Below are 102,082 nucleotides of genomic sequence, written 5' to 3'. Positions count from 1 at the left end.
TGCCTGCTGAGCTCTGCGCGCCGCCGACGCCGCTGCGCCCGGACGCTTACTACCGGTTAACCTAGCGTCGGCGGCGCGCAGAGCTCAGCAGGCAGCAAAGAAAAAGGCCGCCTGCGCGGCCCTGCGCGCCCGGCTGACACAGACCGGGCGCAGCCTGAGGGTAAAGCCGATCAGAACTGGTAGATCAGGCCAACGGCGGTGATATCGTCGGTCTTCAGACCGAGCGGGTTGTTGTCGTCGAGCAGGTTGATCTTGTACTCCACGTAGGTGGACATGTTCTTGTTGAAGTAGTAGGTGGTGCCCACCGCAACATATTTGACGATGTCGGCGTCGCCAATGTTCTCGATCTCTTTGCCCTTCGAGGAGACATAGCCAATCGACGGACGCAGGCCGTTCAGGAACTGATACTGCGCCACCGCTTCGAAGTTCTGCGCTTTGTTGGCAAAGCCGCCGCTGATCGGCGTGGCGTTCAGGGTTTCGCCATACATCGCCGCCAGATAGATCTGGTTGGCGTCATATTTCACCGCCGTCGCCCAGTTTTGCGCCTTGTCACCGTCGCCGCGCGCCGCCGCGTTTTGCGTCTCGGTGCGGTCGAGGCTGGCGAATGCGCCGGTGAAGCTCAGGCCGAAATCGAAGGCGTAGCTGGCGGAAAGAGCGTAGCCGTCGCCGTTGGAGCGGCGCACGCCGTCGGTGTTGCCGGCGCGATCGTTTTTGCCTTCATACTGCGCCGCCAGGTTCAGCCCCTTGACCAGGCCGAAGAAATCTTTATTGCGCCAGGTGAGCAGGCCGGTAGAGCGTCCCGCCAGGAAAGCGTCGGTATAGCCTGAATCACCGCCGAAGAAGGGCAGCATATCGGTATAGGCGAGCGCGTCGTAAACCAGCCCGTAGTTGCGGCCGTAGTCCAGCGAACCGGCGTTGCCAAACTTCAGACCGGCATAGCCGAGACGGGTGCGGTTGCCGTTCTGCGCATCGCTGCCTTCCGAATTGCGCAGGCTGTACTGATACTGCCAGAAGCCATAGCCGGTAAGCTGGTCGGTGATTTTGGTTTCGCCCTTAAAGCCCAGGCGGGTGTAGGAAGAGGTATCGCCGTCGTTACTGCTGTCGCTGGAAAAGAGGTGCGAGACGTTAATTTTTCCCACTAAGTCGAGTTTATTGCCATCTTTATTATAAATTTCCGCTGCCTGACCGGCAGATATTCCGAGCAGAGACGACACCACTGCCGCCGCTAAAGCGCGCTTCATCATTTATATTTACCCTGTCTTTGTAAGTTATTATTCCCCCGTTATCTGGGGTGAAAGGAAAATGACACAAAAGGATAAAATGACCTAGTGTAATAAGTGTAACTAAATTTTTCTGATGCGGTTTTGATATTTTGACTGTCTGTTTTTTGTTCTTTTCAGGCTGGCAGTAATTAATTTCTGGTCGAATTACAAAAGGGGGGTTGTTTTGTTATTTATATGATTTTAAACTGTTTTTTTTCATTTTTCGACGACCTGCTTACGTACACCTACGGCGCGCTGATTAGCCAGCTAATCCCAAATAAAAATTAAGCTTCGCCGGAAAAGTGCAAATAAAGGGTTGAAGGTAAGTCTCTAATAATTAGCTTGCTTACATATTTCCCTGCTATCACTTATTCTTATTTCTGCATTAATAATAACGTCAGCAATAATTATTGTATCTCTCATGATTTAATTATCAGCAGCAGCCTAATAAATAACCGTTGTTATTTGCGCTCACTACTATTTCCTTAGTCTCCCCAGGCTTATTCTCCATAGCGGCCCCTTGCGGCGGCCTGTTTTCCTCTGCCGATCTGCCCTGAAACGGGGCGCGAAGCACCGATAAGGTGCGCGTTTTGCCTGAATTTGAACATAAAAGTCAGGAGGGATCACAAAAGCAACATTTACTCCGGTAACTGCATAAATCCGCTACCGATTATGCGGCGCAGGCGCGGCGCGCTCAAAATTATTCACTATATATGCAATTTAAGTGAATAGCAGCATTGCTTAAGTTATTGATATTTCGTTGTCATGCTGATTTTATGCATTTATTCCTCTGGCTGGCACGCAAGCTGCACTTTACAGTAGGGCTGTGTTTACCCGAATTTCACAAATTTAAAACATTCGCTTTACTGACCGGCGCGCCGGGCAGGGGAAGCAGGAGAAACAGTTATGTCACTGCAGGTTTCGCGTCACGATTTCGATCAATGGATGGTGCCGGTTTATGCGCCAGCGAACTTTGTACCGGTACGCGCATCGGGTTCGACCCTCTGGGATCAAAACGGCAAAGAGTATATCGACTTTGCCGGCGGCATTGCGGTCAACGCGCTGGGACATGCGCATCCGGCGCTGCAGCAGGCGCTGACTGAGCAGGCGTCACGCCTGTGGCATACCGGCAACGGCTATACTAACGAGCCGATTTTGCGCCTGGCGAAGCAGCTGATCGACGCCACCTTCGCTGACCGCGTCTTCTTCTGCAACTCCGGCGCTGAAGCCAACGAGGCGGCGCTGAAGCTGGCGCGTAAAGTGGCGCACGATCGCTTCGGCAGCCATAAAAGCGGCATTGTCGCCTTTAATAACGCCTTTCACGGCCGCACGCTGTTTACCGTTTCTGCAGGCGGTCAGCCCGCCTATTCAAAAGATTTCGCGCCGCTGCCGCCTGATATCCGCCATACGCCGTTTAACGATCTGGAAGCGGCAGCGCAGCTGATCGATGACAACACCTGCGCGGTAATCGTCGAGCCCATTCAGGGCGAAGGCGGCGTGCTGCCCGCCGATCCCGCCTTTTTGCGCGGCCTGCGCGCGCTGTGCGACCAGCATCAGGCGCTGCTGATTTTTGACGAAGTGCAGAGCGGCGTGGGCCGCACCGGTTCGCTCTACGCCTATATGCACTACGGCGTGACGCCGGACGTGCTCACCACCGCCAAGGCGCTGGGCGGCGGTTTCCCTATCGGCGCGATGCTGACGCGCGAAGATCTGGCGCAGGTGATGAATGTTGGCACCCACGGCACCACCTACGGCGGCAATCCGCTGGCGGGCGCGGTGGCGGGCAAGGTGCTGGAGCTGATCAACCAGCCTGAAACCATGGCGGGCGTCGCGGCGCGTCATCAATGGATTGTCGAAGCGCTGGAGGCGATTAACCAGCGGCTGCATCTGTTTAAAGAGGTGCGCGGCCTGGGCCTGCTCATCGGCGCGGTGCTGAACGAAGACTATGCCGGAAAAGCGAAGCAGTTTAACCTGGCGGCCGCCGAGCAGGGCGTTATGGTGCTGATCGCTGGCGCTAACGTGGTGCGCTTCGCGCCGGCGCTCAATATCAGCGAAGAGGAAGTGAAAACCGGCATGGCACGCTTCGCCGTCGCTTGCGGACATCTGGCGCGAGGATCGACATCATGATGGTGATTCGCCCTGTTGAACATGACGATCTGCCGCAGCTGTTGGCGCTGGCGGGCAAAACCGGCGGCGGGCTGACCTCGCTGCCGGTTGACAGCCCCACCTTGCAGGCGCGCATCGAGCGCTCGCTGCAAACCTGGCAGGGCGCGCTGCCGCGCGCCGAACAGGGCTACGTATTTGTGCTGGCGGACAGCGACGATAATCGCGCCGTGGGCATCTGCGCCATTGAGGTGGCGGTGGGGCTGCAGGAGCCCTGGTATAACTTTCGCGTCGGCACCCAGGTGCACGCCTCGAAAGAGCTGAATGTCTATGCGGCGCTGCCGACGCTCTCGCTGAGCAATGACCACACCGGCAGCAGCGAACTCTGCACGCTGTTTCTCGACCCTGACTACCGCGACGGTAAAAACGGCTATCTGCTCTCGAAGTCGCGCTTTCTGTTTATGGCCAACTTTCGCCATCAGTTTATGGATCGCGTGGTGGCGGAGATGCGCGGCGTCAGCGATGACGCGGGCCATTCCCCCTTCTGGGAGAGCGTCGGCAGCCGCTTTTTCTTTATGGAGTTTCGCAAGGCTGACTTCCTCAGCGGCACCGGCCAGAAGGCGTTTATCGCCGAGCTGATGCCGAAGCATCCGCTCTATATCGACTACCTGTCGCCAGAGGCGCGGGCGGTGATCGGCCAGGTGCATGAGAAGACCGCCCCCGCGCGCGCGGTGCTGGAGGCGGAAGGGTTCCGCTACCGTAACTATATCGACATCTTTGACGGCGGCCCGACGCTGGAGTGCGAAATCGACGACATTCGCGCCATCCGCAAAAGCCATGTGCGCAGCGCCGCGCTCGGCGAGCCGGACGAGCATGCGCCGCTCTGCCTGGTGGCAAATCTGGACTATCACCGTTTCCGCGTCGCGCTGCTGCCTGCGCGCATCGAGCAGCACGACGTGGTACTTAACGAAAATCAGCTCAGGGCGTTGCACGTTGAGCCAGGCGACAGCCTGCGCGTGGTAACGCTGGGCGGTGAGGAGAAAAAAGCATGACGCAGATGATTAACGGCGAGTGGCAGCCGGGCCGCGGCGACGCCTTGCGTAAAGTCGACCCGGTGTTCGGCGAGACGCTGTGGCAGGGCGAGGCCGCCACGGCGGAGCAGATCGCCCAGGCCGCCGCCGCCGCCCGCGCGGCGTTTCCCGGCTGGGCGCGTCGGCCATTTGCCGAGCGTCAGGCGCTGGCCGAACGTTTCGCCGCGCTGCTGGAGAGCCATAAAATCGAGCTGGCGGAAACCATCGCCGCCGAAACCGGCAAGCCGCGCTGGGAGGCGCTGACCGAAGTGCAGGCGATGATCAATAAAATCGCTATCTCGGTAAAAGCCTTTCACGCACGCACCGGCGAACAGCATGAGGGCGAAAGCTCGCTGCGCCATCGGCCGCTCGGCGTGCTGGCGGTGTTTGGCCCCTATAACTTTCCCGGCCATCTGCCTAACGGCCATATCGTGCCGGCGCTGCTGGCGGGTAACTGCGTGCTGTTCAAGCCGAGCGAGCTGACGCCGCTGACGGCGGAAAAAACCGTGCGCCTCTGGCTGGAGGCGGGGCTGCCGTGCGGCGTGCTGGCGCTGCTGCAGGGGGCGCGCGCCACCGGGCAGGCGCTGGCGGCGGAGGCGCAGATCGACGGCGTACTCTTTACCGGCAGCGCGGGAACCGGCTACCAGCTGCACCGCCAGTTCGCCGGCCAGCCGGAGAAAATGCTGGCGCTGGAGATGGGCGGCAACAATGCGCTGATCGTTGAGGATCCAGCCGATATCGACGCGGCGGTGCATATCGCTATTCAGTCCGCCTTTATTACCGCCGGACAGCGCTGCACCTGCGCGCGCCGTCTGCTGGTGAAGCGCGGCGCGGCGGGCGACGCCTTCCTGCAGCGGCTGCTGGCGGTGAGTGCGCGGCTGCAGCCGGGCGCGTGGAACGCCGAGCCGCAGCCCTTTATGGGCAGCGTTATCTCCATCGACGCGGCGGAAAAGATCTATCAGGCGTGGCAGCAGCGCGTCGCGCTCGGCGGCACGCCGCTGCTGGAGATGCGCTGGCCGCAGCGCAGCAGGGCGCTGCTGACGCCAGGCATTATCGACGTCACGCAGGTGAGCGGGCTGCCGGACGAAGAGGTGTTCGGCCCGCTGCTTAACGTTATTCGCTATGAGAGCTTCGATGAGGCGATCCGCCTCGCCAACGACACGCGCTACGGCCTGTCGTGCGGCTTGATCTCGCCGTCGCGCGCGCAGTTTGACCAGCTGCTGCTGGAGGCACGCGCCGGGATCGTCAACTGGAACAAGCCGCTGACCGGGGCGGCGAGCAGCGCGCCGTTTGGCGGTATCGGTGCGTCGGGTAACCACCGCGCCAGCGCCTGGTATGCGGCGGACTACTGCGCCTGGCCGATGGCGTCGCTGGAGACGCCCGACCTGACGCTGCCCGCCGCGCTCTCGCCGGGACTCGATTTCTCCGCCCAGGAGGAGCAGGCATGAAAGCAACAGAAGCGAACTTTGACGGGCTGGTCGGCCTGACGCACCACTATGCCGGACTCTCCTTCGGCAACGAAGCCTCGACGCGCCACCAGCATCAGCCGTCGAATCCGCGCCTGGCGGCGAAGCAGGGGCTGCTGAAGATGAAGGCGCTGGCGGACAGGGGCTTTGTGCAGGGCGTGATCCCGCCGCACGAGCGGCCGAACCTGCCGCTGCTGCGACAGCTCGGCTTTCGCGGCAGCGACGAACAGGTGCTGGCGCAGGCGGCGAAGGCCTCGCCGGGGCTGCTGTCGGCGGTCAGCTCCGCCTCGGCGATGTGGGTCGCCAACGCGGCGACGGTGTCGCCCTCGGCCGACAGCGCCGACGGGCGCGTACACTTCACCGTCGCCAACCTGAACAATAAATTCCATCGCGCCATGGAGGCGCCGCAGACCACCCGGCTGCTGCGCGCCATTTTCCGCGATCCGCAGCACTTCGAGGTGCACGACGCGCTGCCGCAGGTGGCGCTGTTCGGTGACGAAGGGGCCGCGAACCATAACCGCCTCGGCGCGCAGTATGGCGAACGCAGCCTGCAGCTCTTCGTTTACGGACGCGACGACAACGGCGGTATCGCGCCGGGACGCTATCCCGCACGCCAGACGCTACAGGCGAGCCAGGCGGTGGCCAGACTGCATCAGCTCGACGAGCACCACAGGATCTTTGCCCAGCAGAACCCGCAGGTGATCGATCAGGGGGTGTTTCATAACGACGTCATCGCGGTAAGCAACCGTGAAGTGCTGTTCTGCCATCAGCGGGCGTTTGTCGATCAGCCGGCGCTGCTGGTGACGCTGCAGCGCCGCGTGCCTGGCTTCACCGCCATCGAGGTGCCCGACAGCCGCGTTTCGGTGGCGGACGCGGTCAGCACCTATCTGTTCAACAGCCAGCTGCTGAGCCGCGAAGATGGCACGATGCTGCTGGTGCTGCCGGAAGAGTCGCGCCAGCATCCCGGGGTCTGGGGCTACCTGAGCGAGCTGGTGGAGCAGGGCGGCCCGGTGCGTGAGCTGGTGAGCTTCGACCTGCGTGAAAGCATGCAAAACGGCGGCGGCCCCGCCTGCCTGCGGCTGCGCGTCGTGCTGACGCCGCAGGAGCGGCAGGCGTTGAATCCGGCGGTGATAATGAACGATCGGCTGTTCGCCACCCTTAACGCCTGGGTGGATCGCCACTATCGCGATCGCCTGACGCAGGCGGATCTGACAGATCCGCAGCTGTTAAGAGAGGGACGCGACGCGCTGGACGAGCTGACCCGGCTGCTGGACTTAGGCAACGTCTACGCGTTTCAGCAGTAGCGGGAAGGGCTTTTCTGTTTCAGAAAGGAGTAAGCATGCACGATTTTCTTCAGCAGACGCTGTCAGGCGAGGCGCCGCAGAGGCTGTGCGGCGAAACGCCCTGGCTGCGCTGGCGCTGGATCGATCAGGGTATTTTACAGCTCGACCCGCTCGGCGAACCGCAGCAGGCGCTGGTGATCTCCGCCGGTATTCATGGTAATGAAACCGCGCCGGTAGAGATGATGAATACGCTTATCAGCGCGCTGCTGCGCGGCGAGATGCCGCTGCGGCATCGCGTGCTGGCAATTCTTGGCAACCCGGCGGCCCTGCGCGCCGGAAAGCGCTATCTGCGCCATGACCTCAATCGCCTGTTCGGCGGCCGCTGGCAGCAGATCGACGACTGCGACGAGGCGCGGCGCGCGCTGCGGCTGGAGCAGGCAACAGAGGCTTTCTGGCTACAGGCGTGTAAAGCGGATCGGCCGCGCTGGCATCTTGATCTACATACGGCGATCCGCGGCTCCTGGCATACCCGCTTTGGCGTGCTGCCGCTCAACCCACAGCCCTGGCCAGCGCCGTTCCTCGACTGGCTGGCGGCGGCGGGCCTGGAGGCGCTGGTGTTCCATACCGCGCCGGGGGGCACCTTTACCCACTTCAGCTGCGCGAACTTTCACGCCGCCAGCTGCACGCTGGAGCTGGGCAAGGCTCTGCCGTTCGGCGCCAACGACCTGACGCAGTTCGCCGCCGCGCAACAGGCGCTGGCGGCGCTGCTGAGCGGTGAGCCGCTGCCGGTGGCGCGCGACACGCCGCGTCGCTTCCGGGTCACCCAGCAGATAACCCGCCTTAGCGAGCAGTTCCGGCTGCATATGGACGACGGAACCCTTAACTTCACCCCCTTTCCGCAGGGGGCGCTGCTGGCCGAGGATGGCGCAACGCGCTACGTGGTGCAGCAGGCGCGCGAATATGTGCTGTTCCCTAATCCCGCCGTGGCGCTGGGGCTGCGCGCCGGTCTGATGCTGGTAGAGGAGGAGGCGCCCGCCTGACAGCCTGTCCGGCGGCTGAGCGGATAATTTTCCTTCCGCTTTGCTGCCGGAACCCTTACACTCCTCCATGATTCCTGCTAAATCCGCTTTGAATTCATATTCTTTTGCAATTTCTCACCTGCTTCTTCTTATTCTCTTCATGATCGCTTGATTTTTGTCTTTTATGCTTGCAGGGCTTTACTCACGCTCTGAGAGCTTGACATTCAGCAGCGTAATCTTGTTCTCGAAGACGCGACAGGTTGCTGTCGTTATTAACTGAATGATAAGGACAACCATTATGCGTAAACTGACTTCTCTGTTTCTGGCTTCTACCCTGGCATTTGGTGCAGCAAGCGTGGTCCATGCAGCGGCTGACAACCTGACGCCGCCGCCGGCCGGTGGTGAAAAAGCGATGCCTAAGCCGCCAATGCCCCACGGCATGCACATGATGTTCAGAGGCCTGGATCTGACCGAGGCGCAGAAAACTCAGATTCGCGACATCATGAAAGAGAGCCATAAAGACTTTAAACGTCCGTCGCTGGAAGAGCGTCGCGCCGGCCACGCCATTATCGCCTCTGACACCTTCGACCGTGCAAAAGCAGAAGCGCAGGCGGAGAAAATGGCCGCCGATGCGAAAGCGCGTGCGCTGACGATGCTGGAAACGGAGAACAAACTTTATAACGTACTGACTCCAGAGCAGAAAAAGCAGTACAACGCTAACTTTGAAAAACGTCTGACCGAGAAAGGTCCGCGCGAAGAGAGAATGGCGCCGCCAGCGCCGCCGGCACCAGCCGCAGCCCCGGCCCCGGAAGCAGCGCCCGCTCCGGCACCCGCCCCAGACGCTGAATAATCGGCTGAGATAAGGCAGTAAGACCGCCGACGTTGTCCAGATAAGCAGAAAGTCTGGGCAGCGTCGGCGGTTTTTTTATAGCGGTTCGATGGGGTAGTGGCCAGAGAGTAGCGGCCGACACAAAATTTTATAGCCGTCATGGTCGAAGCCGCTCGGCGCGCGCTTCAGCCGACGCGCCTCGTCCATATCGTTGACCGATCCCAGATAGAACCAGTGGTCAATCACGTGGATCTGCGTCATCAGCTTCCCTTCCTCGATCAGCGCCACCGGGCCCTGCCACGGCCAGCAGATCACCCGCACGCTCTCCAGCGCTTCCAGCAGCCGCGCCTGATGGTCATCCAGCGTCTCGCGGCCGCAGCAGGCACCGGCGCAGCGGCGCAGGGCGGCGCGGAAACAGGCGCGGTTAGCGCTCAGCTTCTCCAGCCCCAGCAGCCCGTGACAGAGCTGATGCTCGTCGGCGAGATACTTCAGCGTCTCCAGCGCCTTATGGCGGCTGCGATAGAGGCCGAACAGGTTGGGCGAGTGCGAAAAGTCAACGTCGCGCGCGTAGACCACCTCAGGCTTGCCTTCGGCGATCCGAATCGAGCAGAGCTGACGATTTTTGCGCAGGCGCTTGTTAAACAGCGGCTGCTGGGTCTTAATCATCTGCGCCTCGAGCAGCAGCGCGCCGAGATCGCCCGCGGTGGGGATCCAGCTGACGCGGCGCGCCTGGCGCAGCATGCGCGCCTCTTCCGGCGTGCGGAAATGGGACATTACGCGCGAGCGCAGATTGATGCTTTTCCCGATATAGAGCGGCAGCGTCTCGCTCTCACCGTGAAAGGTATAGACGCCCGGCTGATTGGGCAATCCTTCCAGCCATTCGCGCAGGTGTTCGGGATATTCGTAGATGGCAGCCGCGTCGAACTCGAGGCGGTGCGTGGCGGCACGTCGAACCAAGACAGACTCCTGTAACTGTGTATTCATACAGCATATCAGTCTGTACAGGCTTTCGCCAGCGGGTTAATCGGTGAACATCGGGGCGGGAAAAATTTCCCCTGCCGGGCAGCAGGGGAAAAGGGCGTTATTTCCAGAAGTCGTCAAACACCGTAATCGGCGGACGACGCTTGTGCTCGGTCTTCAGATACCAGTTTTCGATAATCTTCGCCGTTTCCGGGGCGACGCTTTTGCCTTCCAGATAGTCGTCGATCATCTCGTAGGTAACGCCAAGCGCCACTTCATCCTCCAGGCCGGGACGATCGTCTTCCAGATCCGCCGTCGGGCGTTTCAGGTAGAGGTGCTCTGGACAGCCCAGGGTTTTCAGCAGCAGTTTGCCCTGACGCTTGTTCAGGCGGAACAGCGGGTTGATGTCGGTGCCGCCGTCGCCATATTTAGTGAAGAAGCCGGTAACCGCCTCCGCCGCGTGGTCGGTGCCCACCACCAGGCCTTTTGTCATGCCGGCGATGCTGTACTGCGCCTTCATGCGTTCGCGCGCCTTCTCGTTGCCGCGCACGAAGTCAGAAAGCTCGACGCCCGCCTCTCTCAGAGCGCGTTCGCTGGCCAGCACCGACTCTTTGATATTGACCACCAGCGAGCGATCGGGCTGGATAAACGCCAGCGCGTCCTGACAATCCTGCTCGTCCGCCTGCACGCCGTAGGGCAGGCGCACGGCGATAAAGGCATAGGTGCTGTCGCCGCTCTCTTCGCGCAGTTCGCTGATGGCCAGCTGCGACAGTTTGCCCGCCAGCGTCGAGTCCTGACCGCCGCTGATGCCCAGCACCAGCGTCTTCAGAAACGGATTGCGCTTCAGGTAGCTTTTGAGGAAATCGACGCTGCGGCGGATTTCCTGCTGTGGGTCGATAACCGGGCTAACGCCAAGTGCTGTGATGATTTCCTGCTGCAGTGACATGAATCTCTCCTCAAGACAGTGGCCTGTCGGCCCATGCGAACCATCTATTAAAGCTAACGCGCATCGGCGAAAACAACAAGCCAAAGCGCCAGTTGTTTCCGGTTAACTGTTGCGATATCAGGCAGTTTACCCTCGCGGCGCCGGTTTCTGCGCCAGGAAGATAAACATCAGAATCGCCAGCATAAAGCAGCCGAAGATGGTGCCGGTCATGCTAAGCAGCGAGGTGCCGCCCAGCCCGGTGATCGGCACCGACACCGCGCCGAAGGAGAACATGCAGACGCCGATCACCGCCGAAGCGCTGCCGGCGCGATGGCCCTGGCTCTGCATCGCCAGCGACGAGGCGGTGGTGGCGATCACCCCGTTGCTCGCAATGGTGAAAAAGAGCGCGACCAGCACCAACGGCAGCGGCGCGGCGGTGAGACCCGCCAGCAGCAGCAGGCTGGAGGCGACAAACGCCAGCGTCAGGCCGCCCTTCAGCACCCGGTATTCGCCCCAGAGCGGACAGAGACGCGCGCTGGTCTGGGAGGCGATCACCAGCCCGATGCCGTTAGCGGCGAAGCAGAAGCTGAACGCCTGCGGCGACAGGCCGTAAATCTGCTGCAGCACGAAAGGCGACGCGCCGATATAGGCGAACATGCCGGACATCATAAACGCCTGCGTCAGGCAGAAGCCCATAAAGGGACGATGAGTGACCACCTGGCCCAGCGCCGCCCAGGCGGAGAAGACCGAGCCCTGGCTGCGGCGCTCGGGCGGCAGGGTTTCGTGCAGCTTCCAGCGCGCCAGCAGGATCAGCAGCAGCGCCGTCGCGCCCAGCACCAGGAAGATGCCGCGCCAGTTAAGCAGCGTCATTAGCGCGCCCCCCAGCACCGGCGCGCCAATCGGCGCCAGGCCGTTTACCAGCATCAGCAGCGCAAAGAAGCGCGTCAGCTCATGCCCGCTGTACATATCGCGCGCCACCGCACGCGACAGCACCGCGCCGCCCGCGCCCGCCAGCCCTTCGAACAGGCGGGCCAGCAGCAGCTGATGGATATCCTGCGCCAGCGCGCAGCCGACAGAGGCGATAAACAGCAGCACCAGCGACAGGGTAAGTGGGCGCAGGCGGCCGAACTTATCGCTCATCGGCCCAAACAGCAGCTGTCCGGCACCCAGGCCGAGCAGGCCGGCGGTGAGGCTGAGCTGCGCCGTCGCGGTTGAAGTTTGCAGATCGCGCGCCAGTTCAGGCAGCGCAGGCAGGTAGAGATCGATACAGAGCGGGCCGAGCGCCGCCAGCAGGCCCAGCGTGATGGCGTAGACCAGTCGGTTATTGCGTGCAGGTGTCATTTGTCCTCTGAGGGGTTGACTAAGTTATGGATCATTTGCGTATAGAGGGTATAGAGCAGTTCCGCCGACGCTTTCTGCGTCGTCAGGCGGCGAAAAGCGGTGCCTTCTATCAGCACCGCCAGCACCTCGACGCAGGCGGCGCGCTGCGGCTCGGTAAGGTGAGGGTAGTTCGCGCGCATTTTTTCACAGGCGTTGTGAAACAGGCGCGCCTCGGCGTTTTGCAGGATATCGCTGACGCGCGCATTGCGGCTCGCCTCGGCGGCGACCTCCAGCATCAGCATCTCATCCTCGTCGTTCAGGCTGTCGCGGCGGGCGATCATATCGGCGATATGGCTGGCGTCGCTCTGCGCGCTCATCGCCGCCACGCGGCCATCGACGATGCGCTTCACCATCTCTTCAATCAGCGCATCTTTGCTGGGAAAGTAGCGATAGATTTGCCCGACGCTCAGGCTGGCGGCGCTGGCGATCTGCGCCATGCTGGCGCCGTGGAAGCCTGACGAGCGAAAACAGCGGCGCGCCGCCGCGATGATCTCATCCTGGCGCGTGCGATGTCGCGCGTCGCGCGCTTCTCGCTGTTTGTTCATCCTGCCTCCGCAAAGTAGTTTTGAGAGTGCTTATTCTCGCGGCGGATTATACGGGGGGATCGCCTTAAGAACAGTTTTTTTACGCTAACCTGACGATTCAGACTCAACTTAAAAACGCGCCATAAAGTTGATTAATCTGCATTTCTGTTCCAGGCTTAAGCTTACATGGACAATACAACGAGGAACAACAAGATGAATAAAGCAATGGGATGTATCGCTGCGGCGCTGACGCTGGCCGCACTGTCTGGTTGTACGGCTTACGATCGTGCTGAGAGCTACGTAAGCAAGCCCGTAGTTAAGGATGTGAAAAAAGGGATGACGCGCGATCAGGTACGCCAGATTGCGGGTCCGGCCTCTACTGAGATCACCATGGTCCACGCGCGCGGCACCTGTCAGACCTATGTGCTGGGCGAGCGTAACGGCAAGCCGCAGACCTACTTTGTGAGCTACAGCGATACCGGCCGCGTGATGAACTACGGCTTCCAGAGCTGTGAAGAGTACGATACCGATCCGCAGGCTGCTAAATAAGCCGCGCACAACAGATTAGCAAAGCAAACGGCCCGTCAGTGACGGGCCGTTTTTCGTTTGGTCGGATTAAAGTCCCGCAGGGCGCGGCACCTCAATATAGTCGCCGTTGATCTCGCGCTGGTAGTAGTGACCCGCCTGCACGTAAAAACGACGGCCGTTAAAGTCGAGCACGCGCATCCCACCGTCTGGTTCGGCTGGCGGCTGCACCACCACGTAATTTTCGCCCTGACGCTGATAGTATGCGCCGTTGAGCATGTAGTAGGTCAGGCCGCCGATCAGCACGGCGGTTGCCGCTTCAGGCAGAAAGCGCAGCGGGCCTGGACCGCCCCAGCCGCGACCGTGGCCGTCCCAGTGCGGGCCGGGGCCCCAGCCGCCGGGGTGAGCAGAGACGAGCGCTGGCGATAACAGCGTTAACGCCAGCAGTGAGGCGATAACTTTTTTCATGGATTTTCTCCTGCGATAACTGCCTGAAGCATTCTCCTTTTCCGCTGCGAAAACAAGCGCCGGGGCGTGACTTTTGCCTCTCTTTACTACGCTTAACGCTTTCTTAACGACGTCGCCATAAAGGCGGCGGATTGTGAAGCGCAGGCATAAAAAAACCGGGCGCGATGGCCCGGTTTTATGCCGCAGAATCTGCGCTTAGCGGTGCGCCAGCTCTGCCTGTTCGTCGCTCTCCAGCACCGCTTTATCGGTCATACCGAGCCAGCGGCTGGTAAGGGAGCCCGCAGTCATTGAGCCGTTAACGTTTAGCGCGGTGCGGCCCATATCGATCAGCGGTTCGATCGAAATCAGCAGGGCGACCAGCGTGACCGGCAGGCCCATCGCCGGCAGCACGATCAGCGCGGCGAAAGTGGCGCCGCCGCCTACGCCCGCCACGCCAGCCGAGCTCAGCGTGACGATACCGACCAGCGTGGCGATCCAGACCGGATCGAACGGGTTGATACCCACGGTCGGCGCAACCATTACCGCCAGCATGGTCGGATAGAGGCCTGCGCAGCCATTCTGGCCGATAGTCGCGCCGAAAGAGGCGGAGAAGCTGGCGATCGACTCCGGCACGCCCAGGCGACGAGTCTGGGTTTCCACGTTAAGCGGAATACTCGCGGCGCTGGAGCGGCTGGTAAAGGCGAAGGTGATGACCGGCCAGACCTTGCGGAAGAAGCGCATTGGGTTGATGCCGTTGATCGACAGCAGCAGCGCGTGCACGCCGAACATAATCGCCAGGCCCAGGTAGGAGGCGACGACGAAGCCGCCCAGCTTAAGAATATCCTGCAGGTTGGAGCCGGCGACCACTTTGGTCATCAGCGCCAGCACGCCGTAGGGCGTCAGCTTCATGATCAGACGAACCAGCTTCATCACCCAGGACTGCAGGGTATCGATCGCCACCAGCACGCGCTGGCCTTTGGCCTGGTCATCTTTCAGCAGCTGCAGTGCCGCTACGCCGAGGAAGGCGGCGAAGATAACGACGCTGATGATTGAGGTCGGGCTGGCGCCGGTCAGATCGGCGAACGGATTTTTCGGCACAAAAGAGAGCAGCAGCTGCGGCACGGTGAGGTCCGCTACTTTGCCCGCGTAGTTGCTCTGAATCGCGGCAAGACGCGCGCTCTCCTGCGCGCCCTGAACCAGACCCTCGGCGCTGAGGTGGAACAGGCCGGTGACCAGCACGCCGACCAGCGCGGAGATCGCGGTGGTAAACAGCAGCACGCCGATGGTCAGCAGGCTGATTTTGCCCAGCGAAGAAGCGTTGTGCAGGCGCGCGACGGCGCTGAGGATCGAGGCGAACACCAGCGGCATCACAATCATTTGCAGCAGCTGCACGTAGCCGTTGCCCACGATATTGAACCAGCTGATTGAGGTTTTCAGCACCTCGCTCTGCGCGCCGTAAATGGTCTGCAGCGCCAGGCCGAACAGCACGCCGATCACCAGACCGACCAGTACCTTTTTCGACAGGCTCCAGCTATCACGGCCGAGGCGCGACAGCAGCAGCAGCAGCGCGACGAAGGCTGCAAGATTAAGAATCAGAGGTAGATCCATGTTGGCTCCCGAAAGACACATCCGGCGACAGCATGACGCCGGCGCGCCAGATAATGTGACGCACGAATTAAGTGGCGGTATGTTACCAGCTCACCTGAGCGTCGACTTATATCCAAATGGAATGGCTTATAACCAGACAGCGTTTTCTGCTGCTTTAATGCGCTTTTTGCGTAGAAATCAGGCGAGAGACGCCATTTTGTAGCGTATCAAACAGCTGAGTCGGCCAGCCGTTCGCACCAAAAGAGGGCGAGCCGGGGGGGAACCAGAGCGCGTAGCCTACCAGCACCAGGCAAAGGGTGCGCTCCAGCTGATTGCCTTTCTGGCTTCTGAGGATCGGCAGACGAAAGCGCCAGCGGCACGGCCACAGCAGCGGCACGCCGGCGGGGGTCAGCATATCCGCGACGATATGGCTGAGATAGCCCAGCGTCATGCCCTGCAGCACGTCGGCGGGCAGCAGCCAGTCGTCAGGTACGTTTATCTGAAACAGCCAGAGGCTGGCGGCCACCGCCAGCAGGCTATGGGTGAAGCCGCGGTGGCCAAAGGCGCGGGCGATCGGGTAGGAGAGCCACTTCAGCCGCTGGCCGAGCAGGGATTTTGGGTGATCGATATCGGGCAGCAGACAGGTGAGCAGCGAGGCGGAAATAAGGTGCCACCAGTCGGCCTGCGCCAGCACGGGCGTCAGCTCCGCGCGCTTGGCAAAAATAGCGGTGGCAATAGCAAAAATTACGTGGCCTTCGCCCGTCATGATAAAACCTGGCTGCAAACTGTCGATGCATCCAGTATAGGGATTTATCCAGTGAATGAGAAGTTGTGACGCTGTAACGAAGCGTGAATTTTTTAGCGAGACGGCGACTTCGCGCCGCCGTTTCGTCGGTTTTCTCCCCGACAGGGGGAGATCGCTCCTGGTTAACCTCTTCTGCGCCAGCCGGAACTAGCGCGCCAGCCAGCCGCCGTCGACCGCCAGCGTATAGCCGTTAACATAGTCAGAAGCTGAAGAGGCGAGGAAAACCACCGGGCCCATCATATCGTCCGGCACGCCCCAGCGCGCGGCGGGGATACGCCCGAGGATCTCGGCGCTGCGGCCTTCGTCGCTGCGCAGCTGCTCGGTATTGTTGGTCGCCATATAGCCCGGCGCAATAGCGTTAACGTTGATGCCGTGTTTCGCCCACTCGTTCGCCAGCAGCCGCGTCAGCCCCATCACCGCGCTTTTCGACGCCGTGTAGGAGGGAACGCGAATGCCGCCCTGGAACGAGAGCATTGAGGCGATATTAATAATCTTGCCGCCCTGGCCCTGCGCGATAAACTGGCGCGCCACCTGCTGCGACAGGAAAAAGACGCTTTTGCTGTTGATGTTCATAACGTCGTCCCAGTCCTGCTCGCTAAAGTTCAGCGCATCTTCGCGCCGGATAATGCCGGCGTTATTGACCAGAATGTCGATTCTACCCGCGGCGGCGACCGCTTTTTCCACTACGCCTGCCACCTGCTCGCTGCGGATAAGATCCGCCTGCAGCGACCAGAAGCGGCGGCCAAGCGCTTCAACGCGCTGCTGGGTGTCCATCGGGTCTTCGCGGTTGACGCCAATGATGTCGCAGCCGGCCTGCGCCAGCCCCAGCGCCATGCCCTGGCCGAGCCCGGTGTTGCAGCCGGTAACCAGCGCGATTTTACCTTCCAGATTAAATGCGTTGAGTATCATATGAGCGCCTCCTTTATTAGCGCAGATCGCGGATGTTGACATGATCCATGTCGTCGAATACCTGGTTCTCGCCGACCATGCCCCAGATAAAGGTGTAGCGTTCGGTGCCGACGCCGGCGTGAATCGACCAGCTGGGAGAGATAACCGCCTGTTCGTTATGCACCAGCAGATGACGCGTCTCCTGCGGCTGGCCCATCATATGAAACACCGCGCTGTCCGGGTTCATATCGAAGTAGAAATAGACCTCCATCCGGCGTTCGTGGGTGTGGCACGGCATGGTGTTCCACAGGTTGCCTTCGTCCAGGCGGGTCAGCCCCATGGTGAGCTGGCAGGTCGGCAGCACATCCGGCACCAGATATTTATTGATGGTGCGGCGGTTTGAGGTGGCCGCATCGCCCAGCGTGGTGCGAACCGCCTCCTCTTTGCCGACTTTTTTATCGGGAAAGCGGCTGTGGGCGGGCGCGCTGTTGAAATAAAATTTGGCCGGTCGGGAGGCGTCGCTGCTGCAAAAGCGCAGCGTCTGGGCGCCTTTGCCGACGTAAAGCGCCTCTTCCGGGCCAATCTCCCAGAGTTTGCCGTCTACCTCGATGGTGCCCGGCCCGCCGATATTGATGACGCCCAGCTCGCGGCGCTCCAGAAAATAGCTGACGCCGAGCTGCTTGCCCATCTCGTTGCCGAAGGTAACGCCGTCGGCGACCGGCATCACGCCGCCGATAATAATGCGGTCGATATGGCTGTAGGTGAGCGTATAGCGGTCGGCTTCGAAAATTTTCTCAATTAAAAATTCGCGGCGCAGCGCGGCGGTGTCGAGCTGGCGGGCATGCTCGCTATGAATACTTTGACGAACGTCCATTCTGGTCCCCTCTGGCGAAACAGGTCGATGTGCCCCGCAGGGCGTCTCAGGGCATCTTATGAGGAGTGGGCAAGCAATTCAATAAAAATGAAACGCTGTTTTATTTATTGCGATGGGGATCATGCCGTCAGAAAAAACCCGCCGAAGGCGGGTCAGAGTAGAGAGAGGGGGCATCGGCCTGTCGGCGCGCGTCCGCTAGTGGGCAACGTCGCCCAGCAGGTGCGCGGCGGTTAACTGGGTCAGGTCGTCCAGCTTGACGTCTGCCAGCGACCAGCGTGCATCCTCACGCAGCGCAGCGGGCGGCACCACTACGGAGCGCATCCGCGCCGCTTTGGTGGCGATCATGCCGTTAACCGAATCCTCCAGCGTGACGCAGTTAAGGGGATCGATGCCCAGCTGTGCGGCAGCGTCGAGATAGACCTGCGGATGGGGCTTGCTGTAGGGCAGTGCTTCAGCGGAGACCAGCACGTCAAAATAGTCGCGCAGGTCAAACAGCGCCAGCACGCGCTCCAGCATCATCAGCGGCGAGGCGGAGACCAGACCGGTTTTCAGGCCGCGCTCCCGACAGAGCTGCAGCGCCTGCTTCACCCCGGGCAGCAGCGGCCGCTGCTCCTCAATCAGCGCCAGCGCGCGGGCGATAATGCGCGCCGTGACCGTCTGCCGATCCGGGCCTGACCAGGGCAGAATTTCATACCACATGCGCACCACCTGATCGATGCGCAGGCCCAGCGTGTCAGGCAGCTCGCTGCGGCGCGACAGGTCGACGTTCAGCGTGGCGAAAATATCCAGTTCTGCTCGATCCCACAGCGGTTCGGAGTCGATTATCAGGCCATCCATATCGAACAGGGCGGCATAAACGGGGCGGGTATAACTCATCGGCTGGCTCCTTAGCGAATTTGCGCTACCTTATCATGGGGCGGCGCCCGCCGCGAAAGTGGTGCAGGCGGCGCTTTTTACGGGAAATAAAAACCACAGGCAGGTAGACTGGCTGCAAACTGGATTCAGGTACAGGAGATACCATGACTTATCAACAGGCTGGCCGCATCGCCATCCTTAAGCGAGTGGCTGGCTGGGCGATTTTTTTGCTCGCGCTGTTGTCGACCGTGATTTCAGTGCTGGGCTTTATGTTCAGGCACAGTGAAAAACAGCCGGGCATCGACGCCGTTATGCTCGACTTTGTCCATGTGATTGTCGATATGATCCGCTTTAATACGCCGTTCCTCGGCTTCTTCTGGCGTAACTCGCCGGTGCCGGAGTTTAACGGCCAGATGAATATCGGCTTCTGGATTATCTATATTCTGATATTCGTTGGTCTGGCGCTGGAAGCGTCCGGTTCGCGCATGGCGCGTCAGGTGCGTCACATTAAAGAGGGAATCGAAGATCAGCTGATTCTGGAGCAGGCGCGCGGCGACGCCGCCCGTACGCGCCAGCAGCTGGAAGAGAAAATCCGCGTGCCGCACCACACGATTTTCCTGCAGATTTTTCCGCTCTATATCCTGCCGGTGGTGATCGCCGTCGCCGGCTATTTCGCGCTGTCGCTGCTCGGCTTTCTGTAACGGGTCAGGCCGGTCTGGCCTGACGCTGCGCCAGCGCGTCCTCTTCCAGCAGGCGCGCAACCGCAAACCGCGCCTCGCTGAGCCAGCTGCCGCCAAAAACGTTGGCGCGGTTAAGCAGGTAGTAGAGCTGATAGACCGGCTGGCGCTGCGAGAAGCCGTCGGGCAGCGGCCAGACCGACTGATAGCCTTCATAAATTTGACGCGGCAGATCGGGAAACCAGCCGAGCATCGCCAGATCGCATTCGCGGTCGCCCCAGTAACAGGCGGGATCAAACAGCCACGGGCCGCTGGCGCTGCCGGCGCAGTTGGCCGGCCAGAGATCGCCATGCAGCAGGGAAGGCTGCGGCTGGTGCGTGGCCAGCGCGCGCTGCACGCAGTTAACAATCTCTTCCGTATTGCCGTAGGCGATGCCTTTCTCTTCTGCCAGCTGAAGCTGCCAGCCGATGCGCTGTTCCGCAAAGAAAAACGACCAGCGGCGCAGCCAGCTGTTGGGCTGCGGCGTGGTGGTAATATTGTTATCGAAGTCGAGGCCGAACTGCGCCTGTTCGCTCCACTGGTGCAGCCGCGCCAGCTGCTGGCCCAGCTGGAAGGCGTTCTCCGCATCCAGCGGCTGCGGCGCAATATATTCCAGTAGCAGAAAGCTCTGATCGCGATGGTGCCCGACGCCGTAAACCGCCGGCACGCGGACGCTTTGGGTGCGCGCCAGCAGCGCCAGCTGATCGGCTTCCCAGGTGAAAAGGGTGAGCATGTCACGGCTGTTGCACTTCATAAAGACGTCATGCTCGCCATAGCGAAGACGCCAGGCGGGATGCACATCTCCGCCGGGGAGTTCATGGCGTTCGGTAATTTCGGCATGGCCAAACTGTTCGCTTAACAAACGACTAATAGCGTTCCACATTGGGCGATCCTCTTTTAACCTGTCAGGCTGCGATGTCAGTCAGAGTGGTCTGCGACATAAAAACGATTGTACCGTCTCTTTATCGCTGAAAACCCGCGCTTGCGCACAGCTTACCGGAACGGATGGCGAGTGCGGTCAGGGCGTTGCGTCGCGTAAAAACGCCTCCAGCGTCGTGACAGCGACCTCGGGCTGCTGGTGCAGCACGCTTTCGCCTGCGGCGACGGCCTGACGCTGCAGATCCTCTGGCGACAGGGCGCTGACCAGGCCAAAGCTGTTGGTGCCCAGCTCGTGCGGGTGGCCCTGGTCATCGTTAAGCGTGGTGCTGAAGCCCGCGGCGATCATGGCGCTGTTAAGCGCCTGAATATCGCCCAGGCCCGATTCCTGATAGTGAAATGTGACAATGTAACGCTTGAGATCGTCGCTCATGTTTCACCTCTGTGCGGCATGACTGTGCACAGCGTAGACCATAGTGAAAAATTGCGCGAATAATGAACAGGATAAAGCCGTTATTCAGGACAGACATAAAAGTAAACCTGGGTAAAGCCGCTGACGCGCCGTTCAGAAAAATCTTGTAGTATCTCCGCTGCGTTTTGTTCGATCCCGATCTGTAATGCGCCTCGTTAATCGGAAAAGTCCCAATAATCAGGCGGGATCGCGCGGAAAATGCATGTTTCGGGCTGGTTAATACTTTTTTACAATACTTACCGTAAATTGCATTGATTGGCCGGCAAAACGCTTCACACTCACTCTTTTTTAAACTGTCGTACGGGTCACATATAAATGAAAGTGCTTCATAAGCTCTCAGCTGTTCTTTTGCTTTCAGCCGGCGCGTTTTGCCATCAGGCATTGGCTGACAACACCGTTTTTACCGCGATGGACGATCCTTCAACGGCGAAAAAACCGTTCGACGGCAGCGCCTCCGCAGGCTATCTGGCGCAGACTGGTAACACCACCAGCTCCTCGCTGACGGCGCAAACCAATATGACGTGGTATCAGAGCGCCATGGCTTACAGCCTGTGGGGCAACGCGGCGAACACCTCCTCTAACGATGAGCGCTCATCTGAAACCTACAGCATCGGCGGCCGTTCGCGCTACAACCTCAACAGCTTCGACTACCTGTTTGGTCAGGCGAGCTGGCTGAGCGACCGCTTTAACGGCTACGATTCGCGCGATGTGCTTACCGCCGGTTACGGTCGTCAGATCCTGAGCGGGCCGATCCATTCGCTGCGTGCGGAATTTGGTCCGGGCGTGCGCTATGACGATTTCCACGACGGCGGCAGCGAAACCAAAGCGCTGGGCTACGGCGCGCTGAGCTACCAGTGGCAGCTCACCGACAACACCAAATTTATTCAGGGCGTGTCGGTGCTGAGCAGCTTCGGCGAAGACACCACCGTCAACTCGGAAACCGGCCTGCAGGTTGGCATCAACGATCACTTCGCGCTGAAGCTGGCGTACAACGTGACCTGGAATAACAACCCGCCAGAGTCCGCGCCCGATCGCACCGATACCAAAACCAGCATTATGCTGACCTACGCGATGTAATTCGTGGCGTCATCGCTTCCTGACCGCAGCCTGGCTGCGGTTTTTTTTCGTCTGTTCCTCAACTTAGCCGCAGGGGGACGGGTTTTGCTCACCGCGCAAAGCTGTTATCATCTGCGGCGCACTACAATTCCCGGCGTCATTCCGACAATGTGGGTCTGACATCGCGCCGGGCAATCACTTCTACTCAATGTTGTATGTAAGCTTTCGTGTGGCTTACCACTGCAATTAAGGATATTAAATGCCTGTAATTACTCTTCCTGATGGCAGCCAGCGCAGCTATGACCGCGCGGTAAGCGTGATGGATATTGCGCTGGACATCGGTCCTGGCCTGGCGAAAGCCTGCATTGCCGGACGCGTCAACGGGCAGCTGGTGGATGCGGTCGATCCCATCACCGAAGATGCCTCCGTCGCCATCATTACCGCTAAAGATGAAGCGGGTCTGGAAATTATTCGCCACTCCTGCGCGCATCTGCTGGGGCACGCTATCAAACAGCTGTGGCCCAATACGAAAATGGCGATCGGTCCGGTTATCGACAACGGCTTCTATTATGACGTTGATCTCGATCATACCCTGACGCAGGAAGATATCGACGCGCTGGAAAAACGCATGCACCAGCTGGCTGAAACCAACTACGACGTGGTGAAAAAGGTCGTTAGCTGGCAGCAGGCGCGCGACGTGTTCGCCGAGCGCGGCGAGAGCTATAAGATGGCTATTCTGGATGAGAACATCAGCCACGACGACCAGCCGGGCCTCTATCATCACGAAGAATATATCGACATGTGCCGCGGGCCGCACGTGCCGAATATGCGTTTTTGCCACCACTTCAAGCTGCAGAAAATCGCGGGTGCCTACTGGCGCGGCGACAGCAACAATAAAATGCTGCAGCGCATCTACGGCACCGCCTGGGCAGACAAGAAGCAGCTCAACGCCTACCTGCAGCGTCTGGAAGAGGCGGCGAAGCGCGACCACCGTAAGATCGGCAAGCAGCTCGACCTCTACCATATGCAGGAAGAGGCGCCGGGTATGGTTTTCTGGCATAATGACGGCTGGACCATCTTCCGCGAGCTGGAAGTGTTCGTGCGCAGCAAGCTGAAAGAGTACCAGTACCAGGAAGTGAAAGGTCCCTTTATGATGGACCGCGTGCTGTGGGAAAAAACCGGGCACTGGGAAAACTACAAAGAGGCGATGTTCACGACCTCTTCAGAAAACCGTGAATACTGCATCAAACCGATGAACTGTCCGGGGCACGTGCAGATCTTTAATCAGGGTCTGAAGTCCTACCGCGATCTGCCGCTGCGCATGGCGGAGTTCGGCAGCTGTCACCGCAACGAGCCGTCTGGCGCGCTGCATGGCCTGATGCGCGTTCGCGGCTTCACTCAGGATGACGCCCACGTCTTCTGTACTGAAGATCAGGTGCGCGACGAAGTGAACAGCTGTATTCGCATGGTCTATGACATGTACAGCACCTTCGGCTTTGAAAAGATCGTGGTGAAGCTCTCCACGCGTCCTGAGAAGCGTATCGGCACTGATGAAATGTGGGACCGCGCGGAAGAAGATTTAGCCGCTGCGCTGAATGAAAACGACATTCCGTTTGAATTCCAGCCCGGAGAAGGGGCATTCTACGGTCCGAAAATCGAATTTACGTTGTATGACTGTCTCGATCGCGCCTGGCAGTGCGGCACAGTTCAGCTAGACTTTTCCCTGCCAAAACGTCTGGACGCCACCTATGTGGGCGAAAACAACGACCGTCAGACGCCGGTAATGATTCATCGCGCCATTCTTGGCTCGATGGAGCGCTTTATCGGTATTCTGACCGAAGAGTTCGCTGGGTTCTTCCCGACCTGGCTGGCGCCAATGCAGGCGGTGGTAATGAATATCACCGATGCGCAGGCAGAATATGTCGACATGTTGACACGCAAATTGCAGAATGCTGGCATTCGTGTGAAAGCAGACTTGAGAAACGAGAAGATAGGCTTTAAAATCCGCGAGCACACATTACGTCGCGTCCCTTATATGCTGGTTTGCGGTGACAAAGAGGTGGAAGCAGGCAAAGTAGCCGTTCGCACCCGCCGCGGTAAAGACCTCGGGACGATGGATGTCGATGTGTTTGTTGAGAAGCTGCAACAAGAGATTCGCAGCCGCAATCTTCACCAATTAGAGGAATAAGGTTATTAAAGGCGGAAAACGAGTACAACCGACGCGTCCGAATCGAATCAACGGTGAAATCCGTGCCACTGAAGTACGCTTGACTGGCGTGGATGGCGAACAGATTGGTATTGTCAGCCTTCGCGAAGCTATTGAAAAAGCTGAAGAAGCGGGCGTTGATTTAGTAGAAATCAGCCCCAACGCCGAACCGCCGGTGTGCCGTATTATGGATTACGGCAAGTTCCTTTATGAAAAAAGCAAATCTTCTAAGGAACAGAAGAAGAAGCAGAAAGTTATCCAGGTTAAGGAAATCAAATTCCGTCCTGGCACAGATGAAGGCGACTATCAGGTAAAACTCCGCAGCCTGATTCGTTTTCTGGAAGAAGGCGATAAAGCCAAAATCACGCTGCGTTTCCGCGGTCGTGAGATGGCGCACCAACAGATCGGTATTGAAGTGCTTAACCGCGTGAAAGAAGATCTGACAGAACTGGCAGTAGTCGAATCCTTCCCATCGAAGATCGAAGGCCGCCAGATGATTATGGTGCTCGCTCCCAAGAAGAAACAGTAGGCTTTCAAGTAACATTGACCGCGCAGCGTTCGCGCTGTGCGGCTCTTTGTTCGCCTGTCTGATTCGTTTTATTAACAATGCGAAGTGGATATTTTTAAAATGCCAAAGATTAAAACTGTACGTGGCGCGGCTAAGCGCTTCAAGAAGACCGCTTCTGGCGGTTTCAAGCGTAAGCACGCAAACCTGCGTCATATTCTGACTAAAAAATCAACTAAGCGTAAACGTCACCTGCGCCCGAAAGGCATGGTGTCTAAAGGCGATCTGGGTCTGGTTGTTGCCTGCCTGCCGTACGCATAAGTTAACTTTTTTATAAATCTGCCTCGACGTTTCTGCATTACGGCCCCATGCCGGCAGGGAATACAGGCATCACAGAATATTGATACAGGAGAGCTCACATGGCTCGCGTAAAACGTGGTGTAATTGCTCGCGCACGTCACAAAAAAATCTTAAAACAAGCTAAAGGCTACTATGGTGCACGTTCACGTGTTTACCGCGTTGCCTTCCAGGCTGTTATCAAAGCTGGTCAGTATGCTTACCGCGACCGTCGTCAACGTAAGCGTCAGTTCCGTCAACTGTGGATTGCGCGTATCAACGCTGCAGCGCGTCAGAACGGCATCTCTTACAGCCGTTTCATCAATGGCCTGAAAAAAGCGTCCATTGAAATTGACCGTAAAATCCTGGCTGACATCGCTGTATTCGACAAAGTGGCGTTCACCGCACTGGTCGAAAAAGCAAAATCAGCTCTGGCGTAAGTCAGATGAAAAAGGGAGCTTGCTCCCTTTTTTATTGCCTGTAACTCAAGCAAAAGATTGACATTTTCACCGCAGGGCTTTTCAATAGTGCCCTCAGAGTCACAGCAAGGTAACGCAAGCATGAACGCTGCTATTTTCCGTTTCTTTTTTTACTTTAGCACCTGAAACTCAGGGGCTTTTGCGCATAGAAAAGAAACGAAAAATCGCGCCGAAAGCCTCCCTCGTGGAGGCTTTCGTGTTTCTGGCGAAGCATGACGGCAACGTCCCAACGAGAACAGACCAGCCCGCCTGGAAGAAGAGGAAACCATGTCCCAACTCGCAGAACTGGTGGCTCGCGCCACAGCCGCTATCGACGAGGCGACAGATATCGCCACCCTTGACGCGGTGCGCGTCGAATATACCGGTAAAAAAGGCCACCTGACGCAGCTGATGACGACGCTGCGCGAGCTGCCGCCGGAAGAGCGTCCGGCTGCGGGCGCGGTGATCAATGAGGCCAAGCAGCAGGTGCAGGAGCGCCTTAACGCGCGCAAAGAGTCGCTGGAGTCCGCCGCGCTCAACGCCCGCCTGGCCGCTGAGACTATCGACGTTTCGCTACCGGGACGCCGCATGGAAAACGGTGGGCTGCATCCGGTCACGCGCACCATCGATCGCATCGAAACCTTCTTCGGCGAACTGGGCTTTGCGGTGGTGACCGGCCCGGAGATCGAGGATGACTATCACAACTTCGACGCGCTGAATATTCCGGGCCACCACCCGGCGCGCGCCGATCACGACACCTTCTGGTTCGACGCCACGCGCCTGCTGCGCACTCAGACCTCTGGCGTGCAGATCCGCACCATGAAAAACCAGCAGCCGCCGATTCGCATCATTGCGCCGGGCCGCGTCTATCGCAACGACTACGACCAGACGCATACCCCGATGTTCCATCAGATGGAAGGGCTGATCGTCGACAAGAACATCAGCTTCACCAACCTGAAGGGCACGCTGCACGACTTCCTGCGCAACTTCTTTGAGGAAGATTTGCAGATCCGTTTCCGTCCTTCCTACTTCCCGTTCACCGAACCTTCGGCGGAAGTGGACGTGATGGGCAAAAACGGCAAATGGCTGGAAGTGCTGGGCTGCGGCATGGTGCATCCGAACGTATTACGCAACGTCGGCATCGATCCGGAAATCTACTCTGGCTTCGCCTTCGGCATGGGCATGGAGCGTCTCACCATGCTGCGCTACGGCGTCACCGACTTGCGCGCCTTCTTCGAAAATGACTTACGTTTCCTCAAACAATTTAAATAAGGGCAGGTTATCCAATGAAATTCAGTGAACTCTGGTTACGCGAATGGGTAAACCCGGCTCTGGACAGCGCTGCCCTTTCTGAACAGATCACCATGGCCGGTCTGGAAGTGGACGGCGTTGAGCCGGTTGCCGGCGCGTTTCACGGCGTAGTGGTCGGCGAAGTTGTGGAGTGCGGTCAGCACCCTAACGCCGACAAGCTGCGCGTCACCAAGGTCAACGTCGGCGGCGATCGCCTGCTGGATATCGTCTGCGGCGCGCCGAACTGCCGTCAGGGTCTCAAGGTGGCGGTCGCCACCGTGGGCGCAGTGCTGCCGGGCGACTTTAAGATCAAAGCGGCTAAGCTGCGCGGCGAGCCGTCGGAGGGCATGCTCTGCTCTTTCTCCGAGCTGGGCATTTCCGACGATCACAACGGCATTATCGAGCTGCCGGGCGATGCGCCGGTAGGCAGCGATATCCGCGACTACCTGAAGCTGAACGACAACACCATTGAGATCAGCGTCACGCCGAACCGCGCCGACTGCCTGGGCATTATCGGCATCGCGCGTGATGTGGCGGTGCTGAACAGCCTGCCGCTCACCGCGCCGGCGATCGAGCCGGTAGCCGCCACCATTGGCGACACCTTCCCGATCCGCGTTGACGCGACCAACGCCTGCCCGCGCTACCTGGGCCGCGTGGTGAAAGGCATCAACGTCAAAGCCGCTACGCCGCTCTGGATGCGTGAAAAGCTGCGCCGCTGCGGCATTCGCTCTATCGATCCGGTGGTGGATATCACCAACTACGTGCTGCTTGAGCTGGGCCAGCCGATGCACGCCTTCGACCTCGACCGCATCGACGGCGGCATCGTGGTGCGCATGGCGGAAGAGGGTGAAACCCTGACGCTGCTCGACGGTAGCGAAGCAAAACTCAGCAGCGACACGCTGGTGATCGCCGATCACCATAAAGCGCTGGCGATGGGCGGTATCTTCGGCGGCGAGCATTCCGGCGTGAACGAAGAGACGCAGAACATTCTGTTTGAGTGCGCCTGGTTCGATCCGCTGGCGATTGTCGGCCGCGCGCGCCGTCACGGCCTGCACACCGACGCCTCACACCGCTACGAGCGCGGCGTTGATCCGACGATGCAGTATCAGGCTATCGAGCGCGCGACCCAGCTGCTGCTGGAAATTTGTGGCGGTGAGGCTGGCCCGGTTATCGACCAGACGCACGAGGCCGCGCTGCCGCAGCGTGCCACCATCACGCTGCGCCGCGAGAAGCTGGATCGCCTGATTGGCCATGCCGTTGCCGATGAGCAGGTCACCGACATCCTGACGCGTCTTGGCTGTGACGTGACGGCAGGTCAGGGGGAGTGGAAAGCGGTGGCACCAGGCTGGCGCTTCGACATGGCGATCGAAGAGGATCTGATTGAAGAGGTCGCGCGCGTCTACGGCTATAACAATATCCCGGACGTGCCGGTGCAGGCAGCTCTGGTGATGACGCAGCACCGCGAGGCGGATCTGTCGCTGAAGCGTGCCAAAACCCTGCTGGTGGATAAAGGCTACCAGGAAGCGATCACCTACAGCTTTGTCGACCCGAAAATCCAGCAGCTGCTGCATCCGGGCGAAGAGGCGCTGATCCTGCCAAGCCCGATCTCCAGCGATATGTCGGCGATGCGCCTGTCGCTGTGGACCGGCCTGCTGAGCGCGGTGGTCTACAACCAGAACCGCCAGCAGGGCCGCGTACGCCTGTTTGAGAGCGGTTTACGCTTTGTACCTGATACCCAGGCGAATTTAGGTATCCGTCAGGATCTTATGCTGGCGGGCGTGCTGAGCGGTAACCGCAATGAAGAGCACTGGGATCTGGCGCGTCAGGCGGTTGACTTCTATGATTTGAAAGGCGATTTAGAATCGCTGCTCGATTTAACCGGCAAGCTGGACGAGATTCGCTTCCGTGCCGAAGCGAATCCGGCGCTGCATCCGGGGCAGAGCGCGGCGATTTATTTGCATGATGAACGAATCGGATTTATCGGAGTAGTTCATCCCGAGCTGGAACGTAAGCTGGATCTCAACGGCCGCACCTTAGTCTTTGAACTGCTTTGGAATAAGGTCGCAGACCGCGTCCTGCCTGAAGCGCGCGAGATTTCACGCTTCCCGGCGAACCGTCGCGATATCGCTGTGGTCGTGGCTGAAAACGTCCCTGCAGCAGATATCATCGCCGAGTGTAAGAAAGTTGGCGTAAATCAGGTAGTTGGCGTAAACTTGTTTGACGTGTACCGCGGTAAGGGCGTTGAAGAGGGTTTCAAGAGCCTCGCCATCAGCCTGATTTTGCAGGATACCAGCCGGACACTCGAAGAAGAGGAGATTGCCGCGACCGTTGGCAAATGTGTTGCGGCATTAAAAGAGCGATTCCAGGCAACCTTGAGGGATTGAACCTATGGCGCTTACAAAAGCTGAAATGTCAGAGTACCTGTTTGAGAAGCTTGGGCTGAGCAAACGCGACGCAAAAGAGCTAGTGGAGCTGTTTTTTGAAGAGGTTCGCCGCGCTCTGGAGAATGGTGAACAGGTAAAACTGTCTGGGTTTGGTAATTTCGACCTGCGCGATAAAAATCAGCGTCCAGGCAGGAATCCAAAAACGGGGGAAGATATTCCAATTACCGCGCGCCGCGTGGTAACGTTCCGCCCGGGTCAGAAGCTGAAAAGCCGCGTCGAAAACGCTTCTCCGAAAGATAACGACTGACCGATTTCAGTGTTCTAAAAAGGCCGCTTATGCGGCCTTTTTCATTGCCTTTCACCGCAGCGTCGCGCGCCTTTTCCTCTTTCTGCCGAATCCCTTCATTGTGTCAGCATTCTGTAAGCTTACGGGAAATAAGCTGAAAATCCGCCTGCGCCGATAGTGACGGCCAGGACGCTTTTGCTATAACTGCGGCGACAGACAACAAGAGAGTCCCGTAATGAAAAAAACCGCACTGCTTTTAAGCCTCCTGCTGGGGATGCCGCTGCTGGCGAGCGCGAATGCGCCACACCCTGATACTGCGCCGGGCGTCAGCGCCCATATTGGCGATCGCGACCATCGCGGCAACTACTGGGACGGCTACAGCTGGCGCACCGCGAAATGGTGGCAGGCGCACCACGGCCGCAGCGTCGGACTAAAAGGGCCGCACGGCTACTGGAACGGTAACGGCTGGCAGGCGCAGCGCCCCGGGCACGGCAGGGCGACGGCAAAGGGCGATAATGCGTCGCACAACAGCCGTCAGCCGCACGGCGAGCCGCTGCCGCCGCGTCCGGACCACAGCTAACCCTCTCTGCGGCGCCCGTGGGCGCCGCCTACGTCAGCCTTTCTTTTTCCGCCAATCTCTCTACAATCAAATCTCTGTTTTCTCAGCGAATCCCCAAATTATGTCCCTGCTGGATCAGCTTGCTTATCAGGCGGATCGCCGCAGTCGTCGCGTGCTTACGGCGCTCGGTCTGGTTCTGCTGGCGTTAATGGTGCTTAGCCTCTGTGCGGGCGACAGCTGGATCGCGCCAGCCCAGTGGTCAGGCGACAGCGGCCGGCTGTTCGTCTGGCAGCTGCGCCTGCCGCGCACCCTGGCGGTGGTGCTGGTCGGCGCGGCGCTGGCGGTCTGCGGCGTAGTGATGCAGGCGCTGTTTACCAATCCGCTGGCGGAACCGGGCCTGCTCGGCGTCTCTAACGGCGCCGGCATCGGGCTGGTGCTGGGCGTGCTGTTCGGCAGCGGCTCACTCTGGAGCCTGAGCCTGGCGGCGATGGCGGGCGCGCTGCTTATTACCCTGATCCTGCTGCATTTCGCGCACCGACAGCTCTCCGTCACCCGGCTGCTGCTTACCGGCGTGGCGCTCGGCATTATCTGCAGCGCCATTATGACCTGGGCGGTCTACTTCAGCACCAGCCTGGATCTGCGTCAGCTGATGTACTGGATGATGGGCGGCTTTAGCGGCATCGACTGGCGCTACGGCTGGATGATGCTGGCGCTGCTGCCGGTTACCGCTGGGCTGCTCGCCACGGCGCGCGTGCTTAATTTGCTGGCGCTTGGCGAAACCTCGGCGCAGCAGCTGGGCCTGTCGCTCTTTTTCTGGCGCAATGCGCTGGTGCTGGCGATGGGGTGGCTGGTGGGCGTCAGCGTCGCGATGGCGGGCGCTATCGGCTTTGTCGGCCTGGTGATCCCACACCTGCTGCGCCTTAGCGGCATCAGCGACCATCGCTATCTGCTGCCTGCGTCAGCGCTGGCGGGCGCGGCGGTGCTGCTCGCCGCCGACATTATTGCGCGCCTGGCGCTTACCGCGGCGGAGCTGCCGATAGGGGTCGTGACCGCCACGCTCGGCGCGCCGCTGTTTATTGCGCTGTTAGTCAAATCTTCGCGCTAGCTTCGGCTGGCTTTCTGCTTCCTCTACAGGAGACTTTTATGAGCCTTTATCAAACTGAACTGATGACCATCGACGGTGAGAAAACCACGCTGGAAAAGTGGCAGGGCAAGGTGCTGCTGGTGGTTAACGTGGCGTCGAAGTGCGGCCTTACGCCGCAGTATGAGCAGCTGGAAGCGCTGCAGCAGCAGTATCAGGCGCAGGGCTTCAGCGTGCTCGGCTTTCCCTGCAACCAGTTTCTTGAGCAGGAGCCGGGCAGCAACGAAGAGATCAAAACGTTTTGCAGCACCACCTACGGCGTCACCTTTCCCATGCTGGCCAAAGGGGAGGTCAACGGTCCGGCGCGCCATCCGCTCTATACGCAGCTGATCGCGGCGCAGCCGGAGGCGGTGCGCCCGGAAGGCAGCGGCTTCTACGAGCGCATGGCGAGCAAAGGCCGCGCGCCCAAAGCGCCTGGCGATATTTTGTGGAACTTCGAAAAATTCCTGATTAACCGTCAGGGCGAGGTAGTGAAGCGTTTCGCGCCGGATATGACGCCGGACGACGCCGTTATCCAGCAGAGCATTCAGCAGGCGCTGGCGCAGTAAATGGTTCTGAGCCTGAAAGGTGCCGCCGTGCCTGGCCGGCTGGCGCCTTTTTCCGCCGAGGTGGAAAAAGGCACGCTGCTGCACCTGGTCGGGCCTAACGGCGCGGGCAAAAGCAGCCTGCTGGCGCTGATGGCGGGCATGCTGTCGGGCGAAGGGGAGATCCAGCTTCTGCAGCGCCCGCTGCGCGAATGGCGCGCGCCGGCGCTGGCGCGGGTGCGCGCCTGGCTGCCGCAGCAGGCAGCGCCGGGCCTGATGCCGGTCTATCACTATTTGCGCCTGCACCTCAGCGACGCGCGGTCGCCAGCGGCCCTGAGCGGCCTGCTGGAGACGCTGCGGCTGCAGGATAAGCTGGCGCGGCCGCTGACGCAGCTGTCGGGCGGCGAGTGGCAGCGCGTCAGGCTGGCGGCCGCCTTCGCTCAGATCGATCCCGCGCTTAATCCACAGGGGCGCCTGCTGCTGCTGGACGAGCCGATGACCGGGCTGGATATCGCCCAGCAAAACGCCGTACATAACCTGATTATCGGGCTGCTGCGCGCCGGGGTCTGCGTTATCGCCAGCAGCCACGATCTTAACCATACGCTGCGCCATGCCGACCGCGTCTGGCTGATGGCGCAGGGCAGCGTGGTGGCGCAGGGTGCGGCTGCGGCAATCCTCACTCCTGAGCGCCTCAGCGAGCTCTATGCGATTCCGTTTCGCCAGCTGGAGCTGGACGGGCTGCCCCTGCTGACCGTTCAGCCCTGAGCGCCGCATCTTGCCACGCTGCGCGCCTGACGCTAGAGTGAGGCCGTTGCGATTAAAGGAGATGCGCGCGAATGCGGATGGGGGTGATTTTACTGGTGCTGATTCTGGCGGGATGCAGCAGCCATCGCGCGCCGCCGGTGAACGGCCGGCTGGCGGATTCAATTATGGTAGTGGCGCAGCTCAATGAGCAGCTGGGAGAGTGGCGCGGCACGCCCTATCGCTACGGCGGCATGAGCCGCGGCGGCGTCGACTGCTCGGGCTTCGTCTATCTCACCATGCGCGACCGGTTCGATCTGCAGCTGCCGCGCAGCACGCGGGCGCAGAGCGATATCGGCACGCGCATCAGCAAGGATGAGCTGCAGCCGGGCGACCTGGTATTTTTCAAAACCGGCCGCGGTGAAAACGGCCTGCACGTCGGCATCTATGACAGCGACAACGCCTTTATTCACGCCTCTACCAGCCAGGGGGTGATCCGCTCCTCGCTCGACAACGTCTACTGGCGCAAAGCCTTCTGGCAGGCGCGCCGCATTTAAGGCAAATTAATAATCGCCCCAATCGGCGCGCGCGCGAATTGCAGAAAAAATAGCGCCGGGGAAACGGTCATTTTATAACTCTTATTTTAAATGGCACTTTACGCTGCCGGGAAATAATTATATCAATAAGGCAGAGAGTCAATTTTCTGGTAAAGGGTATTAAACGCTACCGTTATTTGGCTTAGGGATCTGGCGCAGCGGGCAAAGCGAAATTTAACGGCAAAGATGTCCATCTCTTCCCACGTTTGGTACTATTGCCTGCCCGATTTCGATGATATACGATGCGCCAGTCGCCACTTTATCTGGCTGTAAAAATGAAAGTTCATTTATCTGCCGACTATCAGTCGGAAATTTGGTTTTATCCTGCCTGCACAATTAGCGGGCAGCTGGCGGCCGTCGAGCTGGTAAGTCAGTTCGTCCACAGCAGTGCGCCTGTTACTCTGCCGCAGGATCTGCTGTTGCCGCAGCTCGATGAGATGCAGAGGCTGCGCCTGCTGCAGCGGCAGGTAGCCGTGCTGGAACAGTACCGCGACTTCTTCGTTAAAAATCATGTACTGGCATTAATGCGTATTGATGAAAACATGGCGCGCACGCTGCTGGCGAGTGAATTGCTGATCCGTAAAATTAAACAGCTTCCGTTTTTATTACTCGACATCAGCGAAACGTTTCAGCAGCTTTTAAACGGAATTAATGACCCTCTTATTTTTGCGCTAAAACAACAGTTCCGTTTATCATTATCCCATTTCGGTGCGGGTAAATCTTCGACCCGCGCGGTCTATGATAATCTGTTCGACTGCATCAAACTGGATAAACAATTTATTCAGTCGCTGGCGAAACGCGCCTCATTCCTGCCGTTTATTCAGAGCATTATCGATAACTTCCGCAGCCACGCGCAGATGATGATTATTTGCGGCATCGATGACAGAACGCTGCTCGACAAAACCGCCACGCTGCAGGACGCCGTGCTGCAGGGCGCGCTGTTCCCGCCGGTCAAAGCGGAGGCGCTGCCGCGGCTTATTACCAGTCAGTACTGCGCGCCTGATTAAGCCCGCCTGTTGTATTTGATTTCTCGCCACTATACTTGCGGTGTCTCGCGCGGCCGCGTCCACGGCGAGACGGCCCGATATCCGGTTATTCACAGCGACGGCGGCTCTGGCTCTGCCGGGCTGCCGCTCGGGAGAGTCTATGTTGTTTGATAACAGCTGGCAGCGCGAGCTGCCGGGTTTCTATACCGCTCAGGCGCCGACGCCGCTCAGGGGCGGACGCCTGTTTTATCACAATGCGCCGCTGGCGCAGGAGCTGGGCGTGGATGCCGCGCTTTTCGCCGGCGAAGGCCATGGCGTCTGGCACGGCGCCGCGCTGCTGCCGGGCATGCAGCCGCTGGCGCAGGTCTACAGCGGACATCAGTTCGGCGTCTGGGCTGGACAGCTTGGCGACGGGCGCGGCATTCTGCTGGGCGAGCAGCGCCTCGACGCGGGCGGCAAGGTTGACTGGCACCTGAAAGGGGCCGGGCTTACTCCTTATTCGCGTATGGGCGACGGACGCGCGGTGGTCCGCTCCACGGTGCGTGAATTTCTCGCCTCGGAAGCGCTGCACCATCTGGGCATTCCCACCACGCGCGCGCTCGCTATCGCCATCAGCGACGAGCCGGTCTATCGCGAATCCCCCGAGCGCGGCGCGACCCTGATGCGCATTGCGGAAAGCCATCTGCGCTTCGGCCACTTTGAGCACTTCTTCTACAGCCAGCAGCAGGACAAGGTCGAGCAGCTGGCGGACTATGCGCTGCGCCACCACTGGCCGCAGCTGGTCGACGAAGCGGATAAATACCTGCTGTGGTTTACCGACGTCGTCGAGCGCACCGCGCGCCTGATCGCCCAGTGGCAAAGCGTAGGTTTTGCGCACGGCGTGATGAACACCGATAACATGTCGCTGCTGGGGCTGACCATCGACTATGGCCCTTACGGTTTCCTTGATGACTATCAGCCCGGCTTTATCTGCAACCACAGCGATTACCAGGGGCGCTACAGCTTTGAAAATCAGCCGACGATCGGCCTGTGGAATCTTAACCGGCTGGCGCATGCGCTTTCCGGGCTACTGAGCGTCGAGCAGCTTAAGCAAGCGCTGAGCCGCTACGAGCCGGAGCTGATGCGCGTCTGGGGCGAACGGATGCGGGCGAAACTGGGCTTTACCCAGGCTGACGACGGCGATAACGCGCTGCTGGTGGAGCTGCTGTCGCTAATGGCGCAGGAGCGCAGCGATTACACCCTGACGTTCCGCCTGCTGAGCGAAACGCAGCAGCAGGAGGCACGCTCGCCGCTGCGCGACGAATTTATGGATCGCGACGCTTTTGACCGCTGGTATCAGCGCTATCGCGCACGTCTGCTGCAGGAAGGGGTAGACGATGCGACGCGCCAACAGCAGATGAAGGCCGCGAATCCGGCGCTGGTTTTACGCAACTACCTGGCGCAGCAGGCGATCGACGGAGCAGAGAAGGGCGAGAGCGAGGCGCTGGCGCGGCTGCATCAGGCGCTGCAGCAGCCCTTTAGTGACGCAACGGCCGCTGAATATCGTCAGCGGCCGCCGGACTGGGGTAAATCGCTGGAGGTAAGCTGCTCCAGCTAACGGCTCAGAAGCGGCTGTTCACCGCCTCGGCCAGCAGCGACAGCACCGCTTCGCTGTCCTGCCAGCCGAGGCAGGGATCGGTAATCGACTGGCCGTAAACCAGCGGTTCGCCCGTGACTTTCTGATTTCCCTCTTCGATAAAGCTTTCAATCATTACGCCGGCAACCGCGCGCGAGCCGGCGCGAATCTGCTGCGCCACCTCGGCCGCCACCTCTTTCTGACGGCGATGCTGCTTCAGGCAGTTGCCGTGGCTGAAATCGATCACCAGCTGCTCCGGCAGGCTGAACTCGCGCAGGCTGGCGGCCGCGGCGGCCACGTCGTCGGCGTGATAGTTCGGCACTTTACCGCCGCGCAAAATTACGTGGCCGTGCGGATTGCCGCTGGTCTGGTAAATCGTCATCTGCCCATCTTTATCGGGCGACAGAAACATATGGCTGGCGCGCGAGGCGCGGATGGCGTCTACCGCGATGCGCACGTTGCCGTCGGTGCCGTTCTTGAAGCCTACCGGACAGGAGAGCGCGGAGGCCATTTCGCGGTGGATTTGACTCTCGGTGGTGCGCGCGCCAATGGCGCCCCAGCTAATCAGGTCGGCGATAAACTGGCCGGTGACCATATCGAGAAATTCCGTCGCGGTAGGCAGCCCCAGGCGATTAATGTCGAGCAGGATCTGACGCGCCAGGCCGATGCCGCGGTTGACGTTGAAGCTGCCGTCGAGATCGGGATCGGAGATCAACCCTTTCCAGCCCACCACGGTGCGCGGTTTTTCAAAGTAGGTGCGCATCACGATTTCCAGGCGGTCGGCATAGCGATCACGCAGCGCATTCAGCCGCTGGGCGTAGTCGAGCGCCGCACGCGGGTCGTGCAGCGAGCAGGGCCCGATAATCACCAGCAGGCGGGGATCCTCGCCGGTCAGAATGCGGGCGATGCGCTGGCGCGCGCGCGTGACGCTATCCGCCACGTCGGCGGAAAGAGGGTGTTGAGCGGCTAACGCGGCAGGCGTGATCAGGCTGCCGATGCGTGCCGTACGCAGTTCATCAGTTTTATTCATGAGTATCTCGAAAGCTTTTTCTTCGCAGCGGTGACATACCGGGAAGTGATGATGATCACAATAAATTATTAGTTTGCGAATGCAAGCCTATAAACTGAAATGATTTTTTACAGGACGGCAGCGGCGCTTTACAAGGCGTCGCCGCTGGCGTCTCAGTACATGCGGCGCGTCAGACCCATAATGTCGAGGATTTTGGTCGCGATCTCTTCTACCGAATAGTTGGTGCTGTTGAGGTAGCGGATCTGGTGGGTGCGAAACAGCGCCTCCACCTCGCCGACTTCAAGCCGGCACTGGCGCATTGAGGCGTAGCGGGTATTTTCTGCCCGCTCCTGGCGAATGGCGGCGAGCCGCTCGGGATCGATAGTCAGACCAAACAGCTTGTTCTGAAACGGACGCAGGGCGGCCGGCAGCTTAAGGTTGTCCATATCGTCGGCGATAAAGGGGTAGTTGGCGGCACGGATGCCGAACTGCATCGCCAGATAGAGGCTGGTGGGCGTTTTGCCGCAGCGCGACACGCCCAGCAGGATCACCTGCGCATCTTCCAGGCCGCGCAGCGAGATGCCGTCGTCGTGCGCCAGGGTGTAGTCGATCGCGGCGATGCGCGCGTCGTACTTGCCGAGGTTGCTGGCGTCAAGGCCGTGGGTGCGATGTGCCACCGGCGCGGGAGCCATGCCCAGCTCTTCCTGCAGCGGCGCCACCAGCGCCTGCACGATATCCTGACAGAAGCCTTCGCTCTGCGTGATGATGTCGCGCACTTCCGGCGTGACGATAGAGAAAAACACCAGCGGGCGCACGCCGCTTTTCTGATAGAGCGCGTTGATCTGCGCCTTCACCGCCTGGGCGCGCTGCACGTTTTCAACAAAGGGCAGCGTCAGGCTGTTAAAGCCCACCGGAAACTGCGACAGCACCGCGTGGCCCAGCACCTCTGCGGTAATCGCGGTGCCGTCGGAAATATAGAAAACGCTTCTTTCGCTGCTCATGGCCTTTACCTTATGCGTAGAGAGATAGGGTCAGGTTAGCAGCTTTAAATAGCGGTCAGAACAAAATAAAAAATCCATGTTTAAAATTTGTGAACTTTTCGTTTTTTCTCGCATGAGAGCGTCGAAGCGGACGGGGCTAAATATTGAAATGATGTTTTAACTTGCCCGATCTCGCCATAAAAGCGGGCTACCGGGAAATAAAGCGGGACGCGGTTGCGCAACGGAAAGCGGCGCTAAGCCGATGAAAAATAGCGAAAACCATTAACATCATAGCCTTAGCGAAAAATAACCGGTTTGCGCAACGTGACGCAATTATCGGAATAATTCCTAAATTACTTAATCTTGCGCGCTTTAACGATTCAACACTTAGTCATTAATTGCGCATTGTGCCAGGCTAATTTTGCGAATAGCTAAATTTTCCATGTGCCCATTCATTCTTAAAAGGATAATCTCGATGTCCATTACAGGCGAACAGCCGTTAGTGCTCTGGTATAACCAGCTTGGCATGCATGATGTCGATCGCGTGGGAGGCAAAAACGCCTCTCTGGGTGAAATGATTACGAACCTGTCGTCGCTGGGCGTCTCCGTGCCCAACGGATATGCGACCACATCTTACGCGTTTAATCAGTTTCTCGATCAGAGTGGCCTCAACCAGCGCATTTACGATTTACTGGACAAGACCGATATCGACGATATCGACGAGCTGGCGAAAGCCGGTAAGCAGATCCGTCAGTGGGTCGTGGATACCCCGTTTCAGCCTGAACTGGAAACGGCTATTCGCGAGGCATACGAGCAGCTCTCAGCAGACGATGCCGAGGCGTCGTTCGCCGTGCGCTCTTCCGCTACTGCGGAAGATATGCCGGACGCCTCCTTCGCCGGCCAGCAGGAGACCTTCCTTAACGTGCAGGGCTATGACGCGGTAATCATCGCCGTGAAGCACGTTTACGCCTCGCTGTTTAACGATCGCGCCATCTCCTATCGCGTGCATCAGGGCTACGACCATCGCGGCGTGGCGCTGTCGGCGGGCGTGCAGCGTATGGTGCGCTCCGATCTCGCCTCATCGGGCGTGATGTTTACCATCGATACCGAATCGGGCTTCGATCAGGTGGTGTTTATTACCTCCGCTTTCGGCCTGGGCGAGATGGTGGTGCAGGGCGCGGTCAATCCAGATGAGTTCTATGTGCACAAGCCGACGCTGGCCGCCAACCGTCCCGCCATCGTGCGCCGCAATATGGGCTCGAAAAAGGTGCGTATGGTCTATGCCGATTCGCAGTCGCACGGCGAGCAGGTGCGCATCGAAGACGTGCCGGAAAGCGAGCGCGACCGCTTCTCCCTTACCGATGAAGAGGTGCAGGCGCTGGCGCGTCAGGCGGTGCAGATCGAGCAGCACTACAAGCGTCCGATGGATATCGAGTGGGCGAAAGATGGCCATACCGGCAAGCTCTTTATCGTGCAGGCGCGCCCGGAAACCGTGCGCTCCAACGGTCAGGTGATGGAGCGCTATAACCTGCAGGGCACCGGCAGCGTGGTGGTGGAAGGCCGTGCCATCGGCCATCGCATCGGCGCTGGCGAAGTTAAAGTGATCCACGACATCAGCGAGATGAACCGCATAGAAAAAGGCGATGTGCTGGTCACCGATATGACCGACCCGGACTGGGAGCCGATCATGAAGAAAGCCTCAGCGATCGTCACCAACCGCGGCGGGCGCACCTGTCACGCGGCGATTATCGCGCGCGAGCTGGGCATCCCGGCGGTAGTGGGCTGCGGCGACGCCACCGACCGCCTGCAGGACGGCAACAAAGTCACCGTCTCCTGCGCTGAAGGTGACACCGGCTATGTCTATAGCGATCTGATCGATTTCGAAGTTACCAGTTCGCAGGTAGACGAGATGCCGGCGCTGCCGCTGAAGATCATGATGAACGTCGGTAACCCCGATCGCGCCTTTGACTTTGCCTGCCTGCCGAATGAAGGGGTAGGTCTTGCGCGTCTGGAATTCATTATCAACCGCATGATTGGCGTGCACCCGAAAGCGCTGCTGGAGTTTGACCAGCAGACGCCGGAACTCCAGCAGCAGATCCGCGGCATGATGAAAGGTTTTGACAGCCCGGTTGAGTTCTATATTGCTCGCCTGACCGAAGGGATCGCCACGCTGGGAGCCGCGTTTGCGCCGAAGCGGGTGATTGTGCGCCTGTCGGACTTTAAATCGAATGAGTACGCCAACCTGGTGGGCGGCGAGCGCTACGAGCCGGAAGAGGAGAACCCGATGCTGGGCTTCCGCGGCGCCGGACGCTACGTGGCGGACAGCTTCCGCGACTGTTTCGCGCTGGAGTGCGAGGCGGTGAAGCGCGTGCGTAATGAGATGGGCCTGACCAACGTCGAAATCATGGTGCCCTTTGTGCGCACCGTCGCGCAGGCGCAGGCGGTGGTGGAGGAGCTGGGCCGTCAGGGCCTGAAGCGCGGCGAGAACGGCCTGAAAATCATTATGATGTGCGAAATCCCCTCCAACGCCCTGCTGGCCGAGCAGTTCCTTGAGCACTTCGACGGCTTCTCTATCGGCTCGAACGATATGACGCAGCTGGCGCTGGGGCTGGATCGCGATTCGGGCGTGGTGTCGGCGCTGTTTGACGAGCGCAATGAGGCGGTGAAAGCGCTGCTGTCGATGGCGATTCAGGCGGCGAAAAAGCAGGGCAAATATGTCGGCATCTGCGGGCAGGGGCCGTCCGACCATCAGGACTTTGCGGCCTGGCTAATGGAAGAGGGTATCGACAGCCTGTCGCTCAATCCAGACACCGTGGTGGAAACCTGGCTGTCGCTGGCTGAGTTAGGCAAAAGTACATGATTAGATAGGCTAATTTGCCGTAAAAAGGCCAGCTTTGCTGGCCTTTTTGCTTTTTTTGGGCCAAAAAAAAGCCCATCACAGGGGATGGGCAAAGACTACACACAGCAATTCTTCACTTTACTCAGGGGAAAAAGGTTGTTTAAAAATCAGTAGGTTGATTTCAAACTTAGGAATCATGTTATTCATCGCGCGCTTCTGAGTCTTTAAGAATCCTCTTATTAGTTTAAAGCCAATAAACTTTTGTCACCTGTTTAGGGGCGAAATTGGGGTGAACCAGTGCGAAAAATAAACTATTCAACGCTGATATGCGGCCTCATGGCCGAAAACTGCGTTTTTTCTTAAAAACCGCTAATGGAAAAAAATGTTAACGTGACGCAAATGAGTCAGGGCGGTTAACCGCCCTGAGCCCGGTCTCAGGAGGGCAGATGCTCTTCTTCATGATCGGACAGGATCTCGACCACGCTGGCGAGGTCGCCCTCTGGCGGCGGCGGTGCCTCATGCATCCATACGGACACCAGCCGGTAGGAGACCGCCAGCACCACCGGACCGATAAACAGACCAATCAGGCCGAAGGCCACCAGCCCGCCGATAACGCCGGAGAGGATAAGGATCATCGGTAAATCGGCGCCCATACGGATCAGCACCGGGCGCAGCACGTTATCCAGCGTGCCGACTACGCAGCTCCAGATCAGCAGCACCGTGCCCCAGGTGGTGTCGCCGCTCCAGTAAAGCCAGATAATGGCGGGCACCAGCACCAGCAGCGGGCCGATCTGCACCAGACAGCAGAGGATCATCAGCACGGTCAGCAGCGTGGCGTAGGGGATGCCGGAGAGCGCGAGGCCGATGCCGCCCAGCACGCCCTGCACCAGCGCGGTCACCACCACGCCGAGCGCCACGGCGCGGATCGCCTGACCCGCCAGCAGCACCGTGGCGTCGCCGCGACGGCCTGCCATACGAAACGCGAAGTGACGAATGCCCTGCGCCGCCTGTTCGCCGCGCCAGAACAGCAGGGCGCTGAACAGCAGCATCACGCCGAGATGGATCATCAGCCGGCCAAAATGACCCGCCTGAGCGACAAAGAAGCCGGTGGTGCGACCGACGTAGGGCTGCAGTTTCGCCATAATGGCCGAGCCGCCGCCCGCCACCAGCTTGTGGTAGCTGGAAAAGAGTTTTTCGCCGATGGCCGGGATATCGTTCAGCCACAGCAGCGACGGCATCTCCATATGACCCTGCGTCGCCCAGGCGATAACGGGCGCGCTGTTGTCGATCAGGCTGTTGACCAGCAGCGCAATGGGAATAATAAACAGCAGCAGCAAGAGCAGCGTCATCACGATGACCGCCAGCGAACGCCGGTTCCACAGCAACCGCTGCACGCGCAGCATCAGCGGCCAGGTGGCGATCACCACCATGCTTGCCCAGGCGAAACCCAGTATAAAAGGCTGAACTATCCAGATACAGGCGACGATCATCAGCAGGATAAAGAGCAGCGTAAAGAGCCTCTGCGGCATATCCGTGGTGCGGTGCAGGTTTTTCATAAGAGACAACGACCTCAAATAATCCTTCATTAGGGGGCAATCAGGCCCGGCTTAATGATGAGCTATTTTGGCGGCTTTAAACAGAGGCGAAAGCGCGGCTTTTACCCGCGCCGGAAAAAAAGGCGAGCGCGAAAAAAATGTGTTAAAACGGAGCGTTCAGACAAAACAAGCAACACACACGATTACAACATCTGGTCTCTCAATAATGATCCCACAGATTTCTCAGGCGCCCGGCCTCGTTCAACGGGTGCTGACATTCCTCGACGCGCTGAAGGCGCAGGGCTTCACCGGCGATACCGCCACCAGCTACGCCGATCGTCTGTTAATGTCCACCGACAACAGCATCTACCAGCTGCTGCCGGACGCGGTGCTTTTTCCGCGCTCTACCGCCGACGTGGCGCTGATTGCGCGCGTGGCGGGCGAGGCGCGCTTTAACGATCTCACCTTTACGCCGCGCGGTGGCGGCACCGGCACCAACGGGCAGTCGCTGAATCAGGGCATCGTGGTCGACATGTCGCGCCATATGAACCGCATTCTGGAGATCAATCCTGAGCAGGGCTGGGTGCGCGTCGAAGCGGGCGTGGTCAAGGATCAGCTTAACGCCTGGCTTAAGCCCTACGGCTTTTTCTTCTCGCCGGAGCTCTCTACCAGCAACCGCGCGACGCTGGGCGGCATGATCAATACTGACGCCTCAGGCCAGGGATCGCTGGTCTACGGTAAAACCTCCGATCATGTGCTGGGGCTGCGCGCGGTGCTGCTCGGCGGCGATATTCTTGATACCCGGCCGATGGCCGCCGCGCTGGCGGAGACGCTGGCGCAGACCGCGACGCCAGAAGGGCGCATCTATCAGCAGGTGCTGACGCGATGCCGCGAACAGCGCGCGCTGATTCTGGAAAAGTTTCCGAAGCTGAACCGCTTCCTCACCGGCTACGATCTGCGCCACGTCTTTAGCGACGATATGCAGACCTTCGACCTGACGCGCATTCTGTGCGGCGCCGAGGGCACGCTGGCCTTTATCACCGAGGCGCGGCTCGATATCACGCCGATTCCCAAAGTGCGTCGGCTGGTGAATATCAAATATGACTCTTTCGACTCCGCGCTGCGCAACGCCCCCTTTATGGTTGAGGCGAAGGCGCTGTCGGTGGAGACCGTGGACTCCAAAGTGCTTAACCTGGCGCGAGAAGATATCGTCTGGCATTCGGTGCGCGAGCTGATTACCGACGTGCCGGACAAAGAGATGCTTGGCCTCAATATCGTCGAGTTCGCCGGCGACGACGGCGCGCTGATCGATCAGCAGGTCTCTTCACTCTGCGCCCGGCTGGATCGCCTGATGGCGCAGCGCGAGGGCGGCGTTATCGGCTATCAGCTCTGCGAGGATCTTGAGGGTATCGAGCGTATCTATAACATGCGCAAAAAAGCGGTGGGGCTGCTGGGCAATGCCAAAGGGCGCGCCAAGCCTATCCCCTTTGTGGAAGATACCGCCGTGCCGCCGGAGCACCTCGCCGACTATATCGTTGAGTTCCGCGCGCTGCTCGACAGCCACGGCCTGAGCTACGGCATGTTCGGCCACGTCGACGCAGGCGTGCTGCACGTGCGTCCGGCGCTGGACATGTGCGACCCGCAGCAGGAGATGCTGATGAAAACCCTGTCGGACGAGGTGGTGGCGCTGACCGCGCGCTACGGCGGACTGCTGTGGGGCGAGCACGGCAAAGGGTTCCGCGCGCAGTACAGCCCGGCGTTTTTCGGCGAAACGCTGTTTAACGAGCTGCGCCGCATCAAGGCGGCGTTCGATCCCGATAACCGCATGAACCCCGGCAAGATCTGTACCCCCATCGACAGCAACGAGCCGATGATGCAGGTCGACGCGACCAAGCGCGGCAGCTATGACCGCCAGATCCCGCTGACGGTGCGCAGCGACTGGCGCGGCGCGATGGAGTGCAACGGCAACGGCCTCTGCTTTAACTTTGATGCGCGCAGCCCGATGTGCCCCTCGATGAAGATCACCCGCAACCGCATCCACTCGCCGAAAGGGCGCGCCACCCTGACGCGCGAATGGCTGCGCCTGCTGGCGGAGCAGGGGGTCGATCCGCAGCAGCTCGAGAAGCAGCTGCCGGAAAGCAGCCTGTCGCTTCGCGCCCTGATTGGCCGCGTGCGCAACAGCTGGCACGCCAGCAAGGGCGAGTATGACTTCTCCCATGAGGTTCATGAGGCGATGTCGGGCTGCCTCGCCTGTAAAGCCTGCTCGACCCAGTGTCCGATCAAAATCGACGTGCCCGATTTCCGCGCCCGCTTTTTGCAGCTCTACCATACGCGCTACCTGCGTCCGGTAAGCGACCATCTGGTGTCGGCGGTCGAGAGCTATGCGCCGCTAATGGCGAAAGCGCCGAAGGCGTTTAACTTCTTTCTGCGTCAGCCCTGGATGCGCGAGCTGAGCAAAAACCATATCGGCATGGTGGATCTGCCGCTGCTCTCGTCCCCTTCGCTGAAGCAGGAGCTGAGCGGCCATCCGGCGATGAGCATGACGCTGGAGAAGCTGGAGGCGCTAAGCCCCGAGCAGCGTGCCGAGACGGTGCTGGTGGTGCAGGACCCCTTTACCAGCTTCTACGAGGCGCAGCTGATTGCCGACTTTATTCGCCTGATCGAGAAGCTGGGTCTGCGGCCGGTGCTGCTGCCCTTTATGCCGAACGGCAAGGCGCAGCACGTTAAGGGCTTTCTGCAGCGCTTTGCGCGCACTGCCAGCAAAACCGCTGACTTCCTGAATCGGGTGGCGATGCTCGGCATGCCGATGGTTGGCGTCGATCCGGCGACGGTGCTCTGCTATCGCGATGAATATAAGCAGACGCTGGGCGAAAAGCGCGGCGACTTTCATGTCCAGCTGGTGCATGAGTGGCTGAGTGAGGTGGTCAGCACGCGCGAAGCGGTGCCGGGCAGCGGCGAAAGCTGGTACCTGTTTGCGCACTGCACCGAAGTCACGGCGCTGCCCAATACGCCGAATCAGTGGCGGGAGATCTTCTCGCGCTTCGGCGCGCGGCTGGAGAATATCAACGTCGGCTGCTGCGGCATGGCGGGCACCTACGGTCACGAAACCAAAAACCTCGACAACTCGCTGGGGATCTATGGCCTTTCGTGGCATCCGCAGCTGCAGAAGCTGCCGCGCCAGCGCTGCCTGGCGACCGGCTTCTCCTGCCGCAGCCAGGTGAAAAGGCTGGAAGGCAACGGCATGCGCCATCCGCTGCAGGCACTTCTGGCATTGATGTAACGAAATTGTGCGCGACGTCACGACGCGGCTGGATTAGAATATCCAGCCCGCGTGACGCACGAAGTCGCTCTGCAGCGCAGTGGCTTTCTCCCATTCACCGACCAGCGCCAGCTGATGGCACAGCCGGGTAAGGGAGAAGCGCGCCAGCTGCCAGGCCTGGATGCGGAACAGCCTGTCGCGCTCGCTGTTGCCCATTTCCTGCACCAGCCGATGGTGCAGTTTGCCCAGAGCGTGCAGATAGCTTTGATCGTCTCCGTTGATTTGGCAGATTTCAGCCATATCGAGACAGGTATCGTTGAACTGGCGAAGCTGATGAATGGTACAGTCGGCCCGGTTAAGCTTTGCCTGTGCCAGGTAGAAGTCAACGGTAATATCGCGCATGGCGAACTGATAATCGTCGATTTTGCCCTGCAGCCAGGCAGAGACGGAAGGCGTCATGGCACTACCTCAAAGGTTGAATGATAATAATTATCATATTCAACTCGGGGCAGATTGCAATTGCGCAGCGCGAAAATTTTCACGATTTACTTAGCCTGTTAATAAAATCGGCAAGAACAATTTTTGTGTAGGCAATAAAGGCGTAACCTATCAATAAGAAATTATTAATAACTAGCTGAAAAAAAATTTACGTAATTTTAACAGGTTAGGCCGCTGATTTAGGCGCGTGGGCTCTCGCCGCAAAGACCTGCGAAGCAGCTATGCTTAATAAAGCAGCGATTAAAAAGAGCACAAGATGATTATCCCTGCAAAACAAGAGGTTGAAGTGATCGTCCAGATCCTTACCATAGGGGGATAGCCTGAAAAGGTCCGGACTTACGAGGTAACAACATGGCATCTGTAAATGCAGCAACGTTCTCTCCTGATGATTTCGTCTGGAAAGGGGTCACGCTGACTGATTCCGCGGCAAAGCAAATTCTTAGCCTGGTGGCACAAGATCCTGAGGTTAAAGGTCTCCATCTGGGGGTGAAACAATCCGGCTGCGCCGGTTTCGGCTACGTCATGGATCTGGTGAAAGAGCCTGCCGATGACGATCTGCAGTTTACCCATAACGGCGCAACGCTCTACGTGCCGCTTCAGGCGATGCCGTTTATCGACGGCACGGAAGTGGATTATGTCCGCGAAGGCCTGAACCAGATTTTTAAATTCAATAACCCTAAAGCTCAACACGCCTGCGGGTGCGGTGAAAGCTTTGGCGTCGAGTAAGTGAAATATGTCACGACACAGCGAAACATCTGACGATGTACAAATGTGGGAAGGCAAGCTCAACTACAAAGAGGGCTTCTTTACCCAGTTGCAAACCGACGAAATGGCGCACGGCATCAACGAAGATGTGGTGCGCGCGATCTCGGCTAAACGTAACGAGCCAGAGTGGATGCTGGAGTTTCGTCTTAAAGCCTTTCGCGCCTGGCTTGAAATGGAAGAGCCGCACTGGCTGAAAGCGCATTACGATAAACTGGATTATCAGGATTACAGCTACTACTCGGCACCCTCATGCGGCAACTGTGACGACAGCTGCGCTTCTGAGCCGGGCGCGCTGCAGTCTTCGGGGATCGAAGAGACCAACAACTACCTGACGCAGGAAGTTGAGAAGGCGTTCGATCAGCTTGGCGTGCCGGTGCGTGAAGGCCGCGAAGTGGCGGTCGATGCGATTTTCGACTCGGTCTCCGTCGCCACAACCTACCGCGGCAAGCTGGCGGAGCAGGGCATTATCTTCTGCTCGTTCGGCGAAGCGATTCAGGAACACCCTGAGCTGGTGCAGAAGTATCTCGGCACCGTGGTGCCGGCCAACGATAACTTCTTTGCGGCGCTGAACTCGGCGGTCGCCTCTGACGGCACCTTCGTGTACATCCCGAAAGGGGTGCGCTGCCCGATGGAGCTGTCGACCTATTTCCGTATTAACGCGGCGAAAACCGGTCAGTTTGAACGCACCATCCTGATTGCGGACGAAGACAGCTACGTCAGCTACATCGAAGGCTGTTCCGCGCCGGTGCGCGACACCTATCAGCTGCACGCCGCGGTTGTGGAAGTTATCATCCACAAAAACGCGGAAGTGAAGTACTCCACCGTACAGAACTGGTTCCCGGGCGGTGAAGGCGAAGGCGGCATTCTGAACTTCGTTACCAAGCGTGCACTGTGCGAAGGCGAGAACAGCAAAATGTCCTGGACCCAGTCCGAGACCGGCTCCGCTATTACCTGGAAATACCCGAGCTGCATTCTGCGCGGCGACAACTCCATCGGTGAGTTCTACTCGGTGGCGCTGACCAGCGGTCGTCAGCAGGCAGATACCGGCACCAAGATGATCCACATTGGTAAAAACACCAAATCGACCATCATCTCTAAAGGTATCTCCGCCGGTAAGAGCCAGAATACCTATCGCGGCCTGGTGAAAATCATGCCAACCGCGACTAACGCGCGTAACTTTACCCAGTGCGACTCGATGCTGATCGGCCCCGATTGCGGCGCGCATACCTTCCCGTATGTGGAAACCCGCAACAATACCGCTCAGCTGGAGCATGAGGCGACCACCTCGCGCATCGGCGAAGACCAGCTGTTCTACTGCCTGCAGCGCGGTATCAGCGAAGAAGATGCGATCTCAATGATCGTCAACGGCTTCTGTAAAGACGTGTTCTCTGAGCTGCCACTGGAATTCGCCGTGGAAGCGCAAAAACTGTTAGCCATCAGCCTTGAGCACAGTGTGGGCTGATGCCGTCACACGCGTTGCCGGAAGCAATGTGAAGGAATAAGTATGTTAAGCATTAAAGATTTACAGGTTAGCGTTGAAGACAAAGAGATTCTGCGCGGTCTTAACCTCGAAGTGAAACCGGGCGAAGTACACGCCATTATGGGCCCGAACGGCTCAGGCAAAAGTACGCTCTCTGCAACGCTGGCTGGCCGTGAAGATTACGAAATCACCGGCGGTTCCGTGAGCTTCAAAGGCAAAGATCTGCTGGAGCTTGACCCGGAAGATCGCGCGGGCGAAGGCATCTTTATGGCGTTTCAGTATCCGGTTGAGATCCCGGGCGTCAGCAACCAGTTCTTCCTGCAGACTGCGGTTAACGCGGTGCGCAAGTATCGCGGCAAAGAAGAGCTGGACCGTTTTGACTTCCAGGACTTTATCGAAGACAAAATCCATCTGCTGAAGATGCCAGAAGATCTGCTGACCCGTTCGGTCAACGTCGGCTTCTCCGGCGGCGAAAAGAAACGCAACGACATCCTGCAGATGGCGGCGCTGGAGCCTGAGCTGTGCATCCTTGATGAAACCGATTCCGGCCTCGATATCGATGCGCTGAAAATCGTTGCGGAAGGCGTCAACAGCCTGCGTGACGAGAAGCGCGCCTTTATCATCGTCACCCACTATCAGCGTATTCTGGACTACATCAAGCCAGACTTCGTGCACGTGCTGTACAAAGGTAAGATCGTCAAATCGGGCGACTTTACGCTGGTGAAACAGCTGGAGGAGCAAGGCTATGGCTGGCTTACCGACGAAGAGTGATAACGCCCTGCAGCAGTGGCATCATCTGTTCGAATCGCGCGGCGAGTCACGCTCGCTGCAGGCTCAGCAGCACTGGCAACAGCTGATGCGCGTCGGTCTGCCGACGCGTAAGCATGAAAACTGGAAATATACCGCGCTGGACGGGCTGTTTGCCCACCAGTTTGCGCTGCCGCAGGCGAAGAGCCTGGATCAGGCGCAGGTCGACGCGCTGGCGCTGCCGCTGGATGCGATTCGACTGGTATTCGTTGATGGTCAGTTTCAGCCAGCGCTGAGCGCGGCCGATACCGAACTCTATACCGTTCAGCACAGCCGCGCCGCCGAGCGCCGCCCGCTGCCGGCACCGGTTCAGCCAGAAGTGTTTCTGCACCTGACCGAAAGCCTGGCGGAAGAGGTGACCTCGATTCGCCTGGCGCGCGGCAAGGCGGCGGCGCGTCCGCTCTACCTGCTGCATATCACCAGCGGCCAGGCGGATGCGCTCAACACCGTGCATCATCGCCACCATCTTGAGCTGGAAGAGAGCGCGCAGGCGCAGGTTATCGAGCACTACGTCACGCTGGACGGGGCGCAGCACTTTACCGGCGCGCGCTTTACCTTTGCAGTCGGCGACAATGCCCAGCTGAACCATATCAAGCTGGCGTTTGAAGAGAGCAGCAGCTACCACTTCGCCCATAACGACATCGTTATCGGTCGCGATGCGCAGGTGAGCAGCACCAGTTTCCTGCTGGGCGCAGGCCTCTCTCGTCACAACACCAGCGTGCAGCTCAACGGCGAAAACACCCAGCTGTCGCTGAACAGCCTGGTGCTGCCGATGAATTCAGAAGTCGCGGATACCCGTAGCTATCTGGAGCATAACAAAGGCTACTGCCTGAGCCGTCAGCTGCATAAGACTATCTCGCGTGACAAAGGGCGCGCGGTGTTTAACGGCCACATCAAAGTGGCGCAGCACGCGCTGAAAACCGACGGGCAGATGACCAACAACAACCTGTTGCTCGGTCGTCTGGCGGAAGTGGACACCAAGCCGCAGCTGGAAATCTACGCTGACGACGTGAAGTGCAGCCACGGCGCCACCATCGGTCGCATTGATGATGAGCAGATGTTCTACCTGCGCTCGCGCGGCATCGCAGAAGAGGCGGCGCAGCAGATGATTATTCACGCCTTCGCGGCCGAACTGACCGAAGCGCTGGATGATGAGACGCTGCGTCAGGCGGTTCTGCAACGCATCGCGGCGCGTTTCCCTGGAGATGCCTCATGATGAACTTCGATCTCGAACGTATCAGGGCCGACTTCCCGATCCTGAAGCGTGAGGTCAACGGTCATCCGCTGGCCTACCTTGACAGCGCGGCCAGCGCCCAGCGTCCGCTGGCGGTGATTAACGCCGAAAGCCATTTCTATCAGCACGGCTACGCGGCCGTGCATCGCGGCATTCACAGCCTGAGCGCGCAGGCCACCACCGATATGGAAAGCGTCCGCCTGCAGGCGGCGCGTTTTCTTAATGCCTCCTCGCCGGAAGAGATCGTATTTGTTAAAGGCACCACCGAGGGGATTAACCTGGTGGCGAACAGCTGGGGCGCAAGCCAGCTGCAGGCCGGCGATAACCTGATCGTGACCGAGATGGAGCACCACGCCAATATCGTGCCCTGGCAGATGGTGGCGCAGCGCACCGGCGCGGAGATCCGCGTACTGCCGCTTAACCGCAGCGGTGAGCTGGCGATCGACGCGCTGGCGGGGCTGATTGACAGCCGTACGCGGCTGCTGGCGGTTACGCACGTCTCCAACGTGCTCGGCACCGTTAACCCGGTCAAAGCGCTGGTGGCGCAGGCGAAAGCCGCCGGGCTGGTGACGCTGGTGGATGGCGCCCAGGCGGTGATGCATGGCAAGGTCGACGTGCAGGATATCGACTGCGATTTCTACGTCTTCTCCAGCCATAAAATCTACGGCCCTAACGGCGTCGGCATTCTCTACGGGCGCAAAGCGCTGCTCGACGAGATGCCGCCCTGGGAAGGCGGTGGCTCAATGATCGATCAGGTAGTGCTGCCCGTCGGCACCACCTGGAACAAAGCGCCCTGGCGTTTCGAAGCGGGCACGCCCAACACCGGCGGTATTATCGGCTTCGGCGCGGCGCTGCGCTATGTTGAAGAGATCGGTCTTGACGCTATCCAGCAGCGCGAGCAGGCGCTGATGCGCTACGCCCTCGACAAGCTCGCCTCGGTGCCCGATCTGGTCATTTATGGCCCGCAGGCGCGCGCAGGGGTAATCGCCTTTAACCTCGGCAAGCATCACGCCTACGACGTCGGCAGCTTCCTCGATCAATACGGTATCGCTATTCGCACCGGCCATCACTGCGCTATGCCGCTGATGCGCCATTACGCCGTACCGGCCATGTGCCGCGCCTCCTTCGCCTTCTATAACAGCGAAGAAGAGGCGGATCGTCTGGCGGCTGGTTTGACCCGTATTCATCGTCTGCTGGGCGGTTGAGCAGAGTTCAGGAGTAAGTGATGGCTACGTTGCCAGATAAAGAGAAACTGGTGCGCAACTTTAACCGTTGCGCCAACTGGGAAGAGAAGTACCTCTACATCATTGAGCTGGGCGGGAAACTTCCAGAATCATCTGAAAGCCTGCATCAGCCGGAAAACGTCATCTCTGGCTGTCAGAGCCAGGTGTGGATCAAGATGACGCCGCAGCCCGACGGCACCCTGGCGTTTGAAGGGGACAGCGACGCGGCTATCGTTAAGGGATTGATTGCAGTGGTGTTTAGCCTCTATCAAAACCTGACGGCGGCCGATATCGTTGCGCTGGACGTGCGCCACTGGTTCGCCGAGCTGGCGCTGACCCAGCATCTGACGCCTTCGCGGTCGCAGGGCCTTGAGGCGATGATTCGGGCAATTCGCCATAACGCTCAAAATCTCCTCTGAGTTAAACTAGCAGACGCCAACAGGCGTCTGTTTTTTTATCTGAAAGAGAAGATTGCATGAAATCAGCCTTACGTTTTGCCGGTGCGCTGCTGCTAAGCGTTGGACTCGCTGCCTCGGCTTTCTCCACGGAATATCCGCTTCCTTCCGCCGACAGCCGCCTTATCGGCGAAAACCAGTTAACCACCGTTCCCGACGATAAGCGTCCCCTTGAAGCGATTGCGGCGAAGTACCAGATTGGGCTGCTGAGCATGCTGGAGGCCAATCCCGGCACCGATCCCTGGCTGCCAAAGGCTGGCACGCAGCTGGTGGTGCCACAGCAGATGCTGCTGCCAGATACGCCACGCGAGGGGATTGTGGTAAATCTCGCCGAGCTGCGCCTCTATTACTACCCCAAAGGCGAGGATAAGGTCATTGTCTACCCCATCGGCATCGGCCAGCTGGGCGCGGCGACGCCGGTAATGGTGACCAGTATCAGCCAGAAGATCCCTAATCCCACCTGGACACCCACCCCTAATATTCGCAAACGCTACGCCAAAGAGGGCGTGACGCTGCCGGCAGTGGTGCCAGCCGGCCCGGAAAACCCCATGGGGCTGTTTGCGCTGCGTCTGGCGCGCGGTAGCGGCAACTATCTGATCCACGGCACCAACGCCGATTTCGGCATCGGAATGCGCGTCAGCTCCGGCTGCATACGTCTGCGCCCGCAGGATATCGAGGCGCTGTTTAACAGCGTGCCGAAGGGAACGCGCGTGCAGGTAATCAACCAGCCGGTGAAGTATGCCGTCGAGCCGGACGGAAAGCGCTACATCGAGGTACACCAGCCGCTGTCGCACAGCGATAAAGACGACCCGCAGACGATGCCGATAGCGCTTAGCCCTGCGCTGAAGAAGTTTATAAAGAGTCCGCAGAGCGACAGCGCGCTGATTAAAGCGGCCCTGGAGCGTCGTTCTGGTATGCCGGTGCTGGTATCGAGCGGTGAGGCGGTAACGCAGCCGTCTGAGGCAGCGTCAGAGCAGACGCAGAGCGCGCAGGCGAATCCCTGAATCAGACAGCCGCCGCCACGCTGTGGCGGCAAAATCAAAGCAAAAAAAATGGCGCCACATGGGCGCCATTTTTAATACCAGAACTCTTACTTACGGTAAGAGTGAGCCTGGTTGTCCAGACGCTGGTTAGCGCGAGCTGCGTCATCTTTAGCAGCCTGCACGTCAGAACGGATTGCGTTCACGTCGTTGCTCAGCTGGTCAACTTTAGCGTTCAGAGTCTGAACGTCTGAAGACAGCTGGTCGATTTTAGCGTTGCTTGAGCAGCCAGCCAGCAGAGTTGAACCCAGGATTACCGCGCCCAGTACCAGTTTAGTACGATTCATTCTTTATACCCTCTAGATTGAGTTAATCTCCATGTAGCGTTACAAGTATTACACAAAGCTTTTTAAGTTGAGAATAAATTTTTGATGAGAACATGCTTAAACTTGATCGTTCGCTCAAAGAAGCAGCGCCTGACCGCACATGATAAAAATATTTAGCGAAAACAGAGAGATTTAATCGGATTAACCTTAATTTCGGAGGATATTGAATAGTTATTATCGATTGGAAATTTCCCGGTTTTGTATTAGTGACGGAATAAAAAAAGCGCCCCTAAAGGCGCTTTAAAATAAATGCTCACGAACATTAAATGACGTGTACAGATGCCGTATTTGTGGTACCGCTTGGTACTAATGCGCCGGAAACCATTACCACGACGTCGCCTTTCTGCGCGTAGCCGCTTTCCAGAGCGGCTTCTTTGCCGATGCGGTAGAAATCATCGGTAGAAGCGATCTCGGTCACCAGACGCGTTTCAACGCCTTTGCTCAGGATCAGCTGGCGCGCGGTGGTCTCGTTGGTGGTCAGCGCAAGGATAGTGGCGTCCGGGAAGTATTTACGCACTGACTTGGCCGATTTGCCGCCTTCGGTCGCCACAACAATCAGCGGCGCTTCCAGTTTCTCAGCGGTTTCTACCGCACCGCGACACACCGCTTCCGTGATGCGCAGCTTGCGTGAGTCTTCCAGCGAGTCGATGCGCGATTTCATCACGCGGTCGGTACGTTCGCAGATGGTGGCCATGATGGTCACTGACTCCAGCGGGTATTTCCCTTTGGCGCTCTCGCCGGAGAGCATAACCGCATCGGTGCCGTCGAGGATGGCGTTCGCCACGTCGCCCGCTTCCGCACGGGTAGGGCGCGGGTTTTTGATCATAGAGTCGAGCATCTGGGTTGCAGTGATAACGACCTTGCGCGCCTTGTTGCACTTTTTGATCATCATCTTCTGCGCAAAGATAACTTCTTCTACCGGGATCTCTACGCCCAGGTCGCCACGCGCCACCATGATGCCGTCAGAGGCGTCCAGGATTTCGTCGAAGTTGTTCAGGCCTTCCTGGTTTTCGATCTTGGAGATGATCTGAATGTGTTCGCCGCCGTGGGCTTTCAGATGCTCGCGGATCTCCAGCACGTCGGAACGCTTACGGATAAAGGAGGCAGCAACGAAGTCAACGCCTTGCTCACAGCCGAAAATCAGGTCGCGCTTGTCTTTTTCCGCCAGCGCAGGCAGCTGGATAGAGACGCCCGGCAGGTTAACGCCTTTGTTCTCGCCCAGGTCGCCGTTGTTCAGCACGGTGCACACCACGGTGTTTTCCGTCACTTCTTTTACTTCCATGCCGATCAAACCATCGTCTACCAGCACGGTGTTGCCGATTTTCAGATCTTCAGTGAAACCAGCGTAGGTGACGGCGACGCGCTCGCTGTTACCGATCACGCTCTGGTCGGTGGTAAAGGTAAAGGTCTGTCCCGCTTTCAGCGAGACGTCGTTACCGCCTTCCAGTTTCATGGTGCGGATTTCCGGCCCTTTGGTGTCGAGCAGGATAGCGGCCTTGCGGCCGGTTTTCTGCATAACCGCGCGCATGTTGGCGATGCGCTGACCGTGCTCGGCGTAATCGCCGTGGGAGAAGTTGAGGCGCATAACGTTCATGCCGGCTTCAAGCAGCTGGGTCAGCATCTCTTCTGATTCGGTTTTCGGGCCGATAGTACAAACGATCTTGGTCTTTTTCATGACAGGTTATCTGTAAGTTGTGATGGATAATGAAGGTTGGGATTCGATGACGACGCATCGAAATGAGAATTCTGGTTGATAACGAAACGGACAGTACAACGTAAGAATAGGTGACGAAGGCTGAGCGTGCAGGGAAGTTGTGCGGTTACGTCAGGAAACCGACAAGAGCGTGTTGCGCAAAGAGTAAGAGTTATCGCCATAGGCACGCCGCGCTGAAACCTTTCAAGTGGAACAACGCGGGATAGTATAGTCGCTAAGTATACGAAAACCAATTAAAAAGCAGAGAAGGAAACGATGGAGATCAAGAAAAAGTGAAGTTGCGCAAGGGAGGAAAAAAGCAAGAGTGGTGCGTTCTAATGGACTCGAACCATCGACCCCCACCATGTCAAGGTGGTGCTCTAACCAACTGAGCTAAGAACGCATTTAAGAAAAACTGGTGCGTCCGAGTGGACTCGAACCACCGACCCCCACCATGTCAAGGTGGTGCTCTAACCAACTGAGCTACGGACGCACTTGGTGCGCTCTAATGGACTCGAACCATCGACCCCCACCATGTCAAGGTGGTGCTCTAACCAACTGAGCTAAGAGCGCAACACGCTGTCAGGGCGACAGCGGGGACGAATATTAACGACACGCCGCAACGCTGGCAAGGGGAAAAACGCTTTTTTCGTGCTGACTGACCAGCAACTGCGCTATGCGTCGTTTTTTTAGGCGCGGCGGGACGTTACAGGCGCTTTCCAGGGCCAGGTACCCCCGCAGAAGAGCGACGGGCCGCAGCCCGCTCGTCTCTCCTGGCGACACGCCTCAGCGCGCCGCGCGCGCAAGGATGACCTGCGCAGGCAGCTGTTGCAGACGGCGAATGCGCCACAGCATCATGACCGCCGCCGAGGTCAGGCCGATAATAAACCCGCACCAGAAGCCTGCCGGGCCCATGCGCGGCACCACCCAGTCGGTCATCGCCAGCGTATAGCCGCTGGGCAGCCCCAGCAGCCAGTAGGCGATAAAGGTAATAAAGAAGATAGAACGCGTATCTTTATAGCCGCGCAGAATGCCGCTGCCGATCACCTGAATCGAATCGGAGAACTGATAGATCGCCGCCAGCAGCATCAGCTGCGCCGCCAGTGCGACCACTTCCGGATTGTCGTTATAGAGCAGGGCGATCTGATGGCGGAAGATCACGGTGAACAGCGCGGTTATCGCCACCATGCAAACGCCGACGCCCTGCGCGGTCCAGGCCGCGACGCGCGCCTGCTCCGCCGAGCCCTGGCCCAGCCGGTAGCCGACGCGGATCGTGGTGGCGACACCCAGCGACAGCGGCAGCACGAACATCAGCGAGCTAAAGTTCAGCGCGATCTGGTGGCCCGCCACGTCCACAATGCCCAGCGGCGACACCATCAGCGCCACCACCGCGAACAGCGTGACCTCAAAAAAGAGCGCCAACGCCACCGGCAGGCCGAGCGAAAAGAGGCGCTGCAGCACGGCGCGCGACGGCGGCGACCAGCGAGAGGCCATGCGAATATCGCGCATGGCGCCCATGCGGCGCACCCACAGGCGCATCACCAGGAACATCACCCAGTAAACCGACCCGGTCGCCACGCCGCAGCCGACGCCGCCCAGCGCCGGCATACCGAAGTGGCCGTAGATAAAGATCCAGTTCAGCGGGATATTGACCAGCAGGCCGATAAAGCCCATCACCATGCCGGGTTTGGTTTTCGACAGGCCTTCGCACTGGTTGCGCATCACCTGGAAGAAGAGATAGCCGGGCGCGCCCCACAGCAGGGCGTGGAGATAGCCTTCCGCCTTTAGCGCCAGCTGTTCGTCAAAATCCTGCATGGCGCGAATCAGGTAACCGGCGTTCCACAGCAACACCATAATCAGAATGGCGACGAAAAAGGCCAGCCAGTAGGCCTGACGCACCTGTTCAGCAATACGTTCGCGGCGGCCGGAGCCGTTGAGTTGCGCAACGGTTGGCGTCAATGCAAGCAGAAGACCATGGCCGAATAAAATGGCGGGAAGCCAGATAGAGGTGCCGACTGCAACGGCGGCCATATCCGTGGCGCTAACCGCGCCGGCCATGATGGTATCTACAAATCCCATTGCGGTCTGCGCCACCTGAGCAAGGATGACCGGAATCGCAAGGGCAAGCAATTGACGCGCTTCTGTTAAATACTTCTGCACGTTAACACCTGTTTAATAAGAAAAGGGGAGTGATCCCAGAGAAATGCGCGGTTAGTGTAGCGGCATTAACAAGATTCACCAAGTTTTGTCACGCTGTGCGTTATATTGCGGCTGTAAAGCGGACGCGACGCGGAAATAATATCCGCGCGCTAAGCTGTGATAAGCTAGGGCAAACTTCGCAGAGGCCAAAACTATGTTTACCGGAATTGTGCAGGGCACCGCAAAGATTGTGTCCATTGAAGAAAAAGATCTGTTTCGCACCCATATCGCAGAGCTGCCGGAAGAGCTGCTGCCGGGGCTGGCGCTGGGCGCATCGGTGGCGCACAACGGCTGCTGCCTGACCGTTACCGCGATTGAGGGTAACCGCGTCAGTTTCGATCTGATTAAAGAAACGCTGCGCGTTACCAATTTAGGCGATCTGCAGGAAGGCGACGTGGTCAATATTGAGCGCGCGGCGAAATTCAGCGATGAGATCGGCGGCCACCTGATGTCTGGCCATATTATGACCACTGCGGAAATCTGCAAAATTATCCAGTCAGAAAATAACCGCGAAGTCTGGTTTAAAATTCAGGACCCGGCGCAGATGAAATATATTCTGCATAAAGGTTTTGTCGGTATTGACGGCATTAGCCTGACCGTGGGCGAAGTGACCAAAAGCAAATTTTGCGTCTATTTAATCCCGGAAACCCTCGAGCGCACCACGCTTGGCGCGAAGAAGCTGGGACACCGCGTCAATATTGAGATCGATCCGCACACCCAGGCGATCGTCGATACCGTCGAGCGCGTACTGGCGCAGCGCGAAGCCGCCGCCCTGCGGCCCGACGTCGAATAAGCATAAAAAAGGCGCTTCATGCGCCTTATTCATTTTTGCGGTTTAGCGCGCGACGCGCAGGCCGCCCTCTACGCCACGGCTAAAGACCACCTGCCACAGCTGAATATCGCGGGCGCGAAAGGCGCCGGCGCAGGCGTTAAGGTAGTAGCTAAACATGCGCTTAAAGCGTTCGCCGTACTTCTCGGCCAGCTGCGGCCAGGCCTCAAGAAAACGCGCATACCAGGCCATCAGCGTGGTGTCGTAATCTGCGCCGAAATTATGCCAGTCTTCGAGGATAAAGTGAGACTCGCTGGCGTCGGCGATATGGCGCACCGACGGCAGGCAGCCGTTGGGGAAAATATACTTATCAATCCAGGGATCGACATTCATATCGGTGCGGATTGCGCCGATGGTATGCAGCAGGAACAGGCCGTCCGGCTTGAGGTTGCGGTCCACCACGTCGAAGTAGGTGGCGTAGTTTTTCGGGCCAACGTGTTCAAACATACCCACCGAAACGATGCGGTCAAACTGCTGGTTAAGATCGCGATAATCCTGCAGCAGGATAGTGACGTCGAGTCCTTCGCAGCGCTGCTGCGCCAGCTTCTGCTGCTCTGCCGAGATGGTCACGCCGTGCACCACCGCGCCGTAGTGGCGGGCAGCATACTCGGCCAGCCCGCCCCAGCCGCAGCCGATATCCAGCAGCGTCATACCGGGTTCCAGCTGCAGTTTGCGGCAGATCATATCCAGCTTCGCTTCCTGCGCCTGCTCCAGGGTCGCGGCCTCTTTCCAGTAGGCGCAGGAGTATTGCATATAGGGATCGAGCATCAGCGAGAAGAGGTCGTTCCCCAGATCGTAGTGCTCTTTACCGACGATCCATGCGCGTTTTTTTGACTGCAGGTTGGTGAGGCGCGCGGCGGCGACGCGCAGCGTATCTTTGAAGTGGTGCGGCAACTGCTGGTCCAGCTTGTGCTTTAGCACGCGGTGAAAAAACATATCCAGCCGTTCGCACTCCCACCAGCCATCCATATAAGCTTCGCCAAGACCAAGTGAGCCTTCCTGAATCACCCGCTTAAAAAAGTCAGGATGCTTAACCTGAATATCCCAGGAGCGACTGCCGTTGATTTCGATGTCCGCCTTTTCCAGCATTTCATGGACAATGCGATACCAGTGGTTTTCTTCAAGGCTCACTTCTTCTATTAACGATGAACTCATAGCTACTCCATCACCTGTCCGCGTTGAACCTGAGAAAAAGAATAGTCAATTTCTCAAGGCCTGTGAGAAATGTCACGGATTGCTCCGTGCGCCTGATATCCGACGTTTTACAGAGGATTGGATCTGAAAACCGTTGTCTGACGCAGCAGAAAGCGCGCGCAGACACCATCCGGGCGATAAGCTTCGCCTAATAATAGAACAATTATGTTATTGATTTGTTGCAGATTTATTGACCTGATCGAGTATATGCTCAACCAGGTCAGTATTCAACGACTTATTGTTAGGGCGCTAACTATAAAAGTTGCCTTAGTGATTATCCTGGCAGGGAGTCGTCGCGTGGACAATATCCGTTTGTGCGCTGGCGCGTCGCTGCCAGACGTAGCCCGCTAGCGCCAGAGCAATAGTGGTCACCATAATGAGCGTAGTCATCAGCAGCGGCTGTTGTAAACCTGCAGAGACCGCCAGGCTGGCGAGGAAGCAGAGGCCGAGCTGCAGCGTATTTTGCAGCGCGGCGGCTTTACCGGTGGCGTGGGGGAAAGGCAGCAGCGCGTTTGACACCACCACCGGGTAGATCGCGCCGTTCGCCAGCGCCATGCCGCAGAAGGGCAGCAGCAGGGCGATCAGGTTATGGCTGCCGGTGAGCGCCACGCCGAACAGTGACGCCACGCTCAGGCTGTAGAGGGCCAGCAGCCAGGGGAGCAGTTGCGCACCGGCATAGCGGTTAAGCAGCGCGCGGCAGCCGAATCCGCCCAGCAGGAAGGCGATGGTTTGCGGAATATAGCTCAGGCCGATATCCGCCGGCGTCAGGCCCGCATCGGCGAGAATAAAGGGCGATCCGGTCAGCCAGGCGAAAAAGCTGGCGGAGCAGGCGGCGTAGATCAATACGTTGCCGCTATAGACGCCGGAGCGCAGCAGCGAGAAAAAGCCCGGCTGATCCCCCGTCGCTTTCGCCGTCGGGCGGGTGGTGGGCAGACGCAGCGTCACCAGCATCAGCGCGACGCCGGTCAGCGTCAGCACCAGAAAAATTGAACGCCAGTGAAAATGGCTAACCAGCCAGGCGCCCAGCAGCGGTGCCAGCGCCGGGGAAAGCGCCACCAGCGGCATAATGGTGGCGAACACCTTATTGGCGCGCGCGCGCGGATAGCGATCCACCACCAGCGCCTGCCAGCTCACCGCCGCGGCGCAGACGCCGATCGCCTGAATAAAGCGCAGCGCCAGCATCAGCGCCGCGTTTTCCACCCACAGCATGCCGGCGCAGCCGAGCGCGAACAGCCCCAGCCCCATCAGCAGCACCGGTTTTCGACCGATGCGGTCAGAGAGCGGGCCCCAGAAGAGCTGGCCGATGGCAAAGCCTGCCAGGAACAGGCTCATACTGGCGCTGATGATGCCGGGCGAGGTATTGAAGCTCATCTGCATCGCGCCAAAGGCGGGCAGGTACATATCGGTCGCCAGAAAGCCCAGCATACTGAGCAGGGCGAGGTAGGGCATAAATCCTTTTGAGGACAGCATGGTGTTTATCTCATCTTTCGTCAGGCAGGTTGAACGCGGCAAAGTGTAAAAGGGTGCGCCCGCCGCTGTGAAACGTTAATATTTGCAGAGTGCTGTGAAAATTTTTGAAAGGAAAAAGCATGTGGTCTGAATATGCGCTTGAAGTTGTTGATGCCGTCGCGCGCACCGGCAGCTTCAGCGCCGCCGCGCAGGAGCTGCACCGCGTGCCCTCTGCCGTCAGCTATACGGTGCGCCAGCTGGAAAGCTGGCTGGCGGTGCCGCTGTTCGAACGGCAGCATCGCGACGTGGCCCTCACCCCTGCAGGCGAGCATTTCGTGCGTGAAGGACGCGAGGTTATCAAAAAAATGCTCGCCACCCGCAGGCAGTGTCAGCAGCTGGCGAACGGCTGGCGCGGCAAGCTCAGCATCGCGGTTGATTGTATCGTGAAGCTGCCGCGCAGCCGCCAGCTGGTTACTGACTTCTATCGCCACTTTCCCGATATGGAGCTGCATATCAGCTATGAGGTATTTAACGGCGTCTGGGACGCGCTGGCGGACGGGCGCGTCGATGTGGCGATCGGTGCCACCCAGGCGATCCCGGTGGGCGGGCGCTTTTCCTTTCGCGATATGGGCGCGCTGAACTGGCGCTGCGTGGTGGCGCGCCAGCATCCGCTGACGCAGCAGCCGCAGCTCGACGATGACGCACTGCGCGCCTGGCCCTCGCTGGTGCTGGAGGATACCTCGCGCGCGCTGCCGCGCCGCATGACCTGGACGCTGGATAACCAGCGGCGTCTGGTGGTGCCGGACTGGCAGGCGGGGCTGGCCTGCGTGCTGGATGGGTTATGCGTGGCGATGATGCCGGGCCATGTGGCGCGCCCGCTGCTGGATAAGGGGGAGCTGGTTGAGCTGACGCTGCCAACCGCCTTTCCGGAAAGTCCCTGCTGCGTGAGCTGGTCGGAAGCGGGCGCATCGCCGGCGCTCAGCTGGCTGCTCAGCTATCTCGGCGATGCGCAAACGCTCAATCAGGAGTGGTTAAGCGAAGATTAACGGCGGTAGTCGCGGAACGGACCGTCGCCAACTGAACGACGCTCAATTAGCGTAGGATGCACTTCAATGGTCTGCGACACTTCGCGTTTGCTGGTGATGCGATCCAGCAGCATCTCCAGCGCTTTTTCGCCGAGCTGGGCTTTCGGCTGATGCACGGTGGTGAGCGCCGGGGTAAAGTAGCGCGCGTTGCGCACGTTGTCATAGCCGATCACCGAAATATCCTGCGGCACGCGCAGCCCCATCTCGTCGGCAGCGCAGATCGCGCCCATCGCCATAATATCGCCGCCGCAGAAGATCGCCGTCGGGCGCTGCTTCTGCTGCAGGATTTGCTGCATCGCCTGATAGCCCGATTCCGGCTCGAAATCGCCCTGCACGATCCACTCGGGACGCACCGAGATGCCCGCTTCCTCCAGCGCTTTCAAAAATCCCGCATGGCGGCCGCCGCCGGTGTTACGCTCCAGCTGGCCGGGGATCGCGCCGATATCACGATGGCCGCGTTCGATCAGATAGCGGCCCGCCAGATAGCCGCCCTGGAAGGCGTTATCGAGCACGGTATCGGTAAAGTCGCCGCGCGATTCGCCCCAGTCCATCACCACCATCGGAATATTGCGGTTCTCTTCCAGCATCTTCAGCAGATCGTCCGGATACTCGGAGCACATCACCAGCAGACCGTCGACGCGCTTCTGCGCCATCATTGACAGGTAGGCGCGCTGCTTCTGCAGATCGTTATGGGCGTTACCGAGTATCAGGGTGTAGCCGCGTTCGAAGCAGTGATGCTCGACCGCTTCGATGATTTCCGCAAAATAGGGCGCTTCGCTGGAGGTGGCGAGCAGCCCCAGCGTTTTAGTGTGATTGACCTTCAGGCTGCGCGCCACGGCGCTGGGCGAATAGTGTAATTCCTGAATCGCCTGCCAGACGGCGTTGCGCGTCTCTTCCGCAACGAAGCGCGTTTTGTTGATCACGTGGGAAACGGTGGTGGTGGAGACACCCGCGCGCTTCGCGACATCTTTAATTGTTGCCATTAAAAAGAGACTCCAGGCTTACCAATAACTCACTGATAAGCATAATGTTAAACGTTTGCGTCCGCTAAGCGAGATTTCTGTTAATTCGCTACAGTTTTTGTCGGTGAAATACTCACTGGGCAGGACAAAACAGGGGCTGTTGCGTGCGAACGGCATCAGCGTTGCGTCAGTTGCGCAACAAAGCCGGGGATTCTAACAAGGCTTGCGGGATAAAACGAGATTTTTACCGGTAACTATGGGAAAATCCCTGAAGGCCCTGAAAACTGTGTGGATAAGGAGAGGTAATGAGCACTGATTTGAAACTGGCATTGATGACCACCGGCGCGGCGCTGCTGATGATTGTGGCCTTTAGCTTTACCGCCGTCATGCACTAACGACAGCGATAAAAAAACCGGGATTTTCCCGGTTTTTTTATGGCGTTTAGCGAATGGTTTTCGGCGTCATCATGCGGCGCGCGCCGATATAGTGACGCTGCCAGTAATCGTCTGAAAGCCCGCTGATCTGGATATCTTTTCCGGTGCGCGGCGACTGAATAAATTTACCGTTGCCGAGGTAGACCCCCACGTGATCGGCGGTGCCGCGACCGTTGATACGGAAAAAGACCAGATCGCCTTTCTCCAGCGACTCGCGCTTCACCGGCGCGGCGTCACGCAGGTGATACATTTCGTTGGCAGTGCGCGGAATTCTGAACTTCACCAGATCTTTATAGGCGTACCAGACAAGGCCGCTGCAGTCGAAACCGGTGTGCGGCGACGTGCCGCCCCATTGATAAGGCTTGCCCAGCTGACCCATCAGCTTGGTCATCGCCGTTTCGCGCGCTTTCTGGTAGCGCAGGCGGTGGGACTTGCTCATTTTAATGGTGCCGCCGTCATCGGCGTCCAGCAGCGAAGAAGTTGCAACTTTGGCGCTGCTCAGCGTGCGCTGGTGGCCATAGCGCTGCTTACGGGAAGACTTCAGGGATTTTTTCGTTTCGCCGGCGGAATGAGAAAGGGCGGCCGTTTCGATTTTCTTCTGCTTTTTCAGTTTGAGTTTTTGCGCAGTAGAAGGGCGCGTTTTTTTTGCGCTGGTTTTAACCGGCCGCCGTTTGCGTCGCTCATCTTCGCGCGCGCTTTTTTTCTCTGCCTTATGCAGGCTGGCTTTAACCGGCGCTTGCGGCGAGGCCGAAGCGATGTTCATGAAAAGCTGCGCGAAAGCTAATATCAAGAGCGTAATCAGTAATCGCATAGTCCGGTTACAGGGTTAGCGGTTACGACAACAGGCCGTAACGAGGTTAGAAAAATCTGATCGGAGATCAGCGCCGGGGCCATTCTAAGCCAGGTTTTTTTCAAAAGTTAAGCCATTTTTCTATTAAACTGTTACAGGGTTGCATCTGACTCATTAATGAGCGATTTCAGCAGATTATAGCAGCAAAGTTATTACCAGTTATGAATGGCTTAAGTTTTGATTATCGTCAGAAAAAGTCAGAACTTTACGCAAGAACTTAACAAACATGGCGGTTTCGTCCGGCAAGCGAGAAAATGTCGTTTTCAGGGATGGGGCGAAGTCGCTACAATAAACAAACACGAAGTAAGGAATTAAGGAAGGCAATTATGAGTACTGTAGAAAAAATTCAGCGCCAGATCGCAGAAAACCCAGTCCTGCTGTATATGAAAGGCTCGCCGAAACTGCCAAGCTGCGGTTTCTCTGCGCAGGCGGTGCAGGCGCTTTCTGCCTGCGGTGAGCGCTTTGCTTACGTGGATATTCTGCAGAACCCAGATATTCGCGCCGAGCTGCCGAAATACGCCAACTGGCCGACCTTCCCGCAGCTGTGGGTTGACGGCGAGCTGGTCGGCGGCTGCGATATTATCGTGGAGATGTTCCAGCGCGGCGAACTGCAGTCCCTGATCAAAGAGACGGCAGAGAAGCACAAAGAAGCGGAATAACAGCAGCAGAACAGAAAAGGCCGACGCAAGTCGGCCTTTTTTTATGCCTGTTCCGGCGTTGCGTCAGCGTCGTCGCTCGCCGCCATCGGCAGCGGCCAGCCCCCCAACCGTTTCCAGCGGTTTACCAGCTCGCAAAACAGCGTGGCCGTCTGTTCGGTATCGTAGAGGGCGGAGTGCGCCTGCGTGCTGTCAAAATCCATGCCCGCCGCTTTACAGGCTTTCGCCAGCACCGTCTGCCCCAGCACCAGCCCGCTCAGCGCGGCGGTGTCGAAGGTGGCGAACGGATGGAACGGGTTGCGCTTCAGCCCGGCGCGTCCCGCGGCGGCCATCATAAAATTGAGATCGAAGGTTGCGTTGTGCGCCACCATAATGGCGCGATTGCAGTGGTGATCCTTGATGCCTTTGCGCACCATCTTGAAGATGGCGTGCAGCGCCTCATATTCGCTAATTGCGCCGCGCAGCGGGTTGCTGGGGTCGATGCCGGTAAAGGCCAGCGCCTCTGGATGCAGCAGCGCACCTTCAAAAGGCTCGACGTGGAAATGCAGCGTCTGGTCGCGGTGCAGCCAGCCATCTTCGTCCATTTTCAGCGTGGTGGCGGCGATCTCCAGCAGCGCATCGGTCTGCGCGTTAAAGCCTGCGGTTTCGACATCGATCACCACAGGATAGAAACCTCGGAAACGTTGATTTAGCGCGTTCAGGGAGTTCGTTTCAGACATCAGCATCTCATAGCAGAAAATAGGCAGCGCGCATTATGGCAAAAAAAAGAGGAGGGTGCAGCAGAAGGGAAAGCTTCAGCCCGCCGCACTGCGCAGGCTGAAGCGGCAAACTTAGTTGCCCAGGCCGTTACCGGCGTGTTTATTTTCGATCAGCTCAATTTTGTAGCCGTCTGGATCTTCGACGAAAGCGATAATGGTGGAGCCGCCTTTTACCGGGCCCGCTTCGCGCGTCACCTTGCCGCCCGCGTTGCGGATGCGGTCGCAGGTCGCTGCCACATCATCCACGCCCAGCGCGACATGGCCGTAGGCGTTGCCGAGATCGTAGCTCTCTACGCCCCAGTTGTAGGTCAGTTCGATAACCGCGCCTTCGCTCTCTTCGGTATAGCCAACGAATGCCAGCGTATATTTATATTCCGTGTTCTCACTCTGACGCAGCACGCGCATGCCGAGAACGCGGGTGTAGAAGTCGATAGAACGTTGCAGATCGCCAACGCGCAGCATGGTGTGAAGTAAACGCATAACATCCTCTTTTATTAAATCGTCATCTTCTGATGACTCAAACGCTAAGTATAGCGGTGAAAATAGCAAAAAACGGCCGATGGCATAACCGCCGTCACGCCAGCGGCGCGCTTATAGCGTCGGGTAGTCGGTATAGCCTTCCGCGCCGCCGCCGTAGAAGCTCTCCGGACGCTGCGGGTTGAGCGGAGCGTCCTGCTGCAGACGTGCCACCAGATCGGGGTTAGCGATAAAGTCGCGGCCAAAGGCCACGGCATCGATCAGGCCGCGGGCAATCAGATCGTCCGCTTTCTCCACGGTATAGGCGCCCGCGCCGATGATGACGCCGGGGAAGCGCGCGCGCACTTTTTCGCGGAAGGCGTCGCTGTAGGGCTTGCCGCCTGCCCAGTCCGGCTCGGAAAGGTGCAGGTAGGCGATATTGCGCTTCGCCAGCTCACCGATATACCACAGCGCCGCTTTCTCTTCTTCAGGGCCATTGTCCAGATTCTGGAAGCTGCCGATCGGCGAAATGCGAATGCCGATGCGGTCGGCGGACCAGTTAGCGATGGCGGCGTCGACCACTTCCAGCGCGAAGCGGCCGCGTTTTTCAATGCTGCCGCCATATTCGTCGGTGCGACGGTTGGAGTCGGGCGCAAGGAACTGATGCATCAGGTAGCCGTGCGCCGAGTGCAGCTCCAGCAGATCGAAATCCGCCTCGCGCGCGTTGGCGGCCGCCTGGCCGAAATCCGCCACAATCTGCCTGATTTCGGCAACGGTGAGCTCGCGCGGCGTCGAGGTCTCTTCGCGATAGACGCTGCCATCTTCTGCGCGCAGCGAGGTGCGCGTGCCGGCGGCGATAGCGGAGGGCGCCACAGGCGCTTTGCCATCAGGCTGCACGCTGTTGTGAGAAATACGGCCGGTGTGCCACAGCTGAACGGCGCTGTGGCCGCCCGCCTGGTGAATGCCTGCGTTAATCGCTTTCCAGGCGGCAATCTGCGGCTGGGTGTGCAGCCCCGGCGCGCCGGCGTAGCCTTTCGCCTGGAAAGAGACCTGCGTCGCCTCGGTGATGATCAGGCCGGCGCTGGCGCGCTGACGATAATATTCGCCCATCAGCGGCGTAGGAATATCGCCGGGTTCAATACTGCGCAGGCGCGTCAGCGGGGCCATAAATACGCGGTTCGGTACGGTAATCGCACCCACTTTAAGCGGGCTAAACAGCTGGGTACTTGCCATAACAACTCCTGTAGTAGACCGGTCTGCTATAAAACGGCGTTTTTAAAATCAGTGGGTTTGCAGCCACTGTTCAAGGGTGCTTAACGCCAGGCGCAGCGGCTGCGGCTCGCGTGAAAGCTTGCTTTGCAGGCTGGCGCCTAGCCAGAGAATATAGATCACTTCCGCCATCTCTTGCGGCGCGTGCGGCAGCTTCATCGTCTCCTGCTGCAGCGCCGCTTCCAGCGTTTGCGCATAAGCCGCAATAATGCGGCTGGCGCCGTGCTGCAGGGCGTTGCGCATAGGCTCAGAGAGATCGCAGACTTCAGCAGAGAGCTTTACCGCCAGGCAGCCGACGATATGCCCCTGTTGGCTGAAGAGCTGCTCAGCCTGACGGAAATGTGCCAGCAGCCGCTCGCGCGGCGTACCTTCGCCGTGCTGCAGCTGCGCCTCCACCTGCTGATGCAGCTGGATAAAGTAGCGCTCCAGCAGCGCCACGCCAAACGCCTCTTTCGAGCGGAAATAGTAGTAGAAAGAGCCTTTCGGCACCTCCGCCAGCGTCAGCAGCTCGCTGAGTCCCATTCCGGTGAAACCGCGCTGCAGACAGAGCTGCTCGCCGGTAGCGAGCAGATGTTCACGGGTTTCATTGCGTTGCAGCGTCTTGTTCATGGCGCTTAAGGTAGTAGACCAGTCGGTCAGATGCAACGCTTACGCCGCGTTTCGGCACGTTCTGATCATGTCGAGCTGCGGCTGATATTCGCGGGTCTGCACGTCGAACATCCCCAGCAGCGTATGAAACAGGTTGTCCTGCGACACCGCCGCCGTCGGCGCCTGCTGGCGCAAACAGGCCTGATTAATGCGGTAGGTTTTGGCGTAATCGTCCGACATCCACAGCAGCAGAGGAATATGCGTCTGCTGAGAGGGCGCAAACAGATAGGGCGCGCCGTGCAGATACATGCCGTGCTCGCCGAGCGATTCGCCGTGATCGGAGAGATAGACCAGCGCCACGTTAAAGCGGTCGCTCAGCCCCTTCAGCATATCGATGGTGCGGCTGAGCATATCGTCGCTGTAGAGCAGGGAGTTATCGTAGGTATTTATCAGCGCCTGAGGGTCGCAGTCCTGAATCTGTTTGCTGTCGCAGGTCGGGGTAAACTGGCGGAACTGCGGCGGATAGCGACGATAGTAGGCGGGGCCGTGGCTGCCCATCTGATGCAGCACGATGATACCGTCGTTATTCAGGCCGTGGGCGTAGTTATCCAGCCGGTGCAGCAGCACCTCGTCCAGGCAGGCGTTGTCCTGACACCAGGCGTTCAGCTTCCACAGCGTCATATCGCTGTGCGGCACGCGATCGCAGGCGCCTTTGCAGCCGCCGTCATTTTCGCGCCACAGCACGCTGACGCCCGCGTGACCCAGGATATCCAGCACGCCATCCTGGTGGTGCGCCAGATTCGCGTCGTAGTGGGCGCGCGGCATATTAGAGAACATGCAGGGCACGGAGATAGCCGTTTCCGTGCCGCAGGAGGTCGCCTGCGGATAGTAAATGACCTTCTGCTTTTTCAGCTGCGGGTTGGTTTCGCGCGCGTAGCCGCCGAGCGAAAAGTTTTCGGCGCGGGCGGTTTCGCCCACCACCAGCACCACCAGCGTTTTTTTCTGCCCGGCCGAGATGGTCGGCCCTTTATGCGCGTCCTGCCCGATATGCACCCAGGCCTGACTCCCTTTCATCCAGCGATTGTTAACGTAGTGACCGGTGCCGCTGACGATATTGGCTGGCGTCACCATTTTGATCAGCCCTTTGTTGTTGCGGATCAGCGAGGCGTAATCTTTATAAAAAAGCAGCGCCATCAGCAGGATGATCCCGAGCGACATCGCCATAAACAGCGCGCGCCAGGCGAGATTCATCCACCAGCAGTCGCGGCGCTTGAAACGCGTCATAAGCATGACGATGGTCGGCACGACGCCCATCAGCAGCACCCAGATAACGGCGTTGCGGCTGAGCAGCGCGGTGGACTCCTGCAGATCGGTTTCGAAAACGTTCTGTACCATATTGGTATCGATAACGGTGCCGAAGCTAAACATAAAATAGTTAGCCGCCGCGCTCGTCAGGATCAGCAGGGCGAGCAGCGGCTTGCGCATATAGGGCCAGGCGATCAGGTTAAAGATCAGGCCGAACGCTGCCGTCAGCACCACAGGCAGGCTGGCGGCAAAAAAGTAATCGTGAAGAGATGTATAAGGAATACGTTCCCAGGCGCGGAACAGAAATAAGCCGTTCAGGACCAGTGCAAAGAAAAGGGAAATAGCCAGATTAAAGGTGCTTTCGTGACAGCGTAACTTTTCAACCGTATGAGCTTCCAGTAAAAAACAAATGATCGCTAACACAGGTTAAAGGTAATAACCTGGGGAAACCTTAACAAAGGCTCAACACTATGCGCGGTATTTCAATATTAACCAAACTAATTAGTTACATTTAGTGACCTGCCGCGCTGACGACAGTGAGAAACGCCGGCGTCTTGAGCTATCTTTAACAGAGAGATTGAGCGATGCGGAGATCCTGTGGCGGAGCAACTTGAGTTTTTCCCGGTACCCAGTCCCTGTCGCGGCATCTGCCAGGTGGATGCGCGCGGCTACTGCATCGGCTGCCTGCGCAGCCGCGATGAACGTTTTAACTGGATGAAATTTAGCGACGCCCAGAAGCGCGACGTGCTGCGCCTCTGCTATCAGCGTCGCCTGCGTCTGCTGCGCCAGCAGAAGCCGGAGGATGATGCCGAACCGCAGCAGCCATCCCTGTTCTGACCGCTTTTCGTTATACTCCCTGACACTGACTGAAAGGGTAAACACAGGGATTCACTATGCTACAAGCGCAACAGATTTCGCCGCAGGGGCCCGCTTTCTCTCCGCTGATAATGGGCTACTGGCGCCTGATGGAGTGGGGAATGAGCCCGCAGCAGCGCGTCAGCTTTATCGAACATCATCTCTCGCTAGGCATTACCACGGTGGATCACGCCGATATCTATGGCGATTACCGCTGCGAAGCCGCCTTTGGCGAGGCGCTGCGGCTATCGCCCGGCTTGCGCGATCGCCTGCAGATCGTCACTAAATGCGGCATCGCCACGCGCGCGAAGCCAGAGCATCAGATCGGACACTACATCACCGACAAAGCCCATATCGTGCAGAGCGCGGAGAACTCGCTGCGCCATTTTGCCTCCGACCGGCTCGATCTGCTGCTGATCCATCGCCCCGATCCGCTGATGAACGCCGACGCGGTGGCCGAGGCGTTTCTGGCGCTGCACCAGAGCGGCAAGGTGCTGCACTTTGGCGTCTCAAACTTTACGCCATCGCAGTTCGCATTGCTGCAGTCGCGGCTGCCCTTTACGCTGGTCACCAATCAGGTGGAGATTTCGCCGATTCAGCAAAACGTTCTGCTGGACGGTACGCTCGATCAGTGTCAGCAGCTGCGCCTGCGGCCGATGGCGTGGTCCTGTCTGGGCGGCGGCGAGCTGTTTCAGGATCCGCACTATCAGCCGCTGCGCGACGAACTGGAACAGGTGCGCCGCGAAACCGGTGCCGCCAGCCTGGCGCAGGTGGTTTACGCCTGGGTGCTGGCGCTGCCGAGCCAGCCGCTGCCGATTATCGGCTCCGGCAACCCTGAACGCGTCAGCGAAGCGGTGGCGGCGCTCGGCGTCACGCTGGATCGCCAGCAGTGGTTCCGCATCCGCAAAGCGGCGCTGGGTTACGATGTGCCCTGAAGCGTAAAGCTGTGTCAAACAGAAGCGGGAATGGAGAATTGCGGCCAGGCTTATCACACCCTGTGGGAGATAAGAGGCAAGCGATAATGAAAAAATCGGTCTTAGCGTGGCTGTTAGCGATAAGCGGCGGCCTGGCCGGCAGTGCGCTGGCGCAAGAGGTCACCCTGCATAAAGTGAGCGCCGAGGGCATCGGCGAGGCGATCGGCACGGTCGATATTGAGCAGACGAAATATGGCCTGCTGTTTACGCCGAAGCTGAGCGGCCTGGCACCCGGCGTGCACGGCTTTCACGTACACGCCAACGGTAGCTGCGAGCCGGGCGAATCTGAAGGCAAAAAGGTCGCGGCGGGCGCGGCGGGCGGCCATCTCGATCCGCAAAAAACCGGCAAGCATCTCGGTCCCTACGGCGAGGGCCATCTCGGCGATCTGCCGGCGATCTACGTCGATGAGAAAGGCAGCGCCGCCTGGCCAGTGCTGGCGCCGCGGCTGAAATCTCTGGATGACATCAAGGGCAAGGCGTTAATGGTGCATGTCGGCGGCGACAACCACAGCGACCATCCACAGCCGCTTGGCGGCGGCGGCGGGCGCTACGCCTGCGGCGTGATCTGATCGCCCGTTCACCCACGGCTCCTGACGGGAGCCGTTTTATTATCATTTAGTTTAGTTCCCGGCTATGTTCTCCTGATGATTTACCGCCTATGATACTGATTCTGGACACTTTCATCTGGCGCGATCAAAGGAGAAAAGGAATGAAGAAAACGGGCGCACTGCTGCTCTGTCTGCTGCTGGGGGGCTGCGATCAACCCAATGAAACCCAGCTCAGGACTGAAGCAGGACGTCAGCTTCAGCGCACCATCGACGCCAGTCCGGCGCGCGCCGAGTGCGAAGATATCGCGAAAGGACGCGAGTGGCTGAGCCGTAGTACGCGGAAACGGCTTGAAGAGAAGGGCTGTGAGTATATCTTGCGCAGCGCCACCGAAACCAACTTCGAGCAAACGGCGGTCTACCGCACCAGCATGACCATGGTGTGCGGCAGCATTATCGGCAAAAGCTTTACCGGCAGCGAAATCCGGCGGCGTTTCATCTACTCGCCGGAAGAGCGCGAGCTGGTCATTGAGCCGATGTCTGCCAACGATAAAACCCGCTTTGAGCAGCGTAAGACTCTGGCGCAGCTGCAGGCTGATTTCGAACGCCAGCAGCTGCAGTACTGCAAATAGCTATTCCGGCACCGCCTGTTGCAGCTGCGCCAGCGAACAGCGCAGGCGCCATAATATCCCCGCCAGCGTACTGGCCTCCACGTCGCCCTCCGCCACCAGCTGGCGGATCATCTCCTCCAGCGTCGTCAGCGTTTGATCGAGCGAGCTGTGCCGCACGCCGCGCGCGCTCATAATGCGCTGCAAATCCTGCAGGCTCGCCTCACGCATCTGCGCCAGCGTGGCCGAGGCGGGCTGCCAGTCACGCAGCTGCCAGACGATATGCGAACAGTTCAGCAGCACCACGCCCCAGCGCAGCAGCCAGACGCGCGCCTGCTCGTCGCGGCTGCTGCTCAGCTGGCTGATGCGGTGATAGATTTGCGATTCAAAACGGCTTTCGCTCAGGCGGGGACGGCGGCGCAGCTGATCGAGAAAGGCCATGCGCAGCGCCCGGATATGGCGGCGGCTGCGGCGCGCGTCGGAGCTGGGACGCAGGAGCTGAAACGCCAGCCAGGCGAGCATCACGCCGCATACCCTGGCGATATTGTCGTTAAGGAAGTCGGCGTAGTCCCAGACCGGCAGATTGGTCACCGCGATAAATGAGCCCATAAAAACGATAAACTGGCCCCAGAGCGCGGCGCGCTGCTTTTGCTGCAGCTTAAACAGCTGCAGCGTCAGCAGCAGCGGGAACAGAAACAGCAGAAACTGCCACAGCTGGGAGATCTGCACCATCAGCCCGAACTTCATCACAAAGCTGAACAGCGACAGCCAGAGCAGCGTCTTCAGCAGCAGCGTGACGCTACCGCTGGGCGACGGCGCAGAGGAGTAGAGCACGCAGGCGATGGCGGTCAGCGTCAGCGCCGCCGCGCCGGCTGACCACTGGGTAGCGATCCAGAAAGCGCAGCCCGTCACGATGGCGCAAAAGGTGCGCAGCGCGCTCCAGCCCGCTTCGGCGCTGTCGCTCTCCCGCGCCAGCGAGGGCACGCGCGGCGGCTGAAAGCGGGTATCGGCGTCGGCGCGAGCGAGCAGGCGGATCCAGCGGCTGACGTCGAGATAGATCCAGCAGAAGCCGCGCAGGCGCTGGCAAAAGGCACGCTGGCGGTAATCGCCGTCGGCAGCGGGCGTGATACTGCGCAGAATCTGCGCCAGCCGGTACTTATCGCACTGTGCGCTGGCCAGCTCCTGCATCAGCGCCTCGATGGCGTCGTAAAGCGGCTGCGGCGCGTCAGGCCAGTTAAGCAGCATGCGCCGCAGGCTGGAGAGCACGCTGGTCAGGCGTAGCTGCTGGTGCAGCACGTAGTTCAACACATTGTTCTGGCGACGAAAGCGATAGTGGCTCCAGAACGCCTGAATGCGCAGCAGGTTCATGGTGAGAATCTGGCTGATAACCGCTTCATGGGCGGCGCGCACGTTGTCCATTTCGGCAGGCTGCAGCAGCAGGCCGGCGTGCTCCAGCAGGCGCGTATGCATTTTTTGCAGCGAGTCGATCAGCGCCTCGCCGTCTGAGGTGCTCGGCAGCACCATCATCATAAAGCCAGCGCACAGAATGCCTGAAATCACCTCGCAGACGCGCGCCTGCGTCAGGTTCCAGAGATCCGTCGCATCGGTAAGGTCGACGCTGCTGAAGACAATAATCGCCGCGGTGTAGCCCGCCAGCGAAAAGGCGTAGGCCACGTTGTTCTGATAGTGGTTGGCGATGCCGGTGCAGAACGCCAGCCAGCCGGCGATAAAAAAGGTGAACAGCCAGGGGTCGTTAAGGGTATGGCCGGCGATCAGCAGCGCGGCGCCGGCGCCCATCAGGCTGCCGACGATGCGACCCAGGCTCTTGCTTATCGCGCCGCCGACGGTGGGGAAGCCGACCACCGCCGCCGAGGTCATCGCCCAGTAAGGCTCATCCAGATCGAGCGCGTAGGCGATGCTGAGCGCCAGGCACATCGCGATGGCGTTACGCAGCGCGTAGCGCCACTGGTTGGCGTTCGCCCTGAGCCAGGGCAGCTGGTCCCACGCCAGCCAGTGCAGATTCATGACGCGCTCACGGCTGAATGGAGACCGAGCAGGTGGTGCCCGCCACCAGCGGCAGGTTATCCGGTATCTGCGCCAGGCGGATGCGCACCGGCACGCGCTGCGCCAGCCGCACCCAGGGCACATTTGGTTTGATATCGGGCACCAGCCCGCTGTCGCTGTCGATACTCTGGTCGTAAATAGCGCGGCCGATGCTTTCTACCTCGCCCTGCAGCCGCGCGCCGTTGCTGTAGAGCACGATCTGCGCCGGCGCGCCGGGACGAATATGGCGCAGCTTGGTCTCTTCGAAATAGCCCATCACGTAGTAGGAGTGGCTGTCCACCAGCGCGAAGAGCGGCGTTCCTGCGGTGGCGTAGTCGCCGACGCGCAGCGTCAGGTTGCTGACCCAGCCGTCGGTCGGCGCCGTTACGGTGGTCTGCTGCAGGTTCCAGCGCGCCTGATCCAGCGCCGCCTGCGCCGCTTTGGCGCTGGCCGCCATCGCGGTGGCGTTCAGCTGCGCGGCGTCGAGATCTTCGGCCGAAATAATATTGCGCGGCAGGCTGGCGCGGCGGCGGGCCTCGTGCTGCGCCTTCGCCAGATCGGCCTGGGCTTTCGCCAGCTGCGCCTCGGCGTTGTCCAGCGCGATCTGCCAGGGCACGGTATCCAGCGTCAGTAGCGTCTGCCCCTGATGCACAAACTGATTATCTTTTACCGCCAGCGAGACGATGCGCGCCGATATCTGCGGGGTGACCTGCGCCAGCTCGGCGCGAACTTTGCCGTCTCGCGTCCAGGGCGACTGCATGTAGTAGTTCCACATCCACCAGCCCGCCAGCAGGGCGGCCGCGAAGACGAATAGCGTGGAGAAGTATTTCAATGCATTGAATTTCATAGGATTATCCCTGTCCCAGCAGAAAAAGCGCGGCGGCGACGCACAGCACGAAAAGCGAGAGATCCAGCAGCGTCGGGTGCCAGATTTCGCCCGAGTAAATCCAGCCGCGCAGCAGCGGATGAAGAATCAGCCAGAAGAAGAAGCCGAGCAGGACCGCTTTAAACAGCGGCGGAAAAAACAGCGAGGCGCCGAACACCAGATCGGTCAGGGGGCCAGCTGCATGAAAGAGAGAAATAGCCACGCATCGTCCTTCTGATATCACCCAGATACCGGTCTCAAAAAACGGCGATGAAGCGCTGCCGCTTCGCCTGGGGTTTGTAATTTGTCCTTTAAACTCGCAGAATAGTGTAAAATCAGGCTTGATAGCTAGCAAGCTAATTATAAGGAGATGAAATGGATACGACCCTTGGAACGGATTTGTCTCGCCTGGTGCGCATCTGGCGCGCGTTGATCGATCAGCGCCTGAAGCCGCTTGAACTGACGCAGACGCACTGGGTCACGCTACATAACATTCATCAGCTGCCCCCGGAACAGTCGCAGATTCAGCTGGCGAAGGCGATCGGCATTGAGCAGCCGTCGCTGGTGCGTACGCTGGATCAGCTGGAAGAGAAAGGATTGATTACCCGTTCGACCTGCGCAAACGACCGTCGCGCGAAGCGCATCAAGCTGACGCGTCAGGCGGAGCCGATTATCGAACAGGTAGAGAGCGTTATCGACGCGACGCGCGATGATATTCTTGCCGGCATCAGCCGCGAAGAGATTAACCAGGTGGTGACGCTTATCGCCCGCTTGGAGAAAAACATTCTCGAGCTGCAGCATCGGGAAAAATAAAAAAACCGACGCCGCGGCGTCGGTTTTTTTTGGCTGCAGCGATCAGCGCGGCGAAACGGTGATCTGGCTGCCGTTGGACGCCAGCGCCACGCGCTGACCAACAGAGTAGCGGCTGGCCGCCTGCTTCTGCACCACCATGATGGTATTGCCATCGTCCTTACGAATTTCCAGCTCGACGCCGTCGGTTTTATTCACTGCACCCTGAACGCCCTGGCCCGCCAGGCCGCCGGCGATAGCGCCGCCTGCGGTGGCCAGGCTGCGTCCGGTGCCGCCGCCGATGGTATTGCCAAGAAAGCCGCCCAGCACCGCGCCGCCGATAGCGCCGATCACGTTGTTGTCATCGCCGCCCTGAATCTTGACCGGACGGACCGACACCAGCGTGCCGTAAGACACGCTCTGAACCTGTTTGGCCTCACTGGCACTGTAGGTATCGCCTGACAGAGAACTGGTATTTGTGCAGCCAGCCAGCGTAATGCCAGCCAGTGCGACCGCAACGAAACGCTTGATCATTTGTAACTCCTTTCTTAAGCAATGCGCCATGTGTATCGCGAAATCCTGCAAACAGTATAAGACACAAAGCAAATTAATCTTAGTCTGAGTAAAACCTGGTGAAGCCAAGCATAGACTATTGGCGATCAACAAAAATTCAACCTGACGGCAAAAAAAGTTGCGCAATGTTATTTGTTGCCTAAAGTCGGTGGAAATAGCAGGTAGTCGTCGAATCAGACGCGAGAATTTGCCAGACTGAAGGGCGTAGAATCGCACTTCCGCCACTCAGTAAGGACCAGGAATGAAATCAGGACGTTATATCGGCGTTATGTCAGGTACCAGCCTTGACGGCGTAGACGTGGTGCTGGCCGCCATCGACGAGCACATGGTGGCGCAGCAGGCGAGCTACTGCCATCCGATGCCGGGCGAGCTGCGTCAGCAGATCCTGGCGATCTGCCAGGGGCAGTCGCTGACGCTGTCGCAGCTCGGCCAGCTCGATACGCGCCTTGGCCGGCTGTTCGCCGACGCGGTCAATACCCTGATGCGGCGCGAAGCGCTGGAGCCGAGCGATATCGTCGCCATCGGCTGTCACGGGCAGACCGTCTGGCATGAACCGCAAAGCGAGGCGCCGAACACGCTGCAAATCGGCGATAATAATCAGATAGTCGCAGCGACCGGCATTACCGTGGTCGGCGATTTCCGCCGCCGCGATATGGCGCTGGGCGGGCAGGGCGCGCCGCTGGTACCCGCGTTTCATCAGGCGCTGCTGATGGATGCGGTCGAGCGTCGCATGGTGCTCAATATCGGCGGCATCGCTAATCTGTCGCTGCTGATCCCCGGACAGCCGGTGCGCGGCTTCGATACCGGTCCCGGCAACATGCTGATCGACGCCTGGATCTGGCGCCATCAGGGCAAGCCGTTCGACCAGGATGCGTGCTGGGCGCGCAGTGGCAAAGTGGTGCCCGCGCTGCTGGAGCAGATGCTGCGCGATCCCTGGTTTGCGCTGCCGCCGCCGAAAAGCACCGGCCGTGAATATTTCAATCTCGGCTGGGTTGAGCGTCAGCTACAAAGGTTCCCCGGCCTGGCACCGCAGGATGTGCAGGCGACCCTGACCGAGCTGAGCGCCGTGACCATCGCCCATCAGGTGCAGCTCAACGACGGCTGCGACCGGCTGCTGGTGTGCGGCGGCGGCGGCCGCAATCCGCTGCTGATGGCGCGCCTTGCCGCGCTGCTGGCGGGAACCGAAGTGACCACCACCGACGCCGCGGGCATTCGCGGCGACGATATGGAGGCGCTGGCATTCGCCTGGCTTGCCAGCCGCACGCTCTCCGGCCTGCCCGGTAATCTGCCCGCCGTAACCGGCGCGGCTGAAAAAAGCGTGCTCGGCGCTATCTATCCGGCTAATCCGTTTTACTGACAGTAAGGAGAATTACGATGAAACAGGGGTTAACGCTGGCCGCCGCGCTGCTGCTGAGCGGCTGCGGCCTGCTGCACAAACAGGCAGAAGCGCCGCAAACGCTGCACTACCGCTGCGGCACCCTGCCGCTGACCGTCACGCTCGACAACGCCAGCGAGCAGGTCAGCTTTATCATGGACGGGCAGCCTTTAACGCTGAAGCAGGCAAGCTCCGCCTCGGGCGCGCGCTATAGCGACGGAAAATATGTATTCTGGAGCAAAGGCGACACCGCCTTTATCGAACGCGACGATAAAATCGTCGTTAACGACTGTGAATTGCAGCCTGCCAGCCAGCCTGTACATGTTGAGTAACCGCTATGAGCACTCCTTTTACTCTGCAAGATATCGCCAGCCTGCGCCGTGAATATACGCGCGGTGGGCTGCGTCGCAAAGATCTGCCAGACCAGCCGCTGGCGCTGTTTGAAACCTGGCTGCGCCAGGCGTGTGAGGCGCAGCTGCCCGATCCCACCGCCATGACCGTGGCGACGGTGGACGAGCGGGGGCAGCCTTACCAGCGCATTGTGCTGCTCAAGCACTACGACAGCAGCGGCCTGGTGTTCTATACCAATCTCGGCAGCCGCAAGGCGCAGCAGCTGGCCAACAACCCGCGCATTTCGCTGCACTTCCCGTGGCACTTCCTTGAGCGTCAGGTGATGGTGCTGGGCGAAGTTGAAAAGCTGTCGTCGCTGGAGGTACTGAAATATTTTCACAGCCGTCCGCGCGACAGCCAGATTGGCGCCTGGGTTTCGCGCCAGTCGAGCCGGATTTCGGCGCGCGGCGTGCTGGAGGGGAAATTCCTCGAGCTGAAGCAGAAGTTCCAGCAGGGCGAGGTGCCGCTGCCGAGCTTCTGGGGCGGCTACCGGGTAAAATTTGACACCATGGAGTTCTGGCAGGGCGGCGAGCATCGCCTGCACGACCGTTTCCTCTACCAGCGCGACGACAACGGCTGGAAAATCGACCGCTTAGCCCCGTAAAACAGCGTTTTTCTCCTCTCTCAGCGCTGGCACAGAAGTCGCCAGCGCTTTATGCTATAGCCCTCTTTTTTTTCTTCCGCACTCAGCGGAAAGCTGTGTACCAGCATAGGTGCAGTCTGATCAATTTGGAGTCAGTGATGACCAGCAGTAACCTGATACAACAATTGCAGGAACGGGGCTTAATCGCCCAGGTAACGGATGAGGAAGCGTTAGCAGAGCGACTGGCGCAAGGGCCTGTCTCCCTCTATTGCGGCTTCGATCCGACCGCGGACAGCTTGCATTTGGGCCATCTGGTGCCGCTGCTCTGCCTGAAACGTTTTCAGGATGCCGGACACAAGCCGGTCGCGCTGGTGGGTGGTGCCACCGGTCTGATCGGCGATCCCAGCTTTAAAGCAGCAGAACGTAAACTCAACACCAGCGAAACCGTGGGCGAGTGGGTGGAGAAGATCCGCAGGCAGGTCGCGCCCTTCCTCGATTTTGACTGCGGTGACAACAGCGCTATCGCCGCAAACAACTACGACTGGTTCGGCGGCATGAACGTGCTGACCTTCCTGCGCGATATCGGCAAGCACTTCTCTGTCAATCAAATGATTAACAAAGAAGCGGTCAAACAGCGCCTGAACCGCGACGACCAGGGGATCTCCTTTACCGAGTTCTCCTACAACCTGCTGCAGGGCTACGACTTCGCCGAGCTGAACAAGCGTTACGGCGTGTCGCTGCAGATTGGCGGGTCCGATCAGTGGGGCAATATCACCTCCGGTATCGACCTGACGCGTCGTCTCTATCAGAACCAGGTCTTCGGCCTGACGGTGCCGCTGATCACCAAATCGGACGGCACCAAGTTTGGTAAAACCGAAGGCGGCGCGGTGTGGCTCGATGCTAAGAAAACCAGCCCTTACAAGTTCTACCAGTTCTGGATCAATACGGCGGACGCCGACGTCTACCGCTTCCTGAAGTTCTTCACCTTCCTCAGCCTTGACGAGATCAACGCGCTGGAAGAAGAAGACAAAAACAGCGGTAAAGCGCCGCGTGCGCAGTATGTGCTTGCGGAAAACGTCACCCGTATGGTGCATGGCGAAGCGGGTCTGGCGGCAGCGAAGCGCATTACCGAAAGCCTCTTCTCGGGCGCGCTGAGCGATATGACCGAAGCGGACTTTGAGCAGCTGGCGCAGGACGGCATGCCGACCGTGCAGCTGAGCGCAGAAGATGACCTGCAGCAGGCGCTGGTGAATGCCGAGCTGGTGCCGTCACGCGGTCAGGCACGCACCATGATTGGCTCCAACGCCGTGACCATTAACGGCGAGAAGCAGTCAAATGCGGAATACCGCTTCAGCGACAGCGACAAGCTGTTTGGCCGCTATACGCTGCTGCGTCGCGGGAAAAAACACTACTGCCTGATCGTCTGGCAGTAAGCGCTTCAGGGCCGGTCTCCGGCCCTTTTTTATGGCAGGCAAGGGCAAGGCAGTTCAGAACATAATGAAAAACATTCTCGCAATTCAGTCGCATGTGGTATTCGGCCACGCCGGCAACGCCGCCGCCGAATTTCCGATGCGGCGCATGGGGGCCAACGTCTGGCCGCTCAACACCGTACAGTTCTCTAACCACACCCAGTATGGTCACTGGACGGGCACGGTAATGCCCGCAACGCACCTGACGGAGATCGTCAAAGGCATCAGCGATATTGACCGGCTAAAAACCTGCGACGCGGTGCTGAGCGGCTATCTGGGCTCGGCTGAGCAGGGCGAACAGATCCTGGAGATCGTCCGCATGGTGAAAGCGGCCAACCCGGACGCCTGGTTCTTTTGCGATCCGGTGATGGGACATCCTGAGAAAGGGTGCATCGTCGCGCCCGGCGTGGCGGAGTATCACTGTAAATACGCCATGCCCGCCAGCGACATTATCGCGCCGAATCTGCTGGAGCTGGAGATGCTCAGCGAGCGCAGCGTGACCAGCGTAGAAGAGGCGATTGCGGCGGCGCGCGCGCTGATTGCGCAGGGCCCGCGCGTGGTGCTGGTGAAACATCTGGCGCGCGCCGGACGCCGCAGCGACCGCTTTGAAATGCTGCTGGTCACCGCGGAAGAGGCCTGGCATATCAGCCGTCCGCTGGTGGACTTCGGCGTACGTCAGCCGGTCGGCGTCGGCGACCTGACCAGCGGCCTGCTGCTGGTCAATCTGCTGCACGGCAAGGATCTGAAGCAGGCGCTGGAGCACGTGACCGCCGCGGTGTATGAGGTGATGCTGACCACGCACGCGATGGGCGAATATGAGCTGCAGCTGGTGGCGGCGCAGGACGCTATCGCCCAGCCGACCCACCATTTCGCCGCCGAGGCGCTCTAAACGCGCGGGGCCGATATCGTATCGGCCCCGACAGTTACGCCAGGCCTTCCGCCTTCAGTGCCGCCTGCACCGCAGGCCGCTGAGACGCCCGCTCAAACCAGGCTTCCAGCGCCGACAGCCCATCCAGCTTCAGCGCGCGCGCCCAGCGCACCATCACATACAGATAAGCGTCCGCCACGCTGAAGCGCAGCCCCATCAGCCACTGCTTGTCCTGCAGCGCCTTGTTGACGAAGCGAAACTGCTGCTCCAGCCGGGCGCGCAGCAGGGGCTTGTAGCCGTCGGGCGTATCGGGCTTAAACAGCGGCGTAAAGGTTTTATGCAGCTCGCTGCTGATAAAGCTGAGCCACTCCAGCGTGTGATAGCGCGTCAGGCTGCCGACCGGGGCCAGCAGCTGGCGATCGGGCTTCAGGTCCGCCAGGTATTGCACAATCGCCACGCCTTCGGTCAGCAGGGTGCCGTCATCCAGCTCCAGCGCCGGTACCTGGCCTTTGGGATTGATTTGCCAGTAATCTTCGCTGCATTCGGTGACTTTTTTTACCAGATCGACATTAACCTGCGTGAAGTCGAGCCCGCACTCGCGCAGCACGATATGCGGCGAGAGCGAGCAGGCGCCAGCCTTACAGAACAGTTTCATCACGGACCTCCGGATTGCGACAGGATCATTGCAGCTTAATGCCTCGTCACCGAATTGCCAGTGACCGCGATCATGCGTTGCGCCCGGCCCGAACAGGGATAAAAAAAAGCCGGGCGCATGGCCCGGCTGCAAATCACCTGAACGATCAGGCCTGCGCTTTTTTCAGCTCCGCCTGCGGCGTCTGCACCATACGGTTCAGCAGCGGTGCGGTCAGCAGCATCAGCACGGCGATGACGCCGGTGACGATGCCGATCTGCTGGAAGACGCTGCTGTAGATATCCAGCGAGGCGAGCGGATTGGTGACGTCTTTCGGCACCGCCATCATGCCCGCCACTTTACCGGCGATCATCGCCGCGCCGGCGGTAGTAAGGAACCAGGAGCCCATGATAAAGCCCATCAGACGCTGCGGCACCAGCTGCGCCACCATCGCCAGGCCGAGACCCGAGATCATCAGCTCGCCGATGCTCTGCAGCGCATAGCTGAGGATCAGCCAGTTAACCGAGACGATACCGGCGTCCGAGGCGAATTTCGCGCCCAGCGGCAGCACCAGGAAGGCGGCCGAGCAGAGCACCATACCGATAGCGAACTTAAACGGCATTGGCAGTCGGTCGCCCAGTTTGTTGTAGACCGCCGCCAGCAGCGGACTCGCCAGCATAATCCAGAACGGGTTAAGCGCCTGGAACTGCTCTGGTTCGAAGGTGATGCCCAGAATGGTGTGCTCAACGTTACGGATCGCAAAGAAGTTAAGCGAGGTCGGCATCTGCATATAGAGCACAAAGAAGACGATCGCCTCGACCATCAGCAGAAACGCCACGATCATTTTGCGACGCGCCGCACCCTGCAGCGAGAAGGCTTCTTTGGCGAAGATCAGGATAATGCCCAGTGCGACCACGCCCAGGGTGATGCGCGCGATTGTCTGGTGGTGCAGCAGCCAGGTAGCGATGGCGACCAGCACCACGACGCCCACCAGCGTCATCAGCAGCTTGCTGACGTTAAGGGGCGCGAAGTCCGGCTTTGAGCCGTAGTTTTTAACCAGGCCTTTGCAGAACAGGAAGTTAAGGAGGGTGATCACCAGGCCGATAACCGACAGGGAAAACGCCACGCTCCAGCCATATTTCGCCGCCAGCCAGGGGGTCAGCATCATGGAGAAAAGCGAGCCGACGTTGATTGACATGTAAAACATGGTGAAGGCGCCGTCGAGGCGCGGGTCATCTTTCTCATAGCAGGTAGAGAGCAGCGAAGACGGGTTCGCTTTAAACAGCCCGCTGCCCACCGCGATGGTAGCCATGCCGACATAGACCATGCCGACGTGATGGCCGGAGAAGGCGACCAGCGCGTAGCCCAGCGCCAGCACAATAACCCCCAGCACGATAACGCGCTTGGTGCCCAGCACCTTGTCCCCCAGCCAGCCGCCGATAGCCACCAGGCCATAAACCAGCGCGCTAAACGAGGCGAAGAGGGTAATGGAATCCGCTTCCGTCATGCCCAGCTGTTTAACCAGATAAACAGCCATGATGGCCTGCAGGCCGTAGAAACCGAAGCGCTCCCATAACTCAATCGAGAAGATCAGGTAGAAGGCCTTCGGCTGTTTGAACGCATTGAGGCTAACGGCCTCATCGGTGTGTTTGTTTGCAGTTGACACGTGTACCTCAGTTTTTCGCGTACCCTGTTTTACGACAGGAAATAAGTCCGCGTCATGTCAGGATTCCATGCGCGACATTGTTATTAGTAGGGAAAAGCGGCGCCTAATGTGGCTGATAACGCGCATCAGGGCAAGAATTTTTTGAATGCTGAAAAGCCCGGGCTATGTGAGCTTTAAAAACCGATTGACCGTGGTTAGTTGGGTTTTAATTTCAGCTGCGTTAATTCTACCAGAATAAACGTTTGTTATTCACCGGCAGGGGACCACAATAACCGTATAAGCTGCTTGCGGATGATTTCACAGGCTAAGGTGCCGCAGTTCGATAATCAACCAGCCTATTATGTTGGATACGGTCTATTTATCAGCTAACTGGAGCAACAAACCACCACCAGGGCTTACATTAATGAAAGTGGACGGGCAAAAGTTGATCCTCCGCACAGAATCGCCAATTAATTCATAAGGTAAAAGAAGAAAGGGTTTTTGCCGGCGGCAACGGCGAAGATTAAAATGCGAATTTTACCGTCTCGACATCAATTTAACGATCCGCTAACCTCGAAATTTCCATCTACAGGACGTAAATATGGCAGCTTCTTTACAGCTGGCGCTGGTGGGTGACTATCGCGCCAGCGCCGTAGCGCATCAGGCCATTCCTCTGGCTATTGAACGCGCCGCCGCCCGTCTGGGCACTGAGGTCAGCTTTCGCTGGCTTGCTACCGATCGGCTCGGCGATCTGAGCGCCGTGCGCCGCTGCGACGCCGTCTGGGTCGTACCGGGAAGCCCCTATCAAAACGATGAGAAGGTCTTTGAAACCATTCGCTGGGCGCGGGAGCAGCGTCAGCCGTTTCTCGGATCCTGCGGGGGATTTCAGTATGCGGTGATCGAGTATGCCCGCAACGTGCTGGGCTGGCAGGATGCGAACCACGCCGAGACCGACGAGGGCGGCCGCATGGTGATCGCGCCGCTTAGCTGTTCGCTGGTAGAGCAGCGGGGCGAAGTCAGGTTTGCGCCGGGATCGCGCATCGCCGAAGCCTATGGCGCGCAGTCAAGCGATGAGGGCTACCACTGTAATTTCGGCGTCAATCCGGCATTTAGCGAGGCGCTGGAAGGGCAGAATTTGCGTATTACCTCATGGGATGCTGCAGGGGATGTGCGCGGCATAGAGTTGATCGATCATCCTTTCTTTGTCGCAACCCTGTTTCAGTCGGAGCGGGCCGCGCTGCAGAAAAAAGATTCGCCGCTGGCGATCGCCTGGCTACAGGCGGCGCTGGCAGGGCGCTAAGGCATTACGGGCGCGTTCGCGCCCGTTACATCGTCGGCAGAGCGTTCGCCTTCTGGCAGATTTATCACGGGCGCGCCCGTTAAATCACCGGCAAAGCGTTCGTCTTCTGGCTGATTTATCATGGGGCGCGCCCGCGCCCGTTAAATTTCTGTCTTCTCAGGAAACTCGCACAGATCTTCAATCAGGCAGGCACCGCAGCGCGGCTTGCGCGCAACGCAGGTGTAGCGGCCATGCAGGATCAGCCAGTGGTGGCAATCCACCTTAAATTCGGCGGGCACCACCTTCAGCAGCTTCGCCTCGACCTCTTCCACGTTTTTCCCTGGCGCGAAGCGGGTGCGGTTGCTGACGCGGAAAATATGGGTGTCCACGGCGATGGTCGGCCAGCCGAAGGCGGTGTTCAGCACCACGTTGGCGGTCTTACGCCCGACACCGGGCAGCGCCTCCAGCGCGGCGCGATCTTCTGGCACCTCGCCGCCGTGCTGCTCCAGCAGAATGCGGCAGGTCTTAATCACATTCTCAGCTTTACTGTTATAGAGGCCGATGGTTTTGATATGTTCCTTCACCCCCTCTACGCCCAGCGCCAGCATCGCGGCGGGCGTACTGGCGACCGGATAGAGCTTCGCGGTCGCCTTGTTGACGCTGACGTCAGTCGCCTGCGCCGACAGCAGCACGGCGATCAGCAGCTCAAACGGCGAGGTGAAATTGAGCTCGGTGGTGGGGTGCGGGTTATTGTCCCGCAGCCGGCTGAGGATCTCTCTGCGCTTCGCCTGATTCACACTGCTTTCCCGGCTGGCGCGTGCGGCTCGGCGGCCGCGGCTTCAGCGGCGCGGCGCGCGGCGCGCTGTTTCATTTTCTGATCGATCAGGTATTTTGCGGCCAGCAGCATACCGAGTCCGATAAAGGCGCCCGGCGGCAGCATCGCCAGCAGCATCGGCGAGTCGAAGTGTACCACCTCAATGCGCAGCGCCCTGGCCCAGGGGCCGAGCAGCTGATCCGCGCCGTTAAACAGCGTGCCGCTGCCGATCAGCTCGCGAATCGAGCCGAGCGTGACCATGGCGCAGGTGGCACCCATGCCAATCGCGAAGCCATCCAGCGCGGCAAGGGGAATGCTGCTCTTCGAGGCGACCGCCTCGGCGCGGCCGACCACGATACAGTTGGTGACGATCAGCGGAATAAAGATGCCGAGCGACTCATAAAGGCCATAGGCGTAGGCGTTGATCAGCATCTGCACGCAGCTCACCACCGAGGCGATAATCATGACGTAGATTGGGATGCGGATTTCTGACGGCACCCAGCGGCGCGAGGCGGAAATGGCGCTGTTGGTAATGGTCAGCACCAGCGTGGTCGCCAGACCGAGGCCCAGCGCGTTGGTCGCCGTCGAGGTGACGGCCAGCAGTGGACAGAGCCCCAGCAGCTGCACCAGCGCCGAGTTGTTTTTCCACAGGCCGCCTACCAGCAGGTTTTTGGCTTCACTCATTTGCGTCTCCACATTCGGGCAGCGACGAGACCTTGCCGCTCAGCGTTTCAATCAGTAGCGCGGTGCGCTTAGTGGCGTTGACCACCGCGCGTGGCGTAATGGTGGCGCCGGTAAACTGGTCGAACTCGCCGCCATCCTTCTTCACCGCAAAGGCTTTGTCATCGGCGCCGTGCACCACTTTGCCGTTAAAGCTGTTGATCCAGTCTGAAATCCGCAGCTCGATCTTGTCGCCCAGGCCGGGGGTTTCGTGATGTTCAATAACGCGCACGCCCAGCACCTTGCCGTGAAAATCGGCGCCGACCAGCATCTGTATCGCGCCAGAATAGCCGTCCGGCGCGGTGGTCTCAAGCGCAGCCGCTACCGGCGTATCGCCTTTGCGCGCCAGATAGAGATGGTGCGGGGCGGTGCTGCCCAGTGCGGGGTCGGTGACAAGGTAACATTCGCGCTGGATCTGATTATCGTACAGATCTACCGGCACCACCTGATCCAGCAGGTTTTTCTGGTTCAGCGCCGTCTGATGGCTAATGGTCGGTTTGGTCACGTAGTTCACCACGGCGGTCAGGCCGGTGGTAAACACCGCGAAGAGTGCCAGGGTGACGGCGTTTTTACGGATAGTCTCAAGCATCGATCACTCCTTGCGATGGCCGTAAACGCGCGGCTGCGTGTAGTAATCGATCAGCGGCACGCAGATATTCGCCAGCAGCACGGCAAAGGCGACGCCGTCGGGATAGCCGCCAAAGCTGCGGATCAGCCACACCAGCAGACCAATCAGCGCGCCGTAGAGCAGGCGCCCGCGGTTGGTGGTGGAGGCGGTAACCGGGTCGGTGGCGATAAAAAACGCCCCGAGCATGGTCGCGCCGGAAAAGAGGTGAATCAGCGGCGTGTTCAGGCTCTCAGGTGAGATGAGCCAGCCCAGGGTGGCGCAGAACGCCAGCGACAGCAGCATCGCCGCCGGAATATGCCAGCGAATGGCGTTCTTCCACAGCAGAAACAGGCCGCCAGCCAGATAGCCGAGGTTAATCCACTGCCAGCCGAGACCCGCCAGCACGCCGCTATAGATCGGCTGCGCCAGCAGCTGCTCTGCGCTGTGCCCGGCGCGCAGGCCAGTTTTAAAGTTATCCAGCGGCGTCGCCTGGCTGACGCCGTCGACGCCGAGCTGCAGCTGCTGCATGGTATCGCCCGCCAGCGTATGGCCGGTAAAGATCATGCTCAGGGAATCGAACAGGCCGGGTTTCACCACCTGAAGCGCGTCGGGCGGCAGCCAGCTGGTCATCTGCACCGGGAAGGAGATCAGCAGCACCACATAGCCGACCATCGCCGGATTAAAGGGGTTCTGTCCTAAACCGCCGTAAAGCTGCTTGGCGATCACAATAGCGAACAGGGTGCCGATTACCACCAGCCACCAGGGGGCGAGCGGCGGCAGGCTGATGCCGATCAGCACGGCGGTAAGCAGCGCAGAGTTATCCGCGAGGCTGGGACCGACTGGCGCCTTGCGCAGGCGCAGAATGGCCGCTTCCGCCAGCCATGCGGTCAGCACCGCCAGCAGCACCTGCAGTACGCTGCCGTAGCCGAAGAAATACCACTGCGCGGCGAAGCCGGGTACGGCCGCCAGCACCACCAGCAACATAATATTGCCGGTGCTGCGGTGGTTATGGGTATAAGGAGAACTTGCGATACGAAAAGCCATTTATTCCTCAAACGTCGACGGCGGCTGCGCTTTACGCGCTTTTGCCCGGGCGATAGCGGCAGCGACGGCTGCCTTGCGCGCGTCTTCCGACGGACGCGCATCACTGTTTGCAACGTCGAGGGTCACGACGTCCTTTTCTGATGCCTGTGCCGCAGCGGCTTTCTTCGCTTTGGCGCGGGCGATGGCAGCTTCTACCGCCGCCTTGCGCGGATCAGCCGGCGGTGCATCGTCGACCGGCTGAACCTCTTCGGTGGGCGTGCCGGCTGCCGCCTGTGCTGCCTCAGCTTTCTTCGCTTTAGCGCGGGCGATGGCGGCCTCTACCGCCGCCTTGCGCGGATCAGCCGGCGGTGCATCGTCGACCGGCTGAACCTCTTCGGTGGGCGTGCCGGCTGCCGCCTGTGCTGCCTCAGCTTTCTTCGCTTTAGCGCGGGCGATAGCGGCTTCGACCGCCGCCTTGCGCGGGTCGACTGAGGGTGCATCGTCGACCGACTTAGTTTCCTCAGTCGGCGTGCCCGCTGATGCCTGCGCCGCGGCAGCTTTCTTCGCTCTGGCGCGGGCGATAGCGGCTTCGACCGCCGCCTTGCGCGGGTCGACTGAGGGTGCATCGTCGACCGACTTAGTTTCCTCGGTTGGCGTGCCGGCTGATGCCTGCGCCTCGGCAGCTTTCTTCGCTCTGGCGCGGGCGATAGCGGCCTCTACCGCCGCCTTGCGCGGGTCAGCCGAGGGTGCATCCTCGACCGACTTAGTTTCCTCGGTTGGCGTGCCCGCTGATACCTGCGCCTCGGCAGCTTTCTTCGCTTTGGCGCGGGCGATAGCGGCTTCCACCGCCGCCTTGCGCGGGTCGTCGGTCTGACGCGTCACCGGCTGGGTTTCCGCCTGCGCTTCTGCCTGGCGCAGACGCGCCTGTGCATGACGCGCCTGACGCTGCGCTTCTTCTACCGCCGGATCGACTTCGCCTGCCGCCTGCCGCTTCGCCATAACGCGTTCGCGGGCAGCGGCCAGTTCGCCTTCGTCGCTGCGCGCAACGCGCTGCTTCGCCTGTTCATGCTTCGCTTCGCGCGCCAGCTTCTCACGTTCCAGTCGCGCCTGGCGCGCCTCGAAGCGCGCTTTCGCCTCGGCGGTGCGCTTCGCCTCAAGATCGATGGCGCGCAGTTCCGCCTTCTCCTGGCGGTAGTACTGCACCAGCGGAATATTGCTCGGGCAGACCCAGGCGCAGGCGCCGCACTCAATGCAGTCGTCAATATGGTGGGCGCGCGCTTTATCGTGATCGCCGCCCTGGCTGTACCAGTAGAGCTGCTGCGGCAGCAGATTGGCCGGGCAGGCGTCGGCGCACGCGGAGCAGCGAATACAGGACTGCTCCTCGTCGTTGTTGCCCATTTCGCTGGCGGATGGGGCGAGAATGCAGTTGGTGATCTTCACCACCGGCACGTCAAGGGATGGCAGGGTAAAGCCCATCAGCGGACCACCCATAATCACCATCTGACGCGGCGCGGGGGTAAAGCCGACCTGGTGCAGCAGATGGCTGATCGGGGTGCCGATGCGGCTCCAGACGTTGCGCGGCTGCGCAATCGCCTCGCCGGTCAGGGTTACAACGCGCTCGGTCAGCGGCTCGCCGTCAATCACCGCGCGCTTCACCGCCCAGGCGGTGCCGACGTTCTGCATCAGCACGCCGATATCGGTAGAGCGTCCGCCGTGCGGCACTTCCATCCCGGTAAGAATTTTGGTCAGCTGCTTCGCACCACCGGAGGGATATTTGGTGGGGATCACGCGGATGTGCAGATCGCGCTCGCCGCCCAGCGCCTGTTTGAGTGCGGCGATCGCTTCCGGCTTGTTATCTTCAATGCCGATCAGCACGCGCTCGGCCTGCAACACCCAGGCGAGGATACGGCAGCCTTCCAGCACCTCGGCGGCGTAGTCCTGCATCAGGCGATCGTCGGCGGTGATATAGGGCTCGCACTCGGCGGCGTTGATAATCAGGGTCTTTACGCCGCGCAGCCCGCCGCGCAGTTTAGTGCCGGTGGGGAAGCCCGCGCCGCCAAGACCGGCGACGCCCGCGTCATGAATGCGCTGCACAATAGCGGCGCGTTCGCGCTGGCGGTAGTCCGCCATCGGCTCCAGACGTGCCCAGCGATCCTCGCCGTCCGGCGACATAAAAATGCACAGCTCCGACAGCCCAGAGGGATGCGCGGTCATATGCTGGCCAATGGCGTCGATGGTGCCGGAGGTGGGCGCATGCACCGGCAGCATGCGGCCGGTGCCGAAGGTCAGCGGCTGGCCACGCAGCACGCGATCGCCCGGCGCAACGCAAATCTCGCCTTCATGACCGATATGCTGCTTCAGCGGAATAATAAAATGGTTCGGCAGCGGCAGCTGGCTCAGCGGCGTGCCGTTCGACTGGGTTTTCATCTCCGGCGGATGAATGCCGCCCTCGAAATCCCAGAGCTTCTCTTTACGAAAGATATTCAACAGATTAAGCATGACTTTCTACCGGGATCACCCGTACAGGAATGGTTTCAAGATCCCACTTCCAGTTGGCGGTGGTCGTGGCCACTGGACGCATCTCGATGCAGTCGGTAGGACAGGGCGCGACGCAGAGATCGCAGCCGGTGCAGACGTCGCTCAGCACGGTGTGCATGGCGCGCGTCGCGCCGACAATGGCGTCGACCGGACAGGCCTGGATACATTTGGTGCAGCCGATGCAGTTCGCTTCATCGATCCAGGCGACGGTGCGCACCGGCTCTTTCGCCGTTTCATCGCCGTCGATCGGCTGAGGCTCGACGTTCAGCAGCGCCGCCAGCTTGAGCATCGTCTGCTCGCCGCCTGGCGCGCACTTGTTGATCGCCTCGCCGTTGTTGCCCACCGCGTCCGCATAGGGACGGCAGCCGGGATAGCCGCACTGGCCGCACTGGCTTTGCGGCAGCAGCTCGTCAATCTGCTCGACGATGGGATCTTCTTCAACCTCAAAGCGGCGTGAGGCGTAGCCCAGCAGGGCGCCAAACACCAGGCTCAGCGCGCTCAGAACGATAATGGCAATCCAGATCGCAGTCATCAGAATTTCACCAGACCGGTAAAGCCCATAAACGCCAGCGCCATCAGGCCAGCGGTCACCAGCGCAATAGAGGAGCCTTTAAAAGGCGCGGGCACGTTAGCCAGCACCAGACGCTCGCGCATGCCGGCGAACAGCACCATCACCAGCGAGAAGCCGAGCGAGGCGCTAAAGCCGTAAAGCGCCGCCTGCAGAAAGGTATGGTTCAGGTTGACGCTGAGCAGCGGCACGCCGAGCACCGCGCAGTTAGTGGTGATCAGCGGCAGGAAGATGCCGAGCAGCCGATAGAGCGACGGGCTGGTTTTGCGCACCACCATTTCGGTGAACTGCACCACAACGGCGATCACCAGGATATAGGCCATGGTACGCAGATAAACGAGATCGAGCGGCACCAGAATCAGGTGGTTCACCAGCCAGGCGCAAATCGACGCCAGGGTGATGACGAAGGTGGTCGCCAGGCCCATGCCAATCGCCGTTTCCAGTTTTTTGGAAACGCCCATAAAGGGGCAGAGGCCAAGAAATTTCACCAGAACGAAGTTGTTCACCAGCACAGTGCCTACAAACAGCAGCAGATAATCGGTCATTTTTTCGCCATTGATTCGGAAAGCGGCCCATTATCTGTGATCTGTGCCGCTATCTCAACCACTGCACGAATGGCAGCGCGCTGTTTCGCACTCAGAATTAAATTGTTGACGAAACTCACGGCGTTACGGCTGGATAAAGGTCGATTTTACCCGCTGCGAGCGCTTGAAATAGGGCACGAAAACCGCCGCGGCGAGCAGGGCGAGCAGCAGCGTCTGAGCAGCCTTGCCGTCGGAGACTGGCGTAAAGGCGAAGGTCTTCAGCGCCAGCAGCAGCGTCACCAGCAGCCAGATAATGTAGTGGCGCGGCAGGCGGCGCGAGCGTTTGCAGAAGATCCAGCAGACCCACAGGCTGTAAAGCCAGACGGCGAGCGCGGTGAGCAGCGAGACCGCCCAGTTAGTCACCAGCATGCCGCCGTGCGAAAAGAGCGTCGCGCGCCAGACTGGATTAAACAGTGGACTAAGGTACATCGCCAGCACCATGGCGCTGGTAAGCATCATCATAATCAGCCAGGCGAGCGGCACAAGCAGCCAGCCGCCGAGACGCGGCGCGGTTACCAGTTGATTCATTGAGGTGATCCTGTTGCGGCAAGGAAAACAGGAGAGGATAACACGTCTAAACAGGGCCTGCCCGCGCAGAAGCGATGCGGCGTCGGCAGGCCTGACTCCCTTTATCAGACTACGTAGCGCCACACCGTTTTCGGCACGCGGCCCAGGTCAAACAGCCGACCGCCCGATGCCAGCTCCGCGCGCCGGTGATCCGCCGCCCGGTACATGCTGATAATCTCGCTGTCATCGGTGAGCGAGTAGTTAAGGTGATCGTAGAGTTTTTCCAGACTTTCCAGATTATTTACTTTGCGGAATTTGAGCAGGTAATCTTGCGCAGTCATGATTGCCATAGATGAAGAGAACAGAGAAGAGGCCAGTATAGGGAGCAGGCGCAGGCTGTCCAGCGCCTTATGCTGAAAAAGAGACAAATTATTTACTTTAGTTAATCAATGCGCCAAAAACAGCACTTTCTGTCAGCCGCGCGTCAGGAAAGCGAAACGGCTAAAGCATAGCCGGTCAGCCTTACAGGTCCACCATCGCCTAGACCGCGACGCATTCGATCGCGCGCTTTATTTCCGCTTTTGCAGGGAAGATCCGCTTCGCTTACAGCAAGAAAGCATAATGAATTACGCGCCCGGAGTGTCGATGAAACAGAGGCGGGTAATAGCCTCTTTATTCCTGAGCAGGACGCGCTTTCTGCGCTGACGCTAGCGAGGCGGTGTCAGGCCAAATTCCCTCCGCGACTGTGCGGGAAATCACAAAATCGTTATCTCGCCCGCGCCCCGGTCGGCGACCAAAGTGTACGTATTATTGTAATCGCTTTCAGAGGCAGATTTCATAAGCGATTCTGTTTATTACATTTATTTAACCAGCCTTTTTAAATAACTCAGTTATTTTGTCCATGCACCCGCCTGCGCCAGACTGCCATACCTGCACGTAACCCCTTTAATTTGAACTGATTTGTGAAGCGCGTCGCCCTTATTCAGGCTGATTTACGCCAGGCTAAACGGGCTCTTTACCCTTACTCGCAAAAGCCCTTCAGAGGAATGCAAACTATGTGGAAACGTTTACTTTTGACCAGCCTGGTCAGCGCCGCGTTAGCCGCGCCGGTAATGGCGGCCGACCTGACCGTCGGCTTCTCGCAGGTCGGCTCCGAATCGGGGTGGCGCTCAGCAGAAACCAACGTGGCGAAAAGTGAAGCGGCGAAGCGCGGCATCACGCTGAAAATCGCCGACGGCCAGCAGAAACAAGAGAACCAGATCAAGGCGGTGCGCTCATTTATCGCTCAGGGCGTGGATGCGATTTTCATCGCGCCGGTTGTGCAGACCGGCTGGGAGCCGGTGCTGGAAGAAGCCAAAGACGCCAAAATCCCGGTATTCCTGCTGGACCGCGCCATCGTCGTGAAAGATAAGTCGCTCTATATGACGGTGGTGACCGCCGACAACGTGCTGGAAGGCAAGCTGATTGGCGACTGGCTGGTGAAGACCGTCGGCGACAAGCCGTGCAACGTGGTTGAGCTGCAGGGCACCGTCGGCGCCAGCGTCGCCATTGACCGTAAAAAAGGCTTTGCCGAGGCGATCGCCGGACACCCTAATATCAAGCTGACGCGTTCGCAGTCGGGCGACTTTACCCGCAGCAAGGGTAAAGAGGTGATGGAGAGCTTTATTAAGGCGGAGAACAACGGCAAAAACATCTGCATGGTTTACGCCCACAATGATGATATGGCGATCGGTGCGATTCAGGCGATCAAAGAGGCGGGGCTGAAGCCCGGCAAAGATATCCTCACCGGCTCTATCGACGGCGTGCCCGATATCTATAAGGCGATGCTGGCAGGCGAGGCTAACGCCAACGTCGAGCTGACGCCGAATATGGCTGGCCCGGCGTTCGACGCGCTGGAGAAGTTTAAAAAAGATGGCACGCTGCCGCCGAAGATCACCAAAACCGAATCCCGGCTCTATCTGCCTGCCGACGCGCAGGCGCAGCTGGATCGGAAAAAAGGCATGGGTTACTGAGCCGCGAGCCGCTCTACGGAGCGGCTTTTTATCTGTTGAGGCGGAGCTGACAAGATGATTAGGCACAATGACGATACGCTGCTCACCATCAGCGGCGTCAGCAAAGGGTTTCCCGGCGTGAAGGCGCTGGATAACGTGTCGTTTAGCGTGCGCAAAGGCGAGATTATGGCGCTGCTGGGCGAGAACGGCGCGGGCAAGTCGACGCTCATTAAGGTGCTGACCGGGGTTTACAGCCGCGACGCGGGCACGCTGACGCTGAACGGGCAGACCATTGCGCCGCGCAGCACCGCCGATGCGCAAAAGATGGGTATCGGCACCGTTTATCAGGAGGTTAACCTGCTGCCGAATATGACGGTGGCCGACAATCTGTTTATCGGGCGCGAGCCGCGCCGCTTTGGCATGGTTGACCGCCGCAAAATGGTGCGCGACGCCGACGCGCTGATGCGCAACTACGGTTTTATTCTCGACGTGACGCGCCCGCTGGGACACTACTCGGTGGCGATGCAGCAGATTATCGCTATCTGCCGCGCGGTGGATCTTTCGGCGCAGGTGCTGATCCTCGACGAACCGACCGCCAGCCTTGACGCCAGCGAAGTCGAGATGCTCTTTACCCTGATGGCGCAGCTGAAAGCCAAAGGGATGAGCCTGATCTTCGTGACTCACTTTCTCGATCAGGTCTACCGCATTACCGACCGCATCACGGTGCTGCGCAACGGCCAGTTTATCGCCACGCGCGACACCGCGACGCTGCCGCAGATTGAGCTGATCAAGCTGATGCTGGGGCGCGAGCTGCTGGAGACCGCGCTGCAGCGCCAGGGCAGCACGCTGCGCAGCGATCAGCCGGTGGCGTCGTTTCGCGACTACGGCAAGAAGGGCACCATTGAACCTTTCGATCTGGAGGTGCGCCCGGGCGAAGTGGTGGGGCTGGCCGGGCTGCTCGGCTCTGGCCGCACCGAGACCGCCGAGGTGCTGTTTGGCATTCGCCGGCCCGATCGCGGCACGGCAACCATTAAAGGCAAGCCTCAGACTATCCGCTCCCCGGCGCAGGCGTCGCGCCTCGGCATCGGCTTTTGCCCGGAGGATCGCAAAACCGACGGCATTATCGGCGCCGCCTCGGTGCGCGAAAATATTATCCTCGCGCTGCAGGCGCAGCGCGGCTGGCTGCGACCAATTAAGCGGCGCGAGCAGCAGGCGATTGCGGATCGCTTTATCAAGCGTCTCGGCATTCGCACGCCGCACGCCGAGCAGCCGGTAGAGCTGCTTTCCGGCGGCAATCAGCAGAAGGTGCTGCTGTCGCGCTGGCTGGTGACCAAACCGCAGTTCCTGATCCTGGACGAACCCACGCGCGGCATCGACGTCGGCGCCCACGCCGAAATCATTCGCCTGATCGAGTCCCTGTGCGCTGATGGGCTGGCGCTGCTGGTGATCTCTTCCGAGCTGGAGGAGCTGGTGGGCTACGCCGATCGCGTAGTGATTATGCGCGACCTGAAGCAGGTGGCGGAGATCCCGCTTGAGCAGCTGTCGGTGGCGTCGATTGTGAACGCCATCGCGGATGGAGGGGCACAACATGCTTGAATCCCATATGACGAAGCCAGAACGCCGTAAGTTTCGCCTGCCGCCGGGTCTGCCGCAGATCGCCGCGCTGATTCTGGTGCTGCTGGTGGATAGCCTGGTGGCGAATAATTTTTTCGCCGTCCATCTGCAGGATGGCCGTCTGTTCGGCAGCCCGATCGATATTCTTAACCGCGCCGCGCCGGTGGCGCTGCTGGCGATCGGCATGACGCTGGTGATCGCCACCGGCGGCATCGATCTCTCGGTGGGCGCGGTGATGGCGATAGCGGGCGCCACCGCCGCCACCCTGACGGTGGCGGGCCACAGCCTGACGACGGTCATTTTTTCCGCGCTGGGTGCCGGCCTGCTGTGCGGGTTATGGAACGGCGTGCTGGTGGCGCTGCTGCGCATTCAGCCGTTTGTCGCCACGCTGATTTTGATGGTGGCGGGGCGCGGCATCGCGCAGCTGATTACCCAGGGGCAGATCGTTACCTTTGACAGCGCGACGCTGGGCTGGCTGGGCAGCGGTTCGCTCTGGCTGCTGCCGGTGCCGGTGTGGATTACCCTGGCGGCGGCGCTGCTGGTCTGGCTGCTGACGCGCAAGACCGCGCTCGGGCTGTTTATCGAGGCGGTGGGCATTAACCTGCGCGCGGCGCGCAACGCGGGCGTGACCGGCTGGCTGGTGGTGATGTCCACCTATGCGATCAGCGGGCTGTGCGCGGCGGTGGCGGGTCTGATTGTGACCGCCGATATTCGCGGCGCGGACGCCAATAACGCCGGCCTGTGGCTGGAGTTGGATGCGATCCTCGCGGTGGTGATCGGCGGCGCCTCGCTGATGGGCGGCCGTTTTAATCTGGTGCTGTCGCTGATCGGCGCGCTGATTATTCAGGCGATGAATACCGGCATTTTGCTTTCCGGTTTCCCGCCGGAGCTGAATCAGGTGGTGAAGGCGGTGGTGGTGATGTGCGTACTGCTGCTGCAGTCGCCGCGCTTTCTGGCGATGTTGAAACGGAGACGGCCCCAATGATTAAACGTCATCTTCCCCTGATGATTACGCTGCTGGTGTTTGTTGCTGGCTATCTGTTCTGTCTGAGCCAGTTTCCCGGCTTCGCCTCGACGCGCGTAATTTGCAATATCCTGACCGATAACGCTTTTCTGGGCATTATTGCCGTGGGCATGACGTTTGTCATTCTCTCCGGCGGTATCGATCTGTCGGTGGGCGCGGTGATCGCTTTTACCGGCGTGTTTCTGGCGCGCGCCATCGGCGATCTGCATATTCATCCGCTGCTGGCGTTTGCCATTATTCTGGTGGCGGGCGCGCTGTTCGGCGCCATGATGGGCTGGCTGATCGACGCGCTGAAGATCCCGGCGTTTATTATTACCCTGGCGGGGATGTTTTTTCTGCGCGGCTGCAGCTATCTGGTGTCGGAGAATTCAATTCCCATCGATCATCCGCTGTATGCCACGCTTTCCAGCATGGCGTGGAAGGTGCCGGGCGGCGGGCGGCTGAGTTTGCTGGCGCTGGTGATGCTGCTGGTGGTGGCGGGCGGCATTTTGCTGGCGCACCGCACGCGCTTTGGCAATCAGGTTTACGCTATCGGCGGCAACGTTACCTCGGCGCAGCTGATGGGGATTTCCACGCGCGCGACAACTATCCGCATCTATATGTTGTCGACCACGCTGGCGACGCTGGCGGGCATTGTGTTTTCTGTTTATACCTCAGCGGGCTATGCGCTGGCGGGGCTGGGGGTCGAGCTGGATGCCATCGCCTCGGTGGTGATCGGCGGTACGCTGCTGTCCGGCGGCGTCGGGACGGTGCTGGGCACGCTGTTCGGGGTGTTGATTCAGGGGCTGATTCAGACCTGGATTAATTTTGACGGTACGCTGAGCTCCTGGTGGACCAAGATCGCGATTGGTATTTTGCTGTTTGCCTTTATCGCGCTGCAGCGTCTGCTGACGGTGATATGGGATCGGCAGAAGAATGCGCCGGTGAAGCGGATTGCGACCTGAGTTAAAAGAGGGGATTTGAGCCGCCTGCGGGCGGCTTTTTTGTTGTGTGCAAAGGGGGTTAACGTCATGGCTGTGATGTTATGCCGTGTGAAAGGGGGTATTGCCCGATCGCAAAGAATGCCCGCATCCATGCGGATCGGCCTCGCCATCCTGGCTCGGACGCTTTGCTCTTCGGGCAATACCCCCTTTCCCTTGCTGGCTACGGTATCGCTGTGTGAATAATACTCAGTGCTTAATAACGCATCGGTCTTGCCATCCGGGCAATACACCCTTTCTCTTGCTGGCTACGGTATCGCTGTGTGAATAACACTCAGCGCTTAATAACGCATCGGTTTTGCCATTCGGGCAATACCGCCTTTCCTTGCTGGCTACGGTATCGCTGTGTGAATAACACTCAGCGCTTAATAACGCATCGGTTTTGCCATCCGGGCAATACCCCTTTCTCTTGCGGGCCAGGGTATCGCTGTGTGAATAGCGCTGGAACAAATCGCACAGAGATTCATAAAGGAGGGAGGATGGGCAGTGGAGTGAAGCGTCCGAGCCATGGACAAAAACGGCGTGAGCGTTTTTGAACGATGCATAGCATTGGCCCGCTTGCGGGCGATTCCAGGATAGGACGAGTAAGGCGAGGCCGAGGCTCCACGAATGTTTTTAAACCGACTTCACAGAACTGCCCATCTTCCCGACCGGGCAGCTCGGCCTGAATAAAGAAAACGCCGACTGTAAAAGTCGGCGCGTATCTCTCTCAAACCACAGCCTAGCGTTTCGAGCGGTAATACACCTCGTTCCAGCGCAGCGCGTCCTTGAACGCCGGCAGCCGCGTATGCTCATCAATCACCAGCACTTCAATATCGTTCATCTCGCCGTAGAGATACATATCCTCCAGCGTCAGCGCCTGGCTGAACACCGTATGGTGCGCGCCGCCGCCCAGAATCCATGCCTCCGACGCGGTGGCCAGCGACGGCTGGGCGCGCCACAGCGCGCGCGCGACCGGCAGCTTCGGCAGCGGCTTCGGCTGCTCAATCGCATCCACCACGTTCACCAGCAGGCGGAAACGGTCGCCCATATCAATCACGCTGGCGTTGATCGCGCGACCGGCTGGCGTAGAGAAAATCAGGCGCGCCGGATCGGCTTTGCCGCCGATGCCGAGGAACTGCACATCGATCAGCGGCTTCTCCTCTTTGGCGATAGAGGGGCAGACTTCCAGCATATGCGAGCCTAATACCAGATCGTTGCCGGGCGAGAAGTGGTAGGTGTAATCCTCCATAAAGGAGGTGCCGCCGGGGCGATCCCCTGCCAGCACTTTGAAAATGCGCAGCAGCGCAGCGGTTTTCCAGTCGCCTTCGCCGGCGAAACCGTAGCCCTGGCCCATCAGGCGCTGCACCGCCAGACCGGGAAGCTGCGTCATGCCGTGCAGCGTCTGGAAGTTGGTGGTAAAGGCTTTACAGCATTCGTCGTCAAGGAAGCGCTTGATGCCGATCTCGATACGCGCCGCGTCGAGCACGTTCTGGCGCTTCTCGCCGCCGCTGGCCGCCACGTCGCTAAAGCGGTAGAGGCTCTCATACTCATCGATCAGCGCGTTAACCTCGCCGTCGCTTACCTGATTAATCACCTCGACCAGATCGCCGACGCCCCAGCCGTTGACCGCGTAGCCGAACTGGATCTGCGCCGCGACTTTATCCCCTTCGGTCACTGCCACTTCGCGCATATTGTCGCCGAAGCGCGCCACCTTCAGCTGCTGGCTGCTCTGCTTCGCGAAGGCGGCGCGCATCCAGTTGCCGATGCGCTGCTGGCTCGCCGCATCCTGCCAGTGGCCGGTGATCACGCTGTGCTGCAGCCCCATGCGCGCGCCGATAAAGCCGAACTCGCGGCCGCCGTGCGCGGTCTGGTTGAGGTTCATAAAGTCCATATCGATGCCGTCCCACGGGATCTCCGCGTTGAACTGGGTATGGAACTGCAGCAGCGGCTTGTTGAGCACGCTGAGCCCGCCGATCCACATTTTGGCGGGCGAGAAGGTGTGCAGCCAGGTGATGATGCCGACGCAGCTGTTGTCGTGGCTGGCGTCGCGGCAGAGCGCCAGCGCTTCATCCGGCGATTTCACCAGCGGTTTGGCGATAAGCTTTAGCGGCAAGGTGGAAGAGGCGTTCAGCCCTTCAACCACCTGGCGCGCGTGCTCTTCCACCTGACGCAGGGTCTCCGCGCCGTAAAGGTGCTGGGTGCCGATCACAAACCATACGCTGTGCGCGTTGTACTGATCCATAAAACCACTCCTCAATTAGCGTTGGCGGGGCGCGACGCATACTGCGGCTCAGCCGCCGCGCACCAGAATTGATAACGTTCGTAAAGCTGCTGATAGCGCGCGACACGCGTGGCGTCGGGCTGTAACGTGACGGCAATAGGGCTGGCCATGGCTTTTTGCGCCTCAGGCACCGAGGGGTAAACGCCCGCGGCAACGGCAGCGAAGATCGCCGCGCCTAACGCGCAGCACTCATCCGAGGCGACGATGTCCAGCGGGCGGTTCATCACGTCGCAGCACGCCTGCATAATGGCGGGCGATTTGCGCGCGATGCCGCCCAGCGTCAGGATGTTCTCCACCGGGATCTGCTGCTGTTCGAAGCACTCCATAATGGCGCGCGCGCCGAAGGCGGTGGCGGCGATCAGGCCGCCGAACAGCGCGGGGGCGTCGGTGCCGAGATTGAGATCGGTGATCACGCCTTTCAGGCGCTGGTTAGCGTTGGGGGTGCGGCGTCCGTTGAACCAGTCGAGCACCACCGGCAGGTGATCCAGCTGCGGATCGGCGGCCCAGGCTTCGGTGAGCTGGCGGATCAGGCTGCGCTGCAGTTCAGCCAGCTGCGGCTGTAGCTCAGGGTGCTGCGCTGCCGCCTGCTGCAGCGGCCAGCCGAGCAGGCGGCTGAACCAGGCGTAAATATCACCGAATGCAGACTGGCCCGCCTCACAGCCGATAGCGCCCGGCATAACGCTGCCGTCGACCTGGCCGCAGATGCCTTTGATGGCGCGATCGCCCACCTGGTCTGCATCGGCGATCAGAATGTCGCAGGTTGAGGTGCCGATCACCTTGACCAGCGTATAGGGCTGTGCGCCTGCGCCGACGGCACCCATATGGCAGTCGAACGCGCCGCCGGCGATAGTGACGGGTTGGTGCAGGCCAAGTCGCTGCGCCCATTCGGCGCTCAGCGTGCCGACCGGAATATCGGCGGTCCAGGTGTCGCTAAACAGCGGTGAGTCGAGCTGCTGGGTCAGCAGCGGATCGAGCGCGTTAAGGAAGTCGGGGTCGGGCAAACCCTGCCAGTCGGGATGCCACAGTGCCTTATGCCCGGCGGCGCAGCGGCTGCGCCGCAGGCTGGCGGGCGCGGTGGTGCCGCTCAGCAGCGCCGGCACCCAGTCGCACAGCTCGACCCATGATACGGCTGCGTCGCGCACCGCGGCGTCAGCGCGAGAGACGTGCAGAATTTTTGCCCAGAACCATTCAGAGGAGTAGATCCCGCCAATATAGCGGCTGTAGTCGGTAAAGCGCCCGCTGCGGCAGAGCTGGTTAATGGCTTCCGCCTCTTCAATAGCGGTGTGATCTTTCCACAGCACAAACATGGCGTTGGGGTTGTCGGCGAAGTCGGGACGCAGCGCCAGCACGTTGCCGTCGCGGTCAATGGGGGCGGGCGTCGAGCCGGTGGTATCAACGCCGATACCCGTGACGCTGTCACGTTGATCCGGCGTCAGCGCGTCGAGCACCCCCAGCAATGCCTGCTCCATCGCCTCGATATAGTCCAGCGGATGGTGACGAAAGCGGTTGGTATGGGGATCGCTGTACATACCCTGTTGCCAGCGCGAATAGTTCACTACGGCGCTCTTCAGCTCGCTGCCGCTGTCGCAGTCAACCGCCAGCGCACGTACCGAATCACTGCCAAAGTCGAGGCCCAGAGTGATGGCTCCAGCACGCATCGGTTTTCTCCTGTTATGAATAATCGTCCCTTATCCTGTGGCGGCGGCGCAGGAAACGTTATTCCCCGATGGCTGAGAATATGCACTTTTCTGTCATGGGCAGCGATTTTGTGATCGCCGACAAAAGTTGCCGGTCGGTTAAAATTGCTGAATATATGGAACATTTTGCCGTGATTTCAGGGTGTGATACCGCTCTACATTTTTCATCGTCTTTCCCGCTACAACTAGCCCAGCGTTTGCACAGGCTTTACTCATTCGCCGGTCTAACGCGCTGATTTTCATCTGTACCCAAAAAAGAAAACTGACTGGTAGCGTTTACACCGATTCGTTAACAGCAGGGAAAAACACCCTGGCTCCGGAGAGCATCATGCATAAATTCACTAAAGCGTTCGCGGCCATCGGCCTGGCAGCGGTTATGTCACATTCCGCTATCGCCGAAACCATGAAGCTGGGTTTTCTTGTCAAGCAGCCTGAGGAACCCTGGTTCCAGACCGAATGGAAATTCGCGGACAAAGCCGGCAAGGATTTAGGCTTTGAAGTGATCAAAATCGCCATTCCCGACGGCGAAAAGACCCTTAACGCCATCGACAGCCTGGCCGCCAGCGGCGCGAAGGGCTTCGTGATCTGTACCCCTGACCCCAAACTCGGCTCCGCTATCGTCGCCAAGGCGCGCGGCTACGATCTGAAGGTGATCGCCGTCGACGACCAGTTCGTTAACGCCAAAGGCAAGCCGATGGATAGCGTACCGCTGGTAATGATGGCCGCCACCAAAATCGGCGAGCGTCAGGGGCAGGAGCTCTATAAAGAGATGCAGAAGCGCGGCTGGAACGTCAAAGAGACCGGCGTGATGGCGATTACCGCTAACGAGCTGGATACCGCGCGTCGCCGCACCGGCGGCTCGATGGATGCGCTGAAAGCGGCCGGCTTCCCGGCGGCGCAGATCTATCAGGTGCCGACCAAATCCAACGATATC

Annotated in this window: 99 protein-coding genes, 3 tRNA genes and 1 other RNA gene (1 of these 103 running past the window's edge); 53 read left to right on the top strand and 50 right to left on the bottom strand. The window is 59.4% G+C overall.

Annotation, left to right across the window (positions count from 1 at the left end; translation table 11 throughout):
* Nucleotides 1-170: 170 nt before the first annotated feature.
* On the bottom strand, nucleotides 171-1,244 hold the full coding sequence (locus MHZ97_RS12145; protein WP_293648481.1) for a porin: 1,074 nt from the start codon (nucleotides 1,242-1,244) through the stop codon (nucleotides 171-173).
* 924 nt (nucleotides 1,245-2,168) lie between these two features.
* Here MHZ97_RS12145 and MHZ97_RS12140 point away from each other — a divergent pair.
* The 6 genes from MHZ97_RS12140 (at nucleotide 2,169) to spy (ending at nucleotide 9,053) form a co-directional block, all read left to right on the top strand.
* Complete coding sequence (locus tag MHZ97_RS12140) at nucleotides 2,169-3,389, top strand: aspartate aminotransferase family protein (RefSeq protein ID WP_239314594.1); 1,221 nt, start codon at nucleotides 2,169-2,171, stop codon at nucleotides 3,387-3,389.
* The gene (gene astA / locus MHZ97_RS12135; RefSeq protein WP_239314595.1) at nucleotides 3,386-4,417 is read left to right on the top strand and encodes an arginine N-succinyltransferase; all 1,032 of its coding nucleotides are present in this window, start codon (nucleotides 3,386-3,388) and stop codon (nucleotides 4,415-4,417) included. The genes MHZ97_RS12140 and astA overlap by 4 nt, the downstream gene beginning before the upstream one ends.
* Nucleotides 4,414-5,883 (top strand): succinylglutamate-semialdehyde dehydrogenase, encoded by a 1,470-nt coding sequence (astD, locus tag MHZ97_RS12130; protein ID WP_239314596.1) that lies wholly within the window; start codon nucleotides 4,414-4,416, stop codon nucleotides 5,881-5,883. Before astA ends, astD begins: the two co-directional genes overlap by 4 nt.
* Nucleotides 5,880-7,205 carry an N-succinylarginine dihydrolase gene (gene astB, locus MHZ97_RS12125; protein WP_239314597.1) on the top strand — a complete coding sequence of 442 codons (1,326 nt, stop codon included), beginning with the start codon at nucleotides 5,880-5,882 and terminating at the stop codon, nucleotides 7,203-7,205. The genes astD and astB overlap by 4 nt, the downstream gene beginning before the upstream one ends.
* A gap of 35 nt (nucleotides 7,206-7,240) precedes the next feature.
* Nucleotides 7,241-8,224, top strand: a complete 984-nt coding sequence (gene astE / locus MHZ97_RS12120) for a succinylglutamate desuccinylase (protein ID WP_239314598.1) — start codon at nucleotides 7,241-7,243, stop codon at nucleotides 8,222-8,224.
* A gap of 277 nt (nucleotides 8,225-8,501) precedes the next feature.
* Entirely contained in the window at nucleotides 8,502-9,053 is a 552-nt protein-coding gene (gene spy, locus MHZ97_RS12115) for an ATP-independent periplasmic protein-refolding chaperone Spy (protein ID WP_239314599.1), read from the top strand.
* A 75-nt stretch (nucleotides 9,054-9,128) separates the two neighbouring features.
* On the opposite strand, the gene cho is transcribed toward spy, so the two are convergent.
* The 4 genes from cho to MHZ97_RS12095 form a co-directional block, all read right to left on the bottom strand.
* Nucleotides 9,129-9,989: an excinuclease Cho gene (gene cho, locus MHZ97_RS12110; protein ID WP_103795589.1), complete on the bottom strand. Its 861-nt coding sequence runs from the start codon at nucleotides 9,987-9,989 to the stop codon at nucleotides 9,129-9,131.
* Nucleotides 9,990-10,113: 124 nt separating this feature from the next.
* On the bottom strand, nucleotides 10,114-10,938 hold the full coding sequence (gene nadE, locus MHZ97_RS12105; RefSeq protein ID WP_239314600.1) for an ammonia-dependent NAD(+) synthetase: 825 nt from the start codon (nucleotides 10,936-10,938) through the stop codon (nucleotides 10,114-10,116).
* 126 nt (nucleotides 10,939-11,064) lie between these two features.
* Nucleotides 11,065-12,258, bottom strand: a complete 1,194-nt coding sequence (locus tag MHZ97_RS12100; protein WP_103795591.1) for a multidrug effflux MFS transporter — start codon at nucleotides 12,256-12,258, stop codon at nucleotides 11,065-11,067.
* Complete coding sequence (locus MHZ97_RS12095; protein WP_103795592.1) at nucleotides 12,255-12,842, bottom strand: TetR/AcrR family transcriptional regulator; 588 nt, start codon at nucleotides 12,840-12,842, stop codon at nucleotides 12,255-12,257. Before MHZ97_RS12095 ends, MHZ97_RS12100 begins: the two co-directional genes overlap by 4 nt.
* Nucleotides 12,843-13,034: 192 nt before the next feature.
* Between MHZ97_RS12095 and osmE the strand changes: the two genes are divergently transcribed.
* Nucleotides 13,035-13,370 (top strand): osmotically-inducible lipoprotein OsmE, encoded by a 336-nt coding sequence (gene osmE, locus MHZ97_RS12090; protein ID WP_103795593.1) that lies wholly within the window; start codon nucleotides 13,035-13,037, stop codon nucleotides 13,368-13,370.
* A 66-nt stretch (nucleotides 13,371-13,436) separates the two neighbouring features.
* On the opposite strand, the gene MHZ97_RS12085 is transcribed toward osmE, so the two are convergent.
* The 6 genes from MHZ97_RS12085 to hxpB all read right to left on the bottom strand — a co-directional run bounded on the left by MHZ97_RS12085 (nucleotide 13,437) and on the right by hxpB (nucleotide 18,823).
* Nucleotides 13,437-13,814, bottom strand: a complete 378-nt coding sequence (locus tag MHZ97_RS12085) for a DUF6515 family protein (RefSeq protein ID WP_103795594.1) — start codon at nucleotides 13,812-13,814, stop codon at nucleotides 13,437-13,439.
* Between the two features lie 195 nt (nucleotides 13,815-14,009).
* Entirely contained in the window at nucleotides 14,010-15,401 is a 1,392-nt protein-coding gene (locus MHZ97_RS12080) for an L-cystine transporter (protein ID WP_103795595.1), read from the bottom strand.
* 154 nt (nucleotides 15,402-15,555) lie between these two features.
* Nucleotides 15,556-16,146, bottom strand: a complete 591-nt coding sequence (locus tag MHZ97_RS12075; protein WP_103795596.1) for a metal-dependent hydrolase — start codon at nucleotides 16,144-16,146, stop codon at nucleotides 15,556-15,558.
* Nucleotides 16,147-16,332: 186 nt separating this feature from the next.
* Nucleotides 16,333-17,094 carry a 2-dehydro-3-deoxy-D-gluconate 5-dehydrogenase KduD gene (kduD, locus tag MHZ97_RS12070; protein ID WP_103795597.1) on the bottom strand — a complete coding sequence of 254 codons (762 nt, stop codon included), beginning with the start codon at nucleotides 17,092-17,094 and terminating at the stop codon, nucleotides 16,333-16,335.
* Nucleotides 17,095-17,110: 16 nt separating this feature from the next.
* The gene (kduI, locus tag MHZ97_RS12065) at nucleotides 17,111-17,947 is read right to left on the bottom strand and encodes a 5-dehydro-4-deoxy-D-glucuronate isomerase (protein WP_103795598.1); all 837 of its coding nucleotides are present in this window, start codon (nucleotides 17,945-17,947) and stop codon (nucleotides 17,111-17,113) included.
* A gap of 195 nt (nucleotides 17,948-18,142) precedes the next feature.
* The gene (hxpB, locus tag MHZ97_RS12060) at nucleotides 18,143-18,823 is read right to left on the bottom strand and encodes a hexitol phosphatase HxpB (protein ID WP_103795599.1); all 681 of its coding nucleotides are present in this window, start codon (nucleotides 18,821-18,823) and stop codon (nucleotides 18,143-18,145) included.
* 143 nt (nucleotides 18,824-18,966) lie between these two features.
* Here hxpB and MHZ97_RS12055 point away from each other — a divergent pair, with 143 nt between their 5' ends.
* The gene (locus MHZ97_RS12055) at nucleotides 18,967-19,503 is read left to right on the top strand and encodes a YniB family protein (RefSeq protein ID WP_103795600.1); all 537 of its coding nucleotides are present in this window, start codon (nucleotides 18,967-18,969) and stop codon (nucleotides 19,501-19,503) included.
* 4 nt (nucleotides 19,504-19,507) lie between these two features.
* Here MHZ97_RS12055 and MHZ97_RS12050 read toward each other — a convergent pair whose 3' ends face one another.
* Together MHZ97_RS12050 and ghoS are read right to left on the bottom strand one after the other, a co-directional pair.
* Nucleotides 19,508-20,401, bottom strand: coding sequence for a fructosamine kinase family protein (locus MHZ97_RS12050; RefSeq protein ID WP_103795601.1), 894 nt, complete (start codon nucleotides 20,399-20,401; stop codon nucleotides 19,508-19,510).
* 135 nt (nucleotides 20,402-20,536) lie between these two features.
* Nucleotides 20,537-20,827 carry a type V toxin-antitoxin system endoribonuclease antitoxin GhoS gene (gene ghoS, locus MHZ97_RS12045; protein WP_239314601.1) on the bottom strand — a complete coding sequence of 97 codons (291 nt, stop codon included), beginning with the start codon at nucleotides 20,825-20,827 and terminating at the stop codon, nucleotides 20,537-20,539.
* A gap of 354 nt (nucleotides 20,828-21,181) precedes the next feature.
* Here ghoS and MHZ97_RS12040 point away from each other — a divergent pair, with 354 nt between their 5' ends.
* The 16 genes from MHZ97_RS12040 to MHZ97_RS11965 all read left to right on the top strand — a co-directional run bounded on the left by MHZ97_RS12040 (nucleotide 21,182) and on the right by MHZ97_RS11965 (nucleotide 35,531).
* Complete coding sequence (locus MHZ97_RS12040) at nucleotides 21,182-21,943, top strand: YdiY family protein (protein WP_103795603.1); 762 nt, start codon at nucleotides 21,182-21,184, stop codon at nucleotides 21,941-21,943.
* 238 nt (nucleotides 21,944-22,181) lie between these two features.
* A complete protein-coding gene (gene thrS / locus MHZ97_RS12035; protein WP_103795604.1) occupies nucleotides 22,182-24,110 on the top strand; it encodes a threonine--tRNA ligase in 1,929 nt (642 codons plus the stop codon).
* 4 nt (nucleotides 24,111-24,114) lie between these two features.
* Nucleotides 24,115-24,657, top strand: coding sequence for a translation initiation factor IF-3 (infC, locus tag MHZ97_RS12030; protein ID WP_033747527.1), 543 nt, complete (start codon nucleotides 24,115-24,117; stop codon nucleotides 24,655-24,657).
* A gap of 99 nt (nucleotides 24,658-24,756) precedes the next feature.
* Nucleotides 24,757-24,954, top strand: a complete 198-nt coding sequence (gene rpmI, locus MHZ97_RS12025; protein WP_006118955.1) for a 50S ribosomal protein L35 — start codon at nucleotides 24,757-24,759, stop codon at nucleotides 24,952-24,954.
* 98 nt (nucleotides 24,955-25,052) lie between these two features.
* Nucleotides 25,053-25,409: a 50S ribosomal protein L20 gene (rplT, locus tag MHZ97_RS12020; protein WP_010616241.1), complete on the top strand. Its 357-nt coding sequence runs from the start codon at nucleotides 25,053-25,055 to the stop codon at nucleotides 25,407-25,409.
* Nucleotides 25,410-25,529: 120 nt separating this feature from the next.
* The gene (gene pheM / locus MHZ97_RS12015; RefSeq protein WP_001386830.1) at nucleotides 25,530-25,574 is read left to right on the top strand and encodes a pheST operon leader peptide PheM; all 45 of its coding nucleotides are present in this window, start codon (nucleotides 25,530-25,532) and stop codon (nucleotides 25,572-25,574) included.
* A gap of 141 nt (nucleotides 25,575-25,715) precedes the next feature.
* Nucleotides 25,716-26,699, top strand: coding sequence for a phenylalanine--tRNA ligase subunit alpha (pheS, locus tag MHZ97_RS12010; RefSeq protein ID WP_103795605.1), 984 nt, complete (start codon nucleotides 25,716-25,718; stop codon nucleotides 26,697-26,699).
* Between the two features lie 14 nt (nucleotides 26,700-26,713).
* A complete protein-coding gene (gene pheT / locus MHZ97_RS12005) occupies nucleotides 26,714-29,101 on the top strand; it encodes a phenylalanine--tRNA ligase subunit beta (protein WP_239314602.1) in 2,388 nt (795 codons plus the stop codon).
* Nucleotides 29,102-29,105: 4 nt separating this feature from the next.
* Nucleotides 29,106-29,408, top strand: a complete 303-nt coding sequence (ihfA, locus tag MHZ97_RS12000) for an integration host factor subunit alpha (protein ID WP_033747517.1) — start codon at nucleotides 29,106-29,108, stop codon at nucleotides 29,406-29,408.
* A 214-nt stretch (nucleotides 29,409-29,622) separates the two neighbouring features.
* Nucleotides 29,623-29,967 (top strand): DUF2502 domain-containing protein, encoded by a 345-nt coding sequence (locus MHZ97_RS11995; RefSeq protein WP_239314603.1) that lies wholly within the window; start codon nucleotides 29,623-29,625, stop codon nucleotides 29,965-29,967.
* A 100-nt stretch (nucleotides 29,968-30,067) separates the two neighbouring features.
* On the top strand, nucleotides 30,068-31,051 hold the full coding sequence (gene btuC, locus MHZ97_RS11990; protein ID WP_103795608.1) for a vitamin B12 ABC transporter permease BtuC: 984 nt from the start codon (nucleotides 30,068-30,070) through the stop codon (nucleotides 31,049-31,051).
* A gap of 38 nt (nucleotides 31,052-31,089) precedes the next feature.
* A complete protein-coding gene (locus tag MHZ97_RS11985; protein WP_103795609.1) occupies nucleotides 31,090-31,635 on the top strand; it encodes a glutathione peroxidase in 546 nt (181 codons plus the stop codon).
* Nucleotides 31,636-32,376, top strand: a complete 741-nt coding sequence (btuD, locus tag MHZ97_RS11980; protein ID WP_239314604.1) for a vitamin B12 ABC transporter ATP-binding protein BtuD — start codon at nucleotides 31,636-31,638, stop codon at nucleotides 32,374-32,376.
* Between the two features lie 71 nt (nucleotides 32,377-32,447).
* Nucleotides 32,448-32,909 (top strand): C40 family peptidase, encoded by a 462-nt coding sequence (locus MHZ97_RS11975; RefSeq protein WP_103795611.1) that lies wholly within the window; start codon nucleotides 32,448-32,450, stop codon nucleotides 32,907-32,909.
* Between the two features lie 314 nt (nucleotides 32,910-33,223).
* Nucleotides 33,224-33,955 carry an EAL domain-containing protein gene (locus MHZ97_RS11970; RefSeq protein WP_103795612.1) on the top strand — a complete coding sequence of 244 codons (732 nt, stop codon included), beginning with the start codon at nucleotides 33,224-33,226 and terminating at the stop codon, nucleotides 33,953-33,955.
* Between the two features lie 139 nt (nucleotides 33,956-34,094).
* Nucleotides 34,095-35,531, top strand: coding sequence for a YdiU family protein (locus MHZ97_RS11965; RefSeq protein WP_239314605.1), 1,437 nt, complete (start codon nucleotides 34,095-34,097; stop codon nucleotides 35,529-35,531).
* A 4-nt stretch (nucleotides 35,532-35,535) separates the two neighbouring features.
* Here the strand turns inward: MHZ97_RS11965 and MHZ97_RS11960 are convergent, their stop codons facing one another.
* Both MHZ97_RS11960 and MHZ97_RS11955 read right to left on the bottom strand, forming a co-directional pair.
* On the bottom strand, nucleotides 35,536-36,579 hold the full coding sequence (locus MHZ97_RS11960; protein WP_103795614.1) for a 3-deoxy-7-phosphoheptulonate synthase: 1,044 nt from the start codon (nucleotides 36,577-36,579) through the stop codon (nucleotides 35,536-35,538).
* Between the two features lie 152 nt (nucleotides 36,580-36,731).
* The gene (locus tag MHZ97_RS11955) at nucleotides 36,732-37,559 is read right to left on the bottom strand and encodes a pyruvate, water dikinase regulatory protein (protein ID WP_033747499.1); all 828 of its coding nucleotides are present in this window, start codon (nucleotides 37,557-37,559) and stop codon (nucleotides 36,732-36,734) included.
* A gap of 454 nt (nucleotides 37,560-38,013) precedes the next feature.
* Here MHZ97_RS11955 and ppsA point away from each other — a divergent pair, with 454 nt between their 5' ends.
* On the top strand, nucleotides 38,014-40,398 hold the full coding sequence (gene ppsA, locus MHZ97_RS11950) for a phosphoenolpyruvate synthase (protein ID WP_239314606.1): 2,385 nt from the start codon (nucleotides 38,014-38,016) through the stop codon (nucleotides 40,396-40,398).
* 60 nt (nucleotides 40,399-40,458) lie between these two features.
* Here the strand turns inward: ppsA and rprA are convergent.
* Both rprA and ydiK read right to left on the bottom strand, forming a co-directional pair.
* Nucleotides 40,459-40,567: antisense sRNA RprA (rprA, locus tag MHZ97_RS11945), an RNA gene on the bottom strand.
* Between the two features lie 244 nt (nucleotides 40,568-40,811).
* Nucleotides 40,812-41,933, bottom strand: coding sequence for an AI-2E family transporter YdiK (gene ydiK, locus MHZ97_RS11940; protein WP_103795616.1), 1,122 nt, complete (start codon nucleotides 41,931-41,933; stop codon nucleotides 40,812-40,814).
* Between the two features lie 205 nt (nucleotides 41,934-42,138).
* Between ydiK and MHZ97_RS11935 the strand changes: the two genes are divergently transcribed.
* A complete protein-coding gene (locus MHZ97_RS11935; RefSeq protein ID WP_239314607.1) occupies nucleotides 42,139-45,192 on the top strand; it encodes an FAD-binding and (Fe-S)-binding domain-containing protein in 3,054 nt (1,017 codons plus the stop codon).
* Nucleotides 45,193-45,225: 33 nt separating this feature from the next.
* Here MHZ97_RS11935 and MHZ97_RS11930 read toward each other — a convergent pair whose 3' ends face one another.
* Nucleotides 45,226-45,630, bottom strand: coding sequence for a hypothetical protein (locus tag MHZ97_RS11930; RefSeq protein WP_103795618.1), 405 nt, complete (start codon nucleotides 45,628-45,630; stop codon nucleotides 45,226-45,228).
* A 390-nt stretch (nucleotides 45,631-46,020) separates the two neighbouring features.
* On the opposite strand from MHZ97_RS11930, the gene sufA reads away from it, so the two are divergent.
* The 7 genes from sufA to MHZ97_RS11895 are packed head-to-tail and all read left to right on the top strand — an operon-like array spanning nucleotide 46,021 to nucleotide 52,637.
* Entirely contained in the window at nucleotides 46,021-46,395 is a 375-nt protein-coding gene (gene sufA / locus MHZ97_RS11925) for a Fe-S cluster assembly scaffold SufA (protein WP_033789823.1), read from the top strand.
* A gap of 7 nt (nucleotides 46,396-46,402) precedes the next feature.
* Nucleotides 46,403-47,896 carry a Fe-S cluster assembly protein SufB gene (gene sufB / locus MHZ97_RS11920; RefSeq protein ID WP_081137338.1) on the top strand — a complete coding sequence of 498 codons (1,494 nt, stop codon included), beginning with the start codon at nucleotides 46,403-46,405 and terminating at the stop codon, nucleotides 47,894-47,896.
* Between the two features lie 42 nt (nucleotides 47,897-47,938).
* Complete coding sequence (gene sufC / locus MHZ97_RS11915; RefSeq protein WP_033789824.1) at nucleotides 47,939-48,685, top strand: Fe-S cluster assembly ATPase SufC; 747 nt, start codon at nucleotides 47,939-47,941, stop codon at nucleotides 48,683-48,685.
* Nucleotides 48,660-49,937, top strand: coding sequence for a Fe-S cluster assembly protein SufD (gene sufD / locus MHZ97_RS11910; protein ID WP_103795620.1), 1,278 nt, complete (start codon nucleotides 48,660-48,662; stop codon nucleotides 49,935-49,937). The genes sufC and sufD overlap by 26 nt, the downstream gene beginning before the upstream one ends.
* Entirely contained in the window at nucleotides 49,937-51,160 is a 1,224-nt protein-coding gene (sufS, locus tag MHZ97_RS11905) for a cysteine desulfurase SufS (protein ID WP_239314654.1), read from the top strand. The genes sufD and sufS overlap by 1 nt, the downstream gene beginning before the upstream one ends.
* Before the next feature lie 20 nt (nucleotides 51,161-51,180).
* The gene (sufE, locus tag MHZ97_RS11900) at nucleotides 51,181-51,597 is read left to right on the top strand and encodes a cysteine desulfuration protein SufE (RefSeq protein WP_103795621.1); all 417 of its coding nucleotides are present in this window, start codon (nucleotides 51,181-51,183) and stop codon (nucleotides 51,595-51,597) included.
* Between the two features lie 56 nt (nucleotides 51,598-51,653).
* On the top strand, nucleotides 51,654-52,637 hold the full coding sequence (locus MHZ97_RS11895) for a L,D-transpeptidase family protein (RefSeq protein WP_239314608.1): 984 nt from the start codon (nucleotides 51,654-51,656) through the stop codon (nucleotides 52,635-52,637).
* Between the two features lie 86 nt (nucleotides 52,638-52,723).
* Here MHZ97_RS11895 and MHZ97_RS11890 read toward each other — a convergent pair whose 3' ends face one another.
* The 6 genes from MHZ97_RS11890 to MHZ97_RS11865 all read right to left on the bottom strand — a co-directional run bounded on the left by MHZ97_RS11890 (nucleotide 52,724) and on the right by MHZ97_RS11865 (nucleotide 56,852).
* On the bottom strand, nucleotides 52,724-52,960 hold the full coding sequence (locus MHZ97_RS11890; RefSeq protein ID WP_007374746.1) for a major outer membrane lipoprotein: 237 nt from the start codon (nucleotides 52,958-52,960) through the stop codon (nucleotides 52,724-52,726).
* Between the two features lie 301 nt (nucleotides 52,961-53,261).
* Nucleotides 53,262-54,674 carry a pyruvate kinase PykF gene (pykF, locus tag MHZ97_RS11885; protein WP_103795623.1) on the bottom strand — a complete coding sequence of 471 codons (1,413 nt, stop codon included), beginning with the start codon at nucleotides 54,672-54,674 and terminating at the stop codon, nucleotides 53,262-53,264.
* 344 nt (nucleotides 54,675-55,018) lie between these two features.
* Nucleotides 55,019-55,095: transfer RNA gene (locus tag MHZ97_RS11880), tRNA-Val, on the bottom strand.
* A 13-nt stretch (nucleotides 55,096-55,108) separates the two neighbouring features.
* Nucleotides 55,109-55,185 (bottom strand) — tRNA-Val (locus tag MHZ97_RS11875).
* A 3-nt stretch (nucleotides 55,186-55,188) separates the two neighbouring features.
* Nucleotides 55,189-55,265: transfer RNA gene (locus MHZ97_RS11870), tRNA-Val, on the bottom strand.
* A gap of 213 nt (nucleotides 55,266-55,478) precedes the next feature.
* A complete protein-coding gene (locus MHZ97_RS11865; RefSeq protein WP_239314609.1) occupies nucleotides 55,479-56,852 on the bottom strand; it encodes an MATE family efflux transporter in 1,374 nt (457 codons plus the stop codon).
* 193 nt (nucleotides 56,853-57,045) lie between these two features.
* On the opposite strand from MHZ97_RS11865, the gene MHZ97_RS11860 reads away from it, so the two are divergent.
* Nucleotides 57,046-57,684 carry a riboflavin synthase subunit alpha gene (locus MHZ97_RS11860; protein WP_103795625.1) on the top strand — a complete coding sequence of 213 codons (639 nt, stop codon included), beginning with the start codon at nucleotides 57,046-57,048 and terminating at the stop codon, nucleotides 57,682-57,684.
* Between the two features lie 42 nt (nucleotides 57,685-57,726).
* Here the strand turns inward: MHZ97_RS11860 and cfa are convergent, their stop codons facing one another.
* Nucleotides 57,727-58,875 (bottom strand): cyclopropane fatty acyl phospholipid synthase, encoded by a 1,149-nt coding sequence (gene cfa, locus MHZ97_RS11855; RefSeq protein WP_103795626.1) that lies wholly within the window; start codon nucleotides 58,873-58,875, stop codon nucleotides 57,727-57,729.
* Nucleotides 58,876-59,181: 306 nt separating this feature from the next.
* Nucleotides 59,182-60,384, bottom strand: coding sequence for a purine nucleoside transporter PunC (gene punC / locus MHZ97_RS11850; RefSeq protein WP_239314610.1), 1,203 nt, complete (start codon nucleotides 60,382-60,384; stop codon nucleotides 59,182-59,184).
* A 119-nt stretch (nucleotides 60,385-60,503) separates the two neighbouring features.
* Between punC and punR the strand changes: the two genes are divergently transcribed.
* A complete protein-coding gene (punR, locus tag MHZ97_RS11845) occupies nucleotides 60,504-61,409 on the top strand; it encodes a DNA-binding transcriptional activator PunR (RefSeq protein ID WP_103795627.1) in 906 nt (301 codons plus the stop codon).
* On the opposite strand, the gene purR is transcribed toward punR, so the two are convergent.
* Nucleotides 61,406-62,431 carry an HTH-type transcriptional repressor PurR gene (gene purR / locus MHZ97_RS11840; protein WP_103795628.1) on the bottom strand — a complete coding sequence of 342 codons (1,026 nt, stop codon included), beginning with the start codon at nucleotides 62,429-62,431 and terminating at the stop codon, nucleotides 61,406-61,408. The two genes, punR and purR, sit on opposite strands and share 4 nt — an antisense overlap.
* A 284-nt stretch (nucleotides 62,432-62,715) precedes the next feature.
* Here purR and MHZ97_RS11835 point away from each other — a divergent pair, with 284 nt between their 5' ends.
* Entirely contained in the window at nucleotides 62,716-62,805 is a 90-nt protein-coding gene (locus tag MHZ97_RS11835) for a YnhF family membrane protein (protein ID WP_094078480.1), read from the top strand.
* Between the two features lie 46 nt (nucleotides 62,806-62,851).
* Here MHZ97_RS11835 and MHZ97_RS11830 read toward each other — a convergent pair whose 3' ends face one another.
* Nucleotides 62,852-63,655, bottom strand: a complete 804-nt coding sequence (locus MHZ97_RS11830; RefSeq protein ID WP_103795630.1) for a C40 family peptidase — start codon at nucleotides 63,653-63,655, stop codon at nucleotides 62,852-62,854.
* Between the two features lie 362 nt (nucleotides 63,656-64,017).
* On the opposite strand from MHZ97_RS11830, the gene MHZ97_RS11825 reads away from it, so the two are divergent.
* The gene (locus MHZ97_RS11825) at nucleotides 64,018-64,353 is read left to right on the top strand and encodes a Grx4 family monothiol glutaredoxin (RefSeq protein WP_179256429.1); all 336 of its coding nucleotides are present in this window, start codon (nucleotides 64,018-64,020) and stop codon (nucleotides 64,351-64,353) included.
* Nucleotides 64,354-64,394: 41 nt separating this feature from the next.
* Here the strand turns inward: MHZ97_RS11825 and rnt are convergent, their stop codons facing one another.
* From rnt to eptA, 5 genes are all read right to left on the bottom strand, one after another.
* Nucleotides 64,395-65,069: a ribonuclease T gene (gene rnt, locus MHZ97_RS11820; protein ID WP_103795894.1), complete on the bottom strand. Its 675-nt coding sequence runs from the start codon at nucleotides 65,067-65,069 to the stop codon at nucleotides 64,395-64,397.
* A gap of 111 nt (nucleotides 65,070-65,180) precedes the next feature.
* Nucleotides 65,181-65,588: a lactoylglutathione lyase gene (gene gloA, locus MHZ97_RS11815; RefSeq protein ID WP_239314611.1), complete on the bottom strand. Its 408-nt coding sequence runs from the start codon at nucleotides 65,586-65,588 to the stop codon at nucleotides 65,181-65,183.
* Nucleotides 65,589-65,699: 111 nt separating this feature from the next.
* The gene (locus MHZ97_RS11810) at nucleotides 65,700-66,797 is read right to left on the bottom strand and encodes an alkene reductase (protein WP_103795632.1); all 1,098 of its coding nucleotides are present in this window, start codon (nucleotides 66,795-66,797) and stop codon (nucleotides 65,700-65,702) included.
* Nucleotides 66,798-66,845: 48 nt separating this feature from the next.
* A complete protein-coding gene (locus MHZ97_RS11805; protein ID WP_239314655.1) occupies nucleotides 66,846-67,442 on the bottom strand; it encodes a TetR/AcrR family transcriptional regulator in 597 nt (198 codons plus the stop codon).
* Between the two features lie 39 nt (nucleotides 67,443-67,481).
* Nucleotides 67,482-69,125 (bottom strand): phosphoethanolamine transferase EptA, encoded by a 1,644-nt coding sequence (gene eptA, locus MHZ97_RS11800; RefSeq protein WP_239314656.1) that lies wholly within the window; start codon nucleotides 69,123-69,125, stop codon nucleotides 67,482-67,484.
* A gap of 198 nt (nucleotides 69,126-69,323) precedes the next feature.
* Between eptA and MHZ97_RS11795 the strand changes: the two genes are divergently transcribed.
* The 4 genes from MHZ97_RS11795 to MHZ97_RS11780 all read left to right on the top strand — a co-directional run bounded on the left by MHZ97_RS11795 (nucleotide 69,324) and on the right by MHZ97_RS11780 (nucleotide 71,732).
* Nucleotides 69,324-69,563, top strand: a complete 240-nt coding sequence (locus MHZ97_RS11795) for a DUF1289 domain-containing protein (protein ID WP_103795635.1) — start codon at nucleotides 69,324-69,326, stop codon at nucleotides 69,561-69,563.
* 56 nt (nucleotides 69,564-69,619) lie between these two features.
* Nucleotides 69,620-70,516, top strand: coding sequence for an aldo/keto reductase family oxidoreductase (locus tag MHZ97_RS11790; protein WP_239314612.1), 897 nt, complete (start codon nucleotides 69,620-69,622; stop codon nucleotides 70,514-70,516).
* Nucleotides 70,517-70,602: 86 nt separating this feature from the next.
* Nucleotides 70,603-71,124 carry a superoxide dismutase [Cu-Zn] SodC gene (gene sodC, locus MHZ97_RS11785; protein WP_239314613.1) on the top strand — a complete coding sequence of 174 codons (522 nt, stop codon included), beginning with the start codon at nucleotides 70,603-70,605 and terminating at the stop codon, nucleotides 71,122-71,124.
* 140 nt (nucleotides 71,125-71,264) lie between these two features.
* On the top strand, nucleotides 71,265-71,732 hold the full coding sequence (locus tag MHZ97_RS11780; RefSeq protein WP_103795638.1) for a hypothetical protein: 468 nt from the start codon (nucleotides 71,265-71,267) through the stop codon (nucleotides 71,730-71,732).
* On the opposite strand, the gene MHZ97_RS11775 is transcribed toward MHZ97_RS11780, so the two are convergent.
* From MHZ97_RS11775 to MHZ97_RS11765, 3 genes are read right to left on the bottom strand one after another with little or no spacing between them, the layout of a single operon-like run.
* On the bottom strand, nucleotides 71,733-73,733 hold the full coding sequence (locus MHZ97_RS11775) for an FUSC family protein (protein ID WP_239314614.1): 2,001 nt from the start codon (nucleotides 73,731-73,733) through the stop codon (nucleotides 71,733-71,735). It lies immediately after the preceding gene.
* 7 nt (nucleotides 73,734-73,740) lie between these two features.
* The gene (locus MHZ97_RS11770; RefSeq protein WP_239314615.1) at nucleotides 73,741-74,598 is read right to left on the bottom strand and encodes an HlyD family secretion protein; all 858 of its coding nucleotides are present in this window, start codon (nucleotides 74,596-74,598) and stop codon (nucleotides 73,741-73,743) included.
* A gap of 4 nt (nucleotides 74,599-74,602) precedes the next feature.
* Nucleotides 74,603-74,839 carry a DUF1656 domain-containing protein gene (locus tag MHZ97_RS11765; protein WP_103795641.1) on the bottom strand — a complete coding sequence of 79 codons (237 nt, stop codon included), beginning with the start codon at nucleotides 74,837-74,839 and terminating at the stop codon, nucleotides 74,603-74,605.
* A 152-nt stretch (nucleotides 74,840-74,991) separates the two neighbouring features.
* On the opposite strand from MHZ97_RS11765, the gene slyA reads away from it, so the two are divergent.
* Nucleotides 74,992-75,429, top strand: a complete 438-nt coding sequence (gene slyA / locus MHZ97_RS11760) for a transcriptional regulator SlyA (protein ID WP_103795642.1) — start codon at nucleotides 74,992-74,994, stop codon at nucleotides 75,427-75,429.
* Between the two features lie 42 nt (nucleotides 75,430-75,471).
* On the opposite strand, the gene slyB is transcribed toward slyA, so the two are convergent.
* The gene (gene slyB, locus MHZ97_RS11755) at nucleotides 75,472-75,939 is read right to left on the bottom strand and encodes an outer membrane lipoprotein SlyB (protein ID WP_103795643.1); all 468 of its coding nucleotides are present in this window, start codon (nucleotides 75,937-75,939) and stop codon (nucleotides 75,472-75,474) included.
* Between the two features lie 280 nt (nucleotides 75,940-76,219).
* Between slyB and anmK the strand changes: the two genes are divergently transcribed.
* The 5 genes from anmK to pdxY all read left to right on the top strand — a co-directional run bounded on the left by anmK (nucleotide 76,220) and on the right by pdxY (nucleotide 80,684).
* Nucleotides 76,220-77,335, top strand: a complete 1,116-nt coding sequence (gene anmK / locus MHZ97_RS11750; protein WP_103795644.1) for an anhydro-N-acetylmuramic acid kinase — start codon at nucleotides 76,220-76,222, stop codon at nucleotides 77,333-77,335.
* A 17-nt stretch (nucleotides 77,336-77,352) separates the two neighbouring features.
* Complete coding sequence (locus MHZ97_RS11745) at nucleotides 77,353-77,685, top strand: MliC family protein (protein ID WP_103795645.1); 333 nt, start codon at nucleotides 77,353-77,355, stop codon at nucleotides 77,683-77,685.
* Between the two features lie 5 nt (nucleotides 77,686-77,690).
* Entirely contained in the window at nucleotides 77,691-78,347 is a 657-nt protein-coding gene (gene pdxH, locus MHZ97_RS11740) for a pyridoxamine 5'-phosphate oxidase (protein ID WP_239314616.1), read from the top strand.
* Between the two features lie 137 nt (nucleotides 78,348-78,484).
* Nucleotides 78,485-79,759, top strand: coding sequence for a tyrosine--tRNA ligase (gene tyrS, locus MHZ97_RS11735; RefSeq protein WP_103795647.1), 1,275 nt, complete (start codon nucleotides 78,485-78,487; stop codon nucleotides 79,757-79,759).
* A 64-nt stretch (nucleotides 79,760-79,823) separates the two neighbouring features.
* The gene (gene pdxY / locus MHZ97_RS11730; protein ID WP_103795648.1) at nucleotides 79,824-80,684 is read left to right on the top strand and encodes a pyridoxal kinase PdxY; all 861 of its coding nucleotides are present in this window, start codon (nucleotides 79,824-79,826) and stop codon (nucleotides 80,682-80,684) included.
* A 34-nt stretch (nucleotides 80,685-80,718) separates the two neighbouring features.
* Here the strand turns inward: pdxY and gstA are convergent, their stop codons facing one another.
* Nucleotides 80,719-81,318, bottom strand: a complete 600-nt coding sequence (gene gstA, locus MHZ97_RS11725) for a glutathione transferase GstA (RefSeq protein WP_239314617.1) — start codon at nucleotides 81,316-81,318, stop codon at nucleotides 80,719-80,721.
* Between the two features lie 145 nt (nucleotides 81,319-81,463).
* A complete protein-coding gene (gene dtpA, locus MHZ97_RS11720) occupies nucleotides 81,464-82,960 on the bottom strand; it encodes a dipeptide/tripeptide permease DtpA (protein ID WP_103795650.1) in 1,497 nt (498 codons plus the stop codon).
* A 580-nt stretch (nucleotides 82,961-83,540) separates the two neighbouring features.
* Here dtpA and MHZ97_RS11715 point away from each other — a divergent pair.
* Entirely contained in the window at nucleotides 83,541-84,239 is a 699-nt protein-coding gene (locus MHZ97_RS11715; protein WP_239314618.1) for a CTP synthase, read from the top strand.
* A 140-nt stretch (nucleotides 84,240-84,379) separates the two neighbouring features.
* Here the strand turns inward: MHZ97_RS11715 and nth are convergent, their stop codons facing one another.
* The 9 genes from nth to ydgT form a co-directional block, all read right to left on the bottom strand.
* Complete coding sequence (gene nth, locus MHZ97_RS11710) at nucleotides 84,380-85,015, bottom strand: endonuclease III (protein WP_103795652.1); 636 nt, start codon at nucleotides 85,013-85,015, stop codon at nucleotides 84,380-84,382.
* On the bottom strand, nucleotides 85,012-85,716 hold the full coding sequence (locus MHZ97_RS11705) for an electron transport complex subunit E (RefSeq protein WP_103795653.1): 705 nt from the start codon (nucleotides 85,714-85,716) through the stop codon (nucleotides 85,012-85,014). The genes nth and MHZ97_RS11705 overlap by 4 nt, the downstream gene beginning before the upstream one ends.
* Complete coding sequence (rsxG, locus tag MHZ97_RS11700; protein ID WP_103795654.1) at nucleotides 85,709-86,341, bottom strand: electron transport complex subunit RsxG; 633 nt, start codon at nucleotides 86,339-86,341, stop codon at nucleotides 85,709-85,711. Before rsxG ends, MHZ97_RS11705 begins: the two co-directional genes overlap by 8 nt.
* 3 nt (nucleotides 86,342-86,344) lie before the next feature.
* Entirely contained in the window at nucleotides 86,345-87,403 is a 1,059-nt protein-coding gene (gene rsxD, locus MHZ97_RS11695) for an electron transport complex subunit RsxD (protein ID WP_239314619.1), read from the bottom strand.
* Entirely contained in the window at nucleotides 87,404-89,881 is a 2,478-nt protein-coding gene (gene rsxC / locus MHZ97_RS11690; protein ID WP_239314620.1) for an electron transport complex subunit RsxC, read from the bottom strand. It abuts the gene before it with no gap.
* A complete protein-coding gene (gene rsxB, locus MHZ97_RS11685; protein ID WP_103795657.1) occupies nucleotides 89,874-90,452 on the bottom strand; it encodes an electron transport complex subunit RsxB in 579 nt (192 codons plus the stop codon). The genes rsxC and rsxB overlap by 8 nt, the downstream gene beginning before the upstream one ends.
* Nucleotides 90,452-91,033 (bottom strand): electron transport complex subunit RsxA, encoded by a 582-nt coding sequence (gene rsxA, locus MHZ97_RS11680; RefSeq protein ID WP_033747388.1) that lies wholly within the window; start codon nucleotides 91,031-91,033, stop codon nucleotides 90,452-90,454. Before rsxA ends, rsxB begins: the two co-directional genes overlap by 1 nt.
* Nucleotides 91,034-91,156: 123 nt before the next feature.
* Nucleotides 91,157-91,600: a DUF2569 domain-containing protein gene (locus MHZ97_RS11675; protein ID WP_239314621.1), complete on the bottom strand. Its 444-nt coding sequence runs from the start codon at nucleotides 91,598-91,600 to the stop codon at nucleotides 91,157-91,159.
* Nucleotides 91,601-91,704: 104 nt separating this feature from the next.
* Nucleotides 91,705-91,920, bottom strand: coding sequence for a transcription modulator YdgT (ydgT, locus tag MHZ97_RS11670; protein ID WP_103795659.1), 216 nt, complete (start codon nucleotides 91,918-91,920; stop codon nucleotides 91,705-91,707).
* A gap of 714 nt (nucleotides 91,921-92,634) precedes the next feature.
* Between ydgT and ytfQ the strand changes: the two genes are divergently transcribed.
* The 4 genes from ytfQ to yjfF are packed head-to-tail and all read left to right on the top strand — an operon-like array spanning nucleotide 92,635 to nucleotide 97,152.
* Nucleotides 92,635-93,591, top strand: a complete 957-nt coding sequence (gene ytfQ, locus MHZ97_RS11665) for a galactofuranose ABC transporter, galactofuranose-binding protein YtfQ (protein ID WP_103795660.1) — start codon at nucleotides 92,635-92,637, stop codon at nucleotides 93,589-93,591.
* Nucleotides 93,592-93,645: 54 nt separating this feature from the next.
* Nucleotides 93,646-95,166: a galactofuranose ABC transporter, ATP-binding protein YtfR gene (gene ytfR / locus MHZ97_RS11660; protein ID WP_239314622.1), complete on the top strand. Its 1,521-nt coding sequence runs from the start codon at nucleotides 93,646-93,648 to the stop codon at nucleotides 95,164-95,166.
* A complete protein-coding gene (gene ytfT / locus MHZ97_RS11655; protein WP_239314623.1) occupies nucleotides 95,159-96,169 on the top strand; it encodes a galactofuranose ABC transporter, ATP-binding protein YtfT in 1,011 nt (336 codons plus the stop codon). Before ytfR ends, ytfT begins: the two co-directional genes overlap by 8 nt.
* A complete protein-coding gene (gene yjfF, locus MHZ97_RS11650) occupies nucleotides 96,166-97,152 on the top strand; it encodes a galactofuranose ABC transporter, permease protein YjfF (RefSeq protein ID WP_103795663.1) in 987 nt (328 codons plus the stop codon). The genes ytfT and yjfF overlap by 4 nt, the downstream gene beginning before the upstream one ends.
* A gap of 757 nt (nucleotides 97,153-97,909) precedes the next feature.
* Here yjfF and araA read toward each other — a convergent pair.
* Nucleotides 97,910-99,412: an L-arabinose isomerase gene (gene araA / locus MHZ97_RS11645; protein ID WP_239314624.1), complete on the bottom strand. Its 1,503-nt coding sequence runs from the start codon at nucleotides 99,410-99,412 to the stop codon at nucleotides 97,910-97,912.
* Nucleotides 99,413-99,423: 11 nt separating this feature from the next.
* The gene (locus MHZ97_RS11640) at nucleotides 99,424-101,109 is read right to left on the bottom strand and encodes a ribulokinase (RefSeq protein WP_103795665.1); all 1,686 of its coding nucleotides are present in this window, start codon (nucleotides 101,107-101,109) and stop codon (nucleotides 99,424-99,426) included.
* A gap of 367 nt (nucleotides 101,110-101,476) precedes the next feature.
* On the opposite strand from MHZ97_RS11640, the gene MHZ97_RS11635 reads away from it, so the two are divergent.
* Nucleotides 101,477-102,082 carry the 5' portion of an arabinose ABC transporter substrate-binding protein gene (locus MHZ97_RS11635; protein ID WP_103795666.1) on the top strand. 378 nt of this gene lie beyond the right edge of the window, so only the first 606 of its 984 coding nucleotides appear in the window; its start codon is at nucleotides 101,477-101,479; the stop codon falls past the right edge of the window.

Source organism: Pantoea sp. ACRSC (assembly GCF_022346785.1).
In the GTDB taxonomy this organism is placed as follows: domain Bacteria; phylum Pseudomonadota; class Gammaproteobacteria; order Enterobacterales; family Enterobacteriaceae; genus Pantoea; species Pantoea alvi.
Note: the sequence above shows the minus strand (reverse complement) of the source record. Positions and strands in the feature narration are given on the sequence as shown.

Excerpts from the sequence above, each read along its gene's own strand:
- MHZ97_RS12145 (WP_293648481.1), bottom strand. The coding sequence starts at position 1,244 with ATGATGAAGCGCGCTTTAGCGGCGGCAGTGGTGTCGTCTCTGCTCGGA.
- MHZ97_RS12140 (WP_239314594.1), top strand. The coding sequence starts at position 2,169 with ATGTCACTGCAGGTTTCGCGTCACGATTTCGATCAATGGATGGTGCCG.
- astA (WP_239314595.1), top strand. The coding sequence starts at position 3,386 with ATGATGGTGATTCGCCCTGTTGAACATGACGATCTGCCGCAGCTGTTG.
- astD (WP_239314596.1), top strand. The coding sequence starts at position 4,414 with ATGACGCAGATGATTAACGGCGAGTGGCAGCCGGGCCGCGGCGACGCC.
- astB (WP_239314597.1), top strand. The coding sequence starts at position 5,880 with ATGAAAGCAACAGAAGCGAACTTTGACGGGCTGGTCGGCCTGACGCAC.
- astE (WP_239314598.1), top strand. The coding sequence starts at position 7,241 with ATGCACGATTTTCTTCAGCAGACGCTGTCAGGCGAGGCGCCGCAGAGG.
- spy (WP_239314599.1), top strand. The coding sequence starts at position 8,502 with ATGCGTAAACTGACTTCTCTGTTTCTGGCTTCTACCCTGGCATTTGGT.
- nadE (WP_239314600.1), bottom strand. The coding sequence starts at position 10,938 with ATGTCACTGCAGCAGGAAATCATCACAGCACTTGGCGTTAGCCCGGTT.
- MHZ97_RS12100 (WP_103795591.1), bottom strand. The coding sequence starts at position 12,258 with ATGACACCTGCACGCAATAACCGACTGGTCTACGCCATCACGCTGGGC.
- MHZ97_RS12095 (WP_103795592.1), bottom strand. The coding sequence starts at position 12,842 with ATGAACAAACAGCGAGAAGCGCGCGACGCGCGACATCGCACGCGCCAG.
- osmE (WP_103795593.1), top strand. The coding sequence starts at position 13,035 with ATGAATAAAGCAATGGGATGTATCGCTGCGGCGCTGACGCTGGCCGCA.
- MHZ97_RS12085 (WP_103795594.1), bottom strand. The coding sequence starts at position 13,814 with ATGAAAAAAGTTATCGCCTCACTGCTGGCGTTAACGCTGTTATCGCCA.
- MHZ97_RS12080 (WP_103795595.1), bottom strand. The coding sequence starts at position 15,401 with ATGGATCTACCTCTGATTCTTAATCTTGCAGCCTTCGTCGCGCTGCTG.
- MHZ97_RS12075 (WP_103795596.1), bottom strand. The coding sequence starts at position 16,146 with ATGACGGGCGAAGGCCACGTAATTTTTGCTATTGCCACCGCTATTTTT.
- kduD (WP_103795597.1), bottom strand. The coding sequence starts at position 17,094 with ATGATACTCAACGCATTTAATCTGGAAGGTAAAATCGCGCTGGTTACC.
- kduI (WP_103795598.1), bottom strand. The coding sequence starts at position 17,947 with ATGGACGTTCGTCAAAGTATTCATAGCGAGCATGCCCGCCAGCTCGAC.
- hxpB (WP_103795599.1), bottom strand. The coding sequence starts at position 18,823 with ATGAGTTATACCCGCCCCGTTTATGCCGCCCTGTTCGATATGGATGGC.
- MHZ97_RS12055 (WP_103795600.1), top strand. The coding sequence starts at position 18,967 with ATGACTTATCAACAGGCTGGCCGCATCGCCATCCTTAAGCGAGTGGCT.
- MHZ97_RS12050 (WP_103795601.1), bottom strand. The coding sequence starts at position 20,401 with ATGTGGAACGCTATTAGTCGTTTGTTAAGCGAACAGTTTGGCCATGCC.
- ghoS (WP_239314601.1), bottom strand. The coding sequence starts at position 20,827 with ATGAGCGACGATCTCAAGCGTTACATTGTCACATTTCACTATCAGGAA.
- MHZ97_RS12040 (WP_103795603.1), top strand. The coding sequence starts at position 21,182 with ATGAAAGTGCTTCATAAGCTCTCAGCTGTTCTTTTGCTTTCAGCCGGC.
- thrS (WP_103795604.1), top strand. The coding sequence starts at position 22,182 with ATGCCTGTAATTACTCTTCCTGATGGCAGCCAGCGCAGCTATGACCGC.
- rpmI (WP_006118955.1), top strand. The coding sequence starts at position 24,757 with ATGCCAAAGATTAAAACTGTACGTGGCGCGGCTAAGCGCTTCAAGAAG.
- rplT (WP_010616241.1), top strand. The coding sequence starts at position 25,053 with ATGGCTCGCGTAAAACGTGGTGTAATTGCTCGCGCACGTCACAAAAAA.
- pheS (WP_103795605.1), top strand. The coding sequence starts at position 25,716 with ATGTCCCAACTCGCAGAACTGGTGGCTCGCGCCACAGCCGCTATCGAC.
- pheT (WP_239314602.1), top strand. The coding sequence starts at position 26,714 with ATGAAATTCAGTGAACTCTGGTTACGCGAATGGGTAAACCCGGCTCTG.
- ihfA (WP_033747517.1), top strand. The coding sequence starts at position 29,106 with ATGGCGCTTACAAAAGCTGAAATGTCAGAGTACCTGTTTGAGAAGCTT.
- MHZ97_RS11995 (WP_239314603.1), top strand. The coding sequence starts at position 29,623 with ATGAAAAAAACCGCACTGCTTTTAAGCCTCCTGCTGGGGATGCCGCTG.
- btuC (WP_103795608.1), top strand. The coding sequence starts at position 30,068 with ATGTCCCTGCTGGATCAGCTTGCTTATCAGGCGGATCGCCGCAGTCGT.
- MHZ97_RS11985 (WP_103795609.1), top strand. The coding sequence starts at position 31,090 with ATGAGCCTTTATCAAACTGAACTGATGACCATCGACGGTGAGAAAACC.
- btuD (WP_239314604.1), top strand. The coding sequence starts at position 31,636 with ATGGTTCTGAGCCTGAAAGGTGCCGCCGTGCCTGGCCGGCTGGCGCCT.
- MHZ97_RS11975 (WP_103795611.1), top strand. The coding sequence starts at position 32,448 with ATGCGGATGGGGGTGATTTTACTGGTGCTGATTCTGGCGGGATGCAGC.
- MHZ97_RS11970 (WP_103795612.1), top strand. The coding sequence starts at position 33,224 with ATGAAAGTTCATTTATCTGCCGACTATCAGTCGGAAATTTGGTTTTAT.
- MHZ97_RS11965 (WP_239314605.1), top strand. The coding sequence starts at position 34,095 with ATGTTGTTTGATAACAGCTGGCAGCGCGAGCTGCCGGGTTTCTATACC.
- MHZ97_RS11960 (WP_103795614.1), bottom strand. The coding sequence starts at position 36,579 with ATGAATAAAACTGATGAACTGCGTACGGCACGCATCGGCAGCCTGATC.
- MHZ97_RS11955 (WP_033747499.1), bottom strand. The coding sequence starts at position 37,559 with ATGAGCAGCGAAAGAAGCGTTTTCTATATTTCCGACGGCACCGCGATT.
- ppsA (WP_239314606.1), top strand. The coding sequence starts at position 38,014 with ATGTCCATTACAGGCGAACAGCCGTTAGTGCTCTGGTATAACCAGCTT.
- ydiK (WP_103795616.1), bottom strand. The coding sequence starts at position 41,933 with ATGAAAAACCTGCACCGCACCACGGATATGCCGCAGAGGCTCTTTACG.
- MHZ97_RS11935 (WP_239314607.1), top strand. The coding sequence starts at position 42,139 with ATGATCCCACAGATTTCTCAGGCGCCCGGCCTCGTTCAACGGGTGCTG.
- MHZ97_RS11930 (WP_103795618.1), bottom strand. The coding sequence starts at position 45,630 with ATGACGCCTTCCGTCTCTGCCTGGCTGCAGGGCAAAATCGACGATTAT.
- sufA (WP_033789823.1), top strand. The coding sequence starts at position 46,021 with ATGGCATCTGTAAATGCAGCAACGTTCTCTCCTGATGATTTCGTCTGG.
- sufB (WP_081137338.1), top strand. The coding sequence starts at position 46,403 with ATGTCACGACACAGCGAAACATCTGACGATGTACAAATGTGGGAAGGC.
- sufC (WP_033789824.1), top strand. The coding sequence starts at position 47,939 with ATGTTAAGCATTAAAGATTTACAGGTTAGCGTTGAAGACAAAGAGATT.
- sufD (WP_103795620.1), top strand. The coding sequence starts at position 48,660 with ATGGCTGGCTTACCGACGAAGAGTGATAACGCCCTGCAGCAGTGGCAT.
- sufS (WP_239314654.1), top strand. The coding sequence starts at position 49,937 with ATGAACTTCGATCTCGAACGTATCAGGGCCGACTTCCCGATCCTGAAG.
- sufE (WP_103795621.1), top strand. The coding sequence starts at position 51,181 with ATGGCTACGTTGCCAGATAAAGAGAAACTGGTGCGCAACTTTAACCGT.
- MHZ97_RS11895 (WP_239314608.1), top strand. The coding sequence starts at position 51,654 with ATGAAATCAGCCTTACGTTTTGCCGGTGCGCTGCTGCTAAGCGTTGGA.
- MHZ97_RS11890 (WP_007374746.1), bottom strand. The coding sequence starts at position 52,960 with ATGAATCGTACTAAACTGGTACTGGGCGCGGTAATCCTGGGTTCAACT.
- pykF (WP_103795623.1), bottom strand. The coding sequence starts at position 54,674 with ATGAAAAAGACCAAGATCGTTTGTACTATCGGCCCGAAAACCGAATCA.
- MHZ97_RS11860 (WP_103795625.1), top strand. The coding sequence starts at position 57,046 with ATGTTTACCGGAATTGTGCAGGGCACCGCAAAGATTGTGTCCATTGAA.
- cfa (WP_103795626.1), bottom strand. The coding sequence starts at position 58,875 with ATGAGTTCATCGTTAATAGAAGAAGTGAGCCTTGAAGAAAACCACTGG.
- punC (WP_239314610.1), bottom strand. The coding sequence starts at position 60,384 with ATGCTGTCCTCAAAAGGATTTATGCCCTACCTCGCCCTGCTCAGTATG.
- punR (WP_103795627.1), top strand. The coding sequence starts at position 60,504 with ATGTGGTCTGAATATGCGCTTGAAGTTGTTGATGCCGTCGCGCGCACC.
- purR (WP_103795628.1), bottom strand. The coding sequence starts at position 62,431 with ATGGCAACAATTAAAGATGTCGCGAAGCGCGCGGGTGTCTCCACCACC.
- MHZ97_RS11835 (WP_094078480.1), top strand. The coding sequence starts at position 62,716 with ATGAGCACTGATTTGAAACTGGCATTGATGACCACCGGCGCGGCGCTG.
- MHZ97_RS11830 (WP_103795630.1), bottom strand. The coding sequence starts at position 63,655 with ATGCGATTACTGATTACGCTCTTGATATTAGCTTTCGCGCAGCTTTTC.
- rnt (WP_103795894.1), bottom strand. The coding sequence starts at position 65,069 with ATGTCTGAAACGAACTCCCTGAACGCGCTAAATCAACGTTTCCGAGGT.
- gloA (WP_239314611.1), bottom strand. The coding sequence starts at position 65,588 with ATGCGTTTACTTCACACCATGCTGCGCGTTGGCGATCTGCAACGTTCT.
- MHZ97_RS11810 (WP_103795632.1), bottom strand. The coding sequence starts at position 66,797 with ATGGCAAGTACCCAGCTGTTTAGCCCGCTTAAAGTGGGTGCGATTACC.
- MHZ97_RS11805 (WP_239314655.1), bottom strand. The coding sequence starts at position 67,442 with ATGAACAAGACGCTGCAACGCAATGAAACCCGTGAACATCTGCTCGCT.
- MHZ97_RS11790 (WP_239314612.1), top strand. The coding sequence starts at position 69,620 with ATGCTACAAGCGCAACAGATTTCGCCGCAGGGGCCCGCTTTCTCTCCG.
- sodC (WP_239314613.1), top strand. The coding sequence starts at position 70,603 with ATGAAAAAATCGGTCTTAGCGTGGCTGTTAGCGATAAGCGGCGGCCTG.
- MHZ97_RS11780 (WP_103795638.1), top strand. The coding sequence starts at position 71,265 with ATGAAGAAAACGGGCGCACTGCTGCTCTGTCTGCTGCTGGGGGGCTGC.
- MHZ97_RS11775 (WP_239314614.1), bottom strand. The coding sequence starts at position 73,733 with ATGAATCTGCACTGGCTGGCGTGGGACCAGCTGCCCTGGCTCAGGGCG.
- MHZ97_RS11770 (WP_239314615.1), bottom strand. The coding sequence starts at position 74,598 with ATGAAATTCAATGCATTGAAATACTTCTCCACGCTATTCGTCTTCGCG.
- slyA (WP_103795642.1), top strand. The coding sequence starts at position 74,992 with ATGGATACGACCCTTGGAACGGATTTGTCTCGCCTGGTGCGCATCTGG.
- slyB (WP_103795643.1), bottom strand. The coding sequence starts at position 75,939 with ATGATCAAGCGTTTCGTTGCGGTCGCACTGGCTGGCATTACGCTGGCT.
- anmK (WP_103795644.1), top strand. The coding sequence starts at position 76,220 with ATGAAATCAGGACGTTATATCGGCGTTATGTCAGGTACCAGCCTTGAC.
- MHZ97_RS11745 (WP_103795645.1), top strand. The coding sequence starts at position 77,353 with ATGAAACAGGGGTTAACGCTGGCCGCCGCGCTGCTGCTGAGCGGCTGC.
- pdxH (WP_239314616.1), top strand. The coding sequence starts at position 77,691 with ATGAGCACTCCTTTTACTCTGCAAGATATCGCCAGCCTGCGCCGTGAA.
- tyrS (WP_103795647.1), top strand. The coding sequence starts at position 78,485 with ATGACCAGCAGTAACCTGATACAACAATTGCAGGAACGGGGCTTAATC.
- pdxY (WP_103795648.1), top strand. The coding sequence starts at position 79,824 with ATGAAAAACATTCTCGCAATTCAGTCGCATGTGGTATTCGGCCACGCC.
- gstA (WP_239314617.1), bottom strand. The coding sequence starts at position 81,318 with ATGAAACTGTTCTGTAAGGCTGGCGCCTGCTCGCTCTCGCCGCATATC.
- MHZ97_RS11715 (WP_239314618.1), top strand. The coding sequence starts at position 83,541 with ATGGCAGCTTCTTTACAGCTGGCGCTGGTGGGTGACTATCGCGCCAGC.
- MHZ97_RS11705 (WP_103795653.1), bottom strand. The coding sequence starts at position 85,716 with ATGAGTGAAGCCAAAAACCTGCTGGTAGGCGGCCTGTGGAAAAACAAC.
- rsxG (WP_103795654.1), bottom strand. The coding sequence starts at position 86,341 with ATGCTTGAGACTATCCGTAAAAACGCCGTCACCCTGGCACTCTTCGCG.
- rsxD (WP_239314619.1), bottom strand. The coding sequence starts at position 87,403 with ATGGCTTTTCGTATCGCAAGTTCTCCTTATACCCATAACCACCGCAGC.
- rsxC (WP_239314620.1), bottom strand. The coding sequence starts at position 89,881 with ATGCTTAATCTGTTGAATATCTTTCGTAAAGAGAAGCTCTGGGATTTC.
- rsxB (WP_103795657.1), bottom strand. The coding sequence starts at position 90,452 with ATGACTGCGATCTGGATTGCCATTATCGTTCTGAGCGCGCTGAGCCTG.
- rsxA (WP_033747388.1), bottom strand. The coding sequence starts at position 91,033 with ATGACCGATTATCTGCTGCTGTTTGTAGGCACTGTGCTGGTGAACAAC.
- MHZ97_RS11675 (WP_239314621.1), bottom strand. The coding sequence starts at position 91,600 with ATGAATCAACTGGTAACCGCGCCGCGTCTCGGCGGCTGGCTGCTTGTG.
- ydgT (WP_103795659.1), bottom strand. The coding sequence starts at position 91,920 with ATGACTGCGCAAGATTACCTGCTCAAATTCCGCAAAGTAAATAATCTG.
- ytfQ (WP_103795660.1), top strand. The coding sequence starts at position 92,635 with ATGTGGAAACGTTTACTTTTGACCAGCCTGGTCAGCGCCGCGTTAGCC.
- ytfR (WP_239314622.1), top strand. The coding sequence starts at position 93,646 with ATGATTAGGCACAATGACGATACGCTGCTCACCATCAGCGGCGTCAGC.
- ytfT (WP_239314623.1), top strand. The coding sequence starts at position 95,159 with ATGCTTGAATCCCATATGACGAAGCCAGAACGCCGTAAGTTTCGCCTG.
- yjfF (WP_103795663.1), top strand. The coding sequence starts at position 96,166 with ATGATTAAACGTCATCTTCCCCTGATGATTACGCTGCTGGTGTTTGTT.
- araA (WP_239314624.1), bottom strand. The coding sequence starts at position 99,412 with ATGGATCAGTACAACGCGCACAGCGTATGGTTTGTGATCGGCACCCAG.
- MHZ97_RS11640 (WP_103795665.1), bottom strand. The coding sequence starts at position 101,109 with ATGCGTGCTGGAGCCATCACTCTGGGCCTCGACTTTGGCAGTGATTCG.